We start from the raw sequence: 108,010 nt of genomic DNA, 5'->3' as shown, positions 1-108,010 counted from the left end.
CCTCCAACTGTTGAAGGGGTCGTATTATCGTAAAATGGACCTGTATTCAAGGAGTTCTCATTGGCTCCCGTAGCATCTTCTGACTCCCATCTTGGCGCAGAAGAATTGTTAGTCGAACTCCATCCTCTAGGCCATGGATTTACAGCATTACCAACGGTAAACAATTCAAAATCTTCATAGTAAGGAACTCCATATGCGGTATTGAAAGTAATTGGACCTACCCATGATGAAGAATCTGTACCTCCACAATTCGATCGAACATAAACATCGTAAGTAGTGCTCGCTGTCAAACCATTAATCGTAAATAAAGAGGTTGGTGACGTTCCCATCGTTCCTGATGATTGTGCAAAACCTAATGGACCAAACTCATACTCAACAGTTCCTGCTCCGCCAACTGCATCAATAGTTGCGGAGTTCAAAGTTGCACTTAGCACATTCACTGAGGTTGGAGCTGTTGCTGTGGTTGGTGTGGCATAAATTGTATCATTTACATTTACCGTATCTACTGCACTGTTCGGATTAGAAGTAAACACTTTTACATTGTTTACTCCCGCATTAAATACTGCTGTTCCTAGCATTATAGTTGCCTTGAAATTACCTACCCCTGTTATAGTATCCAACAATTGTGTATAATTTACAGGTGTTTGAGCCACTCCATTCACTTCCCAATTTACTGTCACAGCATTAATTTGATTTACCCCCAAATTGGCAATTGTTGCATAAACAGGTTGAGAACCAGCACAAAAAACAGAAGGAGAATCGATAGCTAAAACAGCTGCATCATTTGCACCAGTTGGTGCAGAAATAATCTCAATTTCTCTAAAGTTAGGATTTGATAACTGCCCTGTCCCTTGCATTAAAAATGATGTAATTCTAAAACGATCCGTAGATAATTTAGAAATTGGAATTTTATTAACACACTGCATAGGCAGGTTGGAGAAACTTGAATGAGTAATCCAAGAAGATCCATCAAAATACTGTATGGTTCCACCAGTTAAAAACCTAGTAGTTGCAGAACCATGATGAATAATAATAGTGTCAAAGGTTTCTACATTTGGAAAGTCGAATTGAATAAAGTCAACTCCAACAGCATTTGGGGGAGTTGTACTAATCCACATTTCTTGAGTTCCACATGTTCCATAATTTAAATCGTTTAGAGTAGAACATGCCCCTGTTCTACATCCCCCTCCACCTGCACCATCAGCTGTAACAGTGGCCTTAGGTGCTATATTAGTCTGGGCATTCCCTATAAAAGGTATCCCGAAAAATAAAGCAATGAAGGTGGACTTAATTCCTTTAAATAAGGTAGTCTTTTTCATGTTGTAATTTTAATAGTTAGTAATAATTAATTAAAAAGTGAGGGCTAAATTTAACGATTAAACTCCGAAGCGCCTAGACATTTTTAAGTAAAAACACTTATTAAATTTTATTCAATTTTTCATAAATGCCATAAACAATTACATATAAAAAACTTAAGACCTATAAATCAAGACTATTTTTTCCTACTTCTTTTTTCAAGAGAGCTTCACTAAAGACAACATTCCAATGAACACCATTAATTTTAACTTGACAAAGCCTGAAGCTTAATTAAGATTAAAATCCTTCAGAAGCGTATTTTAAATGCTGCTAACCATCTAAATCCATACTGCAGCAAGAATTTTTGAACAAGAAATCAACCTAGAGACTTAACGGAAACACGGTTGACCGCTTAATTTCATTCAATACAAACGTGCTTTTGATCTGTCCTACATTTGGTAATACAGCTAATTTACCGGAAGAAAAATGGTGATAGGCATTCAAATCCTTTACAGTGACTTTGAGTAGAAAATCATTGATTCCTCCCATCAGGTAACACTCCATTACCTCAGGAATTTGTCGAACTGCTTCACTGAATGCATTAATCTCATCGATCTTCTGGCTTTCCAAAGACACCGAACAAAACACTATCATGGATTGGCTGATAATCTTCCGATTCAATACGGCCACATATTTCTCAATAATTCCTTCCTTTTCAAATCGCTTGATTCGTTCATAGATGGGCGTTTTCGTCAAATTCAATTGAGTTGCAATTTCCTTCACATTCATTTTTGAATCCTGCTGCAACAGCTCTAATAGCTGTAAATCGATGTTGTCTAGTTTCATTTTGGGAAATTTTCCTTTTGTACTATTTCTGATTTACAAATCAACCTAAATTTTCCCTAAAAATTATAAAATTCAGGAATAATCACTAAGTTACCTCTATTCCATAAAACAAATTCCTACTAGGCGTACTTTCGCAAAAAATTAAACGAGATCCTTATGGAACATAAATTACATCCCGAAAGCTTAATGATGACCTACGGTTATCAACCTGAATTATCGGAAGGCGCAGTTAAACCACCCATCTTTCAAACCTCAACATTTGCGTTCAAAACAGCTGAGGAAGGAAAGGCATTCTTTGAATTGGCTTACGGCCTGAGAGAGAAAGATCAAGACGAACAATTGGGATTGATTTACAGCAGAATCAATAACCCTAACCTAGAAATATTAGAGAACAGATTGTCCTTATGGGACCACGCCGACGATTGCGCCATTTTCGAAAGCGGAATGTCAGCAATTAGCACTACTCTATTGGAGTTTTTGAAACCAGGAGACTTGTTGTTGTTTAGTTCGCCAACTTACGGTGGAACTGATCATTTCATCAATCATTTCTTGAAAAAGATTGGCGTTGACAGTTTGTCTTTCCGATCAGGCGCTACTAAGGACGAATTGATACAACTGATTGAAAATTCTGGAAAAGGGGACAAATTAGGATGCATTTATATAGAAACGCCATCCAACCCAACCAATCAACTGATTGACATCTCCATGTGCCGAGAATTGGCAGACCATTTTAGTACTGCCGACAAAAGAGTATGTTTGGCGGTTGACAACACCTACATGGGACCATTATGGTGCAGTCCGTTGGACCATGGTGCGGATTTAGTATTGTACTCAGCAACCAAATACATCGGTGGGCACAGTGATTTAATTGCAGGAGCAGTTTTAGGAAACACCGAAAACATGATCCGTATCAAAACGTTGCGTACGTTCTTAGGAAACATGGCAAGTCCGCACACCTGTTGGTTACTATTGAGAAGTTTAGAAACTTTAAAAGTAAGAATGGAACAACAAACTAAGAGTGCTCAAGACATCGTTGCTTACTTGGTAAAACACCCTATGGTGAGCAAAGTAATGTTTTTAGGACTATTGGAAGAAGGAACTCCTGCTCATGCCATCTATAAAAAACAATACACCGCTCCTGGTGCTATGATTTCATTTGAGATCAAGGGTGGTGAAAAAGAAGCTTTCCGCTTTTTGAATCATTTGAAACTAGTAAAACTAGCAGTGAGTTTAGGAAGTACAGAAAGCTTGGTACAGCATCCTGCTTCTATGACTCACGCAGGAATTGACCCTGAGTTGAAACAATCATTGGGAATTACTGACAGCCTAATTCGCTTATCTGTAGGAGTTGAAAACAGCGAAGATTTAATTTGGGACATCGAAAATGCTTTTAAAGCCGTTTAATCCAAATCTCCCCCAATAAAAAAAAGGTGGAACTGCTCGAATAATCGAAGCGCTTCCACCCTTTTACTTTTAAATAACTTCCAATCACAAAATAAGCAAACCCCGAATTACACAAAGGCAATACGGGGTTCACTAACAACCAAAAAAAAGAAAAACTGTGTTATCTCCAGCCGCCGCCTAATGCGTGATAGATATCTACCATTGCATTCATTTGCTGCTTTTTAGTTTCTATTAATTCAACTTTTGCTTCTAGTGCATCTCGCTGTGTCATTAGCACTTCCATATAGTCTGCTCGGGCAGAACGGAAAAGGCTAATTGAAATGTCAATGGATTCAGAAAGCGCTTGTACTTGCTTCGATTTCAAATCATAACTTTGTTCCAAATTATTCACTTTGGCGAGTTGATTTGCTACATCAATATATGCGTTTAACACCGTCTGCTCATATTCAAAGACTGCTTGAATTTGACGAGCATTGGCATTGTAATACATCGCTTTAATGGCATTTCGATTCACTAAAGGCGCCATTAAGTCACCAGCCAAATTGTACAATAACGACTGTGGTGATTGAATCAAAAACTCAGGATTAAAAGCTTGAAAACCGATTCCTGCAGAAATTCCCAATGAAGGATAAAACTGCGCTTTAGCGACTTTAATGTCAATCTTAGCGGCCATTAATTCTTGCTCTGCTTGTTTCACATCAGGTCGATTTTCTAGTAATTGTGCAGGAATTCCTGATAAAACAGCTTGTGGCAACAAATCAGAAAACCCTTTCGAATCCCGCTGAATCGGTTGACCGTAACGTCCTGTTAAGAAGTTGATTCTGTTTTCTACTTCTACTATTTCTTGTTGAAGGTCAAACTGCAAACTCTTTGTTTTATATACTTCTGCCTCAAACTTTCGAACAGCCAATTCCGTCACCATTGTCGCTTCTTTCTGTTGTCTCACTGCTCTCAATGCATTGTTTAAAATCACAATGTTGTTTTGAACGATTTCCAACTGATTGTCCAACGCCAGTAACTCATAATAAGAATTAGCCACTTCGGCAATTAAGTTCGTCATCACAAAGTTCTTCCCTTCTACCGAAGCCAAATACCTAGAAACTGCTGCTTTCTTTGCATTGCGCAACTTCTTCCATACATCAATCTCCCAAGATGCGTATGCTCCTACCATATAATCTTGCAAAGGTTCCGGAAACTCTTCTCCCGGTTGAATATCTGTCGTAGCTTCAAGTGCTCCATTACGAGTATATCTCGCCGACTTCTCCACACCTGCTCCTGCTCCAATTCCCAACGAAGGAAGGTATTCCCCTTTTCTAGCTCGGATTTCGTTTTGGCTCATTTGCATCTCCAAGAGCGAAATATTCAACTCTTGGTTATTCTTCAATGCAGAATCAATCAAGGCATTCAAGTTAAGATCAGTGAAATATTCCTTCCAAGGAACCTTTCCGCTATTCACAGTATCCTTTATTTGGACATTTTTATAATTCTCAGGAATAACAGCATGATCTGCATCCGAAACCATAGATGGAACCCGACAAGCCGCAACACCCAATGCTATGATAAGCGCTGTTACATACGTATGTATCTTTCTATATTTTAACATCTTATTCATTATTTATCGGTGTCTTTATTGTTCTTTAATTTACGCTGCATCAACTTCATCATGATTTTTAATTTCCGCAGAGTTGATTTATCCGAATCCTTGTTGGCGAATTTGCTAACCGCCTCAGATAATGGAACAGCATCTTGGTTTTTAATCAATTGACCTTTATCTGCTAATGTTCCAAAAATGAAGTACAAACCAGGAACTACTATCACTCCGAACAGGGTCCCGAATAACATCCCTCCCATGGCTGAACCACCAATGGTACGGTTTCCAATAGCTCCGGCTCCTGTTGAGATTACCAAAGGAATCATCCCAGCGATAAAAGCAAATGAAGTCATCAAAATAGGCCGGAACCGAACTTTTGCACCCTCAATGGCCGCATCGATTATGGACAATCCTTGTTGACGTTTTTGAACAGCAAACTCGACAATCAACACGGCATTCTTACCGAGCAGCCCAACCAACATAATCAGTCCAACCTGGGCATAAATGTCATTCGCTAAGCCCATAAATTGTAGCAATAAAAATGAACCGAAAATCCCAACAGGCAAAGAAAGTACCACTGCCAATGGCAATAAGAAACTCTCGTATTGAGCTGCCAATACCAAGTACACAAAAATCACAACGATGATGAAAATGTACAACGCTTCGTTTCCTCTTCTAGATTCGTCGTAAGACAAGCCTTCCCAAGCAATATCATATCCATGTGGCAATACTTCATCAGCGACTTCTCTAATGGCTTCTATGGCATCCGCAGAAGTATATCCTTCAGCTGGAAGTCCACGAATAGAGGCCGAGTTATACATGTTGTATCTCGTAATTTCATTTGGCCCTTGTGTTTTATTCAATTTCATGAATGCCGAATAAGGGACCATTTCCCCCTCATCGTTTTTCACAAACATCTTTAACACATCAGAAGGAAGTTTTCTAAACTCAGGAGCTGACTGCACATAAACTTTAAAGAATCGACCAAACTTGATGAAGCCTTGCTCGTAGGTACTACCAATCATAATGTTTAGGTTTTCCATGGCATCACCAATGGAAACCCCTTTTTGCATGGCTGCTTTGTTGTCGATTTCTAACTCATATTGAGGATAGTTGGCCGCAAAAAAGGTAAACACCCCAGTCAATTCTTTACGTTTCTCTAAAGCTTCAATAAACTCTTTATTAATCTTATCAAACTCTTGGTAGTCAGTAGAAGTCGTTTTGTCTAACATCCGCAATGAGAAACCGCCTGAAGAACCAAATCCCGGAACTGCTGGTGGCTCAAAATATTCAATTACCGCTCCTAAGTCTTTGGATTTCTCCTCCAACTCTTCCATCACTTCATGCACTGATTTATCCCGATCTCCCCAAGATTTCAAGTTAATCAAACAAGTCCCAGCGTTGGATCCTCTACCTTCTGTCATGATTTCATAACCAGCCAATGAGGAAACAGATTCTACTGCATCTACATCTTCACAAATTTTCTGTAATTCTTGAGACAACTTATTGGTGTACTCCAAGGTTGATCCCGGAGGAGTTTGAATAATCGCATAAATGGTTCCTTGATCTTCTCCAGGGATAAATCCTGATGGTAAGATTTTAGATTGTACGAAGATTCCAATTCCAAAAATGATAAGGATTCCCCAAGTGACCATTCGTCGGTTCACGATTTTGTGCAATAAACCCAAATATTTCCCAGTCAATCTTTCAAATCCTCTGTTGAACCAATCAATGAATCGATTCACAGGCGTTTTCTTTCTTGGCTTTCCATGATTGTTCTTCAAAATCATCGCACACAATACAGGAGTCAGCGTTAAAGCCACAATAGCCGACAATACGATAGAACTCGCCATGGTGATGGAAAACTGTCGGTAAAACGTGCCTACTGGACCACTCATGAATGAAATCGGTAAGAAAACAGATACCATTACCAATGTAATAGCGATAATTGCTCCACTGATTTCCTTCATTACTTTTTGTACCGCTTTGTAAGGTGACAAGTGCTCCTTTTCCATCTTCTCATGGACGGCCTCGACGACCACAATCGCATCATCGACGACAATCCCGATGGCGAGCACCAAAGCAAATAAAGTAATTAGGTTAATCGACAACCCAAACAGTTGCATCACGAAGAACGCGCCTATCAAGGAAACTGGAACCGCCAAAATCGGAATCAAGGTAGAACGAACATCTCCTAGAAAAAGGAAAACCACTAATGCCACCAAAATAAAGGCATCTCTCAATGTATGGATTACTTGCTCAGTAGAAGCTTCCAAGAATTTAGACACATCGTAACTGACTTTGTAATCCATTCCTTCGGGAAAATCTTCTTTCATTTCTTCCAGTCTGGCTTTCACCTCTTCGATTACCTCAGTTGCATTGCTACCAACTGTTTGTTTTAAAACAATAGCCGCTGAAGGATACCCATCTAAATTCGAGTAGATGTCAAAGAATTCACTTCCCAACTTCACTTCTGCAATCTCGCCCAAGCGGATACTTTCCCCTTCGGCATTTGCACGGATAATGATGTCTTCGTATTCTTCTTCCTTATTGAATCGACCCTTATAAGTCAAAACATACTCTAAAGATTGGGCAGAAATACCAGAACTTTGTCCAATTCTACCTGGACGCCCCATGATACTTTGCTCTGCCAAAGCTTCCATTACTTCCTCAGCAGAAATAGAATACGCTCGCATACGGTCTGGATTTAACCAAACCCGCATAGCATATTTTCTACTTCCCAAAATACTTGACCGCGCAATCCCATTTATACGGTTGATTTCAGGAATCATTTTTACGTCGGCATAGTTGTACAAAAATTTCTGATCTACATTCTTGTCAGTGCTGTAAAGGTTGACGTACATCAACATACTCGGCTGGATCGGTGTAATGATTACCCCTTCTCGTTGCACCAATTCTGGCAACAGCGGCATTACTTGATCCACCCTGGTCTTAACCTGTATGACGGCCTGATTGGGGTCGGTGCCGGGTTCAAAAACAATATTTAATGTCGCTTCACCTGCACTCGTGGCATCCGTAGCCATGTAACGCATTCCCTGCACTCCGTTGATGGAGTTTTCTAATGTCACCAATGTCGACTTCACCAAAACGTCAGCACTAGAACCCGGATAAGCGATAAAAATACTTACCGTAGTTGGCGCAATTTGTGGGAATTGGGAAGTTGGTAATTGATTGATTGCTAATAGACCTGTAAATACAATCACAATTGAAATCACAATTGCGAACACAGGTCGGTGTATGATATTACTAAACATAGTATAAATTTTAAGTCGGTTAGCTTACTCTGAATACAACTCTAATTGATTGATTACCTTTTTAGGTGAAACCAATTCAAAATCGATTTCCTCATTGTTTTTCACTTTACGCAAGCCTTCCAACAAAATCTTATCTCCTTCATTTAAACCTCCTGCAATCACAAACAAATGAGGCAATTCTTCGCCTATCGTAATCTCTCTAGAGCGCAACGTATTTTCATCATCTACTACGAAAACAAACTTTTTCTCCAATACTTCAAAAGTGGCTTTCTGAGGAATAATCAAAGCATCTTTCAATTGTCGAGTGACTCTGATATTACCTGTTTCTCCATGTCTTAGCAATCCATTTGGATTTGGAAAAGTGGCTCTAAAAGGAATGTTACCAGTTTCGTTGTTGAAATCCGCTTCTATAGTTTCCACCACTCCTGGATGCTGAAATAGCTTGTTGTTCGCCATTTTCAAACTCACATCCATTTTAGTGATGTCGGTAACGTGCTCCATTAAATCCAAGTACTCTGATTCCGGCACATTGAAATAAATCCACATGCTGCTGTTGTCTGAAAGATTGGTCAATACGTCTCCTTCATCTAACAAACTCCCCAATCGCACTTGAAAACGATCAATGTAGCCATCGAATGGTGCTCGAATTTCGGTAAAACCCAAGTGAACTTGAGATAACTCGAGTTCTGCTTTTGCTCTTTCGTATCTAGCTTTAGCCATTGCCAATTCATTCTTAGACACGATATTACTATCTGACAGTGACTTAGTATTTTGAAACTCTATCGCAGCCAAATCAGCCTCAGCTTTTGCTTTATGCATTTCTGCTTCATACAGTTTTGGCATGATGCGGAATAGCAATTGTCCTTTCTTCACAAAGTCACCTTCATCTACAAAAATCTTCTCTAAGAAACCTCTCTCTTGAGATCTCAATTCGATGTGATTGATGGAGTGAATTTGACAGACATACTCCTGAACGATGGAGGTGTCTTGCTTTAATGGACTGGTCACTAAAAATTTAGATTCTGCTTCTTCTTTTTCGTGATGAGATGTACAACTGATAACGAAGAGTACTGTACAAACTCCCACAAACATGAAAATTCTTTTCATTGATTGTTGATTTTTAAAATAATAAAATTGGTTGTTGTTAATCGTTTGTGAAAATGCTGAATAGCACAACACGGCTCAGAATTAAAGTTGTGTACAACTAAAAAACGAGTTGATGGGATATAGTTAGGCGCTATGAAAACACCTTAACTTCAAGAAATAATCAAATACGGAAAACCTCTAACTCAAGGTATAGAGGTGTAGGAGAAATAAAAGACGCTTGGTCTTCAAGGAATGAAATTGTTGTTTTCTCGAAATCGAAAAAAGCAACCTGTGTTGGAATAATTGAAAGATAAATAATGTACTGACACCCTTTTGCCAATTGGCTTTGCGCCTTAATCAATTTATCTTCAGGTTCTTTTTTATCAATGCCTGCAAATGGGATTTCACCTTGTTGGCCTTTTGTACTTTTATTTGAAATAGTCACAGAAGGGGCTTGCTCGGCATGAACTGCTGCCGTCATCAATTGCTCTTCCTCCTGAATCGTCGTAACGAAAGCAGGAAGCTTATGCCCCAATGCCGATTGAGCGGCCAACTGACCATACCCACTCAACAAGAGGATTAAAATTAAAGTAACATATTTGATGATACAGTTTTTCATTTGGCGCCAAATGTAGACCCCAAAATTCATGGGCGCAAGAGGTCTAGTGTTAATAAAGTGTTAACGAATGAGAAATAATGGTTAATGGTTCACTTCGACTAAAGCCTGTATTGAGCACAGTCGAAATGCTCAGTGTGACAAATTGTGAATTGCTACTAATGAAAGCTTTATGGTTTTAAGAGAGAAGCTAGAAGTTAGAGGCTAGACTGTAATTATTCTATCTACTTTTAAAAATGGTTCCGCATCAAGAATACTTCCCAATATTTGGCTTGGTCCATATCGGTGTAATGAATCTCGTAATACCGATACTGGTAACTCTGAATTTGACAAACACCAATCAAACAAATGATTACACCAATGGTTACTTTTTTCACTATGGGTGAACAACTTTCTAAAAACAAACCCAGTGGAAGAATGAAAATTGGAATGTACTCCACATAAACGCGTGAAGAAAAGCTGCCGCCGTAAAACCACATCCACCACGAAGAAAATATATACGTGATCCCAACAAAAAACATTAGCCAACTGATGGAAAAAAACGATTTAGATCGTAATAAATAAAACACAGAAAAAAGGCCCAATAGTAACATAGGCGTGTATAAAAACAATCCTTTTTTATAGCTGAATAAGATGTCGAAAAAATGCGGGTCGGAGAAATTAAACCCTTCCTCTTGGTATGAATAGACTAAAAAGCTGCCGGTGGAAATCTTGTAAATGACCAATTGAATTCCAACAATACCAACAAACAGAAGGAGACTGATTGCCCACGCTTTTACACTAGAAAATATATCCAAGAGTCCAATTTTTAGCGTTCTGACATTTCCAGCCAATGGAATTAAAAATAACCCCACCAAGCCATTAATAGGGCGACACAAAACGATCAAACCCAACAGCAGCGCCATTTTATGCACATCGGACAACTGCTGTAGTTCAAAATAGCGTTTAGAATAGTATAAAAATCCGCTGATGAAAGCGAATGAAAATACATGAGACATCCCTCCTTCCACTACCGTATAGACAAACAAATGCGTGCCGAAAGCTGTGGCGCACAACAATACTGCAATTATCGATTCTTTGACTTTATATAACCGCAGTAATCCTGCTAAAAACCATAACCCTAAAACATGATAAAACAAGGACGCAATAGGCACCGAGAGCATGTACAACTTCGAATAGCCATCTGGATCTTCACCTGAGAGAATGGTGGCTACATGCGCTACTATGAAAAAGGGAGTTTGCGCCAATGCCGCTCCAGCGTAGTATTTATTGGTAACAAATCCATTGCTGCCACTCCGGTAATCGTAAAAAATGTGTTCTTGGAAATACTTCTCCTTTTCGATGTGGTCGAAAAATCCAAAATTTAGATCATGGTAAATAAAAACTGCTGGCAAATAGGCATAATAGCCTTTGGCATCCGATTCTAAAAATCCCCTCCATTTGTCTTTTCCGAAAGATAAATTGGTGGTGACCAACAACAACACAATCGCAATGAGCGATAAAGTGATGGTTACCAAGTGTTTTTTTAAAGCAATCGACATAAATGAGTATTGAGTTGGCGGCTAGCAGTTGATGCTGCTAAAATAAGTGAATTAATTTTAAGATTTTTTAGACACTTAATCGATTGATTGACTTGCAGGAAAATTTAGATTTCAGATATCTTTACCGATTCAAACTTTCCATTAGACCAATTCACATGAAACATTCTATATTCACCCTGCTTGTTACTTTCTTCACTTCTATTGTTGCTGCCCAAAACGTTAATTACAACGAAGCTAGAAGTTGGTTTTTGTTGCTCAACAGAGCTCAACTATCAGACCATTGGAGCGTAACCAATGAGCTACACGAACGAACTTTTGAAATTTTTGCCGATCAAGGACAGTTTTTGTTTCGACCTTCGTTGGATTATCATTTCAATGCCAATTCGGAAGCTTCTGTGGGATATACCTTCATCAACATGGTACCCCGAGGAAAGGCGAAAGGTATTAATCTGAACGAACACAATGTGTGGGAGCAGTTGTTCTTCTCCTTTTCTTCAGGTAAGGTGAAATTTCAGAATCGAATCCGACAAGAGCACCGGTGGGTGGAACGGATTGTGGTACAAAACAATGAGCTTGTAAAAAGTGGAACCAACTACAGTAATCGTTTTCGATACCGAATGACGGCGAGTATTGATGTGTTTACATTCAAAAAAAGCGGACATACGGTTTTTGTAAATGCCTTTGATGAGATTTGGCTCAACCAATGTAGCAACCTAATGCCGACCAACTTTGCACGAAACTGGCTTTATGTAGGCGCAGGATACGCTTTTGATAAAGCCACTAAGATCCAATTGGGTTATATGAACCAATACGACAATTTGGGCGGCAATCTGTATTCTAGCACGCCCATTGGGCAATTGACGTTTATTAAGAATTTCGATTTTAGAAAAACGGAGTAGTTTCAATTTTCTTACTTCTACGCCTTTTTACGCAAGTGTTTAATTTTTAAGTACTCCAACGCTATTGGTTTGATTTTTTGTATTATCTTCGGGGTTGAAAAAAACTATTGCTAAATGAAAACTACCATTTATCCGTTTGTACGTGCCCACCGCCGTGATGAAAACGACAACAAACGACTAATAAACGTTTTTGTGGTTGATTTTAAAGCAATTGACATTTTTACTGAATTAAATAATTAACATTTTAAAATAGGAATATGACGCATAAAGTGCGTTATATTTACTTGTTAGGCAACATATGAAAAAAACATTCGGAATATTATTTACAATTTGCCTTTTGTTGTTTAGTTGTACTAAATCAGCAGATAATACCGAACGTAAAAGTGACCTGTCGAATTATGACTTTAATGGACAAATAAAATCTGTAAAATCTGAACTTTTCAACCTAATTATAGAGAAAGACACTTTTAAAATCGGAGAGAAAATAAATTCCCTTGCATTTGACCGAAATTCTCTGCTCGAATTTAATGAACTCGGAAATCTGACTTCAATAAAAGAGTTTCTTTACAATGGCAAAGTAATTAAAGAAGATATCTATACTTATGATAAAAATGACTTATTAATTAAAAGAAAGGAAATTGACAATTATGGTAAAGGTTCGTTTTTAGACTTCGAATTTAAATATGATTCTAAAGACAGCTTGACTAGCGTTTTAATATCTAGCGATGGATTTAAGAGAACTCTAAAAATTGAGCGAGATAGTAATAATCGACCAATAAAAAGAGAAACTATTCAAAATGACACAGTCCAATTGACTTACAGTGTTGAATATGACCAAAACGACAATTTAATTTCTGAAAGCCAATTTAGATATAAAAACATACCGGTAAAATTAATCGAAAGAAGTTTTAACAGTAAAAACTTGAAAGAAAAAGAAAAGATTATCGAATACAGAACTTGGGATACAATCAGAGTAGAAAACGAATATCTTTATAACAATAACAATCAATTAATTGTTGAAAAATTCAACGTAGAAAACGACTCAACATTTGATGAAATAAAAAACAAATATCACAAAAACGGAAAACTAAAAGAATCCATTATAGTAATGGGAGAAAATGAATTCGCCATTACTGAAAGAAATCTATACAATGAAAATGGGGATTTAACTCAAAGAACAGTAAAAACCAATGACGGAAAAACTAATGATGTTTGGAGTTATGATTTTAAATATGATTCAGAAAATAATTGGATAGAAAAAATTGAATTTAAAAACAATAAACCGTTGAGAATTGTAAAACGGACAATTGAATATTATAAATAAAATACGTTGCCTAACAATGGCTATAAGTAATTGCTTGTTCTCGCCTACTTCTGAAAATCCTCGCGGATTTTCAGTTTGGTGTGTACTTGCAAATTTAACTGCTAACCCACGCAACTACTCATAGCCGAAACCGTTATGGGCAACCCTAAAACCGACAACAGATAATGAGCATTTTTAAAAAACTATTTGGTGGTTCTGAAAAATCAAACAACAATTCTGACAACAAAAAACTCGACCTTGAAAAATTGCTATCGTCTGACGACATAAATGGTAGCATAATAGAACTTGACAATTTCATAGGTGAACTTTGCTCTTACGGAGATGAAATGGATAAGCTGACAGACGAACAGAAACTATTTTTCTACATTCAATGTTTGGAGAGAGAAATAAACAATGGTGGGTTCAACCAATATTTTTTTAACTCAAGTGGTGACTTTGCCCATAAGACAGTTAAGTCATTGCAGACAATAGGAGCAAAAAAAACTGCTGTCATCTTGCAAAAAGCAATTGACCAATTTCCGAATAGTAATGTTCCAGAAGACAGAATAGAACGACAAGAAATTTTAGAGCAAATACAAGAAACGGCAGATCTTGTTTGGGAAGAACTCGACCAAAAGTTTTTTAGTTACGAAGACGATTTGAACACGCTGAATATTGAATTTGTAAGGAAAAATAAAGACAAATTTTAACTCGATGAAAAAAAGGGCAGCCCATAACAGCACCTACCCAAAAGGCGGGGTTTCGTGTTCCAAAGACAGTTTTGTGGTTAATCAAACATTAGTTTTTCAAATCAAATTTTGTGGTAAAAGTCCCGCCCTTCGGGTAGCTGCGAAACGTTAGCTGCAAGCACAAAACTACAATATGGATTTACAAATTAGCGATAGTAATGAATCAATAGAAACTTGGTTGTTAAAAGACTTTGTAACCGATGACTTAAGAACAGACTTAAAAGACGTTGCAATTCTAATAGTACCTGTAGAAAATTTACGAGAGAATGTTCACTTAGCATTCCCAATCGGAACTGAAGGAATTTTAGGATATTTTAAAGAACAACTACAAAGCAATATCAAGATTGATATTTGTATCACTGACGAAGACTATCAAGAATATGCGTTTTACAGTAATTACAAAAGACTCGGCGATTTTGTAATTAAGAAAGTTGCAATTCCTGTATTTGTTACTGTACTTTCTTCATTTGTTATTCAAAAAATTATTGCAGAAGATAATTCTCAACCACAAATTGAAATTAAAGATGAATCAGTCAATGTAACTATTAATAATCACATTAGCACCTTGGCTGAAAAAAAGTATTTAGAGCCTACTCAAATTAAATTTTCAGTAACTGTAGTGGATTCTTCAGGAACTTCAAAAAAATTCAGTTATGAGGGTCCTGCTACAAATATTGATACTGTATTAAAGTCATTGAAGGATTATGAAAATTGAAGATGCCCAGAAACAATTAAATTTAATTCAAAATCAAACTTTTTCATTAGATGATCTTAATAATAAATTACAGAGCTTAAAATTGGATTGTGTCACAGCAGATAATCAATCTCAAGCAAAGGAAATTTGGATACTCCAAACTATTATACAAATTCATATAGAATATAGGTCTGCATTTAATCTATTAAAAAATAAAAAATATTATGATGGTTGGAGACAACTTGAACAGATAGAAATTATAACTAGTAGATTAAAGAAACACTTCCAATATGATAAAGAGCAATACTGTCTATGGCATATAGAAAAATCAGTCAAGAATTTGCAAGTAATTTTTCCTTATAAAATTTTTGCAAGTACAGAGATTCTTAAGAAAAAGAAGAAATGTAGTGTTTGTGATAAAGAAGTTTCAATCAGGAAGCCTTGCGGGCATATCACTGGAGAAATTTATGATGGAGAAATGTGCTATAGAATAGTTACAGAAGCTGAAATAATGGGGATTTCTCTTGTTGAGAATCCAGGTAATAAATATTCTGTCATGTTTCTTAAGGATGAAACAACAGATGAGGAAATTGATCAATATGATTACACTTCTGTTGACTACCTATTTGACCATTTAGAATCTCCTTATGAAGAATGGAATTTAGAGGTTCTCCAAATGAAGATTAGAAAAGAAAATTACGGAAACCTTGGAAGAAATGAGAAATGTACTTGCGGTTCCAACAAAAAATTTAAAAAATGTTGCTCTAATAGTATTGGTAAATACTATCCTCATTATAAGTTTGTTCTAAAGAATCCAAGTAAGAAAATGATTCTTGCAAATACTCTAAAAATAAAAGCCAACAGCTAACACGGTATAAAATTAATTAGGCGTCAGCAGGTTACAAAACTTTAGCTTCCTTTTGAAACTCCACAAAATCTGTTTGCAGATTTCGTAATGGCTAAAAAAATACAAAACTGCAAAGCAGTTTTTGCTAATTAGTAAATTGCAAACATTATCTTTACCTATCGCCTAACTAATCTTATACGGGCGTTAGGTTTCATGCAAAGAAACAAAGCCACCGCACATTTGGCACATTTACAAGCTCCAACACAAATGCTGACTCTTCAGCTTGTAAAAGAGCCAAATTTTTGCCGATACACTTAAAAAAGAGAGAATTATGAAATGGATTGATACTACAGATATTCGAAGTTGGGCTAATAGAAGAGATTGTCAAGAAACTCTTCCTCTTATGGTAAGAAAACTTATCAGAGCAACAGCACATTCCATTAAAAACATCAAATTCCCATCAGGTGACAATGTGTTGATTGGTGGATGGGATGGAATTCTTGAAATGGCTGAAGAAACCGAATATCTACCTCTAGGAATTTCACTATGGGAATTTGGATCAAATAGAGATATTAAAGGTAAAGCTGATAGTGATTATAAAAAGCGAACTGAAAATCCACTTGGTTACAATCCAAAAGATTCAACTTATATTTTTGTTACACCTCGTCTCTGGCAAAACGCTGAAGAATGGGCTGATGAGAAAAAAGCAGAAGGAAAATGGAAGGATGTTAAAGTACTAAATGCTGAAGTACTGGAAGAGTGGTTGGAAGTAGCTCCTACTGTTAGTGCATGGTTAGCTAAACATATTGGGAAATATCCAGATGGAGGGATTCAATCTACTGATGATTTTTGGGAAGAGTGGTCTTCGGGAATAAAATTTAATCTTAATAGTGACATCTTACTTGGAGGAAGAAGGAAAGAGCAAGAGAAAGTTTTTGAGTCAACAATTCCATCTTCTATTCTTTTAATTCAAGGATTTTCAAGAGAAGAATCTCTTGCCTTTATTATATCATGCTTTAAAAACGAAGAGAGTAAGGAAGAAGATTTTTTTTCTCGTAGTATAATTGTTGATAATGAAGAAGCTTTCCGAGAATTATCAATACAAGATACACCTCTTATTTTAATCCCAAGATTTGAAGATACAGGTATCTTTAATAGAGCTATACAAAAAGGGCATTCTATATTTATTCCTCTAGGAGCTGACTCTACTAGTAATTGGACTAATAAAATTAAACTACCACAAATAGAACGTGATTCATTTGTTGCCGCGCTTATGAAATCAGGACTGACTAAGGAATTTGCTGAAAGATATTCAAAAGAATCTGCCAGAAACATTACAATTCTAAGAAGACAATTAGAGTTTACACGAACAACGCCAGAGTGGGCTATGCCTGAAAATGTTTCTGATTTGATTCCTGCATTAATTATTGGACGGTGGGATGAAAATTTTGAAAGTGACAGAAATTTAATTTCAAACATTGCAAGAATTAGTTATGAGGAATATATTAAGAAGCTGAGTCGTTGGTTATATACTCCTGATTCTCCTATATTGAAAATAGGAAGTACGTGGCGTTTGACTTCTCCATTTGATGTATGGTCAAATGCTTCAATTCATTTAGGTAAAGCTGATTTTGAAATGCTATCTAATTCTGTATTAGAAGTATTGTCAGAAATAAATCCTGCCTTTGACTTAGAGGCAGATAAACGGTACATGGCTTCTATTTATGGTAAAACAAGAGAATATTCAGGTTGGGTAAGAGAAGGTGTTGTACAATCTTTAATTCTAACTTCAATTCTAGGAGATGATTTAAATTTCAATTTGCCAGTAAAAGCGGATGTATGGATTGATAATATTATTCGCGAATTCTTAAAAACAGATGACAAGTTGCTTTGGAAATCTTTTGAAAGTAAGCTTCCGTTAATAGCTGAAGCTTCTCCAACATCATTCCTTAGTGCTGTAGAAAACTTAATTGAAATAGAAAATTCACCTATTGTAGCTTTATTTGAAGAAGAGCCTGGATTCTTAACTTCACAGAGTTATCATACAGGTTTACTATGGGCACTAGAAGGTTTAGCTTGGTTTCCACAATATTTATCGAGAGCATCTTTGTTACTAGCTAAATTAGCTAGTATTGACCCGGGTGGTAATTTATCTAATAGACCAATAAATAGTCTGAGAGAAATTTTCAAATCTTGGCACTATCAAACATTATCTTCGTATGAAGAAAGGATGCAGGTTCTTTCGCTAATCTCTGAAAAGGAACCTAATATAGCATGGAAAATACTAATAGGCATGCTTCCTGATTCAGGTGGAGGTACCGCATTCCCAACTCATAAAACAAGGTGGCGTATGTTTAATTTAGAAACGGAAAAGCCTATAACTTATAAAGAAATCTATGATACCCATTCAACTGCGGTAGATTTGTTGTTATCTATTATTGATAAACAAGAATCTAAAATTGGAATACTTATAGAAGAATCTGTTAATCTATCTCCACATGATAGGGATAAAGTTCTGTCATATGTTGAAAGAGCTATTTCTAAGTTTAATCAGATTGAATATAATGCATGGCATTCTACTCGTGAACTACTTTATCATCATCGTTCTTATCCTGATGCACAATGGGCTTTGAATGCAGAGGAACTCGATAGATATGAAAAGATATATGAGATTTTGCTACCATCAGATGATATTATAAATGCGAAATGGTTATTTGATGACCATTGGCCTCAATTGCCAGAAGGGCACCAGCATAAAAAAGAGTCACATGATGACTATCAAAAGAAAATTGATGATAAAAGGAAAGATATATTGATCTCACTTTATGAAAAGTTTGGTTTAGAGATCATCACTAAGCTATCTGGCATTGTCAAAGAACGTTGGATTTTGGGAGACATATCTGCTTTTGTAATAATAAAAGATGAAGATGTACATGCTCTTTGTAATCAACTAAATGAAGGGCTTACAAATCAATATTTTATTCAGAGTTTCATAAATAGAAAAACTATTATCAACGGTATCGAATGGAGTTTTAAATTATATGAAGAACTGAATTCACGAGGGTTTAATAATAGTGCTTTATCTGCTTTGTTTATTCCGTTAAATCAAACCCAGCAATTATGGGACTTTGTTGAATCAACTAATGAAAATATCAGTAAAGAATATTGGAGAAATGTTCATCCTCGTTTCTATCATATCTCTATAGAGGAAAAAATTTATGGAATAGAAAAACTACTCTTAAATAAACGTTTTATTAGCTCAATCAATATTAGCTCACATTTTATTGAGGAATTACCAAGCAATTTAATTATACAGATATTAGAAAAAGCAGGAACAGAAACTTCTGAGGAACAAGCAAGATTTGATGTATACCGTGTAAACAAACTATTTGAATCTCTCGATAATAGATCTGATTTTGACATCAATTCTCTTATCAACCTTGAATGGATTTATCTTACACTATTAGCATCCTATGGTAATAAAAGAAAACCGAAAAGATTGCATGAAGAGTTAGCAAATAACCCTGCCTTTTTCATGGATATTATTAAATGGATATATAAACCTGATGATGAATCAAAAGTTCCAGAAAATCAAAATGGATTGACTGATGAACAAATTAAGAATCGTGCTAAACAGTCTTTTGATTTATTGCAATCATGGAAAAAAATACCCGGCATTGATGATTCTCATAACATTGATGAAGACTTTTTGAGAAAATGGATAGAAACAACTAGGCAGCTTGCTGTTGAATATGGTCGTTTAGATACTGTTGATAGTTATATTGGTAAAGTATTGGCACAGTACCCAGAGGATGAAAATGCAGTTTGGCCACCATCTATCATTTGTAGTATTATTGAAAATCTAAACTCAGAAAGTTTAAATAGAAATTTCTCTTCAGCAACTTTTAATAAGAGAGGCTCTTCATCTAGAGCTGCATATGCAGGTGGAGATATTGAACGCGAAAAGGCTGCTTATTTTAACAAATTAGCAGAAAAGCATCGAAACAAATATCTAGTTATTACTAGCATTTTTGAGAATCTAGAAAAAGGTTATGAATTAGATGCAAAACGAATGGACGAACAGGCAGAAAGGGATAGATTAGATTATTAACTAACCCCACACAACCACACACATTGCCAAGCCGCTCAAAGCCACCACGCCATTCAAAGCTTGTCAAAGAGTGTGTCTGAGCCAACGCAAGAACGAAAAGAAAAAATAAAAACGGGGCACAACAAAACCTATACGCAATGCCCTTCGGGACACTGCGCATAGCCAAACCGTTAACAAACAGTTGAAAACCCTTCAATGAAACAACTTCTGATTATAATATTTTCACTTTCAATTTTGTCAAGTTGCGACCAAAATAAGTCGAAAAAAACGCAATCTGAATTTAAGCCAGAAACGGAATTAAACACTGAACCGGAACCCGAACTGAAAAAATTGGACACAACCGTTGTTTATTGGCCGACCGACTTCGATACTATCAGAAAAAGTCAAGAAGTAAAAATCGGAAATAACATTCACAAACTTGAATTAAAAACATACTCGTTGAATGACAGCTCAATTGTGCGAATCAACGACTTGAACAGACCAATTATATATAAAGACATATATCACGATAATGTGACTGAAATAATATTAAAAAAAGGTAACGATGTTATTCTTAAATCCCAAGTAAAACAAGCGACTTTTAAAGATAGTCTCGACAGTGATTTTTTTAAATATTCAGTATTGAGAAGTGTGGAATATAATTCTATACGCTCAAACCGACTTTACTTTAAAGCGGACATTGAGGTGCCTAATACTGATCGGGCAATTGGAGCTGATTTTGCCATTTTTTATCAGACAAAGGAAAAAGGAAAAATTGATTATTGGAATATTAAAGACATTGGATTATAAAAAGTCGTTTGGCAACATATTGTATAGTTCATTGTGAATAAGTCAGTTTTATTAATCTCTTCCCTATTTGCAACTCCACAAAATCCGCTAGCGTATTCGTAGAAAATGAAAAAAATACAAAGCCTCAACTCCATTTTTGCTAACCAATAGCTATCGGATTAGTAAATTGAAAAAGTTATCTTTATCCACACACAAGGCAGAATACAGTTTACACAATTCCACTTATGAAGTTGATAAAACAAATTGGAAACTTTTTGAAGATCCCTTCTTTGGTTTTCTTTATTTACAGAAGTTATAAGGTTCAGAAGCAATGGATGCAGCATTCCATTTTACATGATTTAGATGATTTTGTCATTAACCACGATCACACACTTACAAAAAATGACCTTTATAAAATTCGCTTTTACTACGGGCTGGCTGTACCAGTAATCGGAGAAATTTACAAACAACTAGATGGAAAAAAATTGACTGCTAATGAACGGAAGTCGCTTACTTATTTGGGTGGAACAACTGGATTGTTTGATGATTTTTTTGATATGGAAGGAACCTCTATGTCCCACTTAAAGAAAATACTCAATAGAACAAATACTAATGATGCTAAAACTCCCACGGAAAAATTGTTCATTCAGTTCTATATGAAAGCTCTAGAACATCCCAATGCAGAGATTATAAAGAGGTATTACCTTGAAGGATTTGAGGCTCAGGTAGAGAGTATTAAGCAACAACAACCGAATTTGACCCAAGAAGAAATAACTCAAATTACTAAGCAAAAAGGAGGCATCTTTATTCTTCTATATCGCAGCGCTTTAGAAGCCAAAATTAGTGAACAAGAGAAGGAAATTATATTTGAAATAGGGTTTCTTGGTCAGCTTGAAAATGACATTTTCGATATCTATAAAGATTACAAAGCAGGAATTAGCACTTTAGCTACAACAACTAAGTCTATTAGCAATTTGCGATTGACTTATGAAACTTCATTGAATACTATTTTTGAACTCATCAATCAATCGAATTTTCCTGAAAAGAATAAAAAGAAGTTTTCAAGATTATTCTCTATCGTTGCCTCTAGAGGACTAGTTTGCCTGGATCAGCTTCAAAAATTAGAAACGAAGAATTTTGAAATTACTGACTTCACGAGAGAACAACTCATTTGCGATATGGGTACGCTAAAAAATAACCTCAAATGGCTAGTGTACTATATAAATTGGAATGTAAACGTCAAATAGTCAACTTGTAGAAATAATCATGTTTTATTTAGAATTAAACATATAGCGATCAATGCAGCCTCCTCCTCCTTTTGAAATTCAATTAAAAAACGGCCAAGTAGTGACTGTAAGAAGTGCTACACCTGATGATGCTGAACATTTATTGCTCACTATTAAGAATTATATTCCTGATAGTGAATTCATTCCCAAACTTTCGGAAGAAATCAGCATGACAACACCGCAGTGTGAAGAATGGATACAATCGTTCATCCAAAATGAAAACTCTATGCTACTAGTAGCGGAACATCAGCAAAGAATAATAGGAAATATTGACCTTACCGGTAGTCGAAGGAAGTTAATGCAACATACTGCAGTAATAGGAATGGGTATTTTGAGCGAATATAGAAATGGTGGTTTAGGCACCGCTTTAATGGATGCTATAATCAAATGGGCGAGAGCCAACCCCATATTGGAATTAATATGGTTGCAAGTTTATGCTCAAAATCATGTGGCCATTAGCTTATATCATAAAATGGGATTCGTGGACCATGGAATAATTCCTGGCTTTTTCAAACATCAAAACCAATATTACGACAACCTAACGATGTCGATGCGTGTCAAAGAATTTTAATGGGGTAAGCAGCATTTTTGTTGAGTAGAGAGTCTAAGTCTACAAAACTAAAAAATGATGAGAAATTATATACTTTTCGCCTTCTTCCTATTGACAACACTTCACTCCCATTCTCAATGGGCCATTATGAATGGATTAATGCAAGGTGGTATCTCTCGCTTTGACGACATTACCTTCGTTAACGACTCCATCGCTTATGCTGCTCAAGGAATTAGTAGCTTAACTTATCGTTCAACTGATGGTGGAAACAACTGGTCATTAAGCCACACTGGAAATCATTATAAACGATCCATCGAGTTCATAGATGAAGCTACAGGCTTTTGTGGGTCATTAGATTCAGCGTTATATATGACCACCGATTCAGGAAATTCTTGGGTGGACATTAGTACCAATATCAGTCCTCGACCTTCTGGAATCTGTGGTTTAAGCTCACCAAATGACAGCACAATTTACGGTTGTGGTATATACAGTTCTCCTGCTTTTGTTGTGAAATCTACTACCAAAGGACAAAACTGGCAATTGATTAACATGAGTGCTTATGCTAGCGCATTGGTAGACATTGTATTTCTAAGCCTAGATACAGGTTTTGCTGCGGGAATAAGCAATAATCTAAACGAAGGTGGAGTGATTCTATATACTACTGATGCTGGAGCCACTTGGCAGAAAGTATTCACCACCAATACTAGAGGTGATTATGTTTGGAAGCTTCAAATCCTTGACGCTCGGAATTATTACGGTTCTATTTCTTCTACTTCTAATGTTTCAAGCACCTACTTCTGTAAAAGCAGCGATGGCGGTCTGAATTGGACCAAAAAATTAGTGGCCAACAAATTTTTTGATATCCAAATGATCGGTTTTATTGACTCTCTACAAGGTTGGACTGGTGGAGGTCAACATATATATGAAACACTGGATGGGGGTAATACGTGGACAGACATTTCATTCAATATACCGCAGGCTTCTAACTTCAATCGTTTTTATAAGTACAATGACACGGTGGCCTTTTTCTCTGGGAATTCCATTTATAAATACACTAAAAATAGCGTCCCTACTGACCTAATAGAAGCGCATTCAGAAAGCAAGACAGAAGCTCATCTGATAAAAGTACTCCAAAACCCTGCCAATCGAATCTCATTTTCTGTGGAATTCAGTAATCATACAAGAGGATTTATTCAGTTAATAGGTATCGATGGAAAAGTAGTAGAAACAATTCGCAATGGATACTTTAACCAAGGAATTCACCATTATTCATCCAGTAAAGATTTGGGCTCACAAATTCTCTTTATTTCTATGCGAACCAATGAAGGTTATCAATCCCAAAAGGTAGTAGTGACGAATTAACCCTATTTCGCTACTTCTATGAACATTTAGAGATTTTTGTAATTTGGTGGCTTCATCATAGTCTAAATTGCCGATGTTCATTTCAATGAATGACTTGAATACCTTTTGTCCATCCAATAGAAAAGAGTGGCGAGATTGGCTTGCAGCCCATCACCTTTCCTCTTCTTCTGTGTGGCTAATTTTGTATAAAAAGAAGTCGAATATTCCTTCTATAACATGGAGCGAAGCGGTGGACGAAGCATTGTGTTTTGGATGGATAGACAGCACCAAAAGAACCATCGACGAGAACAGTTATATGCAATATTTTGGTCAACGAAAACCTAAAAGTACGTGGTCGAAGGTCAATAAAGAAAAAATAAAAAAGCTAGAAGAAAAAGGTCTCATAACGGCTGCAGGAATGGAAATTATTGAGATCGCCAAGAAAAATGGATCTTGGAACATATTAGATGAAGTAGAATCGCTTCAAATGCCTGATGATTTGCAAAAGGAGTTGGATTTATTTCCAAACGCTAATAGTAATTATTCCAATTTCAGTAAATCCACCAAAAAATCGTTACTGTATTGGATTGCTTCCGCAAAAAGGGCATCAACAAGAGAAAAGCGCATTAAAGAAGTGGCAGAATTGACGAATCAAAATTTAAAACCGAAACAGTTCAGATAAGTTGATAATTGCATGAATGTAAAAGCTCTCCAACCTAAATGAACCTTTAGTTAGAGAGCTTTAACGTCCTTTAAAAATTAATCGTATAACTAAGAACTGGCAATATGGCTAATTGAGAAATTTCTCCTATTTCATCTCTAATACTGTTATAATAATAATCGATAGCCGTTTGATTGTTAGTAATATTTTGTATATCCAACTTTATTTCATGACTCAACTTGGGTTTATTAATCCGATAACTTGCAGCTAAATTTAAATACAAGACATCATCTGCCTTTTTTGAGAATGATAGTTCTTCATACAACACCTCTTTGTCTTGTTGAATTGATTCTTCTAAATTGATAGGAGTATACCTTCTACCTCCTAAAAGGGTCACTCTTGAATTGACACTAATGGTCTTATCTGTTGATTCTTTTTGTCCAACTGTGAATTCCTTACCAAATAATATATTTCCAACATAGTTTCCATTATAGCGAGATTCCTTCCACCCTCCTGTCCTAGCCTTGTATTTAGAATCATAAATTGAAGTGGTAATTAAAAAATAATATTGTTTGGAAAAGTATCGCTCCAGCGTCAGCTCTATTCCAATATTTCTGCCCTCTCCCTCGTTAACCAATGCTTTATCTACAAAAATATCGTCTTGATTAATCAATGAATATTGACTTGCTGGTGCAACTCCAACAGGAATGTTATACAAGTGTTGGTAGTAGGCTTCGGCTTTAAAAAACAAATTAGGAGTCAATGTATTTTCATACCCTAATACATAGTGGGCGGCCTGCATCAATTCCAAATCTTTATTGGGTGTAGTATAACTTCCATCCTCTTGATAAACTATAGCGTAATGATTTGGCAACGAAGACATTTTGCTGTGTAATCCAAAACCTGCATTCAAATTTTGCGTTTCATTCAATTGATACTTCAATGCCAGTCTTGGCTCCCCAGCCACCTTTCTATTTAAACTACTTTTAGAAAAGTGCACACCACTAACAGCAGTTAATAATTCAGTAACTCTCCATTGCCAACTAATAAACCCTTGACTGAAATTTGCTGAACCATTATTTGCTTGTCCTATCCGATACTGCTCCTCAGAAACACTAAAAAATTCATTTTCAAAATCAAATTGATTAAAGGCATTCGATAATCCAACTTGGATTTTATGTTTAGCGTTAAATTTATGATGGAGTGTAGATACTGCTCGATACGTTTGATTATTCAATTCTGCATTGTAAAACTCCTTTAATGCTTCATCTCGATACGGACGTTTCTCAATTAATTCACTACTGTTATAACCAAAAGAAACAGTTGATTTTAAATACGTTTTATCTCCAAAAGGAATAAAATGTTTGATTCCACTTACACCCAACATACTTTTCTGAGCTCCATCTTCTAAAATAAGATCTTCATTGTCTTCATCTTCGGTAACAAATGAAATTTTGCTTACTCCACCTAATCCAAAGAATGTAAAATGTCCAGCCTTTTTGGTTGAGACAAAAACTTTATAACTCAAATCTTGATATTTAGGGACGCCTCCAAAATCTACCACACCAGCATCATCTAACAATGAAAGAGTTGAATATCGATAATTAAACAAATAGCTGTCTGTACCTTTCTTACCCATTGGACCTTCAGCAGTAAAATCGATACCTAAAACTCCCACTGAAAAGCTATATTCTTGCTGCTCATCATTTCCTTTCCTTAGCTTCATATCGAAAATACCTGATAGAGCATTCCCATACTCAGGAGCAAAAGCACCTGAATAAAATTCAGAATTATCCAACATTTGACTATTCAGTGCATTAATTGGCCCTCCTGTTAAGCCCTCAATGGCAAAGTGATTGGGATTTGGAATTTCAATTCCTTCTAAACGCCATTGAATAAATCGAGGATTATTTCCCCTTACAATAATATCGTTATTCCCTGAACCTTCATTACTTACTCCTGCAAATGATGAAACTAGTCGAGCTGGATCACTAATAGCACCTGCATGACGTTTCGACTCTTCAATAGACAATTGCTTTGAAGAAAGAAGTGCCATTTCATTGGACGATTCATTTCTTTTATTGGCTCTAATTTCTACTTCCTCTAATTGGGTAAAGGATTCCTTCATGTCTATAGAAAGTACTGTCTCTTTTCCTGATATTAATAAAACATTGGGAATGGTCACCAACTCATATCCTATACTGGAGATTTTCAAAGTAACCCGACCTACAGGAACATTTTCAATTTTGAAATTCCCATCTATGTCGGAAGTCACACCAATCATAGGATCAGAATTATCAATTACTACACTTGCAAATGGAATTGCACTTTTGCTATCAATGTCCACAATTCTTCCACGAAGTGTCTGAGTAGGAGTTTGGGTAAAAGCTGTATTTAACCCAATTACAGCATTGAATAGAAACAATGCGATCAGTTTCATTCTAATTTTCATAAGGTAATTTTTCGTTGTTTCCCTTATGACAACTAAGTAATTCTATACCCCTAAGAAAGTTTAAATAAATTTAGAATTTATTTCCAAAACCAAGAAAGATCTTAAAACCAACCCATGCATCTATTTGAAAACTACTATTAGTAACCGATAAAAAACGATAGGGAAGAATTGATTTTGTTCCTTCTAAAGCATTACTAGGATTGAATAATAATAAATTAAAAGTTGGCCCTGCACTCAGCTGAATTTTCCTAAAACTCTTATTTCCTATGGCAACTTGCGAACTCCACAATCCATAATGCATTGGTTGATCTCTTTTTCCTTCAAATAACCAGTGAACCATAGATTCATAATAAATAGGTCGTTGGCTTTTTAGAATACGCCTTGTCCCAAAACCCAATCCATAATTCCAAAGGATTTGATTATTAATATAACTTCCACCTGCTGAGTATATATTATACCATTGAGGAGTCCCCAGTTTGAAAACCAAATTCAGATGTGGCAATATATCTGAAGAAAGCTCTAAAGAACGAACTCCCCCCTTCCTAACAATATTAACTAAGCCAAACATGGGACCGGTTGAACTGTCTGCCACATTGACTACACCAACCTGAACACCTTTCATCACTCTGACTACATTTACTGGTGCTAATTGGAGTCCTATAAGCGTATCCGCAAGATTTATTCCTCCAGCCAATTGGATTCCATCAGATATACGTGCATGATTGTATCCTCCTGAAATTTGAACTCCATTGAAGTTACCATTGATTATGTTGACTCCTCCAGATAATTGTGTTCCTCGAAAATTTGAACCAATATAATTGACTCCTCCCGTCAATTGAACCCCATTATAATCATGTCCCACGTAATTAAATCCTCCAGCCATTTGTAGCCCTTTAAAATTAGCTCCCACCATGTTAAATCCTCCGGCCATTTGCAAATACTGCGCATCGGTTCTTACAATATTAAAACCAGCTCCCATTTCTATTTTACTTACTCCAAGACTATAACCGCCGACTAAATTCAACGAATACTGATTTTCTACCAATCCACCCAACAACTGATTGGTTCCAATACCAGGCACCAATGAAAACTGATACTTCCGAAATAACGTAGCCTTTGATTGTGTAGAACTCTCTTGAACTTTAAGAGGCACTAAAACATAAGGAACATGGGGTAATGTATATTCTTTTAGTGGCATCAGAGGTATCAATTCATTCTCCTTTAATCTACAATTTAATTGAATTAGTACCGGATCATTATTAACTGAGATTTGAACTAATGTATCCAAGCACCCTTCCTTAGTTACTGAGAAAGTTAACCTTCCTGACTCCTGCAACTTTTCATTTAGGTGAAACGTACCATCTTCCCCGGATAAAGTAGAAACCAACCCCTCTACCTCAAAGAGTAGTGCACCCGAAACAGGCTTTTCATTCTGATCTTGAATCAAACCCCTCATTTCAATCTTTTTCAATGGTGTTTTTGGCATGGACACATCTCGAAGTAGAATGCTGTGACCTAAATCTATTACCTCTATATGTGAAGGCAACAAGTCATTTAAGATCGATATAACTTCTTCCTTTTGATAACTTTCAGTAATTAAACTATCTGATTCAATTACCTTTGGATTAAACGAAATATTAAAAGCTCCTTTTTCTGCAATTAAAAAAAGAACGTCCTCTAGTCGTTGTTGCTTCAGAGTAATAGAAAGCTCTTGCTTTAACTTAGATTGCTGAGCTGACGTAGCAATACCAAACAATAATCCAACAGTTAGTAGGCAATACCGAATCATTTGCAATTGGGGGATCCTTGGATTACAAAATGGTTGGAATCTTTTGAATACTCCAATTCAAAAATTAGACACAGTTGCTTTATCACTTCTTCAGCTGACTCCGTTTTCATCCTAGAAGAATACCTGCACTTTGATAGCTTTGAAGGATATTCAATCACTACTCCAAACTGGTTTTCAAGCACTTCAAAAACCTCAGTAAGTGATCTATTCTTAAACGCTAGAATATTTTGATGCCAATAGTATTCATTAGAATTTATCTCCTGCTTTTCATCAAATTGATCCTTACTGATTGTATAGTTGATCGACTCTGTATTCGTTAATAGATGCGTCTCGTTACTTTTCAAACTTCTCACACTTACCTTTCCTGAACTCACACTTACTGTTACAGTATTTCTATCCTCATTTGATATCACGTAAAACTCAGTTCCAAGAACCTTTACTTCAATATTTGACACTTCTATTATAAATGGTTGTTTAGGATTGTGACGTACTTTAAAAAATGCCTCTCCTTGTAGTTTTACTCTTCGTTCATCTTTAACAAACACATTGGGATATGTCAACTCAGCATTATTATTTAAAGTAATGAATGTACTATCGGTTAAGGTAATTTCCTCGATACCATTTTCAGCAATATGCGTTACACTCTCTGAAGAATTCTGAAGTAAAAAGTAGGTAACTAAACCCAATGTTGCTATTGCTAAAATAACTGCCGCTTTTCTATGGAATGGGGTAAATGGAATGACTTTGTTCGCTGGTAAAGCTTGATTATCTTCTAGATTTATTTTCCTAGACACTTTATTCCATGCTTGATTCACATCAAATTCCTGTTTTCGGTAAACAGAAGAAGCCTCCCAAATTTCCGCATTGATGTCAAACATTTTCTGGTTGTTGACATCACGCTCCAGCCATTCATCTAACTCAGACTTACCTACATCAGTGATGGATCCATCAAAATACTGAGCCATTAGAATTTCTATATGTTCCGGAATATTATTCATCTTCTACTTCTTAATGACAACTTAGATAATAGATTCCCTTATTCATTTTTATCATTTATTTAAAACCTTCCAAAAACAATACTAGCAAAGAGAACAAATGCTTTAAATTTTCTCGCAAATATTTAAGCGATAAACTCATTTGTGTCTCCACTGTTTTGATGGAAATATTTAGTTTTTCTGCAATTTCTGCATACCTCAATCCATTCTCTCTGCTCAACTTAAAAATTTCTCTTCTCTTTTCAGGTAATGCTTGTATCCGCTCTTGAATTATTTCGTTCAACTCCTTTGCTTCTATATAATCAGTTTCTGTCGCCGCACTATCTGTATATAATACATGAGCTCTGTGTTTAGATTTTACCTTATCATGTTTCAACTCATTCAAACAACTATTCTTAATTGATTGAAAAAGAAACCCATCTACAGAGCTTTCAATATGGATTTCACTCCTTTTTTCCCATAGTTTGATAAAAACTGCTTGAACAATATCTTCTGATTGACTATAGTCGTTAAGATAACTGTTAGCAAAATTGCACATTGCTGAATAACGGTCACGAAACAAACTTTCAAACGCCTTCTTATCTCCTTGCTGGATTTTGCCGAATTGATTGGAGGAAGTCATGGAATATAATCAGTAGTTGGTCGATTCTTTTAGACGATTTTATCTAAGTCAAGCGGATACAAATTAAAGTAAATATTTGTAGTTCTAAAAAACTAATTCCCGATTGAACTAGATATGTTTATCTTTCAACAATTATGTTCTCAATTGGTAAATAGTTGAAAAAGCCCTATCTTAGTTCAAATTAACTCTATGAATTACCGCTTATTGACACTTTGGATTGGACTTCTGCTGTTTAGCTGTCAGTCAAAACAAAAACCTTCTAAATCTATTATCACCACTGACATTCCTCACTTTTGGGAAGCCTTTGATTCCATTCAATCAACGACTGATACCACTCTACAACATTACTATCTTGACAATCTTTATTTTAAAAGAGGTACTCCGGGACTGACTAACATTAGAGTGGCAAGAAACTATACATCAACAGATTATCTAACCGCAATCCGTAATTATCCTCAATTTTGGGAATCAATCAGGGAAAATACACTCAAGGCGTCCCATTTAGGTGCTGATTTAGAAGTAGGAATAGAAGCACTTCGGCGGATTTATCCTAAACTAAGACCTGCAAAAATATACTTTACGATTGGTGCATTAAGAACTGGAGGCACCACCATGGATAGCTTGGTTTTGATTGGAAGTGAACTAGCAATGACAGATCAAAATACAGTTTCCACCGAATTTTCGGAGGACGAGCAGCAATACAGACGAGCCTACTTTGATACTAATCCCATTAATCAATTGGTGCTTTTAAATACACATGAGTATGTGCATACACAGCAGCAACCTATGGTGCATAACCTCCTTTCTTTAGTTATTTATGAAGGAGTAGCCGAATTTGTTTCTTCGTTAGCAATGAATCGTCCTTCTGCAGCTCCTTCTATAGCTTATGGTAAAAAGTACCCCGAAAGCGTTAGGAAAAAATTTGAACAAGAAATGTTTTATGCCAATAATCGTCCTAAATGGTTGTGGAGCAATGCTGAAAATGATTTTGGATTGAGAGATATGGGTTATTACATCGGTTATCAAATGTGTGAGAACTATTACAATCAAGCGCCAAATAAACCTTTAGCAATACAAAAAATGATTGAACTCGATTTTGCAAATGAATCGGAAATAGAAGCATTTGTAACTGCCAGTCATTTTTTCTCAGCCCCATTGTCCATTTTGTATGAAAATTTTGAGAAAAGTCGTCCATTTATTATTGAAATCGAAGAATTTGAGAATAACAGTCAAACCGTGAATCCCCAAATTAAACAGATCACATTTCGCTTTTCACAACCACTAAATGGCTATAATACAGGCATAGATTTCGGTGAATTGGGCGAATCTTTCTTCCCTCCCATTAGACCGAATGAAAGAGTTTGGGGAACAGATAATAAAAGTTGGTCGATAGCGGTCGACCTAGCTCCTAACACTCGCTATCAGTTTTTGATTTCCAATAACTTCAGAACCAATTCAGGTATTCCATTAAAGCCATTATTGGTAGATTTTAAAACATCAGAAAATCCTGTAAAATGAAGTTCTAATCTTATTAAATCATTCAATTGATTTAACTTGGGTCAGTAAGAAAACCAAAAAGATCAGAATACCTTTGAATTCTTGAAATTCTCTAGAAAAGACTTTATTCGCGAATCAAGTATATTTACAAATGTATTCCACCGGTTGTGAGCGCATACAAATTACAATACTAAATATCATTAAATTGACCAAACATCGGCTAGCAATTAACTCTATGATTCGAAAAATTCTACTTTCTATAGCCTCTTTATTTTTAGCCTGGCAATCCATTAATCTAATCCGTCAAATTGAATTCTTTAGTACTGACAACTTATTCCTCACGTTTTTGTTAGCCTGGGTAATTACTCTTTTTGTAACTGGTGTATTTGCATTCCTAGTATTCGCTTACCCTATTGAAAATTCGTTATCTAATTCATATTATTCAATTAGACAACCTTTGCTATTAAAAAAATGGTGTAATTGGCTTAAAATAGACTATTTCAGACAAGCCTTATTAATGACTTTATGGAAATCAAAAAAGCAGCAAAGCAAATATTTTAATGGAAGAACTGATGGTTTGCAACAATTAAATCAGCAAACCAAGAAATCAGAATGGGGGCATCTATTTCCCTTTATCATTATATCTTTCATCATTATATACTTAATAGGTTTACAACTCTTTAGACTATCACTTTTTGTATTAATTCTGAATATAGTCGGCAACCTATATCCGATTTTATTACAACGGCATCACCGAATGAGAATTCAACAATTGGATTCAAGATATAATCAATAAGGGCCCAATACTCTAATATTGAGCCCTCACTAACACAGTCAACGGTGATTAATCGTTCAATACAATTTTCTTCACGAAGACCTTATCATTGGTCGTTAACTTGATAGATTAAAAACCACTCTCAAAAATGACCAGCCAATTGGCTCTTTAAACAACACTTACAAATAATTAAAGAAGATATTCCAACCTTTTATTCACCTTAACATCCATATATGTTGAAAAGATAAAACCCTAGTATATCGTTGTATTCTACAACTAGTCATTTCCACTTATCCTTTAAAAGTACCTTTTGAAGAATTTGCAGAATTTTCAGCATTAACTTTTCATTAAATTGCAACCACAAAAACTATCGTTTATGAAAAAAATATTTATCCCAATAGCATTAGCGACATCAATGTTATGGAGTACCGCTCAAGAAAACCTAAGCTATCAAAAGCCTGTTAAAGAGATTCTAGATTTAGTAGATGTTCCTCTAGCTCCATATGTGCTGATGCCAGATGACAAATCTAGTATGTTATTGATTTATAGAGATGTTTTTAAATCGATTGAAGAGTTATCTCAAGAAGAAATGCGATTAGGAGGACTCAGAATCGACCCCAAAACCAACATTAGCAGTAGAGCTAACTATTTTAACAATATCAAAATACAAAGTTTGACTCAAAAAAAAGCGACACCTGTACAAGTAACGGGACTGCCTGAGAACGCCAAACTAACCAACTTTACTTGGTCGCCCGATCAATCTAAGATTGCTATGACCAATACTTCTTCGAATGGTGTGTCGGTTTGGATCGTTGATTTAAAAACAGTCAAAGCTTCAAGAGTGACCACTGAAAATGTAAATGCCAATTTAGGTGACCCTATTCAATGGTACGAAGACAATCAATCCTTATTGGTAAAAATGGTTTCTTCTAAAAAGCAAGCGTTAATCAATACCAAAGAAGCAATACCAACAGGTCCTACAATCTCTGTAAACGATGGAAAAAAAGCCCAAAATCGGACCTACCAAGATTTATTGAGTAATAAAAATGATGAACACAACTTTGAGCAATTGGCACTATCCGAAGTTTATCAATATCAATTAAATGGAGAACGTAAACTAATATTAAACAGTGACCTTTATGATGACCTCAAGTTTTCTCCTGACGGAGAATATCTTTTAGTTTCAACGATTAACAAACCCTTTTCATACATCGTAACATACAGACGTTTTCCTTCCACCACTTCAGTCTATTCCAAAACTGGTCAATTTATAGAAACCATAGTTGAAAAACCTCTATTGGAGGAATTGCCGCAAGGTTTTATGGCCACTCAAGAAGGTCGAAGAGATGTGCAATGGAGAGATGATCTTCCGGCTTCCATTATTTTCGCAATGGCTTTAGATAAAGGAGACCCAGAGGTGGAAGTTGAATATAGAGATGAAGTATTTCAATTGAACGCCCCTTTCAATGGCACACCCAAGAGCCTAATAAAAACCATCAATCGTTTCTCTGGAATTCGATGGGGTAACGAGTCAATTGCTATAGCCTATGATTATTGGTGGAATACACGAAATACGAAAGTCTACTTATTTAATCCTTCTTTAATTACCCAACCAACCGTATTGTTCGACAGAAATTACCAAGACAAATACAGCGACCCAGGAAGCTTTGAAATGAAGAGAAACCAATACGGTAGTAATGTACTGGCATTGCGAGGGTCCCTTGCATACCTCAAAGGGGATGGATTTACTGAAAAAGGTCAATTCCCATTTTTAGACCAGTATGACTTAAACACTTTGAAAAGCACAAGACTTTATCAATCTAAATATACAGACAAGATTGAGGACATTCGAGGGTATGATATCGAAAAGAACGAGCTAGAAGTCAAAATCGAATCGGCGACAGAATATCCCAACTATTATTTTAGAAACTTAAAGAATAATCAACTTCGACAAGTCACTGCTTTCGAGAATCCTTTTAAAAGCATCCAAGGAGTGCACAAGGAAGTGATTAACTATAAACGCGAAGATGGATTGGAACTTTCTGGAACTTTATACTTACCTGTGGGATACGACCGAAATAAAAAGGAAAAAATGCCAATGATTATGTGGGCTTATCCAACAGAATACAAAGACAAAGCAAGCGCGGGACAAAATACTTCAAATCCCAATGAATTTACCTATCCGTATTATGGCTCACCCATATATTGGGTCAATCGGGGTTATGTTGTCCTAGACGACGCTTCTTTTCCTATCGTAGGTGAAGGTGATACAGAGCCCAATGATTCCTTTAGAAAACAGTTGGTAGATAATGCTAAAGCTGCCATTGATGCGGTGGATCAACTAGGCTATATCGACCGAAATCGGGTAGCCGTAGGTGGTCATAGTTATGGAGCCTTTATGGTAGCGAATCTATTGTCGCATTCAGATTTATTCGCTGCAGGGATTGCCAGAAGTGGCGCATACAACAGAACACTCACTCCTTTTGGATTTCAGAGTGAAGAAAGAAATTATTGGGAAGCTCCAGATGTATACAACACCATGTCTCCTTTTATGCATGCAGACAAAATGAAAACTCCCCTCCTTTTAGTTCACGGTGAGGCCGACAACAACTCCGGGACATATCCAATGCAAAGTGAGCGATATTTTAATGCTTTAAAAGGCTTAGGTGCAACTGTGCGCCTAGTAATCTTACCAAAAGAAAGTCATGGATATCGCGCTAAAGAAAGTGTCTTACACCTGCTTTGGGAACAAGATCAATGGTTAGAAACACACGTAAAAAACAAGCCAACGACTTTAAAAGAATAAAATAGTCTACTGAAGCAACTATTTTAGTTCATAATTGTCTTAAGACAGAAAACCTTTATTTAATATAATTTGCTTTTTTAATGCTTTTAACCATAAATTTCCCTGATTAAAAATTTTAACTATTATACTCAAGAATGAAAAATATTACGCTAATTGCGAGCTTATTAATGACCTCTTTATGTTCAATTGCCCAACAGACCGTTGGAATATTCCAAAATGATTCGACTTCTTTAAATGGCTACACCTTATTTGCCCCTCTATATTCTAATGAAACTTTCCTCGTTGATAATTGCGGAGAATTAGTGAATAAATGGTCTGCTAGTCCATATACACCTGGACCTGCAGTCTATTTGTTGGAAGATGGATCACTATTAAAAACAGGAAAAATTACTACCGGTTCTATTATTACTGGAGGTTCGGGTGGACAATTGGAAATATACAATTGGAATGATAGCTTAACTTGGTCGTATACATTTGATTCACCTACAGAAAGACAACACCATGATGTAACCCCATTACCCAATGGCAATATTTTAGTTTTATCATGGGATGTAAAATCCAGAAATGATGCAGTTGCGGCAGGACTAGATATTACACATTATGATGGAGAACTATGGTCAGAAAAAGTCACAGAAATTAAGCCTATAGGGTCTGACTCTATTGCTGTTATTTGGGAATGGTACCTTTGGGACCATATTGTTCAAGACATCGACAACACCAAACCCAATTTTGGTGCAATTCAGCAAAATCCTCAAAAAGTAGATTTGAATTATTTCAATAACAATGGAGTAAGCAAAGATTATTTTCACATCAATGCGTTGGATTACAATCCTGACTTAGATCAAATTATTCTTTGTGTAAGAAATTATGATGAATTCTGGATTATTGATCACAGTACCACTACTGCTCAAGCTGCTACTAGTAGCGGTGGAAAAAGTGGCAAAGGTGGAGATTTGTTATATAGATGGGGAAATCCTGAAGCTTATGGCAGAGGTGATATCAACGACAAAAAACTATTTGGCCCACACAATCCGAATTGGATAAAGAAAGGTTATAGAGATGAAGGTAAAATTATGGTCTTCAACAATGGATTCAACCGAACCAATCAAATATCAACAGTAGAAATAATAGCTCCTACACTCGATACTAGTAATAACTATAAGTTTCTACCAGATAATACCTTTGCTCCTGCTCAACCAGACTGGATATACCAAATGCCTGTTTTTGTTGATTTCGTTTCAGGCGCTTCAAGACTTTCTAATGGAAATACATTTATTACTAGTGGCCCTGATGCTCACTTTTACGAATTGGATAATCAAGATCAAGTGGTGTGGGATTTTGTCAGTCCTGCTGACAGAAATAACACTTATGTTTCTCAAGGAGATTTGCCGATTGCCAACTCTGTCTTTAAAGCCATTAGGTATGCTGAAGACTATTCTGCATTCACCAATAGAACCATTACCTCTCAAGGACCATTGGAGCTAAACCCTTCTCCAACAAATTGCGTCATTTACGGCAAAACCATAGTTGGAATCGATGAAAAATTGGAGTCTGTTTTTGAGGTTCAAGTTATTCAAAACCCAATTGCTGACCAATTAAGAATCGAAAACAAAACCAACGCAATGGTTAACATTCAAGTGATTGACTTATTAGGTAGAGAATTGGTAAATCTAGAAACAGCCGATCAACTAATTACCATTCCTGCATCAAACTGGAAACAACAGATGTATGTTGTTGTGGTTAGACAAAATAACCAAGTTCACCAACAGAAAATAATCAAGCGAAAATAGACGAACGACTGTCATTCTATAAAAAAGCCAACTCAACTTCTGAAAAGAAATGGAGTTGGCTTTTTATTTTCGATGTAATTTATACCATTTATTCCCTACTCTTCATCATCCGACTTTAGAGGTATGATGGATGTAAAAGTGGGTAATCTTGTAGAGATGGTTCCTACTCCCTTTTTATTAATTTTAAATGTAACATCCTCTGTTATAGAAAAAAGAATAACCGTAAAAAAAGGATTTTTAAGGTGATTCTGTATCACTTCCTGTGTTTCGTTAATGGACAACTCCTTTTCAATATCCGCCTTCTCTCTGGAGCGATAGCGGTATTTCAATAAGACTTTGAATTCGGTGTCAGAATAGACGGGCCGGACAAATATATTTTTCAATTCCGGCTTACCTATTGTTTTGGCCATGGTTAGCTTGGCAAAGCGTTTTTCGCTCACACTCTTCTTAACCTCTTCCCAAAATAATTCAAACTCGTTTTCGTAAGACATACTCACCATTTTTTTAATGAAGAAAAACTACAAGGATTCGAAAGTAATATTAATTCTTCAATCCTAAAATGATTCCATCCATACCATCCAATTTGTAAGCTCTACTACTCCATAGTCTAATAGGTTACCAATAGTGTAAGAGTAAATCAATTGAGACGGTTGCCGATTTAAATTTATTCGCTTACCAGCCATTAAAAATAATTAGAACTCAAAATGTATCTTTACAATTTATGCGACATTTAAACTACAACCCATGAATAAAATTTTAATCTCCGTCTTATTTCTATTCATGATTGCTTGTCAATCCAAATCAACAGAAACCTCACAAGAATCTTCAGAACCATCCGTTACCATCCAAGAAGAAACACCAAACTTTGATTGGCTAATTGGTCAATGGGAAAGAGTCAATGAAGAAAAAGGAAAAAACACTTTTGAGAACTGGGAAAAAATTAAGGAAGGGCATTACTACGGTTTTGGGTTCACGATGCGTAATGGAGATACCATTACACAAGAAAAAATGACCATCATTCAGTCAAACGAAGAATGGAAGCTAACAGTTAAAGTCCCGGAAGATACCGCAGCCGTAGACTTTGATTTGTCAAATCTCAACGACAATGAGTTCACCTTTGTAAATAAAGAAATTGATTTCCCGAATACTATCCACTACTGGAAAAATGGAGACCAAATTCAAGCAACAGTGGCCAACTCAGAGTTTCAAATCGATTTTGAGTTTAAGCGTCTAAATTGATTAATTTAGATTCTTATTTTCGACAATAATTTTAATAAAAAATATGAAAATCTTAAACATAAAGAACTGTCTTATTCTATTATTTGTCATATCAGGTATTTCATGTAAAAAGGAGGACGATAAACCAAGTAATAATATTAAGAATACCATTCAAACCAATGTTCAAAGTGGTACATGGAGAATTACTAAGTTTATCGACTCGGATTCAGATGAAACGCATGAATTCAATGGTTATCAATTTACATTCAAAAGTTCAGGAGTTCTTAACGCTAATGATGGAGTAAATAACATTGATGGCGTTTGGAACATAACTTCTAGCAATAGTGATGATGACTCTTCTAAAGATTTAGACTTCAATATATATTTTAATTCATCCAATCAATTTGAAGAAATAAATGACGATTGGGATATTATATCTAATTCTGATGTTAAAATAGAGTTAATTGATATTAGTGGTGGAAATGGAGGAACTGATTATTTGACATTTGAAAAAAATTAAAAATAAAAAACTTTGTCAGACGAACAGAAGGCCATAAAGACCATATATTTTAGCATTATTGCCAATACTGTTTTAGCTGTAACGAAAGGGTTGGCTGGTTTTTTTGGAAATTCTTATGCGCTGATAGCAGACGCGATAGAATCAACTACCGATATCTTTTCTTCAACATTGGTTTTACTAGGATTTCGATATGCAAAAAGACCAGCAGACGATAATCATCCATACGGACATGGAAAAATTGAACCTCTAATTACCTTTGCGGTAGTTGTATTTTTAGTGATTTCAGCCACCATCATAGCTGTAGAAAGTATTCATAATATCCAAACCCCTCATGAATCACCTCAATCATGGACACTCTTCGTTTTAGGTGCCATTATCATTTGGAAAGAAATATCGTATCAAATTGTAATTAAGAAAAGTAAAGATATCAATAGCAGCTCTTTAAAAGCAGACGCTTGGCATCATAGAAGCGACGCCATCACTTCTGTAATGGCATTTATAGGTATTTCTATAGCAATCTATTTAGGACCAGGTTATGAAGCGGCTGACGACTGGGCCGCTTTATTTGCCTCCACGTTTATTCTATACAATAGTTATTTGATTATCCGACCCGCCTTTGGAGAAATTATGGACGAACAATTGTACGACGACTTAATTCTTGAAATTCGTTCCAGATCTGTGGAAGTAATAGGCATTATAGACACCGAAAAGTGTTTCATCCGAAAAGCTGGTATGAAATACCATGTAGATTTACACGCCGTTGTAGATGGTAAAATTACAGTGAAGGAAGGACATCAACTCGCACACGAATTGAAAGACTACTTAAGGCTACAGATTCCTCAATTGGGGCATGTTCTAATACATATCGAACCAGATGTTTGAGAATAACTATAAAGTCAACCCTAATTCCTCTTACTATTCTCTATCTAAGGATGAATTAAAAATGAAATAATATGCGTTTAAACGTAGCGATAGGAATCAGTAACATATAGCAGAATCAACAGATAATCGTTTATCAAAAGATGAAAACCCATTGCAAAAGATCCTGACTTTAAGGACAAAAATTGTTAACTGAATGAATTGTGTAAGAATCTTTAATATTCAAAAACGATATTAACCAGATTTTTGAATAAAAAACAATAAATAGAAAGGAGAAAAAAAAGCTAGAATAAAGAATTAATCCCTATCTAGCTATTAATAGATTTAAATCAAATCTAAATTTGTATTCTCTTGACAACCTTTAGCATGTCCTGTCTTACCATCATTTGTGGTGTACAAAACTGTAAAATACTTTGTCTGACCAAAATCAGGATCTCCAAAGGTTTCGTTGTTTACAGGAATATCATCATTACCTGTATTTACTAATTCTTGACATTTAGCAGTTACATCAAATCCAGTATTTACCGATGCATATGCTGCTTTAATAATTTTAATCGCACTCATAATATTTATTTTTTTATAATTCCTACTCTATTGAAAAGGCTTTTCAGATACCACCTTTGTAATCAGAATGAAATTCGAATTAATCATTCGAATAAATGATTTTGATTACTACACAAATTTTAAACTAAATTTAGGCTACTACTAGAGTATAAATACCGGTTCTAAAAATTTAAGTATTTATACTTAACCATTTACATAATTAGATACCGTTGTTTAAAATAATGAACAATTTGAATTAAATAACTCCATTTAAGTATATAAAATACAGACACTTAATAGCGGATTTTACTATTCTAATGGATTGACAACCCTCTGTCTTTTCATCTCTAAGTCAAACCACTAGTAGCCTTCGTCCCACTCGATTTCTATTGGTTTCATTTTTAGATTATCTTCGAGATCCGAATTCTATATATGTTTACAAAAAGTAAAAACCTAATTTGCCTGCCATTGAAAATATTAACCACAATTGCATTAACATTTGCATTATTTTCGTGCAACAATTCAGATGAGCCAGCTACCGAACTGACATCTATCTCACAGAAGAAGCCAGTCCTGAAAGCCAACAGTTGTATCGTTTGATTCAAGAAAAGGACAGCTTACTGTTTCAAATTGGCTTTAATAAAATAGATACTCATCAAGTTGCTTTATTGACATCAACCGATTTTGAATTTTATCATGATGAGCACGGAATAACAGAGACTAAAAGTGCCTTCATCAAAAGCATCAGTGGAATTGGAGAATTGCCCTTTAAAACATGGCGCACTTTAGTAGAAGGAACTATGGAGGTATTTCCGTTGTATCAAGACAATAGTCAGGTATTGTACGGCGCTATACAAAATGGAATTCATGATTTCTACCAAAAAAAGGAAGGAGAAGCTGCACGGAAAACAAACACAGCAAAATTTACTCATCTGTGGGTGATTGAAAATGGCGATTGGAAACTAAAACGAGTGCTGAGCTACGATCATCAAATACCCCAAGAAAACGGTAAAAAATAGAACGATTTGTACAGTTAACTATTTAACAATGCCATCTATAACTATTATCGGCTTGTATTCTCTAAACATTAATTGAAAATAATAGGTAAACTCTATGGGTTCTCCATTTTTTAGTGCAGGCGTTTCCCATTTATTTTCATTAATAGCTACTATATAAAATCCCATATCAATTTCACTTACATAACCTTCAAGTATTACAAGATCTTTTATTTTCGCATTAACGTCAAAATCGATTCTTATTATTACACTTCCTTCAACATACTCCTCGTCTTCAGGAACCTCTAACCTATACCCCCTTACAGGTTTTGCAGCCAAAAACATGTATTTTAAAAAATCTATTTCAGAATTGAAAACCGGTAGAGTGATTTCCTCATCATCATAAATTGATTTCAAATTTTTCAATTGTTCTACAGCATATTTATCTCGTTCTGACAACTTTACTTTGTATTTTGCAGTACCAATTAAGTCATTACTACTCACCTTTCTTTCAATAAGCTCAAAGATGCTATCATTCTGAGTTTTTATCCTTTTTAATTCACCTATAATATCAACGCTTCGCCAATAGTTTAGAGAGTCATCAGATTTATAGGAATGGCTAGATATTAATTCAAGTGGTTTTAAAGAATAATGAAAAACACTGTTTAAAGGTCCTGTTTTATTTATAGTCATATATCTAGCTTTACTTTTTGTAGTAGGCTTAGAAAATTTTTTATCTCTGAAGAAAGTCGTATCCGATATTTGTCCAAATAAATTGTAACTAACGAGAATCAGAATGAAACTAATAAAAAATTTGTAGTTCATATGTTTAGGAAAAAAATTAAGGCAATAAATCTACTTTAAAAAATGTAGAACTAGTGGTCTATGGAAATAAAAAAATTCTGAAGTAATTCATTATGATTTATGAAAGCTACATTTTTTCATACGAGTAATGCACAACTTCATCCCTATCTCGTATTAACCTTCATTCCAAAGTCAATTCTACTTTAATCCGCTAATCCCCATCTACTCCAATTCTATTTTTTGATTATCTTCGAATTTGAAGAATGAATCCAATTCATTTCACATTAAATCGTAGTCAACATAATATATCACATCATCATGAAACCAATTTTTATCACTCTCACTCTACTTTTTTGCATCCATATTTCAGTTAGTGGACAGGATAGAAAAGTAATAGGAACCATCAATGATTTATCCTTAATCACTGAAAATGATAAACTCGGAATTATTGATAATCATAATGCTTATGTCGTAAAGCCTGATAATTATACCAAAATTGAATACGATAAAGAATTTGATCTGTACCGATGTTTTAAGGCTAATGGTTTTGAAATCTGTTTTGATAACGGCCAAAAAGTAGAAAGCGACTATCTATTCACCGATATTTTGGATTTTGATGGAAATGGTACTTACCGCGTGAAGGGAGAAAAAGGGTTCGGATACATTAGTGATCTGACAGTTCTAATCCCTCCTATTTATGACGATATCACCGTAGAAGCGGAGTCCTATTTTGGCTGCTGTATGAATTACATTGTTGAGAAGGATAAGAAAAAAGGATTATACATTGAGGGAAAAGCTGTTCTAGAGTGCGAATACGATGATTTTATAAAAGACAAAACTTATCCCCATTTTATTGTAGTAAAAGACAATATGAAAGGAATGGTGTATCCATTGTTGTCTGATGAAGGTAAAATTGTAGAATTCCTATCACCTACTTATAAAGCCATTGAGCTCCAAAAGATTCAAGACGATGGAAATTGTCTATACCTTGTTTCACAAGAAGATAAAGTTGGATTGTTTGCAGTAAACACTGACAGCTACTCTATCGAAGAAATAAAATCTAGTGCTTACTTTGTGTTACCACCTCAAAACAAGAAAATTCAGTGGAGTCAGATGCAATTGGTAGATGATGTTTTTTCAGTACCATTAAAAAAACAAGGACATCTAATTTTTATAGCTAATCAACCAACAACTTACTACATCTCCGAAAAAGTTATATTTAACACTGATCACTTTCCAGTAGCCATTAAGGGTGCAAAAGGGCAATTTCAGTTCATTGCAGACTTTAACAAGTTGGTGCTCAATGAGGTTCTATACGATGAAATTGTACCATTACCTGAAGATATTTATGCAATTGAAAAAGAAAATAAATGGGGAGCAATGTTTGGAAATACATTAATTATTCCTTTAAAATACAAGACTTTAGAAGAACTAAAAATCGCTTATGAAAACGGTGAGTATTGGTAGGATTTAATCAGAACAGGATAAGCAAGGATGAAACATAAAGACAACCACACAGACGTTTTGATTTTGAAAAAAGGAGAAGGGAGGGAATATCATTGTGGGACAATGAAAGCAATTTTCAAAGCAGACGAAAATGAAACCAATGAAAAATACAGCATTTCGGAATGGTGGCTAGAACCAAATTCAGAAGGACCTGGAGCTCACCAACACAAAGAAAATGATGAGGTATTTTATGTTCTTGAAGGCACAGTATCTATTTTAATTGGGGACAAATGGATAGCTGCAGATAAAGGTTCCTTTATAAGAATTCCGGCTAAAACTAGTCATGATTTTAAAAACAACACTGATCATCGAGCTGGAGTTTTAAATTTTTTCATTCCGGGAGGATTTGAGCGCAATATGCCTTCAATTGTGAAATGGTTTGAAGACCATAAATGAGAAAACCGAACACATATGTAACACCGCTCCGAAGGGTTTGCAATCCTTCTCCAATCCCCAATCACTCTTTAACTTTCTAATTTTTAAGCACTCCACCTCTATTAATTCAAACTTTTGGATTATATTAGGCTTTGAATTAAGGAATAGAATAAATTTCAAATGCCAATTGCACAAAAAATCAGCATACAACCCAGATAAACACAACCGAAGATCTATTCGGTTAAAAGGATATGATTACTCCAGTGCAGGACTATATTTTATAACGATATGCTGCCAAAATAGAATTAGCCGATTTGGCCATATTGAAAATGGCACAATGATTTTAAATGAATTTGGAAGGGTGGCCAATGACGAATGGCTGAATACTCCCTACATTAGAAAAAATATACAATTGGGCGAATTTATAATTATGCCCAACCACATGCACGGCATCATCCGAATATTGCATGCAGCCGAATTCAATTTGCCGAATAGTACGGGCGAATTGCATTCGCCCCAAAGCATAGAATTAAATCCGCCTCAAAGCATAGAATTGAATTCGCCCCAAAGCATAGAATTGCATTCGCCCAAAAGCATAGAAATGGATTCACCCCAAAGCAAAGAATTGAATCAATCAGATCATGAGGGCGTTTGCAAAACGCCCCCACAATCCCCACAGCCCCGACAAAGCCGACACACACCACAATCTCCTTCACAAACCATTGGAGCAATTATTCGGGGATACAAATCATCTGTGACCAAGCAATTGAAATCATTGGGACTCAATGATAAATTATGGCAACGAAATTATCACGAACACATTATCAGGAATGATAAAGCGCACGAAAACATTTCGAATTACATCATTAACAACCCTCAAAAATGGGATAATGACAAATTTTATAATAAATAGTGAATCCCGCTCCACCCCGAAGGGTTTACAATCCTTCTCCAATCCACAATCACTCTTTAACTTTCTAATTTTTAAGCACTCCACCTCTATTAATTCAAACTTTTAGGTTATCTAAAATGCATCATATTTCAAATTAGCAAGCTGTTAATACTTAAAGAGTTTGATGGAGAGGACATAGAAATAACATTATTTTAGAAAAGGAATAAAAAAACAATCAAATAAATGTGCTAAAAAAACTAAATCCCCCCCACTTTTCCATCCCATCCGTATAATCGACCGCTCATAAAATAGCTGCACACCGCAACCAAATCTTCCATTAACTTGGTCAGCAGTTATGATAAAGTTGCAAAACATTCACAAGTCTTACCAAATGGGTAAGAACAGTATGCACGTCCTAAAAGGGATCGACATCGAAATTCAAGAAGGTGAAATGGTTTCCATTATGGGATCGTCCGGTTCTGGGAAATCTACGTTGCTCAACATTTTGGGCATGCTCGACAATTACGACGAAGGTTCTTACACCCTAGACGGTACTTTAATCAAAGACTTAAGCGAAACCAAGGCCGCCCAATACAGAAACCGATTTTTAGGGTTTGTATTCCAGTCGTTCAACTTGATTTCATTCAAGAATGCCATGGAAAATGTGGCGCTTCCACTCTATTACAAAAAGGTGAACCGAAAAGAGCGGAATTTATTGGCGCTAGAATATTTAGACAAAGTGGGTTTAAAAGAATGGGCCGAACACCTACCCAATGAGCTCTCTGGAGGTCAAAAACAACGGGTAGCCATTGCTAGAGCGTTAATCTCCAACCCTAAAGTGTTGCTCGCCGATGAGCCTACAGGAGCCTTGGATTCTAAAACTTCCCACGAAGTGATGGATTTATTGCGCAAAATCAACTTAGAAGGAATTACAGTAATTATAGTTACTCACGAAAATGACATCGCCGACAAAACAGATCGATTGATTCGACTGAAAGACGGACGCATCATTGATTAATCCAAGCCGCTAACCACCATGTTCGACAGAGACAAATGGCAAGAAATATTTCACACCATCAGCAAAAACAAGTTGCGTACGTTTTTGACTGGCTTTAGCGTAGCGTGGGGAATTTTCATGTTGATTATTCTGTTGGGAGCCGGCACTGGTTTGTCAAACGGAGTAAAAGTAGAATTTAGAGATGCTGCCACCAATAGCATTTGGGTGTTTGGCGGTCAAACGAGTGAGCCCTATAAAGGCATGAAGCCTGGACGTTTTATTCAGTTCAACAATGCCGACTTCAACACCATCAAAACCGACATTTCAGGAGTAGAAAAAGCGAGCGGTCGTTTTTATGTTCCAGGATCCAATGTGACTTACAAAAAGGAAACAGGCGATTTCGGAATCCGTACCGTTCACCCGGATCATCAATACATTGAGAAAACGAGAACCATTGAAGGTCGATTCATCAACAACATCGATATTGAGCAAAAGCGAAAAGTGGTTTCTATAGGCACCTTGGTTCAAAAAACACTGTTTAAGGGCGAAGATCCAATGGGAAAGTATTTGGAGGTGAACGGTGTTCCTTTTAAAGTGATTGGAATCTTTGAAGACGAAGGTGGAGAGAACGAACAAGAGATTTTGTACTTGCCCATTTCTACCGCCCAAATGGTGTTCAATGGCAGCGACCGGGTGCATCAAATGATGTTTACAGTAGGTGATGCAGGAATTGAGGAAAGCAAACTGATCGAAACAGAAGTGCGGCAAAAAATGGCAGAAGCACATATTTTCAATCCAGAGGATGAGCGGGCCATACGTTTTTGGAATAACGTAGAGGAATTTCTGAAATTCAACAACCTGTTTGACAACATTGCCCTCTTCATTTGGGTGATTGGCATCATGACCATTATCGCCGGAATTGTAGGAATCAGCAACATTATGATGATTGTGGTGAAGGAACGCACCAAAGAAATAGGTATACGTAAAGCTTTAGGTGCAACCCCCTACTCCATTATTAGTCTGATTATTATGGAATCTGTATTAATTACTTCAGTGGCTGGTTATATCGGTTTAGTGTTGGGCGTTGGACTTATTGAATTGGTCGATAGTTTTATTCCACCAGACACCCAGTTTTTCAATAATCCAGAGGTTAATTTTCAAGTGGCTTTAACGGCTACCCTAGTTCTTGTTGTAGCTGGCACTTTAGCAGGATTAGTTCCTGCAACTCGAGCTGCGGCAATTAAACCCATTGTAGCACTTAGAGACGAATAGATATGTTTGACAGCGATAAATGGCAAGAAATATACAGTTCTCTTCGGAAGAACACTTTGCGTACCATCATGACGGCTTTTGGGGTATCGTGGGGTATTTTTATGCTGGTGGTAATGTTGGGTGCAGGAAAAGGATTGGAAAATGGGATTATTAGTGGTTTCGGTGGCACGGTTACCAATAGTGTTTTCATTTGGACACAAAGCACCTCTGTTCCCTATGCTGGTCTTCCAAAGGGCCGTAGATTCAATATGAATAATGAAGACATGGAAGCCATACAACACGGGGTTAGTGAAATAGAATATTTAGCACCCCGAAATCAATTGAGAGGCTACAATGGAGGCAATAATGTGAGTTTTAAAACCAAGTCGGGCAACTTTAGTGTGATGGGTGATTATCCTGAGATTCAATTCATCTCTCCGATGGAAATTTTAGAAGGTCGATTCATCAACCAATTGGACATCGAAGAAAAGCGCAAAGTAGTGGTTATTGGTACCAATGTTAAAGAAGTTTTGTTTGGCGATAAAAGCCCAATCAATGAAAATGTAAAAATCAACGGAGTGTACTTTAAAGTCGTTGGAGTTTGGAAAACCAAGAAGTCAGGAAATCAGGCAGAGAAAGACACGAAGACCTTGTTTGTTCCATTTTCAACCTTTCAAAAAGCGTTTAATTATGGCAACATTGTGGGTTGGATGGCTGTAACCGCTCAGCCCAATTCATCAGGTGAAGCCGTGGAAAAGAAAATCGTCGATATTCTTAAAAAGCGACACAAAGTAGCCCCACAAGACGAAAGAGCATTTGGATCATTCAACGCTGAGAAAGAGTTCAAGCAAATGAGCGGATTGTTTGGAGCGATTTCTACTTTGATTTGGGTGGTAGGCATTGGTACTTTGATGGCTGGTGTGATTGGAGTCACCAACATTATGCTCATCGTAATTAAAGAGCGAACCAAAGAAATCGGGATTCGTCGAGCCATTGGCGCCACTCCTGCTTCTATCATCTCTCAAATTATGATGGAATCCATCGTTTTAACGGGATTGGCGGGCTATTTTGGACTCGTAGGTGGTATTGGTGTAATTGAATTGATTGCAGCCAATCTTGGCCCTGCCGACGGCGACAGCATGTTTACGAATCCAGAAATAGATTTACAAGTGGCATTAACCGCTTTGGTGATCTTGATTATTTCCGGCGCTTTGGCAGGATTGATACCTGCTCGCAAAGCAGTAAAAATAAAACCCATAGAAGCACTTAGAACAGAATAATAAAAGCAAACAAGAAAGTAAACCATTGATTATGAAAAAGTTTTTTAAAATATTTCTCGGAATTCTATTACTAGCGATTTTCGTGTGGACGATTTATTTCTTGTATTCCAAATCAGAGGAAGTACCTACCGTTTATCAAACGACAGGTACCTTAACCACGGACATCATCAAAAAGACGGTGGCTACAGGTTCTATTGTTCCTCGTAAAGAGATTGAAATCAAACCACAAGTATCTGGTATCATTGACGAAATCTATGTAGAGGCGGGACAAATGATTCAGAAAGGGGACAAAATCGCTTTGGTGAAAATTATTCCCAATATGGTGAGTCTAAACAATGCTGAAAATCGACTGCGTCAAGCAAAAATCAATATGGACAATGCCAAATTAGACTTGGAAAGAAACAAGGAGTTAAAAGATAAAGCTGTAATCGCTGCCGCTGAATTTCAGCCCTTTGAATTGGCCTACAAGTCAGCTAGTGAAGAGCTAAAGGCTGCACAAGACAATTTAGAGTTGATTCAAAAAGGAGAAACTTCCAATAACAAAAGTACCACCAACCGATTGATTCGGTCTACTATTTCGGGAATGGTGCTTGATGTACCGATTAAAGAAGGAAACTCTGTGATTGAAGCCAATACCATGAACGACGGTACTACTGTGGCTTCTGTAGCCGATATGAGCGACTTGATTTTTGAAGGAAAGGTAGATGAGTCGGAAGTAGGAAAAATTAAAGAAGGCATGGACTTGATTCTTAGAATCGGAGCTATTGAAAACGAAACATTTGGAGCAGTTTTGGAATATATTTCTCCAAAAGGAATTGAGGAAGATGGCGCCATTCAATTTGAAATTAAGGCCGCGGTGAAATTAAAAGAAAACCAATTCATTAGAGCAGGATACAGCGCCAATGCTGATATTGTGTTGGATAGAAGAGACAGTGTGTTGGCTTTGCCTGAGTCGCTACTACAATTTGATGGTGACTCAGCTTTCGTAGAAGTGATGATTGGGGAACAGCAATTTGAAAAAAGATATGTGAAAACAGGTCTTTCTGATGGAATCAACATCGAATTGAAAGAAGGAATCAACAAAGACGATCAATTCAAATTGTGGAATTTGTCTCCTAAAATGAATTAGTAAAAAAAACCGCCGTAGGGACGTTGCATGCAAGTCCCTACGGCGGTTAAAAAAATAACATTAATACACGATCAAACGCCCTTCGGTCATTTCTTCCATGGCATATTTAATACCTTCCCTTCCTAATCCTGAATCTTTTACACCACCATACGGCATGTGATCGATTCTAAAACCAGGAATATTATTCATAATCACTCCTCCTACTTCCAATTCTTCGGTGGCATATTTGAAGTTTTTCAACGAATTGGTAAAAACTCCCACTTGCAAACCATATTTAGAGTCATTTGTCATTTTAATGGCTTCTTCAAAGCTATTTGCTTTCTCCAATACCGCTACAGGTCCAAATACTTCCTCTGCAGCCACTTTCATACTCGAATTGCTATTGGTGATCAGTGTTGGTTCGTAAAGGTTGTGCTGTTCGCTTAAAACGGCTCCGCCCAATATCACTTGTGCTCCCTTTTGTTTGGCTTCTTGTACCCAATCATTGATTCTGTTCAAATGTCCTTTATCAATCACAGGCCCCACCAACACCTCATTGTCCTGCGCATCTCCCACTTTCAATTTCTGAATAGAAGCAATAAAAGCTGATTGAAAACGATCAAACACTTTAGCGTGTACAAAAATTCGCTGCGTAGAAATACAGATCTGTCCCGCATATAAGTAAGCTCCTTTGGCTACTAAGTCAGTAATCGACTCCACATTAACGTCTTCATCTACAATTACAGAAGCATTTCCTCCCAACTCAAGGGTTACTTTTTTCTTGCCACAAATGCTTTTCAAATACCAGCCTACTTTATCACTTCCAGTGAAAGAGAGTTTTGCAACACGCTCATCCTTCACCAATTTCTCGGCTACCGGAATATCGCACACCAACACATTGATGGCTCCTGCTGGATAACCTACTTCTTCCATCAATGCCGCAAAAGCCAAACACGACATGGGCGCCTGAGGAGCAGGTTTGATGATCGTAGTACAGCCAGTTGCCAATGCCGGAGCCACTTTATGCATTACTAGATTTAAGGGGAAGTTAAAAGGTGTAATACAAGCAATTACGCCAATCGGAAAACGTTTTGTAAATGCCGTTTTCCCTTCTCCTGCGCCCCAGTCCATTGGCACTACTTCTCCACCAAAACGAGTGGCTTCTTCCACTGCTAATCTCAAAGTCGTTAAACTTCGATCTACTTCATTAGTGGCGTACGAGCGAGGTTTCCCTCCTTCATTGATGATGATATTGATGAATTCGTCTTTTCGTTCTTTTAGCTTGTCGTAAAGCTTCTGCATCATTTCTGCACGCTTGCCGGCCGACCATTTTTTAGTGATTTCAAAAGCTTCATTGGCTGCAACGATTGCTGCTTCCATCTGTTCTTCTGAGGCTTGTGGAATTTTACCAATTTCGGTACCTTGATATTTATCTAAAATAACTTGGAATTCTCCTGTTCCTTTTGGCTCCCACTTCCCTGCGATGTAGTTATTCGACTGATAGTTTTTCATAAGGGGAATAAGTTCAATTTTTAGTTTCTTGAAATAAGTCTACTTTTGCGGCATTTAAAGGGAAATTTATGAGTTTTGAAAAAGAATTGCAAGCGAGAAGTGAATCAAAATGTGAATTATGTGGAGCTACTGAAAACTTAGGTATCTATTTGGTTCCTCCGACTCCTAGTGAAACAGTTGATGGTGCTGTATTTGCATGCGAGACTTGTAGAACTCAATTGGAAAACTCGGAAGCCATTGATCCCAATCATTGGAGATGCTTAAATGATAGTATGTGGAATCCAAATCCACCTGTTCAAGTTGTAGCTTGGAGAATGTTACACAAATTAAAGTCTGAAGGATGGCCAGTAGATTTAATCGATATGATGTACATGGAAGAAGAAACTTTAGAATGGGCTAAAGCTAGTAACGACCATTTAGCAGAAGAAGATCGTATCATTCACAAAGACAGCAATGGAGCTATACTAACAGCTGGTGATTCTGTGGTTTTAATCAAAGACTTGAACGTAAAAGGCGCCAACTTTACGGCTAAACGTGGTACGGCGGTTCGAGGAATTTCTCTAGTTCACGACAATGCTGCGCAAATAGAAGGAAAAGTCAACGGGCAGCAAATTGTAATTTTAACGGAATTCGTAAAAAAGACTTAATATATAGCTATTTACGCAAAAAACAAACGTATAAATTCTTGTAAACTGAATTCTTTTTTCCATTTTTTCAATAGAGTATTTAAGGTCAGATGAATACTTTTTCACAGATTTGATTACTTTTAGTGCATTCTGAAACCCCATATGTCTGAAAGTCATCCTATACAAATACGTCCACGCTTTAAAGTCAGAACCTCTAAAAGTCAAGCTGAAATTGAAGCAATGATTAATGGTTTTTTAAAAACTGAAGGCTGTATTTGCAAAGGTAAAATCAATCATGGTTTTGGGACGATTACCATTCCAAAAGTAGAACAACATTATTGGTCTCCACAATTGGTTATCTCTATTGAAGAAACTCCCGAAGGAACAGAAATGAGAGGATTGTATGGGCCCAAGCCTTCCATCTGGACGATGTTTGTTTTCTTTTATGCTACTATTGGGTTTTCCATTATCATTATTGCTATTATTGGACTGACAAACCTCTCATTGGAGAAATCTGCACACATTTTATGGCTCACTCCTGTCTTAATCCTTGTGTTTTTATCACTTTACCTCACTTCACACTATGGTCAGAAAAAAGGCCACGACCAATTAGTAATTTTACATCATTTCATAGAAAAAAGTACAGGCTTTACCATCGAAGACCATATTTAAACATGCCATCTGATTTGTCTACCAACAATACCCAAATAGATTCTCTGCAACTTCTCTTTAGAGGACCTAATTTCAAAGCTAAACTCATTGAGTCCGCCAATAAGGACATTAAAGAGTTTAATCGATTACTTGAATTATGTTTAGGTGAAGGCCATCAGGTGGCTTGGAGAGCAACATGGGTGTTAAGAGGATGCTTAAAAAAAAATGATGACCGACTAAGGCCGCATTTATTGCGAATAATAAAATCAATTGAAGGCAAGGAAGATGGACATCAACGAGAGTTGCTAAAAATATTTGAAGTATTTGATTTAGAGGAAGAGTTCGAAGGTTACCTATTTGATACCTGTGCCAATATTTGGGAAAACATAGAAAAGATTCCTTCAACTCGAATCACCGCCATAAAACTAATGATGAAAGTGGCAAAAAAGTATCCGGAGTTACAAAATGACATTCAATTATTTACTACAGAAGAATATCTAGAATCATTGAGCCCAGGAATCAAGCGATCTTTACTGAAATCAATCCACTAAATCAGCAATCATTACTAAACCGTGGATGTCTAATAGCTTAATACGTTTACCTTCCAAACTGATTAATTTGTTCTTTTTAAAATCTGCTAATAAGCGAATAACTGCTTCCGTGGCTGTTCCCACCATGTTGGCAATTTCTTCTCTAGAAAGCTGAACATCAATACAGTCGTCTTTATCCAAACCAAAAGTTTCTTTTAACCACAATAACATTTCAGCTAATCGTTGTTTAGTGGTTTTTTGAGCCATATTGGTAATCAATTTCGATGCATTGTCCCAGTTTTTGGCTGTTAATTCCAACATCTTCAAACTAAATTCAGGCTCTTGTTTGATTAACTCAAAAAAATGAGCCGCGGGCACAAAACACACAACACTATCTTCTAAAGCAATGGCAGAAGCTCCTAATGCTCGTTTACTCAACATGGAATTATACCCCATAACATCTCCTGCGGTAGCAAAACGTACAATCTGCTCCTTTCCGCTTTGTCCCAAACGACTTAGCTTCACCTTTCCTTTATTCACACAAAAAAGTCCTTTAGAATAGCTGCCTTCTTTGAATATAATCTCCCCTTTGGAATAGAAATCGCAACCCTTTTCCTCGTTGAGTTGAACGAGTTGGTCACTGTTAAGACTACAAAAAACAGATTTTTGTCTCGCGCCACATTTTTGGCAACTTGGAATCTCTAGTTTTTCTTTCATAACAGTCGTAATTGATACCTGACAAATATCATACTTTTGAGTTGAATTTAAAAGGAATTTTGGTCCTATAAAAATGTTTAGAGTCAATATAAATAGACATGACAACTTGTTACCACTGTGGAGATCCTTGTAAAGAGGAAGTAATAAAATTTGAAGATAAATCGTTCTGTTGTCAAGGTTGTCAGACTGTTTATGAAATTTTAAATCAAAATGATTTATGCGACTATTACAAACTGGAGCAAATGCCAGGCATTTCGCCTAAAGTCCAGAAACAAGACAAGTTTGCCTACCTCGAAAACGAAGACATAAAAGAGCAGTTATTAGACTACAAGGACGATTCCATCAGTAGAACGCATTTATATTTACCACAGATACATTGCAGTTCTTGTTTATGGCTGTTGGAAAATCTATATCGTTTGCAGCCTGCTATACAACAAAGTAGAGTTAACTTTCTCAAAAAGGAAGTTACAGTGACCTTCTCTAATACTGAATTTTCACTCCGACAATTAGTAGAATTATTGGCCAATATCGGATATGAACCAGAGATTAACTTGGACCGTATTGATCAACCGAAAAAGAAAGCCATCAGTCGGAAATTAATGTATCAAGTTGGTTTGGCAGGGTTTGCTTTTGGAAACATCATGCTATTAAGTTTGCCGGAATACTTTGGATTAGACCTTGAAAGCTATGAAGAGTTTGCTGTTTGGTTTGGCTATTTAAATCTACTTATCGCCACTCCAGTAGCTTTTTATAGTGGATGGGATTATTTCAAATCTGCATGGATCAGTTTAAGAAGTAAGCGGCTAAACATTGATGTTCCTATTGCATTAGGCGTTTTGGTGCTTTATATAAGAAGTCTTTATGAAGTCGTTTCTCAAACAGGAGCGGGCTATTTCGATTCTTTATGTGGTTTATTGTTCTTTTTATTGTTGGGACGTATTTTTCAAGAAAAAACCTATCACCGATTATCTTTCGAAAGAGATTATAAAGCCTACTTTCCCATATCAGTTGTTAGAATCAAAAACAACGAAGAGAAAACCATTCCAGTCAATGAAATTCAAAAAGGAGACCGGATTTTAATTCACAATGGAGAATTGATTCCCGTTGACGGAATATTAATTCGAGGTGACGCTCAAATTGATAATAGTTTTGCTACTGGTGAGTCCAAACCCATCAGTAAAGAATCTGGTGACCGTATTTATGCCGGAGGTCGTCAACAAGGAGAAGCAATAGAAATAGAAGCACTTCGACCTTTATCTCAAAGTAAGTTGACAAGCTTATGGAACGACCAGGTAGAAACCATAAAAACCCACAATCATTTCTCAGAAATTACCGATAAAATAAGTGAATGGTTTACTCCAATTATCCTAATTATTGCCATCATTTCTGGTGTATTGCAATGGGCTAATGGACTGCATGCCGTTGTTCAAGTGGTTTCTGCGGTATTAATAGTTGCTTGTCCTTGTGCTTTAGCGTTAGCCGCACCCTTTACTTTTGGACACACTACCAGGTGGTTGGGTCGTCAAAATTGTTACTTAAGAGAATCTGCTGTAGTAGAAGATATGGCCAATCTAAATCATATTGTTTTTGATAAAACAGGCACACTAACATATAGCAATAACCAATCGGTAAATTACAATGGCACCCCACTAACCGCTGCCCAACAAAGCGATATTCACACCATATTAAGGCAATCGAACCATCCACTTAGTCGACTGATATTTAACTCCATTCAACAAGAAACTTGGTCTACTATAAGCGAATTTGAAGAAATTCCTGCAAAAGGATTAACTGCAAAAGTGGGAGAATTGCGTTATAAAATCGGTGCACCCAAATGGGTTGGGATGAACATAAAAAACACTAACGATTCAGTTGTTGCAATTTCCATCAATGATGAACCCATTGGGTATTATACCATATTCAACGAATATCGAACTGGATTAGATCAGCTTCTCAATAAATTAAGTACAAACTATGGTTTATCATTAATTTCTGGTGATAATGATGGGCAAAAGGATCGGTTGATTTCTATGTTTCCAAAAGGAAGTGAATTAATTTTTAATCAAAGTCCTAAAGAAAAGATGGATTATATCGAGCAGTTGCAAAATCAGAACTTAAAAGTAATGATGGTAGGAGATGGACTCAATGATGCTGGTGCGTTAAAGAAGAGCAACGTAGGAGTGGCTTTAGCAGAAGATGTCAATGCCTTCTCCCCTGCTTGTGATCTTATTTTATCTGCGGAAGCTTTCAATCAATTGGATCAAATTTTAACTTTTGCAAAAAGCGCAAAGAAAATTGTTATCATCAGTTTTATCATATCCTTTCTGTACAATATTGTTGGACTCAGCTTTGCCGTTCAAGGATTGCTCTCACCTGTTACAGCCGCTATTCTAATGCCCATTAGCTCTATTTCTGTTGTTGGATTTTCAACCATCGCAGTATGGATAGCGAGCAAGAAGGTGAAATAATGTAAATGCCCTATAGATTACTCCTAAAATTTCAAACTTCTCAATATTCAATTAAATCTTCAAACTCGTCGAACTTTAAGTACACCGATTCTGTAGAATTTTTCAATTCTGAAATATCGTAATAAAGAAGATCGTGACACAATGCCTTACAGCCTTTGTTATAATTGATGAAAAGGAACTTGATTTCATAATATTGCAGCCCTTGGTTGTCTTGAAGTAGGATTCCATTAGAAACCAATTGTTTGTTGTTATCACCACATCCGCAGGCATAGTTTATTTTAAAAATTATACAATCTTTTTCAATGGTAATAATGTCATTGATATCAGTAACTAAATCTCTCCGGACACTTTGCACATAATTTCCACTTGATTTACCAAAATTGTAGGGATCAGACTTCAGTTGAAATAAACTATCGTTTACTACTAGAGGTTCGCAAACTGAATTCGTTTGTGAAAAAGAATTAAATGTAAAAAAAGCAATTAGTATGATTAGTAAAAATTTAAGCATCAGTTTTAGGTGTGAGTTATTAATATTTATAAGTAAACGTTTTACATCATCTTTTAATTATATGAGTTGAACCTTATGAATATCTGCAAGAACTTCATTTTCAGTCATGACTTAATTGTTTTTTTTCTAAGGTACTAATATATAGATTACTATCGCGTCTTTGAAGCCATTCTTTCCAAGCTAACATCCTTTTTTTTCACCGCAAAGGCAAAGAGTATATGAATCTTATGATGAGTTTAATGGTTGATCATTCAATAAACCACTTTCTCAAATGATTTTCTACAATTACCTTTAATCTGCTATGCCCCTTTTTGTTCTCTTTGCCGCACTGGTAAAATTGAAAAGATATACAATCAAACACCTCTTGGAAAGTTCACATGATTTAGAATAGTTCAAAAAATCAATCAAACCTGACAGTTATCATTTTATCTCTTTTTATGCGGTTTTAATTTTATGCCACAATTTTAAAACAACAAACTATGATACCATCTATCAAAACTGTCGAACAATTACTCAAAAACATCAACTTAGGCCCGGGATATGGAGGTTATATGGAAATTCTAAAAGCGCTAGATATTCCTTTATCCGAATGGAGTCCATTTGAAAAATGGTCGACAAGTCATTACACTCGTAATTGCATCAGTTCTTGCGAGGAATATGAATTATTACTGATGTGCTGGCAACCAAATCAACACTCTCCTATTCATAGTTACAGTTTTCAGGAAGGTTGGATTCAAGTCTTAGAAGGTGAATTAACGATTGATACTTACTCGGTCGATCGAGATGCCAAAACAGCTCATAAGCAAAACTCCATTACCATTAAGAAAGGTGAATTTTACTATTTAAATGACGATATGGGCTTTCACCTCGTGCGTAATTCGTCTTCAGAACAAACAAAGAGTTTACACTTGCACGTGGATCGCATTACGCAATGGGAAATTTTTGATCCTGAATTGAAAAAGTTTGAAATTACTCACCCAATTTATTCAAGTATTTCAGAAGATTGTGATTTGTAATTGTATTTTTATATAAAACTGATAATTATCATTTTTTAACGATTCTTCAATTACCAACTTTGGAATAAATTAAAAATTATGAATGTTTTAATCATTCTAATTATCGTCAGCTTAACGGTCGCCATAGGATTTTTGGTGGCATTTGTTTGGTCAGTAAAAGCTGGTCAGTATGATGATGACTATACTCCATCCGTTAGAATGTTATTCGACGACAAACCAAAAGAAACCAATTCAGTTAATCAAAAACAACCAGATAAATTAAATCAATAATGAACACAACCATGCAAAAAGAACAATTCAGCTACGACAACAACATTGTCCGGCTCTTTGGAAACGCCACCATTTTTTGGGGCGTTATTGGAATGTTAGTGGGTCTGTTAGCCGCTACACAACTTATTTTTCCTGCCGCCAATTTAGGCATCGAATTCACTTCCTTTGGTAGAATAAGACCATTGCACACCAATGCAGTGATTTTTGCCTTTGTAGGAAACGGAATATTTGCAGGAGTTTATTATTCGCTACAGCGATTATTAAAAACCCGCATGTACAGCGACTTACTAAGTAAGATTAACTTTTGGGGTTGGCAATTAATAATCGTAGCTGCAGCAATTACGTTGCCTCTAGGGTTCACAACTTCCAAAGAGTACGCTGAGTTAGAATGGCCAATTGATATAGCGATTACCTTAATATGGGTAGTTTTTGGATGGAATCTATTTGCTACAATACTAAAAAGAAGAGAGCGTCATTTATATGTAGCTATTTGGTTTTACATTGCCACCTTTGTTACAGTAGCAGTTCTTCATATTGTCAATTCTTTTGAGATTCCAGTAACTTTTATGAAGAGTTATTCTTGGTATGCTGGAGTTCAAGATGCGCTAGTGCAATGGTGGTATGGACACAATGCGGTTGCATTTTTCTTAACCACTCCATATTTGGGATTGATGTACTACTTTGTTCCTAAAGCAGCTAATCGTCCTGTATTCTCCTATAGGCTGTCTATCATCCACTTTTGGGCTTTGATTTTCTTATACATTTGGGCTGGACCGCACCACTTACTTTACACTGCTTTACCAGATTGGGCACAATCTTTAGGAGTTGTGTTTTCTGTAATGCTTATTGCTCCATCTTGGGGTGGTATGATTAACGGTTTATTGACCTTAAGAGGTGCTTGGGATAAAGTAAGAGACAGTGTGGTATTGAAATTTATGGTGGTGGCTATTACTGCATATGGTATGTCCACTTTTGAGGGTCCAATGTTGTCGTTGAAAAACGTTAACGCGATTGCCCACTTTACCGATTGGATTGTAGCACACGTTCACGTAGGAGCATTAGGATGGAATGGTTTCTTAACCTTCGGTATGTTGTATTACCTATGGCCAATACTATTCAAAACCAAATTGTATTCACAAAAATTAGCCAACTTCCACTTTTGGATTGGAACTTTAGGAATCTTGTTTTACGCTATTCCGTTGTACTGGGCAGGATTTGCACAAAGCCAAATGTGGAATGACTTTACAGCTGATGGATTCTTAAAATACCCTAACTTCCTAGAAACAGTAACTAATATTTTACCAATGTACGCTTACCGAGCAATTGGAGGACTATTATACTACATCGGGGTATTGACCATGGTTTACAACTTGATTAAAACCGCAAAATCTGGTTCTTTTGAGAAAAATGAGGCGGCAGAAGCTGCACCAATGGCAGAACTGTCTAAAAATCATAAAGACGAACACTGGCATAGATTATTTGAGCGTAAGCCAACCTTAATGCTAATAGGCTCTTTGATTGTCATTTTGATTGGTGGAATTATTGAAATGGTACCGACGTTCTTAGTTAAATCCAACATTCCAACAATAGAGGCTGTAAAACCATACACCCCACTAGAGTTGCATGGTAGAGACATTTATATCCAAGAAGGATGTGTTGGCTGTCATACTCAAATGATTCGCCCATTTAGATCTGAAACAGAGCGATATGGGGAATATTCAAAAGCTGGAGAGTTTGTTTATGACCACCCATTCTTGTGGGGATCTAAGCGTACAGGACCCGATTTAGCTAGAGAAGGAAGCAGCAAATTACGCAAACCTAACTCTTGGCATTTCAAGCATATGTATGACCCTCGTAGTGTATCTGATGGTTCTATCATGCCAGCTTATCCATGGTTGTTAGACAAAAGTTATGACACCACCGTTACAGCTGCTAAAATTAGAGCAATGATTACGTTGGGAGTTCCTTATGAGGAAGATTACCCAGAACGTGCGAATGCCGATGTTGTTAAACAAGCTAATGAAATCGTTGAAGAAATGCGTGATTTACTCGAAGAAGATGGTTTTGAAGTAAGTCCAGATAGAGAGATTGTGGCATTAATTGCATACCTACAAAGATTAGGTAGAGACATCGAAACTAAAGAAACTGAACAATAAAAAAATAAGATCATGTTAAAATTTATCAAACATAATATGGATACAATAGCAGGGATAGACATCTTCCCTGTTATTTCCTTCATCATTTTCTTTCTCTTTTTTATTGCGCTATTCTTTTGGGTAGGTCGAATGAAAAAATCTGAAGTGAATATGCTTTCTGCATTACCATTTGAGAATGAAGAAAACGAAACAACCAATAATCTAACCACAGAATCTAAAAATCCATGAAAAAGCAAACTATAAAAACCATACTAACGGTTATGGCAATAGGTTTAGCCCCAGTAAGCGTTTTCGCAGCAGAAAATGCGGCGGCTGCCAATGCAGGAATTTCTGATGCATTTCTGCTCTCTTTATTGTTGGGCGTAATTTTATTATTACTTCTCATCATTCATGCTATTGGTCAGAGTATCTCCAGTATCGGTAAAATTGAAACACCAGAATCTAAATCCTCAAAAGCAGAACAAACTATAAAAGCCATAGCAGTGTTGGTACTTGCCGGCGGCGGTCTTAGTGCATATGCCCAAAATGAAACGACTACTTCTGTTCCATTTGTAATGAGTGATGTCTTATTTTGGTCATTAATCACAACAATTGCTTTCTTAGCATTAATCATTGCTATTCTATTTCGATCATTAAAAACAATGATCCGCTACAAACGAGGTGATGATTTTACGGCAGATGAAATGAATACTGTATTTGATACTATTGGAAGTAAATTGGTAGATAGAGTTCCTGTAGAAGAAGAAGCTACAGTAATGTTGGATCACGATTATGATGGTATTAAAGAATTAGACAACAATCTACCACCATGGTGGAAGTACATGTTCTACGGAACTATCATTTTTGCATTTGTTTATTTAATTCGATTTCATATTACAGGTAGCGGAGAATTACAATTACAAGAATATGAATCAGAAATGTTAGCCGCTACAGAGGCTAAAGCTGAAGCATTGGAAAGTGGTGGTGAGCAATTGACAGAAGACAATGTTACCTTGCTAGTTGATTTAGATGCAATTACTACAGGTGCAAACATCTATAAAGGAAACTGTGCAACGTGTCACGGGGCTTTAGCGGAGGGACTTGTAGGTCCAAACCTAACCGATGAATACTGGATACATGGTGGAGGCATTAGCAATATCTTTAAATCTATTAAATACGGTATTCCTGCAAAGGGGATGATTGCTTGGCAAAGTCAGTTTAGTCCTGTTCAAATGCAACAAATTGCAAGTTACATTATAAGTATTCAAGGCTCTAATCCTCCGAACGCGAAAGATCCACAAGGAGAGATTTGGGTGGATGAAAAAGTAGAAGAAACACCGTCTGATACAACTAATACTGAAGAAACAGTAGAAGAAAACGAGGTTGCAGCGGTTGCGGAATAATTGTGAATCTAGAAACAAAAAGTAACAATGAAAAGAGAGAAAGAAGAATACATGGATCAATCCTTCCGAGATTCAATCGGTACAATCGATGAATCCGGAAGTAGAAAATGGATTAGTCCGAAAAAACCTTCTGGCAAATATTACAACGCTCGCACATGGGTGAGCGTTGTATTATTGCTCTTTTTATTCTCAGGCCCCTTTATCCGTATAGGCGGCCACCCTTTATTGTTAATCAATATATTGGAGCGAAAATTTGTTCTACTAGGTCAAGTTTTTTGGCCACAAGACTTTTACATCTTCGTCTTGATTATGTTAAGCTTTGTGCTCTTTGTGGTGTTGTTTACTGTTGTCTTTGGCCGAATATTTTGTGGATGGGTTTGCCCTCAAACCATTTTCATGGAAATGGTATTTCGTAAAATCGAATACTGGATTGATGGAGACTTTAAGCAACAAAAGCGCCTTAGGGATAGCGAGTGGAACAGTGAAAAAATTAAGAAAAGAATATTAAAACACGGAATATTCTTCTTGATTTCCTTCATTATATCCAATACCTTTTTAATGTACATTATTGGGTCTGACGAATGGCTCAATGTAGTGACCGACTCCCCCATGAATCATATAGGAGGTTTAATTTCTATACTGATTTTCACAGGAGTGTTTTATTTTGTTTTCAGTTGGTTTAGAGAACAAGTGTGTATTGTAGCTTGTCCTTACGGAAGATTGCAAGGTGTAATGCTCGACCGAAACTCAATAGTAGTAGCCTATGATTATGTTCGGGGGGAAATTAGAGGGAAGTTCAAAAAAAATGAGGATAGATCTGAAACCAATAAAGGAGACTGTATAGATTGCAACCAATGTGTGAATGTGTGTCCGACTGGAATAGACATTAGAAATGGTACGCAGTTAGAGTGTGTCAATTGTACTGCTTGTATTGATGCTTGCGACCACATGATGGAAAGTGTAGGCCTACCAAAAGGGTTAATTAGATATGATTCTGAAGAAGGAATTGTAAATAAAGAAAAGAAAATATGGTCTACACGGACGGTTGCATACACAGTTGTATTAACGGTTATTTTAACAATTGTAGGGTTTCTTTTACTCAGCCGTTCTGAAGTAGATGCCACAGTATTAAAAGCTACTGGGCAGCAATACCAAAAACGTCCTGAAAACAAAATCAGCAATCTGTATAATTATAAGATAATTAATAAAACCTACGATTCAATTCCTGCTATCATCCGATTAAAAGGAATGAATGGTGAAATTGAAATTATTGGTCAAGAGAGCTTAATCATACCCTCAGAGTCAATGACCGAAGGTAGTTTCTTCTTAATTCTCGATATGGATCAGTTGAGTGAAAGAAAGACAGATATTGAATTTGAAATTATAAACCAAGAAGGGGAAGTATTAGATGACATGAGCACCTCATTCTTAGCTCCAGTAAAACGAAAGAAAAAATGAAAATTAGTTGGGGAACAAAAATAGCCGTATTCTATAGCAGCTTTGTAGTTTTTATTATAGGAATGGTAATCATGGCATTCAATCAAAATTTTGATTTGGTAACGGAAGATTACTATGCCCAAGAAATAAAGTATCAGCAAAAAATAGATGATACGGAGCGAACAATGAATTTAGATGCTGATTTGAAAATAGATATTTCTGACCATCAACTTAACATTGTTTTACCAAACAGCGCAGAATCGATTACTTCAGGCACTATTAATTGTTTTCGTCCATCTGATGAAACAAAAGATTTTAATGTAAAAATAGAAGCACGATCGAATACGGAAAGTATTCCGCTTAATCAATTTATTAAAGGTAAATACCTATTGAAGATAGACTGGATTGCGGGAGGCAAAAGCTATTACGAGGAAAGAACTATAATTATCCCATAATCGAATGGAATATTGGACGGCATTTTTAATTGGACTTTTAGGCAGCTTGCATTGTGTAGGCATGTGTGGCCCTATTGCTTTTGCTCTTCCAATGAAACGAGATAAATTATCAACTGTTGTTACTGGAAGTATACTTTACAATTCAGGGAGATTGTTTACCTATTTTATCATAGGCTGCATATTCGGACTAATGGGAAAAGGATTTGCGTTGGCTGGATTTCAACAAAAGCTATCTATTATCGTAGGTGTGGCAATGATTTTGAGTATCTTAATTCCGTCCATTTACACCAATAAAATGCACTCCTTCCCCACTTTCAATTTATGGTTGGGAAAGGTAAAAGCTAGCCTTGGTAAAAGATTAGGAAGAACATCCAATATTAATTTATGGACTATTGGAATTTTGAATGGACTTCTTCCCTGTGGGCTAGTATATATGGGTGTCGCGGGTTCTCTAGCAATGGCCACCCCTTTTGATGGTGGCTTGTTCATGATGGCTTTTGGCGCAGGCACTTTACCTTTAATGCTAAGTGTTTCCATTTTAGGGAATCGGCTGCAATTTTCTTTCAGAAGCAAAGTAAAAAAAGTCATTCCAGTTTTCGTCGTAGCAATAGGAATTCTATTTATAATAAGAGGTTTAAATCTAGACATCCCTTATTTAAGCCCCAAAATTGATACAGAGACACCCCTAATCGAGTGTCATTAAAAGATATAATTATGTATTGGAAGTCGCAAACAAAAGAAACCATATTAAAAATGGTAGAGGCTGCATTGGCAGCCAATGGGAACTACGCTACAAACCCTATTCTTGGTATTCCAGGAACCTATTTAGATGAAGATGAATTTTATAGAGATGCTCCATTTTTAGAAAAAGCGCCTTTCTTAAAAACTTTAATAGCCAATCCCAATCATATTGGATGCCATACGATGGGCAATAAAGGCTTAGATATTTTTAAAGGAACTCAAAACATAGAACGTGAACTTATTGAACTATGTGCTGAAGAAATATTTCAAGGTGCTAAAGGACAACAAGACGGCTATGTAGCAACAGGAGGAACAGAGGCTAATCTAGAAGCCATGTGGATTTATAGAAATTACTTCAGGAAGGAATATGGCGCAAATACCAATCAAATTGGAGTAATTTACTCTTCAGATACGCACTACTCCATCGCAAAAGGATGCGATTTATTGCAGGTACAATCAATCTTGATTCCTGTGGATTCCGAAACTCGACAAATTATTCCTGAAAAACTGGAAGAGCAAGTTGAGGCAGCCAGAAAAAAAGGAGTTAAATATTTTATTGTGGTGCTTAATGTCTCTACTACCCTATTTGGTTCGGTTGATGATATTGACCCTGTAGTTGACTTTTTAGATGAGAATAATTTAGTCTTTAAACTACATTTAGATGCAGCATTTGGTGGCTTTATCTATCCATTTACCAATTCTAATAGTAAACATAATTTTGCAAATCCAAGAGTTAGTTCCATTTCAATAGATGGACACAAAATGTTGCAAACCCCTTACGGTACAGGTATATTTTTAATTCGAAAGGGATTCATGCAATATGTTGCTACAGATGAGGCTCAATATGTACCAGGACTAGATTTTACAATTTGCGGAAGCAGAAGTGGTGCTAATGCCATTGTAATATGGATGCTATTAATGAATTATGGCTCCGAAGGATGGAAAGCAAAGATGAACGAGCTTATGGAACGTACCAATTATCTATGCGACCGCCTAGATAGTATGGGTATTCACTATTATAGAAATCCATATCTTAACATTGTAACCATAAAGGCTGGGGAAATTTCCGCTAAAGTAGCGATGAAATATGAGTTAGTTGCAGACACGTATGAAGCAAGACCATCATGGTGGAAAATAGTTGTTATGTCACACGTTAAGTATGAGTTTCTAAACCAGTTCTTGGATGAAATTGAAGCTCAATTAGTCCAATAAACTAAGTTTTTGTGCAGTTTCTTTTCAATTGTAATTTAATTTTTCAATTATTGCAGTTGCAAAAACATCTGCATGAAACACTTGAATATTGATTTAATAAACATTCTTTTAATAGCGTTATCGCTAACGATAGCGCTAATTTTCCCTTTTGAATTGTTTTTATACTCCTATGCCATATTAGGCCCTTTGCATTACATTACAGAACTAAATTGGCTTAAGGGAAAGAATTACTTCGTCAATATTAGAAAGAGTTGGATGATTCCATTTTTAATGGCAGCCATTGCGGTTTCTATATATCCTGTCGTATTACACCTATGGCCCAATCCTTCTACTTCGTTAAAATTCTACTTGAATCAATTGGCAGATGGAAGTAATTTTTTAATGATTGCAGTATTCTTTTTTTCAATCGCATTGGTTTCTCTCAAAAACCAAAAGCAACTCCTTGCCTTTGGCGCCAGCTTGGCCATTGCCATTTTGATCTATTTTATCCTTCCTACATCATTTATTTATTTAGCAGTTTTTTTACCCACTCTGCTTCATGTGTATGTATTTACTGCCTTATTTATTTTGTATGGCGCACGAAAATCTAATTCTCTCCTAGGACTCATCACTTTTTTCATTATGATTATTGTCCCTTTTATAATCTATCTATTACCAGATAAACTTTTTATAAATGCCCCAAGTGAGACAACTCTTTCAACTTACTTGAACAGCAATATGATGACAGTTAATGCATTTTTAGCTCAACTTATTAATGGTTTGGAAAGTGGAGATTTTTACGCTACTTCTATTTCAGGATTAAAAATTCAAACCTTTATTGGCTTTGCTTATACCTATCATTATTTAAATTGGTTTTCAAAAACTTCAATTATCGGCTGGTATAAAGAACTCTCTCCTAAAAAAATAATGGCAATAGGGCTTTTTTGGTTCGCCGCTATTGCCATCTATTTCTATGATTTTCAAACAGGTTTTATTGTCTTATTCCTGCTTAGTTTTATTCACGTAGTGTTAGAATTTCCATTGAATGCTGTAACCATTAAAGCACTATTAACATTCAAAAAATAAATTTCTATTTATACTCTATCACCACTCTTCTGTTCTTTGCTCTACCTTCCTTAGTATCATTACTTTCAATAGGCATACCTTCGCCTTTAGATACAATTTCAATTCTTGAATCATCTATACCTTTAGCAACGATATATCGTTTAACAGAGTTGGCTCGTTGCTCTCCTACTCTCATGTTTACCTCCTCAGTTCCTACATCATCTGTATGTCCGATGGCGCTGATTACCTGATCTTCGTCGTTGTTTAATTTCTCAACAATTTCCATTAATTTCTTACGATCATCAACTGTTAAGAAAATATCATTAAATCCAAAGAAAATTGTAGTCGCCTCTTCACCTTGACTGATAGGCTTTTCAATAATCTCTTTCTTAGCATCCCCTTTCTTTTCTACTGGTTCCTTAACAGTTACCGCTACAGCAGGACTACTTTTTGAGTTATACTCTGCTAATTTAATTGGGTCAAATACAAAGGTGTTGTTTTTTCCTTTTTCAGCACTAAGCACTTCTTTTTCATTGGGATCTAATAATGCTATTTCAGATAGTTGATAATCTTCTTCAGAAACATTTATCGGCTTAAAGTAATAGTTATTATCGCCCGACATTCTTTTGTAAGTAAACTGTCCTAAATCATCAGTAATCAAGGTATCTAATGGGTAATCATTTTCATCAAATACAACTAGTTGTGTTCCTGAAGTCGGGATTTTTTTAAATTTATAAATCCCATAAACATTGTCGGCATAAATGATATCCTTCATGCTTTCAGAGTAGCTTCCATCCTCAATCATTACAAATCGACCATTTATTTCTCCGGCATCATCTACATAATATATTTTAGCATCTGGATACTTGGTGTAATCATCTTCTGTAAGCTTCAAAATATATGCTTCATCTCCATCTAGTTTAAGATAGGTAAACAAACCGTATTTATCAGTAATAGCTTCGTCAATTAAATTACCATCTTTATCATAAATGTTAATTTTTATTCCATCTACTGGCAAGCCATCGTATAAAAACTTTCCTTTCACTAATAGGTCTTGCTTATCTCCAACGAATTTAACTCCTTTGTTGATTTTAGAATAGTAAATATCACTGTAATCTTGTCCTCTATTACTCGTGAAGTATACTTCCATATTATTCCCCATAACAAAATACGCATCAAAATCAGGAGAATTTATCGGTGCTCCTAAATTTAACGGTTTGGTCCAATTTTGCCAAGTTGAATCTAAACGGTATGTGACAAAAATATCAGACTCTCCTAACCCATCATGGCCATTACTGGAAAAGTATAAGGTTTTCCTATCGTCAGCTAAGAATGGTGTTACCTCATAATCAGGAGTATTAATAGTGCTTCCAAGGTTAATTATTTTTGACCAGTTTCCATTAGCATCTTTCAAACTAACGTATAAATCTTCAAAAGCGTTAGTATCTGCAGGAGCCATACTAATCATTAAAATATCTTCGGTCTTATTCATGTAGAAAGAGTAATAACCATCATCTAATCTCAAGCCAGGTACTTCCAGTGCTTCTAGCTCTTTCCACTTTCCATCTTCACCTTTTTCTGTGTAAGTGATTTCTTGATCTATTTTTCTACGATTAGTTACTGTTTTAAAAACGTATACTTTATCAGCATTTGCTGAAGCTCCAATCACCGCATTGGAAATGTTTTTATCTGCTTCCTGCAGAAAATTAATAGGAGTTCCCCAATTGCCGTTTGCATCCCGATCGGAATACCATATGTCCTGACCATCACTTTTAGGCTCCATATCTTCCAAATAAGTTCTCAGGAAAAACAATCTATTTCCATTTAAAGTAGGTAAAGGCATGCTTTCTTCTGCGTAACTATTTAGTTCAGTTACCTTAGTTGGTTCTCCGAAATTCGGAAGCAAAAACTGAGAATACGAACTTAAAGTACTAAATATCAATAATAATGTAGAAATAATCTGTACTAATTTTCTCATAATAGGATGTTTTAGAATTAACTGCAAGATAGAAATTTAACCGCTTCAAATCCAGAAAAAATCAAAGAAATCACTCCTTTTATTAACGATACTATGTGTATTAAACTTAACTTAACATGGAGGTGACAATAAGCCATTTTATCAAATATCAAACATATATTTGCATCTCTTGTTATTTTATTTGATGTTATACTATTCAACACATTTACACGCCACAAGTAATCAATGGGTCACCTTTGTGCATGGGGCTGGCGGTAGTAGTTCAATTTGGTACAAGCAAGTGCGAGACTTTCAAAAGCACTTCAATGTATTGTTAGTTGATTTAAGAGGGCACGGAAAGTCAAAAAAGCCTTTTTACGAGAAGTTAAAACAGTATAGTTTCGATGTGATCGGAGATGAGGTTATTGATGTGTTGGATCATTTAAAAATTAAATCAACTCACTTTGTTGGCATTTCTTTAGGAACCATTATTATTAGAGAACTAACTGAACGCTATCCACAAAGAACCAACAGTTTGATAATGGGAGGTGCTGTTATGAAACTTAATTTAAGAGGACAGGTATTGATGCGTACTGGCGCTCTATTAAAATCAGTAATACCTTACTTATTATTGTATCGCTTTTTTGCATTTATCATTATGCCCAAAAAGAAGCACCAAGAGTCACGCAACTTATTTATCAATGAAGCTAAAAAGTTGTATCAGAAAGAATTTAAGCGTTGGTTTACTTTAATCTCTGAAGTCAATCCACTATTAACCTTTTTTCGAATTAATGACAGTAAAGTACCTACCTTATATATTATGGGTTCTGAGGATCATATGTTTCTGCCCTCTATCACCAAATTAGTAGGAGATCATCCCTCAGCTCGTTTACACGTCATCAAAGACTGTGGACATGTCGTTAATGTAGAACAACCGCATATTTTTAATGCTACAGCGATTGATTTCCTAAAAAGTATCTCTCCAAAGCAGTAATATTATAGATTTCATTATTACTGAATATCGCATCTCATATCTTTTTCGATTTTAGAAATTAAATGCTCTAAATAGAGGCAAAATAAATCCTCACTAAATATTTTTTGTTGAATTCAATGCGTAAAAATTGAATTTACTTCAAAATCAACAAAAAGAATAATTCACTGAAAAACAAACACAAAAACGTTTTTAAACGACAACAAACGAATAATAAACGACTAATAAACGTTTAAAAACGACTTCACATTTACATCCTTCTAACCTTTGCCTCGAAATAATTCACAAATCACAAAAACAAATTATTATGAGTTCATTAAGAAACAACGTACAGTTAATTGGAAATTTAGGCGCAAAACCAGAAGTTAAACATTTAGAAGGTGGAAAGGTCGTAGCGAACATGTCAATCGCAACAACAGAGTCTTATAAAAACGCCAAGGGAGAAAAAGTGCAAGACACGACTTGGCACCAATTGGTGATGTGGGGAAAAACTGCCGAAATAGCGGAAAAATATTTAGACAAAGGTAGCGAGGTAGCAATTAGTGGAAAATTAACCAACCGCTCTTATGAAGATAAAGAAGGCGTTAAACGTTACATTACAGAAGTTTTAGTTAGCGAAATAGTGATGTTTGGAAGCAAATCCTAGAACATCCATTTATTCTTTACATTAAATTTAAAAAAGCGCACTTTCTAGCAAAGGCGCTTTTTTACTTTTTATAAACTTCATTATCCACATATTATAATTTTAATATTAGATTTACTTAACTAAACATATACATATGAATAGAATAGTGATTGTAGGTAATGGATTTGACGTTGCATGTGGATTAAATACGTTATATAAAGACTTTTTATTCTTCTATCTAAAAGGTGCATTAATTGATGCTAACATAAATGAATCCTATAAGTATTCTGATAAACTTATCTCATTGAAAATATTAAATCTATCATTTGAAGGACACGAAAGATTAATTGATAGGTTAACATCTTTTGATGATATCATCAATTCAGATGAAGTTTATATTATTCTAGATGGAAACTCTTCACCAAACGCTAATCACAGATTTTCAATAAATATTAAATCTAACCTTTTAAGGGGGGCATTTAGAAGTAATAATTGGGCTGATTTAGAAAGCTCATATTTTAGAGAATTAACAAGAGTTTATCACAATAGTGGAAATATTTTCGAGGAAAACTATATTATTAAAATAACAGAATCTCTTTACAATTTAAATGAAGAATTTTTAGAGCTTCGAAAAAAGTTAATCGAATATATCGTTATTGAAAATAATAGAATTGACATTTCAAAAAACACAAATTCATACATTAAAAACATTATTGAAGAAATTAAAAAAAATCAATCGAAAGAGTTTTATAATAAATACTACTCAAAAAGGAATGAAAATACTGAGATTAAAGAATTCGATTTAAATCTGAATGAAATTATCTTTCTCAATTTCAATTACACTGATATGTTAGAATTACAATTAAAACACACTCTAAATTTAACTCACAAATACTTGGTGTATAATATACATGGTAATATAAATCAAACTGAGAGTATTGTTTTTGGTTATGGTGATGATTCTCATGTTGAATACAATAATATTGAACAATGTGGTATAGATGATTTTCTAATTAACATAAAAGCATTTCATTATCAATCAAATGATATTTACTCTGAAGTAATTGATATTATAGATGAAGATGTATTCGATGTATTTATACTTGGGCATTCATTAGGACTATCCGATAGAGTATTATTAAAAACAATCTTCGAACATGAAAACTGTGCTAAGATCAGACTATTTCATCGCGGATCTAATGATAATCACTTTAAGAAAAGACTTGCTTTATCAAGACATTTTGATGACAAACTAAAAATGAGAAGTAAAATTCAATCCTATTATGAATCAGATATTCTTGATAGTGATGTTTAAGACTTACCGCGTTACACTTACTTTCTAGCAAAGGCGCTTTTTTACTTTTTCACTAGTTGGTTGTTTAAAAGTATCTCACTTTTTAAAATATGCCCAATTATGAATACTGAACTTTGAGGTAGAACACAAAACACAATTTCATGAAAAGTATTTTTATAGGTCTGTTTCTTTATTGCACCAGCTCCATTTTTGCACAGCATACTTTAGTATTAAAAAGTGGTGAAAAAGTCAGTGGTGTTGTCATTGAATTAAAAGATGACGTTCTGAGCATGGTTGTTAATCGCAAAATGGTCACCTACCCTATGCTAGATGTTAGCACTATATTCTTTAATGAGTATGTCCCATATGATGGCGCATTGTTGGACGATACCAAAGAAGTGGTATTTAAGGTAGATCAATTTACTGTGAAGTATGCGATTAAGGATAGAAAAATGATTCGCGAACCAAAAGTTTCGATAGGAACACAGGATAAAGGCACAGTAGTAGTTGACATTGTAGTGGATAGATATGGAAATATCAGAAGTGTATTGGCAGGTGCAAACGGCACAACTACTAGTAGCGAATACCTATATGTAAAAGCTGAAACGGCTGCTCGCTCTGCAAAGTTTGATGAAAATTTAACTGGACCATTGGAAACTAAGGGCACAATTACCATCGTATATCCTTAATTTTCCAAGATGAAAAATACACCATCTGTATCTGAACTACTAGGAGTCAAATATCCTTTGATCGTAGCTCCCATGTTTTTAATTTCCAATACCAAAATGGTCATTGAAGCGCTTAATTTTGGTGTAAGTGCTGCATTTCCTGCGCTTAACTATAGAACAGATGAAGAGCTAATTGATGCAATTAGAACCATTAAAAAAGCAAGTAGTCAATCATTTGGTGTAAACTTAATAGTCAACAAATCAAATCCTAAATACAAAAAACAACTTGATATATTAGTTGAAGAAGGAGTACCCTACATCATAACTTCCTTAGGTAGTCCTGCTGAAGTTATCGAAAAGGCGCACCAAAAAGGAATCAAAGTCTTTTGTGATGTTACCAATTTAGAATATGCATTAAAAGTTGAAAAATTAGGTGCAGACGCAGTAATCGCAGTCAACTCCAAAGCAGGTGGACATTGCGGCAACATTTCACCAAAGCAGCTAATCGAAGAGTTAACAGCGAACTGTTCTATCCCGGTGATAACTGCAGGAGGAGTTGCCACGGGTTCTCAACTTGAAGAAGCCATGAGTTGGGGTGCTGCAGGAGCTAGTGTTGGAACCATATTCATCGCCTGTGATGAAGCCGATATTTCTCAAGAATACAAACAAGCGATGGTTGACTATGGCGCAAAGGACATTATTTTAACCGATAGAATTTCAGGGTCGCACCTCACTATCATCAATACTCCTTATGTACAAAAAATTGGAGCGAAAGCTAGTTGGTGGGAACGAACTTTGTTAAAAAATAAGTGGTTAAAAAAATATGTAAAAATGTTCATCTATGTGAGAGGAATGAACCAGGTAAAAAAAGCTGCTGAAGGTGCCACCTACAAAACCTTTTGGTGTGCAGGCCCTTCCATCGAGTATGTGCATAAAATTCAACCAATAAAAAATATTCTAGAAGATTTTTTCAAGAAATAATTTTGAATAGATTTTCAGTTTATATTTGGATTTAATTTAAACTTAAAATCATGAAAAAGAAAATCACTGCCACACTTCTTGCAACTTTATCGATTTTTATAATTGGTTTATCTTCATGTAAAAAAGATGAAGATTCAGCAAAAGACAAATTTCAAAATAAGGATTACTACCTCACAAATAGCATTGAGATGGAAAACAATGTAGTAGTAGCTACTTATGCAGATTTAGACCAATGTGAAAAAGATGATTTTATAAGATTAAATTCCAATAATACCGGGTATTATAGTGAAGGATTAACCAAATGTGACCCTTCAGATGAACAAATTACCAATTTCACTTGGTCATTATCAAACGACGATAAACAACTTAATGTTGTTATTTTCTTTTTTAACGTTAGTTTTAATATTCTTCAAAATGACGGGACTACATTAAGACTTTCAACAACTTCCATTGAAGATGGAATAGTATATACTACTGAGCTGACTTACGTTAAAAGATAAGATTGAAAAAATATTACTTAAGGGCCATCAATTGATGGCCTTTTTTAGTTAATACATTTCATGTTTAGTCCTTCCTTTTTCCATTGGTTTTATAGAACTTTGCAAAAAATTAACACACATGAAAATTTTCAAGAGCTTCACATTTGATTCTGCACATTTTTTACCCAATGTACCAGAAGGGCATAAATGTAAAAACATGCATGGTCACACCTATTTATTGAAGGTGATTGTGGAGGGAGACTTGAAAGAACACCTAAACTGGGTGATGGATTTTACTGATTTAAAAAAAGCAGTTGATCCTGTCGTTAAAGCACTTGACCACAAAGTTCTCAACGAAATAAATGGCCTAGAAAACCCAACTTGCGAAGGACTTGCTGTTTGGATTTGGAACAAAATAAAACCTAATCTTCCAGAGTTAGCCACTATAGAATTAAACGAAACTCCAACTTCAGGAGTGATATACTCTGGATATTAATCTTCAATATCCTTCTTGAAATCATTTTGACTAACCTTCTTTGCTCTTTCATCCACTCGTTGAAAAGTAGTTGAAGTCACTTCTGCTATAAAAGATTTTAAGTGTTCTATGTTTTTGCCTTTTGTCATTATTCCAATGAGAAATGGTTTCTTTTGATGATAAACAATGCCAAAGTGGTGCAACTGAATATAATTGTCTTTACTTGGTTTTACACCGTATTTATGAGCTACAGGAATCTCTTGGGGGATCGATTGACGAATTCCAAAACCATATCCTGTTTTAGATAAAGTTTCTAGCGCCAATTCTGAGTACTTTTTTTCTAAATATGAAGAATTATACAAAACCCTGAAAAAGGAGGCATACGTCCGTATTGTTATAAAATTCTCATTAAAATCAATGCCATCTGGTATGATCATTCCGAGTTCTGATTCTACTGAACGTAAAAATTGAGGACTTTCTTCTTCTATATAATCAATCAGCATAATGGTCGCTTCATTATCAGACTCAATAATCATAATATCAATTAATTGAGATACAGTATACTCCGAGCCATGGATTAGCTTACTATTTGATTTCGGACTCTTTTTATCCATCTCTAGATATTCAGCTTCCTTTGAATCAGTGTACAACAACTTCTGCTCTAAAATATGTGGTTTTGCTTCTGCATATTTATAGATTGCTATCATGATAGGAACCTTCATTAAACTACCAGGAGAAAAGACTTCACTTTCATTAACTCCAACTTTTTGATTGGTAGTCAAGTCTCTATAATAGATAGCGGCTGAACTTACTTTACCACTTTTTTGAGCAGTTTCAGTTTGATGCAATAATAAACTATCCATCCCTTCAATGGAAGATAAGTCAATTGAACTATAGTCTAAATAAGCTATACTAGGATTCAGGAATCTGAACTGATTCATTGTTATTGGGTCCTCATTATACTTATTCGCTGAAATGCTATCAATTGGAGGATTAATTTCTGCCGCAAAAACGAAATACCCTACCCCGACTCCAATAGCTATTCCCATTGCCAATCCTGATAAAACAAGTTTTAGGTTTAACTTGCTTATATTTAAATCAGTTCCCATAGATTCAATACTAAATAGTAAAATTTTAGAAGGCAGACCAAATTAGATAAAAGAATTGATTTGTTGATTCATTAAAAATTCATTTTTTATGCTATATGAATTGACTTACATTTGCCAAAAAAAATCATCATCATGAAGAATTTTATCATCACAAGCCTTCTACTCCTGTTGACTTCTACCTTATCAGCTCAATTAAAAAATCCTCACTTTGTGGGCTTAAATGCTGGAATAAGTATGCCAGTTGGTGAATATAAAAATTTTGACACTGCTCGTGCTTCTGCGGTAAATGCAGGTAAATACGCATCATTAGAAGCAGGCATATACATCTCTAGATTTGTTGGTATAGGTTTTAATCTAGGTTTGTATACTAATTCAATCAATGAATCAGAAATTAAATCTGAATTTGAGAAGCAATTGATTACCAATAATGCCATCGAAGTTAAAGCTGATGACTGGTTAAATGCTTATGCTTTAACAGGTTTATATCTAACTATTCCGATTAAAAAAGTTAGATTGGATTTTAAATTTTTGGGTGGTGCTGTCAATTCTTCTCAACCATTAGTAACTGTTACTACCAATGAAAGCGGTTCTGTGGTTGTTCGTGAAAGCAAAGTTGAAGATGCTATTGCTTTTGGAATCAATTATGGTGCGCACCTAAGAATTCCTATTATCTCTAAGTTATCGTTAAGATTAAACGCTGAAACATTCACGTCGTTGCCCGAATTTAAAAAGGAAACTACTACTTATATAAACGGTAATAAATCAATTACTAAAGAAAATTTCGAGCAAACTATTTCGGTTTTAAACGTAGGTGTAGGATTGTGCTTTAGTCTATAAGTAGTTGAAAGCATAAATTAGCAAAACTCCAAACCCCAAAAGTAGGGTCAATAAAGCCAACAAATAGCTCACCCAATGACTTTTGGGAGATCTTGGATTTTTACCAAATAGACGTTTTGTCAATTGAAATAATTGATATCTATAGTCGGCAACTTTTTGATACCCCCAATCAGAAAGTTGCATAAACCAACCTCCTTTACTATACCATTTTGTCAAAAATGGATATTTTCCGGCTAATTCAAATGCTTTGTATGCCGCATCCGGACCAGAATAAACACTACCATCAGGCAATACTAGTCGAACGGCTTCTCTATACTGAGTAATTGAAATGTCAGGTACTTTTTTATGAGCCAATTGGTATTTTTGATACTCAATTGCATCACCTGACATGATCCACCAACGGATGATCCAATAATGACAAAAACCACAGTCCCCATCCCAAATCATCAAAGGTTTTGATGACGGAGGATACGAAGTGTGGCTGATTTTACTAAACATAACTCAAAGTTACGCTAGTGAACTCTATTTTGGTGGGAATATTTTTATTTTCCTCTTGCTCCCATTACAAAAATAATCGTTAAACCAACAATTAAATGCATCGGGATGGTTAACAAGAATAAACCTTCTGCACTATTTACCGATTCTGTGGTACTGACTGTATATGGAGCAACTAAACTCAGTAAGGTGGTTAGAATTACCACAACAGAAAAACCCTTCATCGTATCCTTTTGGATGTAACGATCCATTATAAAATAAAGGATTCCTGAAAATATACCAGGTATCAATGAAGCGAGCATCACCATGTAGATGTTGATTAGTGGTTCATGAAACCCACTAAATTGGTTGTATGCAAAGAAATAAAGAACATTTACTAATGCTGCTACAATACCTGCTATTAAACCAGTTGTTATATTATCGCTTAATGTATTCTTTAAAAATTTTGCTTCAGTTTTCATATGTCGTATAGTTTTGTATTTTAGTATTTCCTTGCACAAACATCTCCAAACATCATACAGTATGAAAAAATTAATATTAACAATCTGTTTTTCAGTTGCATATTTAATTTCCATGGCACAATCATCTAATACAATACGCTATGTGGCTCTTGGAGATTCTTACACAATCTGTGAAGGTGTTAACACAAGTGAATGTTGGCCGAATGTGTTAACCAAACACCTTAATAAGAAAGATGTGGACATTACTTTGGTGGCTAACCCGTCTAAAACTGGCTATACTTCTCAGCAATTAATCGATAATGAAATGGCAGTTTTTACCAATGCAGAGGCCAACTTTGCAACAGTTTTGATTGGAGTTAATGACTGGGTGCAAGGTGTTCAAATTGGTATTTTTGAAAGTAATTTAAATTACATTGTAGAAACCCTTTTGGAAACGCTTTCTTCCGATCGATTATTTTTAATCACAATCCCGGATTTTTCAGCTACACCCAAAGGGCCTGAATATAGCAAAGGAAGAGACATTACCGCAGGAATATCGGAGTTTAATGAAATCATTAAAAAAGCAGGTGAAATGTATGGAGTAACTGTTATTGATATATTTCCGACCACTCAAGCAATGAAAGACAATCCTGAATTAGTCAGTGCAGATGGATTACATCCATCTGCTAAAGAGTATTTATTGTGGGAAGGAATTATTTATCCACATGTATATGAAGCTTTAAAACCTAGATAAGTTTTTTTTCAATGTAATCGCTATTTAATAAACTTAAGGCTCCCATATATTTCAAATCAAAGGAAACTAAGTCTCCCACTTTATATGCACCTTCATCCGCTCCCAGATCTATAACCAACATATCTGAACTTGCCCCAACAATTTTAATGTCATCATGATTTGAAATTAAAAAATCCGGATGAATGTCCAACAATCCCACATCCAGTATCGCACGATAAGAAGTTTTTCCGTAATCCTCAGGGTTTATTTCCACCATTTCACCACTTGGGTTCTCAGCTAAAGTTCCAGTTGGTACTTTGGGCTTTTCTGTCAATTCAATAATCTCTGTGTATAATTTTAAAACATCGGTTTTCATTCCTACAACAGGAGCCTCGGTAAATAAATTATTACCAAAGTAAAGCATTTCACCTATTCGAAAATGATTGATTCCTGAAGGAAGCATTCGTTGCAACAACAACGGAACTACAACTGATGTTCCACCTGTTACGAAAGGAATTTTTTTGTTGAATTTAGCTTCAATCAATTGTTCATACAAACTCAATTGTATCAATTTATCAGGAGAGGGCATTACTCCATGTAAACAATTTAAATTGGTTCCAATTCCAGAAACTTCGATATGGGGTAATTGAAAAATTTCACCATAAAAATCAATCAACTCCTCTCCCATTACCCCTTCTCTCAAATCTCCCATTTCAATCATGATGATGACCTTATGGATTTTATTTTGAGCAACAGCTTCCTTTGAAAGCATCCTAATAGTTTCTATTTCAGTATTAAAACTAACATCTGCATATTGTACAATTCGTTTAATGCTTCTCTTTGCAGGGGGCTTTATGTAAACTGTTTGGATTTTGGGATTGATTGATTTAATAGTTTTCAAATTAGAAATTCTAGAATCATGTGCTTCATCTACCCCCAACTGTATTAATTCTTTTAAAAAGAGTTCGTTCCCACAGAGCAATTTGGTAACTACCCCCCATTCGATTCCATTAGATTTGAATAAATCATCTAAGAATTGATAATTGTGCTTTAACTTTTCTTTGTCGAATGTAATAAATGCCATAATTGCTTTATTTAATAACTTTTCTAGGAATATTATGGGGTAAGCGTGTTAGTAGTTCGTAATTCAGTTGATCACTCAATTCACTAAATGAAGAAACCGAAATTGAATAATCACCTTGGTTTCCAATCAAAACTACTTCGTCGCCTTTTTTGGTGTCTGGAATATCTGTGATATCAAGTACCATCATATTCATATTAACAATTCCGACCACACTAACGCGCTCACCATTGACTAAAACACGCCCCTGATTACTTAATGATCTACTATAACCGTGACTATACCCAACTGGTACAGTAGCTATTTTCATATTTTCTCTCGCCATGTATGTCGTTCCATATCCAATAAACTCACCAGTTTCGACTGTTTTAGTACTCATAACTTTACTTTTCCAACTTAAAATCCTTCTTAGTGGATCTGTCCGATCTGACTTATCTTTCACATAATGAATAAATGTTTCAGTACTAGGCCAAAATCCATAATTAAGAATTCCAATTCGTACCATATCCATTTGAGTTTTTGGATAAGATAAAGTAGCAGCAGAAGAAGCAGTATGATAGCACTCTGCTATTAAGCCCTCTTTAGCTAGTTGTTTGCGTTGCTTTTTAAAGCTTTTTATCTGCTCTTGAATTCGAACGTAATTTCCAATACTCTCTGCACCAGCAAAGTGTGTACAAATTCCTTTTAAGATATAATTTTCATTCTGGTTGAGTAATTCGATTACTTTGAGCACTTCCTTCTTTCTCAAACCAGTTCTATTCATCCCTGTTTCTAACTCTAAATGAATTTGAGCGAGTTGGTTCAATTTTTTCGCAATTTTCAAAGCTTCCTCCAGACGATTAACCTCAAAAATGTAAAACTGTATGTTGTTTGTGATCGCCCATTCCAATTCTTCATTATCGAGCATTCCCATGATCATAATTTCTGCATTTGGAGCTACTTCACGACATAGTCTGGCTTCATCAGCACTGAATACCGAAAAGTGAGTTTGCCCAGCTTTTATTGCCATAGGAACCAAATCAACTATTCCATGACCATAAGCATTCCCTTTTATCACTGTGCTAATTAGGGTCTGTTCCCCTACTACGCTTTTTAGGAATTTATAATTTTCTTCTAAAGCTGACTGGCTGAGTTCAATGTATGAAGTTTGAAACACTATCGATTGGTTAATTGAATAATTGTTGAATAAATGCGGTTTCCTATGGGAATCAATTCATCAGGAAAATCAAAATTGGAGTGATGTAATGCAGGTTGATTCTTACCTGAGCCTAAGCCAAACATAGCTCCTTTAGTATCGTTAAGAAAATGTCCAAAGTCTTCTGACCATCTGAATGGTTCAACTAATTCTTCTGTAGAAATTTGATGCTTTTCTGCTGCAGATCGAATTAATCGAGAATGAATTTCATGGTTTATGGTAGCTGGAAATACTTCAGTTTCTTCAATAATAAATTCCAATTGTTCTGATTGTGCTAGCTGGGTTACTTTAGTCTGAATATTAGCTGTTAGAGCATCCATATCCTCATTTAAAAAACTTCTCAATGTTAACATAAGCACTCCATCAGCGGGACTAATTCCAAAAGTCACTTTTCCCACCTTTAAATGAACTATGGTAGTAATGGCAAAATCTTTGGACTCAAAATTTTCATTCAATCGATGAATATACCCCACAAGTTCTGCAATCGCAAAAGCAGGATTAACACCATTTTCTGGTTCAGCAGCGTGTGCAGTTTTCCCTTTAAAATGAATAACTAATCCTTTGGAAGCCGCAGCAAAATGCTCATTCCGTATCAAGACCTTCCCTAGTTCTATACCTGGTATATTGTGAAGACCATAAATGGCATCTATTGATAAACCTTTAAACCTAAGATCTTCTATCATTCGTGCTGCTCCTTCCCCAGTTTCTTCAGCAGGTTGAAATAATAAAACTACTTTCCCCTTTTGAATCGGATGAGTCGACAACTCTTCCAATAAGGAAAGAACCATTGTCATATGCCCATCATGCCCGCATAGATGTGCAACTCCTTTCTTTTTTGATGTATACTCCACATTTGAATGCTGCTCTTCATGAATCGGTAGGGCATCTAGTTCAGCTCTAAAAGCGATGGTTTTTCCATTATCTTTTCCTTTAAAAATGACCAATACTCCATATCCTCCAACATTCTCTATTATTTCATCAGGATGAAAAGATTTTGCCAATTCCACAACCCGGTTAGCAGTCCTTTCCTCTTGATTAGAAACTTCAGGAAATCGGTGTAACTCTTGTCGAAATAAAGTCAGTTTGTTTAAAAATGAATCTGTTAACATATTAGTCTTTAACTAAACGCATTTCTAAATACTTATTGGTAAAACCCAATCTTTCATACAATTTTTTAGCAGGATTATCAGGCTCTACATGCAAAGCAACATCTCCCTTTGTTAGTTTTAGCGCTTGTTCCATCAATTGTTTACCCAGTCCTTTTCCTCTGTAATCTTGATGTACGGCGATATATACAAGAATGTTCTCTGGAATGTATTTCGACATTCCAGTTTCATTGATAACAACTGCTCCTATGATCTCCTCCTCGATCAGTCCTAAAAGTACAAATCCCCCTTTCCCTAGGTTCTTTTCAAATACATAGTCCAAACATTTTAGGATATCATCTACACTATCACCAAATTCATCTAAATGAGTATTTAAAAATTGAGCAATCTTCTGATTGCTATAAAATAAGTCTTGACCAGAGAATGAATTTAATACTTTTGGAGTTAGTTTAATTTTTTCCATTTGTTTGTTTTATTTCAATTGAATTATTATCCGTTAACGTAATTATAATAAATACCACTAAAGCAGCTAAGATGCCAAATAGATTCGCATTGATGTTGAATGGCAAAGCCACCTTAAATAACTCTAGAGATACTGTGGTACCGCCACCAAGAATCATAGCTGCTATTGCAGCTTTAGAACTCACTCGTTTCCAAAACAGAAGACCCAATATAGGCACCAGTAGTCCAGAAACCATAAAAGAATAGGACAGCAACATCAATTCCAACACATTTTCCATGCTCATTGCTAATACTATTGCAAACGCACCAATTAAAAGTGTAAATAGTTGTGAATATTTCAACACACTTTGATGACTTTTTTGCTTCAATAATTTGCCAAAAACATCAGTAGTTAAATTTCCTGAAGCCGCCATCAAGCAACTATCTGCAGTAGAAAGAATAGCAGAAAAGTAAGCTGACATCATTACTCCCATCAATCCAACGGGTAAAATATGACTCAATAGTAATGGTAAACCCATTTCAGGGTCCAATCCTTTTGAGGTAACAAAACCTAAATCAGTGAACATTCCTTGATCTGCTGCTACTTTAGCAAACAAACCTAACAGAACACCCATAAACGCCATTATTGGCCATTCAAACAAACCTGCGATAAACCAGGCCTTTTGGGCATCTTTCTTTGATTTACATGAAAATATTCGCTGATACAAGGTCATCCCAACAAACCAAATTGGGATTATAGTAATGGCCCAATTAAAGAGCTGTGACCACTCAAAATTAGTTAATGACAGCAGCTCCGGTTTTACAGAATAAATAATTGTTTCGTATCCTCCTATTGCGAAATAAGCCATTGGAATGGCAATAAAAATCAACCCAGACATTAATAAAATCCACTGAATAGTATCGGTATAAATCACAGCCTTCATCCCTCCCATTACTGTATAAACCACAGCTATAACCCCCATAATAATTAGAGCTGTAGTTAGATCTAAGGCTGGAAAGGAAGCTGATGCCAATTTTGCACCTGCCAAAATCTGTGAACTTGAAAAACCAGTATACCCAATTAAAGAAATCAATCCTGCTAAAAGTGCTACTTTGGGACCATAATGTTTGCCAAATACTTGTGGAAAAGTCAATAACTGAAAGCGGTCGTTCATTTCGGCTATCTTCGGAATCAGCAAGACTGCACTGAGCCAAGCTCCAATTAATCCGGTAAAAAGCATCCACGAACCGCTAATGCCCATCACAAAGCCAAGACCTCCCAACCCTATAGAGAAACCTCCACCAACATCCGTTGCAACTACAGAGAGTCCAACGTGCCAGCTGCTCATGTTTCTGCCACCTACAAAATAATCATCAGAGTTTTGATTTTTCTTGAGGAAGAAAAATCCGACGCCCAACATAATGAGCATGTAAAGAATAAAAATACAGCCATCTATCCAGTGCAAATCGTCTACTTTTTGGTAGATTCACAAAGGTATTTATAATAAACTAAAGTATAAAGTAAACTACACAGCAGTTTAAAATTCAATTATTTGAATTTTTCAACAATCGTTGCATCTTGCTTTAAGTCATGATAGTGCATAGTTAAGCCTCTGCTGTTTTTTTCTATTGAAGAAATTGAAACTGTGTGTACAAAATTTGATGCATCTAAGCGGATATTTGGTAGGTTTTGGTCACCTCCAAATCGATGAAATTTAACCATCTCTTCTCTATTCCGCGTTGACGATTCTTGCATAAATTTTGAGAACATACTTTCACGCTGTAATCGAACGGCTTTAGGATATAAAGGTGCCGAAGAATATATATGAGGAAGATCAGGTTTTAAGTGCTTAAAATGAGTCAATACACCATCCCAACGAAATTCAATCATTTCTATCTCGTCTTGAATCTGATCCAAACAAATGATTGTAAAAGGCTCAATCCCACTAAAATCATAATCAAAAGTAAACTGTTCAAAACTCGTATACTCAAAACAATCTAACAGAACGATGCCTCTGCTTTTCCGATAAGGTGGTTCATGTTTATGTTTTTTAAATGCACCATTTAACAAACTTACCACTCTATGCTCACTGAGGGCCAACCAGGTTCCTTTAGCATTACCATCTTGTGGAAATAAGACTGATTTGCCTATAATTGTTTGATAAACTGGAAAAGTTGCTGGCAAACGCTCTTGAGACTCATCACGATTAGAAGTCAACAAGAAATCTCCTTCCGGTTTAGGAATATAGGTTAAAGTACACATGTGTCTAAATTACATAAATCAACTAGGATTTTAAATTGGAAGATCAAACAAAAGCATACACCAATCAATTATTTGTGATGCCTAAAATAAATGAAGTAAAATTATCCTTAGTAATCAAAAAACACTTAAATTTTCATAGGTTTTAAGGTCAACTACAAGTCTTATTTGACAATTTGAAAATAAGTACGTTGACAAAAAAACAAATCAAACTATTAAAGATTAAAATCATGGCAAAAGGACAAGATGCGAAAAAAGCGGTAAAAAAGGAACCCACTAAAACGCTAAAAGAGAAAAGAGAAGAAAAACGCTTGAAGAAAGCAGGTAAGTAAGTAACCAACTCAATGCAATGGCGCTCCGAATGGAGCGCCATTTTTGTTTACTCAGAAAAATGTACATACTTTTTTCAAATCAATTGGAATTACCTATATGAATTAAAGCAAAATTTAATTCTACAGTAATCCATGTTTCAAACACAAAATACCATTAGGAATAAACTTACAAATTCCAACATCTAGCAATACGTAGGCAACAACACTTAATTTAAGTTTTTGATAATCAATATTATAAATATTACTCAATTGATTAATAGTAGGTTGCAAATTTTTTCATTTCTCCGGGCAACATTTTCTTTAGTTTTCGCTTCTATTGAGTATGAAAACGAAAAACTACGTACTAATTGCACTACTTCTGTTGCTAATTTTTAATGCCTGTAAGAAAGAGCCCGATATTGTATTAGAAGAATTACCATCATCTACTAATGATGAGTTTGTGGAAGACACTTTAATCCTGAACCCATTTGGCACCAACCCGCTAGCTGCACTAAATTATTACACTACTGATGAAAAAACACGAGTAGAAATAATTATCCGTTCTAGAACAGATGGACAAGATGAGTTTTCAAAGGTGTTTTCAACTTACGAGCAACAACATAAGATTCCAATTCTAGGATTGTATCCAGATTTTTTAAATACCATTTATATTAATTATTACAGTACTAGCGGAGAACTGGTCGAACAACAAATACACCTTGTAAAGACTGAAGCTTTACCACCCGGAATGCCTGAAATCAAAATAAATAAAGTTAACACTTCAGCTATGGAACCTGGTTTGACATTGGTGAGCTATTGGGGAAATAGAACTCCACATAAACCATTTATTATGGATCATTTAGGTAATATTCGTTGGCTACTAGATTTTTCCAACCATCCTACTTTAAGTTCTTTAAATTATGATAACGGAATAGAAAGACTTAAAAACGGAAATTATTATTTTGGTGACATTAATTCCAATTCCATTTACGAAGTATCTCCTCTTGGCGAAGTCATACAATCTTGGGGGTTATCTGACCATAAATTCCACCACAATGTTCAAGAGAAGTCAAATGGAAATTTCTTGGTAACAACCTCTAAAACTAACAGTAAACATGCAAACGGTAAAAATTGCATTGAAGATTTTGTTATAGAAATTAATAGGAATAACGGTAGTATTAGTGCTGAGTGGGACTTAAAAGAATCCTTAGATGAGAATAGATCCGCGTTAACCGCTATCGACAATTCAAATGCAGAGGTAGATTGGTTTCATGGAAATGCGGTGATTGAAGATTTAACCGATCAAACCATCATTGTTTCGGGGAGAACCCAAGGAGTTGTAAAGCTGGACGATCAAAACAATCTCAAATGGATACTTTCGACGCATAAAGGCTGGGGAATAAGTCGAACTGAAAACAACCTCTCAAAATACCTACTTACACCATTGGATAACAATGGCATAAAAATTATAGACACCAATGTATTGAATGGCAATCAGAATCATCCTTACTTTGAGTGGCCTTGGTATCAACATGCTCCAAAAATAATGCCCAACGGAAACCTTTTGCTGTTTGATAATGGTGACAATAGAAACTATGAAAGCACTACTACTTATAGTCGTGTAGTTGAATATAAAATCGATGAAACCCACAAAACCATTCAACAAATATGGAGCTATGGTAAACAAAGAAGTGATCAAACTTTCGCACGTTATGTTTCTGATGTGGATTATTTACCAATTATGAATAATGTACTTTTTTCACCAGGTTTCAGTACTAATAATGGCAGTTCATTTGGTGGAAAAGTGGTTGAAATCGATTATGCCACTAAAATTGTTGTTTTTGAAGCAGCGATTAATCCACCCGGAGGTTTTGTTACGCTGCATCGAGCGGAACGGTTGTCGTTATACCCCTAAACAGATCATCTATTCTTGTTTAGGTTTATAATGATAAACCACTTCTCTTTCTTTTTGGATTTCCGTGTTAATTGGAGAGTTATATCTATTAGTTGGAGGAGAATTCAGTGGCTTATTCCAGTAGGCATCAGGGTCATCTTCGTGACGTTCATCTTCATTGGTCCAAACGTATTCTACTTTTTTCAATCCAACCTCTCTATAAATATAAGCTAGAACTACTCCCGCAAACATCCCCCAAAAATGCCCTTCATAGGATACCTTATAGTCTATCGGAAAAATCCCCCAAATCATACTTCCATATAAAAAGGCAACAAGAAACGAAATCGCTACTAACCGATAGTGCTTTCTGATAAATCCACTCACAAACAAAAATCCAAATAAGCTGTATACCAAACCACTTGCTCCAATGTGGTAGCTATCTCTGGCAGAAATCCATGTCCATAAACCACTCATAATTATCGACCAGAAAAGAACTTTAAAAGCTACAGGACGATAAAAATAAAACAAACTACTTCCCAAAATAAGTAGTGGAATAGAATTATTGAATAAATGATTGAAGTCACCATGAATAAAAGGCATAAGCAATATCCCAATAAGACCACTCCATTCTCGAGGTCTAATACCATATTCTGCAAAAGATAAGTTTAGGTTTAATTCAATTACTTTAATAAACCAAACGACTACTACAAAAATAGTTGGAAACAATATTGCATAAAAAAACTTTCTTTTGTCAGATTTATTCATTGAGATATAAAGTTACCATTTGTGCACAGATACCACCATCCATATAATTACAATATTAGAATTGAATAAAAAATAGTAATATTATGCCTTAAAAAATCAGTGCAACGATGAAAAAGCATTTACTCATTCCTGCCACCTCTATTTTACTTTTTTTTAGTGCACCTGCTTTTGCAAGTGCCAATACAAAACCGTTAGATGGACCTAAAAAATCAAGCCAAAAACAAACTACAGTAAAATATGAGTTTTCTTTATTTCAGATAGCCTATAGCCTTGTAAAAGAAAAACAAGATACAACCTCCAAACCTATAATAAAAGAAAGAAAAGAAGACGAATAACTATTTTATTCCTCTCATTTTCTTGATGTTTTCATAAGCTTCTTGCACTTTTAAGAATTTTTGCTCCGCTTCTCTTTTGATATCTTCTCCTAGATGTGCCACTTTGTCAGGATGAAACTTAGCTGCCATTTTTCGATATGCTTTTTTAATTTCATCATCCGTAGCGTTTTTTTCAATTTCTAGAATTTTATAATCCCCTGCAGTTTCTTTGATAAACATCGCCTTAATTGACTGGAAATCGTATGAGTTGATGCCTAAAGCAGATGATATTTGATTTAAAACATTTACTTCTGAGTCACTAAAGTTTCCATCAGCACCTGCCACACCAAAGAGAAAATGAAGCAATTGCAACCTATCGGCCTGCCTCATATTCATTCGAATCTGTTGCCCCACCTGATATACGTTAATGTTTTGATCGAGTACTTTTTTCAACAAAACCAATAACTCTTTGGTTTTTGCCTCCCCAAAATGACGCACAAAGAATGCTTTCACATAATTCAATTCACTCTTTAACACCTTTTCGTCAGCTTTCATAACAGCTGCAGCTAGGACAATCAAACTTGCGCTAAAGTCTCCTGTTTGTGTTTGCCGTGGCCTTCTAGGCTCCCTATCAGCATAAAATTCAGTATCTACTTCAGTAGAAGCCTTATCTATCATACTTCCTACCGCAAAACCTAGTATTGCACCTAATGGTCCACCAAATGCCCATCCTAATCCTCCTGCTATCCATTTACTATATCCTGCCATTTTATTGTTTTATGGTTGGTGACAAAAATAACCAAAGCGAAAAGAGAACTCATAATAATTGTTGTACAATTTTTAAAAAAGGAGATTTGTTTTATCTTTGCAGTCAAATTGATTAATAAATATTGCTAACTCCCTATAAAATAGTGGCTCCACAGATTGACAGTGGATCTACATTCTACTTTACCACCGACTCAGGATTAAAGTATGAAGTGAAGTTTGGTAGAAAATCGACGAACATTTTTAATGTTTCTATCGTATTCGGAGTATTGAATGATGAATTTGATGGAGAAGAGTATGCATTAACCAATCGAGGAGAAGTTTATAAAGTAATGGCAACTTTAGTGGAAGTTGTACGTTATTATAAGAGTAGACATCCAAAAATATCAGAATTTGAATTTTCAGGGGAGCCCACCAATGAGAATGATGACAAAGAAGGTGCAAAAAGATTGAGATTATACAGTCGTTATTTGACCTATATTTTTGATTCAAAGAAATGGAAAAGAGACGACTCTGAAGGAAAAATTAGAATGATTCGAATTTAAACATTAAAAAAACTTAAAAAATTATAATCTAGTACAATTATTGCTGGAGATAATACGTCATATTAAAGTAAACATTTTTAGAAGGTATAACACATGAGACAACTAAAGATTAGTCAACAGATCACCAAAAGAGAGAGTAAATCGCTCGAGAAGTATCTGCAAGACGTTTCTAAAGAAGAAATGATCAATGCAGAAGAAGAAGTAGAACTAGCGATTAAAATTCAGTCTGGTGATGAGAGAGCACTAAACAGACTGGTAAGAGCCAATCTACGTTTCGTGATTTCTGTGGCTAAACAATACCAGAATACTGGACTTACCCTTGAAGACTTAATCAACGAAGGAAACCTAGGTTTGATTGAAGCCGCAAAACGATACGATCATACAAAAGGGTTTAAATTCATTTCATATGCAGTATGGTGGATTAGGCAAAGTATCTTGAAAGCTGCTGCTGATAATTCAAGAACTATTCGTTTACCTCACAACAGATTGGGTGAAATCCAAAAAATTAGCAAAGCGTCAAATGAATTTGAACAGAAAAATGAACGTACTCCAACGGCTGATGAATTAAGTGATTTAACTGAAATGGACGTTGCAAAAGTTGAAATGTCATTGAAAATGTCGAAAAAACAAGTTTCTATTGACGCTCCTATGAGCAACGATGACGATAACAATAGTTTGGTTAGTGTATTAGAAAATAGCGATACCCCTGACCCTACAGATTCTTTAATGCAAGAATCTTTGTCAAAAGACCTTGAGCGTACCCTTTCATACCTTAAGGGAATGGAAGCCGAAGTTATTCGTTTATTTTATGGACTAGGTGGTTCTAGCGAAATGACTCTGGAAGAGATTGGAAACACTTTTGGATTAACAAGAGAACGTATTCGTCAAATAAAGGAAAGAGGTTTGAGACGTTTAAGAAGAGTATCTTCTCAAACAAACCTTCAAACTTATTTATAGTGAATAGGATTTTTATTCTTTAATCGCTTCAGTATCCCTGAAGCGATTTTTTTTTGTCAGTTTAATAAACAGCTAATAGATAAGTAACCCTGCTCTTCTTCATGTATTTTTTTGATTACTTTCGTAACTGAAATAACCAGCTCAACACCATTAATCTATTACTAATTTTCAATCATAGCTTCCTTTATACGTATACGCCTTTAAATAATACAGTTGTTTGACATAACTAATTAAAGGAATGACTTTTTACAAAGAACTTATTGAGCAAGCACTAAACCTAATGTATGACAAAAAAATACATCATTTGTTTTATTTACATACTATTCTACACTTATACTTCCAATGCTCAAACTCTTGAATTATGGGGATTAACGGAAATGGGAGGAACTCACAATGGTGGAACAATTTTTAGTTTAAATACTAATCAATCAAAACACACAAAGGAATATGAGTTTTATCGAACAGAGGCTAAGGATGTTGGAAAATCATTAGTTAGAGCTTCTAATGGTCTAGTTTATGGAATTTCAACTTTTGGAATGGGTACAATCTTTCAATACAATCCATCAACAAATGAATACCTAAGTCTTTATGGCTTTGATTATGAAGTTGCTTATGCACCAAATTATGGTTTAATTGAAGGGTCGAATGGAAAATTATACGGAACAACTAAAAATAATGGAAGATACGGTAACGGAGTAATATTTGAATTTGATATTAGCACAAATCAACTAACAGTTCTATATGAATTTCTTCTCAACTCCTATCATTCAAACGATGGGAAATTACTTGAGGCGTCTAACGGTAAATTATATGGTCTAAGTTCCCGGGGTAGCGGTAATGGCTTTATTTATGAATTCAATCTAAATACTAATACCTATAATGAACTACATCATTTTAATATAACGAATGGATTTAATCCAAATGGAAATTTGATTGAAGGAAAATCTGGGCTTTTATATGGTGTTACTAAAGGTGGCGGGAAAGATAACAAAGGAATACTATTTGAGTATAACTATCTGACCAATTCTTTTCAAGTACTTAATGACTTTTCAAATAGCCCTGAATCCATCTCAATACCTACTACAAGTCCCATGTTTGCTTCTGACGGCAATATATATGGCGTCACAGGAAGGTTATTATACAGATACAATCCTACTCAAAAAAAAATCGATTATTTTCCTTCCAATTTAAATACTTATAATGGGGTTGGAATTCCTGCTGAAGGAGAAAATAAGACACTTTATTTTCCAGTAAATAGCTATAATGGAGGAGCTATTGTTAGTTTTAACATGATAAATGAAACCTATAAGATTGAGAAAAACTTTCAAAATAACTCAGGAGACCGAGAGCCAAAATTCGATTTCCTGTTTATAAATAGTAACTACTTTCTGGGTATTAGTCGTTCAGGATGGTGCTACAGTGACGTTTTATTTGGCTATGATTTGACCAATCATTCCTATCGGAATTTAGTTGAGTTAAATTGTGGATATGAGGGAGCAATTCCTATTGGCAAATTAGTGCAAGCTGCCAATAAAAAACTATATGGGTATACAGAATACGGAGGAATAAATTTGAGAGGATCTGTATTTGAATTTGATCCAGCAACCAAAACAAGAAAGACGATTCTCCATTTAGCGGATTCGAATAAAACTTCGGTAATTGGGAATTTATATCAATACACTGACAACAAAATAATACTGATAACTAAAAGTCTAGGCGCAAACAATAATGGAAAAATGTACCTATTAGATGTTAGTAATAAACAACTTCAACTATTATTTGATTATAACAAAAGTACCAATCACTTTTCACAAGTATATGCTCCTGATGGAAGCCTGACTTCTGCTTCAAATGGCAAAATCTATGGGTTTTCAGGTAACGATAAACTCACTGTAACAGAGATTGACCCTTTCACCTCTAAAGTAGTCGTTAAAGAGAGTAACACCTGGGGTAATTATTACTTTAATGGAGGATTTATAGAAGCTGATAATGGAAAGTTTTATGGGTCTACTTGGGCGAAAGGAAGAAGCTTTTACAATTCTTCTTTCGGTGCGGGGACAATAATAGAGTATGATTTAAAGCAAGATAAATTTACGGTTAAAGCAGAAATGTTTTATTCAGGAATTGCTCATCCAAAGAGTAATCTCATCAAATCTATTGTGAATAACCACATTTATGGAACATTTTCATCTAAAGGAGACAATAATACAGGTGGAGTATTTAGATATGACTATTTGACAAATTCAATAATAAAAATAGTTGAATTCGATAGTACTTTATATGGCGAACATCCTGAAGGAGACATTATACAATCACCCGATGGGATGATATTTGGGTACTGTTCAAAAGGTGGGAAATATGGAGACGGAACTATATTTAAATTCAATCCAATTAATTCAACAATTACAAAGCTTTTCGATTTCAACAAAGCAGATGGTAACAACCCTTCCTCAGGAGGTTTAACTCTTGCAGAAATTTGCAGACCAGCTTCTAAACCAACCTTAAACTCCTCAGAAATAAAGTATTGTACTGGAGATACTATTGTGATAGGCATTTCAAAATTAGACACGCTAAACAATGCAAAAAAGTGGAGTATATACAATAATGAGGGCCATTTTATTCAAAGCAACTCAACCGGAGTTTTTAAACTTCAAGCAAAACAGTCAGACAACTACCATGTTAGAGGTGAAGGAGGATGCCCTATTGTTTCACCTCATAGTACGGTCTCAGTTAATGTCTACCCTGACTTAAGAATTGATAACTGTGATCCTGAACTGAGAAGTAAAGCTGATAACGCTAGTTATTCATGGATTGACTATAGAGACTCTTCTGAGGTTGGGATTCATAACCAATTTTTTTCACCCTCAAAAAACGGAATTTACGGAGTTATTTTAGAGCAATTGGGCTGTAAAGATACTTCGGAAATGGCAGTGGTAATCAATGCTGAAATTTTAGAAAATAGCTTCCAAGAGGCTTTAATATTTGGACCAAACCCTACTAGTCAATTCCTTACGGTAAATCTACGTAAATGTTATGAAGAAACTACTGTCGAAATCAGAAGTCTAAATAGTACTTATATTAAAGAGGAAAGCTTCTTTAAAAAGACTAAGATTCAACTTTTAAATGATTTACCTACCAACTTTTACATTGTTACAATAAAAACAGAAACTGGAGAAAAGGCTATTCTAAAAATTTTAAAAATGTAATTATTCCTATTTTAATCTTATTTAGACACCTTTTTGAAGGCTATCTAACATTTTGTAATTTTATACCATGTTTATTCTAGACCCCAAAGGCGAAGTTCCACACATTTTTCATTCCGATTTAACAGGAGCGGCCATCCAAGCATGCGCTCTATGTAATACAGACTTATCTGATGATATAGACTACATTATTGAAAAAGCATTCAAGAAAGCCGGAACTGGAATGGTTCATACAATCTTTGAATATGCACTTTGTTTTGAGTGCATCCCTATCATGCAAGCAAGGATGAGTGAGGAGTCTAAGAAAAATATTACTGAGTTTTTTGAATCAAAGGTTAATCTTGAGAAACGATTTCAAGAAATGATCGAAGAAAATCAACTAGAAGCAGAAAAATGGTTGAATCATTGTGTGGTGACCAACAAATCTATTGATGACCTTGACGAATACCAAATCTATGGTCAGTTTAAAGGCAACCGACTCGTGTTTGGATTATTCCCGTATACGATTTCTGGTGAAGTACTGGATCAAATTATTCACTTAATTTCTGCTAAATCTTTGGATGAAATGAATGGATTTAAAGATCAAATCATTACTCCTGACCCCACTTTAAAAGAATTATTTCCAACCAATAGACCACCCATATTAATATAATTTAGATGGCTAAGAATAAAAAAAAGAATGTGGTGTATAGCACCAACCCTGATTTCAATTATGATTATGAAGAAAATGAAGAACAAGAAACTTTACCTCCTCAACAGCAAGACTTAAAAGTAACTTTAGATAAAAAACAGCGTGCGGGTAAAGCGGTAACCTTGGTATACAATTTTATTGGAACTTCAGAAGACTTGAGTGCTTTAGGCAAAATGCTCAAATCTAAATGCGGTGTGGGCGGCTCAGTTAAAAATGGAGAAATATTAATTCAAGGTGACCATCGTGAGAAAATATTAGGAATATTGCATGAAGCTAAGTATAAGGCTAAACGTGTAGGAGGCTAAAAATTATCCAAATACGAATCTAAAGTTCGGTCATTCTTAACGACCTCAATCCATTGTACTTGATTCATCCCTATCACTTTATACATTTCTACATAGAACCCATCAATTGCAAAAAGATGGCATAAATGGCCTCCAAGCTGACGCGATGCAATAAAATTTCCCCTTTCTTGCAGTAACTTATACCTTTGTACAAGTGATAATTTTTTAAACTCTTCAGGTTTTATTTTGTTCATCAAATAACTTTACGGACATTCAAAATTAACTATTGTTTCATGACTCTATCTATTTCTGATGTAAAAGCGCTCATGGAGCAAAAAGTAGATGAATTTAATCGTCCTGACTTTATTCATGATGATCCCATTCTTATTCCTCATGAATTCTCTAAAAAAGAAGACATTGAAATAGCAGGTTTCTTAGCTGCCACAATAGCTTGGGGGCAACGAAAAAGCATCATCAAGAATGCCAAACACATTATTCAACTAATGGATGGTGCACCATTCGATTTCATAATCAATCACAAGAAGTCAGATTTAAAACGTACGAAAGGATTTGTTCATAGAACATTCAATGCTCAAGATTTAAATCAGTTTTTTAGTTCTCTCCAAAATATCTACTTGAAGCATGGTGGACTTGAAAGTGCACTCTCCCAAACTAAGAATGTAGCAGAAAATATTTCTCAATTTAAAGAGCTTTTCTTCCTAAAAGCAGAAAGTTTAAGAACACTTAAGCATGTTTCTGATCCTTTAAAGGGGTCATCTGCAAAACGTATTAACATGTATCTTAGATGGATGGTTCGAAGCGATAATCGAGGAGTTGATTTTGGTATTTGGAATCGACTCTCCCCTGCAGACTTAAAACTACCTTTAGATGTTCATACAGGAAATGTGAGTCGTAAATTAGAACTACTTCAAAGAAAACAAAACGATTGGAAGTCGGTAGAAGAAATTTCTAATCGATTATCCGAATTTGACGCTATCGATCCTATAAAATATGATTTCGCACTTTTTGGCTTAGGTGCAATTGAAGGATTCTGAACACTTACATTTAATTCTTCGAGAACTTCTGAATCACTGTTTTTTCATCTGTCGACACTTTCACTACATATAATCCTGTTTCATAATTTGAGAGGTCTAACCACTTTACAGCGTTTGTCGTTTCATAATCACCTATGATTTTTCCAGCTATATTATAAATGATGATTCGTGACAATTCTAATGGAACTAATCCTTTTATTATAATATGACTTTGAGCAGGATTAGGATAAATTACAACATTCGATAATTCCTCAATGGGAAACTCTGCTCCTAACGAATCGGTTACATCTGGCAAATATTTATTATGATAACTTTCACAATCATAACAGTTTACTTGTTCATAGAAAAAGTTTCTCATTTCTACTAAATACTGAATTCCAACTGGTCTCGAAAGAACATCATGCGTTGTATCCTCCACTTCATTCAATTGAAAGCAATTTGAACCTTTGTCACGTATTTTTATATCTAGCATACATTTTGGACCACACAATGGTTGAATTAGAGCACCTTCAAAAAGGTCAGAAGTCGTTGAATCAAATGGAACAATTTTATCTCCATTTGAATGAATAAAAAGTAAAGGGATATTAACATTCCTAGCACGTAATTGAAAAAAGGCTGCAGTTGGAGCGGAGGTACTTATTCCAGCAAAACCCTTAATAAAAACCTTTCTATTTGGAAATAAACTCTCATGATTCAATGAAATATCCTCAGGAGAAACATAAGATGGTATTTCTTCCGCAATAAACTCTCCGTTTACATCTGATAGGATTGCACCTAAACCTGCAATTCCTCCAGCACTTTCTCCAATTATAAAGATATTACTGGTATCAACTCTAAATGTTTTATGATATCCTATTAGATATTGTATTGCCGCATGAACATCTTTCATAGCTTCATGCATAACCCCATTAAACTTGGATCCTGAGGTGTATGGATCAGCGACTCTGTAATAATCAACAACAGCAACTGCGTAACCTTTTTGTGCAAAATATAGTGCTTTAGCATTCGCTACATCACTATTCTTTGGATTAGCTCCTCGATCTATAAATCCACTCCCCGGTAAATAAACAATTAAAGGACGGGATACACAAGAATCCTTAACACTATAAAAATTTAATGCTCTCGGATTTTTAGACAAAGAATCAGCATAAAATATATCTGAGGTTCTAATTACCTCTTCTACCGAAAAAACATCTACTAAATATCTTCCGGATGGAGTATTGCATGGTTTACAAGTTGATTGAGCGTTTACAGTATTGTGGAAAAAATTTACACAATTGAGTAAAACCATAAGTGATAATAAGTATTTCATTGCTTGCTAATTATTTAACCTATTCTAAAACAACATACTTAAATCTAAAATTTAATCAATACATTATTTTAATGTTAATGAATGAGCAATTGAAGTGCCATATAAATACTCCAATAATTAATTAGAACAATTTATCGAGTGACTTTCTAGAAAGTAAAAAACTAATCAAGACTAGAATAGCTCCCAAAACAAAAGGAGCTCCAGGAAATTGAATGGGTGTATTCTCTTGGGTAAATACGTAGAACAAATTGGTCATAATTAAAGGGCCAATAATTGCTGATAAACTCATCGTTGCTGTTAATGCTCCTTGTAGCTCACCTTGTTCGTTATCTGCAACTTGGTTTGAAACCACTCCTTGAAGAGTTGGAGAAGCAATACCGCCCAAACAATAAGGCAATAAAAAAGCAAACAACATCCAACCTTGGGATGCAGCAGCAAATAATACTAAACCTACAATCCATAAAAAATAACCTCTATAAATGGTCTTCTTTTCTCCCCACCATTTTACGGCATACTTTACTAATCCTCCTTGAACAACAGCCACAATTATTCCTACGACTCCTAAAGAATAGCCAACCATCGCTTCATCCCATGCAAACTTATACATGCTGTAGTATGTCCAAGTAGTTTGAACTGCTTGACTTGCAAGATATAGTAGAAAAAAAGAAGCTATTAAACCGAGTACTATAGGATATTTACGAATCAATTTTAAAGAACCTATTGGATTTGCCCTTTTCAAATCAATGTTCCTTCGCTTTTCAGGTGCTAATGACTCTGGTAAAACAACAAATCCATAAATGAAGTTTAAAAAAGTCAACCCAGCAGAAATAAAGAAGGGATACTGCACATTAATTTCACCTGCTATACCTCCAATCACCGGTCCAATAATAAACCCCAATCCAAACGCAGCTCCGACCATTCCAAAATTCTGCGCTTTGTTTTCTGGCGTACTGATATCTGCAATATATGCGTTAGCAACAGTTAAACTAGCACCTGTAATACCCGCCAACACCCTTCCTACTAATAACCATCCAATAGTTGGTGCGTATGCATGAAAGAGATAATCAATCCCCAATCCTAAAAGGGATAATAACAACACTGGCCTTCTACCAAATTTATCACTTAAGATTCCCATTAAGGGAGCAAACAAAAATTGCATAATAGCAAATGCAAAGATTAACCACCCTCCTATTCTTGAGGCTTCACTTAATCCGTCTCCACTGAGTTTTTCTATTAACGAAGGAATAACAGGAATGATTATTCCAATTCCAATGACATCCACCAAAATGGTTATAAAGATGAACGTTAGGGAGGCTTTTCTATTTTTCAAATGTGTATTATTAAATGGTAAGCTTTAATCCGTCATATGCGAGTTCAATACCATCTGGTAGTTTCGGCATTTCATCGGCATACTTTCCAAACAAATGACTAATGTGTATCAAGTATGCTTGCTCTACTTCCATTTCCTTAATCAATGCAATAGCTTCTTCTAAATTAAAGTGCGAAATGTGTTTTTCTTTTCTGAGTGCATCAATCACTAAAACCTTTGTCCCTCTTATTTTATCCTTTTCTTTAGGGGGAATATAATTACAATCAGTTATGTAAGAAAAATCTTTAATTCTAAATCCATAAACAGGCATCTTATAATGCATCACATCTATAGGAGTAAACTCAATCCCATTAATATCAAAAGGTTGATTGGATATGGTATTTAATCTCACCAATGGGACTCCAGGATATTTATTCTCTGAAAAAATATAAGGAAACTCACGCTTAATCGCTTCCTGCACTCGATCAGTAGCAAATACATTCATGTCCTCCTTTTGCTTAAAATTAAAAGCTCGAATATCATCCATACCTGCCACATGATCCTTATGTTCATGTGTAAACACTACAGCATCTAATCGTTGAACATTTTCTCTTAACATTTGCTGTCTGAAATCCGGACCAGTATCAATTACTATGTTTTGTTCGTTCGTAGAAATTAAAATTGAAGTTCTCAATCTCTGATCTTTAGGATCTTGTGAATGGCAAACGGCACAGTCGCACGCAATAACAGGAACACCTTGCGATGTTCCTGTCCCTAAAAAAGTTATAGTAATTTTCTCTGATTTCATTATGCCGGCACTGCGTACAATTCTTTTAAAACAGTAATAACGTGATCAATTTCCTCTTTGGTGCTAAATCTAGAAAACGAAAATCGGATGGAAGGTCGCTCCATAACAGCACCAATAGCTCTTAGAACGTGTGAACCTACATTGCTTCCTGATGAGCATGCACTACCTCCACTGGCGCAAATTCCTTCAATATCTAAATTATACAAGAACATTTCTCCCATATCATTTGGTGGGAAGCAAACACTTAACACTGTATACAATGAATCTTTTGTAGCAGATTTTCCATTAAAAGATATACCAGGAATAGTAGCTTTTAAACGATCTACCATATACAGCTTTAAGTCCGTTACGTACTCTTGGTGATGTTCCATATCTGCATGAGCAATTTCTATTGCCTTAGCCAGACCAACTATACCATGAATGTTTTCAGTTCCTGCTCTAACATTTCGCTCTTGCGCACCACCCGTTATCATGGGATTAAACTTAAAGTTGGAATCGACATACATAAATCCAACTCCCTTTGGTCCGTGAAACTTATGAGCTGCACAAGTTGCAAAGTGTACATTTAATTTCTTGAAATCTAAACGGTAATGACACATGGTTTGCACAGTATCACTGTGAAAAAGTGCATTGTGCTCTTTGCACATTTCACCAACCATCTCCAAAGGTAACAAATTGGCAATCTCATTATTACCATGCATTAATGAAACCAAAGTTTTATGGGTTTCATCTTCTAATAATGCCTTCAAGTGATTTAAATCTACAGCACCATCTTCATCTAAATTCACCAACACAAACTCAACACCATTTGTTTTTGCCAATTCTTCAGCAGTATGCAAAACCGCATGATGCTCTATTGCTGATGTAATAATTCTGGTAACTCCCAAATCATGCACTGCACAGCGCAGAATCATGTTATCTGCTTCTGTTCCGCCCGAAGTGAAGAAAAACTCAGCTGGGGAAGCATTAAAATATTTTGCAATTGCCTTTCTAGATGTTTCTATCAAGGCTTTCGCTTCTCTTCCTTTTGAATGAATTGAAGATGGATTTCCATAAGTATTGGCCAACACTGGGACCATTGCTTCTACTACTTTGGGATCCACAGGAGTGGTAGCAGCGTTGTCAAGATAAACTCTCATTTTAGTTTTCTTTTAATATTTCTTTAATATCTGATATAATTTTTCCTGCAAGATGGTCGGCGGTAGAGGCCGTCTCACTTTCAGAGTAAATTCGAATAATTGGTTCTGTATTGGATTTTCGCAAATGTACCCACTCTTTATCAAATTCGATTTTCACTCCATCAATAGTTGAAATCGGTTGTTTTTGATACTTCTCATGAATGCGTTGCAAAATTACATCGACATCAATATCAGGTGTCAATTCAATTTTATTTTTAGAAATGTAATAATTCGTGTATGTTGATCTTAAGGTAGAACAACATTTAGTACAATTTTTATCCTTAAAGTTTGCCAAATGAGATAAAAACAATGCAATACCTACCAAAGCATCTCTTCCATAATGCAGTTCAGGATAAATTACTCCTCCGTTACCTTCACCACCAATTACAGCATTGGTCTCTTTCATTTTTTCTACTACATTCACCTCTCCTACTGCTGACGCATTGTATTCGCAGCCATATTTTAAGGTAACGTCTTTTAAAGCCCTTGTACTTGATAAATTTGAAACTGTATTCCCTTTGGTTTTACTTAAAACATAATCTGCCACAGCAACTAATGTATATTCTTCGCCAAACATTTCACCATCCTCGCAAACAATTGCTAAACGATCTACATCGGGATCCACGACTAAACCTAAATCCGCATTGTGTTTTTCTACTGCCTTAGAAATTTCAACTAAGTTCTCTGGAAGTGGCTCAGGATTGTGCGGAAAATGGCCATTCGGCTCGCAATATAATTCTACGATGTCCTCCACCCCTAGCGCTCTCAGTAACGCTGGAACAAAAATTCCACCTGTACTATTCACACAATCAATTACAATTTTAAAATTCTTTTTCGTTATCGCTTCTTTATCTACCAAAGGTAAATTTAGAATCATATCGATATGCTTTTGTAAATAAGTATCATCATGAGACAATTGTCCTAAATGAGAAACAGAAGCATATTGCATATGACCAGCTTCGGCAATCGCTAAAATATCAGCCCCATCTTGTGCACTTACAAACTCTCCTTTCTCATTCAGCAATTTTAATGCATTCCATTCCTTAGGGTTATGACTTGCAGTGATAATAATCCCTCCATTCGCATTTTCTTCTGTAACTGCTACTTCTACTGTTGGAGTGGTAGAAAGTCCTAGATCCACTACATCGATACCTAGACCTACGAGAGTTCCAGCTACAATATTTGTTACCATTTCACCCGAAATTCTTGCATCTCGTCCTATGACAACTTTAGCTTTTAGTTTAGCATCTGTTCGTCTAGAAAGCAGCCAGGTACCATAGGCCGAAGCAAACTTTACAATATCTAATGGACTTAAACCATCACCTGATTTTCCACCAATCGTTCCTCTAATTCCTGAAATTGATTTAATTAATGTCATTCTTCTAAAAAAGTTTTGTGCCACAAAAGTAGCAATTTTATGAAGTACAATCTTGTTTAAATCTTTGTGCAAAACAATACGGGATTCCCCCTATTCTTTGCGGTTTATTGATAACTTTGCATTAACTTAAAGCAGAAATATCTGTTTTATTTTTTTACCGCCTATGGAAGAGAGCAATAGTCGATTTAACGAAGAAGATTCACAGTATTATTCCGTTAAACGATTCGAAGAAATGGTTTCCAATGAAGAGTCGCTGTATTTTGACGTAGACGAATTCGAGGAGATGGTAGAGTATTATTTAGATCATAATAATCCAAAACAGGCTTTAAAAGTCATTGATTTTGGTTTAATGCAACACCCTAAATCCAGTACTTTACTGGTTAATAAAGCTCAAGTTTTTGTTTCAATGCATAAACCCAATCAAGCTTTGAAATATTTAGCACAAGCAGAAGCACTTGAGCCATACAACATTGACTTATTTCAGTTAAAAGGAAGCACATACAGTCAATTAAGGCAAGCTGAAAAGGCCATCGACAATTATAAAAAAGCATTGGAATACGCTGATGAACATGAGCGCGAAGAAATGTTGATGAGTATTGCTTTTGAATATGAAAACTTGAATAAATACGATTTAGCAATTGAATATTTAAGTTTGATTTTGAATGAATTTCCTGAAAATGAAATTGCACTTTATGAGTTGTACTTTTGTTTTGAAATCAGCAATCAAGTAGAAAAAGCTATTCAGTTTTTTTCAGAATATATCGATAAAGACCCATACTCCCACTTAGGGTGGTACAATTTGGGAGCTGCATATATGAAACAAGAATTGTTTGAAAAGGCCATTGATGCATTTGACTTTTCAATTGCGATTCGAGAAGACTTTGCTTCGGCTTACTACAGTAAAGCCATTTGTTTAGAAAATATGGAGATGTATGCTGAGGCTATTGCATGCTTCAAAGAAACCTTTGATCATGAATCTCCGGAATCATTGACTTATTACTACATTGGTGAATGCTATGAAAAATTAGAGGATAATCAGCAAGCACTGCATTATTATAAAAAGGCAACTCAGTTAGATCCATTTTGTGCGGAAGCATGGGTAGGAATGGGCGCTATATATAATGAAATGGGACATTTGCATGAAGCCATCCATTACATCAAAAAAGGAATAGATTTAGACGAATACAATCCTGAATTTCATTATGTATTTGGTGATGTACAAGCTAAATTGGGATTTCTAGAAGAAGCGCTTTTAGCTTATGAAAAAGTAAAAGAATTGGATCCTGACAATCAAGATATTTGGTCTGACCTTGCCTGGATGTTTGATCAATTAGGTAATGTGACTTCTGCTATGATTACTTTTCAAGAAGGCATTGAAATACAAGAAAAAAATGACAAATTGCTCTATAGCTATGGAGCATTCTTAATTAAATATGGTAGAAAAGAAGAAGCTCTTTTCAACCTAGATAAAGCGCTTGCATTAAATTTTGACGGACATGATATCTTATTTGAAATTTATCCTGAAATCAAAGAAAACTCAAGTGTATTAGAACTAATCGATTATTATAAATCATAGATGAAAAATTTTGAATTACCGTTTATTCCAGAAAGAACGGCAAAACCGAGAGAGAATGGTGTAACCATGATGATGGACAAAGGATTAAGCCTTAGACAGGCAGAAGACTTTATTGAAACTTCTGGTGATTTAACCGATGTAATTAAATTAGGGTTTGGAACTTCATATGTATCAAACAATCTTGAACAGAAAATAAAATTGTATCATGACGCTGGTCTAAAGGTATATTTAGGAGGAACACTCTTCGAATCTTTTATTATCAGAGGGATGTTTGATGAATATAGAAAGTTAATGGACAAGCTAAAACTTCAAGTCTGCGAAGTTTCTGACGGTTCAATTGTTATGAATCACGATGTAAAATGCAAATATATCAGCACCTTAGCTAAAGATTTTACTGTATTATCCGAAGTAGGATCTAAAGAAGAAGGCATTCTAATTAGTCCAGGAAAATGGATCAGTATGATGACTAAAGAACTAGAAGCAGGCTCGTGGAAAGTTATTGCAGAAGCTAGAGAAAGTGGAACTGTAGGAATCTACCGACCAAATGGAACTGCACACAGCGCATTGGTGAACAAAATTTTGAAAAAAGTACCAATGGACAAAATTCTTTGGGAAGCACCAATAAAAGCACAACAAGTGTGGTTTATCAAATTATTAGGTCCTAACGTGAACTTAGGAAACATCGGCTACGAAGAAGTTATTCCTTTGGAAACGTTGAGAATTGGCCTAAGAGGTGACACCTTTTTCCAATATCTATCTGATGAAATGATTTCTGAATATAAATAATAAGCATGCAAACGATTAGCCCAACCGAACTAAAAGCTGTGATCAATAACAGCGATATCCAAATCATTGATGTAAGAGAACCTTATGAGTTTGAAGACAATAATATAGGTGGTATCAATATTCCTTTGGACGAAGTATTAAACTCTGTTGACAAGATAGATACCAACAAAAAGGTTATTTTTTGCTGTCAAAGTGGAAAACGCTCTTCGGCAATTATTATGACACTAGAAAGAAAGTTTAAATTAGAAAATCTACATTCTCTTCAAGGAGGTGTAACAGCATTTATAGAGTCATAATTGGACTTCACAGATACAATAGATTGATATGAAAAGAAGTTGGAAAGACTACGCCATCATTTCTTTAAAGGGAATGGGAATGGGTGCTGCAGACATTGTGCCTGGTGTCTCAGGCGGAACTATCGCACTGATAGCTGGAATTTATGAAGAGTTTGTAAATACATTAAAATCTTTCAATTTAGGAGCAATAAAAGCGCTTAAAGAAGATGGACTCAAAGGATTTTGGGCACACATCAACGGAAGCTTTTTGGTAGCATTGGTGCTGGGAATCGGCATTAGTTTAGTAAGTATGGTTAAACTAATCAAATACTTATTAGAAGTTCATCCAGTTTTGATTTGGTCATTTTTCTTTGGATTAATTGTCGCTTCTGCGATTTTTGTAGCTAAAACCATCACCAAATGGAATATCACCAACATCATTGGATTAATTGGCGGAACCGTTTTAATTTATTGGATTACCTCTATAGTACCTGCAGCTACTCCTAATACTTGGTGGGCAGTTCTAATTAGCGGAGCCATAGCAATATGCGCAATGATATTACCTGGAATATCGGGGTCATTTATTTTAGTTTTATTGGGAAAATACGCTTACATCATCGATTCTTTAAGTCAATTTAAATTGGATGTTATTGCTTTGTTCGGTGTAGGATGTGTGACAGGTTTATTGAGTTTTTCGCATTTACTATCTTGGTTGTTAAAACACTACCACAACTTAACAATGGCAATTTTGACAGGGTTCATGATTGGATCATTGAATAAAATTTGGCCTTGGAAAGAAACATTGAGTTACATGACCGACCGTCATGGAGAGCAAAAACCCCTTGAGCAAATTAATTTATTGCCACAAAATTTTGAAGGTGACAATCAATTGGCTTTTGCTGTAGTACTGGCGATTGTTGGCTTTGCATTGATTTTTGTGTTAGAAGGATTGGGCAAGCGATTTAAAAAAGCCTAATCTAATGAGACAATTTGGTTTAATCGGGAAAAACCTCTCCCACTCTTTCTCTAAACAGTATTTCGAACAAAAGTTTGGGAAAGAAGGAATCACAGATGCTTCCTACTCTTTGTTTGAGTTGGTTGAGATTGGAGAATTTACAGCTTTAGTACAAGAGCACCAACTATCCGGATTAAACGTTACCATCCCTTATAAAGAGGCTATTCTCCCCTATTTGGACGAAATAGATGAAGAAGCAAAAGCCATTGGAGCAGTTAATACCATTCAGTTTACAGAAAGTGGTTTAAAAGGCTTCAATACAGATGTAATTGGTTTCAGAAACAGCATCAAGCCTTTCTTAGAAAACATACACACCAGAGCATTAATTTTGGGTACTGGAGGCGCAGCAAAAGCGGTAGCTTATGTATTGGAGAATTTAGGAATCAAGATCACCTACGTTAGCCGAAATCCTAAAGCTGAAAACGAGTTAAGCTACACGGACATCAATAGCTTTGTGATGAAGCACCATTTATTGATTGTAAATACTACGCCGATAGGCACTTTCCCGAACATTACGGAGGCTCCAGAACTTCCTTATGAATACCTGACCGAACAACATTTCTTATACGATTTGGTCTACAACCCTTCTGAAACACAATTTCTACAACACGCCAAAGCAGCAGGCGCTATTGCCATTAATGGGGAGCAAATGCTGAAAATTCAAGCAGAAGAAGCTTGGAAGGTTTGGGAGAAGGGATAGAAACACACCTACATTATTTTTTGTAAATTTGGTGTAAATCATTTCAAGTCATGGATATTCAAACAACAAAATTAGAATTACTTAGAACCATTTTGGAGAATGAGAATGCCGAATTTATCCAACGAGTAGCTGACTTTGTCAAAAAAGAAAAATCAGATTTTTGGGATGAATTGTCACCCAGTGAGCAAGAAGACATTAAAAAAGGAATTGAGGATTTAGACAATGGCAAAAGAATCTCTTATGATTCATTTTTAAAGAAAATCTCATAATGAAGGTGTTCTTATCTGAACATGCTGAATTAAAACTACTTCAATTAAACAGCTACTTATTAGAAAATTGGAATCAGAAAACTCGTGATAGGTTTATCTCGAAACTGACTGAAAAGTTTAATCAAATATCCTATTTACCATACAGCTGCCCCAAATCAAGCAAATTTCAAGGTTTGTATAAATGCGTGGTTACAAAACAAACTACTTTCTATTATCGTGTTTTGACTAGCTCAAATGAAATCGAAGTAATCACCATTTTTGATATAAGACAAAATCCCGAAAAATTAAAAGACAGTCTTAAGTAATTTTCAATATTATCGCCTCCATAAAAGTATTATAGTTTATAAAATAATCCTTAGATAAAATAAATATAATGACAAAAAGATACTTTCATATTCAAAAGAGAAGGGTAGAAAATCAATGGGAGGTTGGTTCAGAATATACTATTGGAAGTAAATTAAACACTTTTTATTCTGAAATTGTTAGCTCTTGCTCACTAAAAAAAGAACTAATAGAAACTTCCAAATCAAAAGTTGAAAATCGAATCCATTGTGACCTAATGAGAGCCAGTCAATATGAAATTATAGCAAATGACATCGCCTCTGAATTATTACAATACATTAAATGGATTCGGGAAGAAATATTTGAAAATATTAGAAAATCACGTTTCCCTGAACTTCCATCTCGACAGCAATGCATTTGGTTATGCACTGAAGAGCATTTAAATTATTGGTTAACCCAAATTCATAATGAAAAAAGAATTTTTGAAGTAAAGTTAATTCAACCTAATACAATACATAAGGCTTCTGCAAGCTATATAAAATGCGATACTTACCCAATCAGTGAGTTTGAAGACTTTGCTGAAAAATATTGGTCGGGAGAAAATTGTGATGTCGAATCTGAAATTCTATTCTCAGGGCGAATTAAACTTCTTTCTGAAGTAACAAATTAATATTAGCACTACTGAATAAGTACTGTATTTCTCATTCATTACAACTATACTGCAGCTGTAAAAAAATGGATCAATCTGGACATTAAAATATTATACGTACACTTTTCTTTCTTGTATTCTGTTCTATTACTTCAATATCTTCTCAATCTATTTATACAGATAAAGTAATTTCTTAAGGTTCTATTGCAGGGTTTTATAAATTGTAAGAATACGAAACCTAGCTGCACGAGTTACAAAATTATATTTCCACATTAATTCTCCCACAAAAAATAATTCCTAAAAACACCCCAAACTGTGATATTTTGGCAACTCATGCGAATAATGGAGTAAATAGACGATTTAACTCTTAAAATATTTATTCATGAGGAACATAAAAAAATGCATCTTTGGGTTGGTTGTAATACTCACACTTTTCTTAGTTATGGGTTGTAGTATTTCCTTAACTCGAAATTATTATTCAAGTCCAAAACAAAAGATCGAATCAAAAAGTCTTGAGTCATCCTTTAAAATGGATCAACTGAATACAGTTAGCAATGGAAAAAAATAATCTTTCTGATTCTTTCATTTCTGTTATTCAAACGAATAAGGGCATCCTTTATAAGGTAGCGAACTCCTATTGCCAAAATAGTGAAGACCGAAAAGACCTTGTTCAAGAAATTATTATTCAACTCTGGAAGTCGTTTGATAAATATGACTCCAATTTCAAGTATTCTACTTGGATGTATCGGATTGCACTAAATGTGGCTATTTCGTTTTATCGCAAGGAAAATAGTCGAAAAACGATTTCCAATCCTTTAACAGATAGCATCATTGATTTTACACACAATGAAATGCAAGATGATAAAGAATCGGATTTAGGACTGCTGCAACAAGTTATTTTGGAATTGAAGCAATTGGACAAAGCGGTCATCTTACTTTATTTGGAAGAGAAAAGCCATAAAGAAATTTCGGCTATTATGGGAATCACTGAAACAAACGTCGCGACTAAGATTGGTCGAATCAAACTCATTATCAAACAAAAAATCACGCAACTCAAAACTCAATAAAATGGAAAATATAGAATTGATCAATATCTGGAAAGAACAAAACAGCAAGATTGAGAAAACACTCCGAATCAATCAAATTCTTTTAAAAGAAACTATAAATACTAAGGCTCAAAATTCCTTAAAGTCGTTGATTCGATTAAAAACGTCAGGAATTATCGCTTTTGTTTTTTACTTATTTTTATTGGGGTACGCTTTAACTTATTCAATAACTAACTACAGTGCTTCGTTGAATTATTTCATTGGCTCTGTTTCTATCATTGCTTTGATTAATGTAAAAGGGTTTGCAGATTACATCAAACACCTCACTTGGACGAATACCATTAATTACGACGGAAGTGTTCTAGAAATTCAGCAGCAGTTATCCAAATTGCAATTGTCGATTATCAATCACTCCAAAATAATGTGTTTACAGTTTCCATTTTTTACCACCTTCTATTTATCCGACAACTGGTTTCCGAATGAAGTTGGTACAGGTTATCTCATTTTTCAGTCTATTTTGACACTATCATTCCTCTATTTAAGCTATTGGCTGTATAAGCAGCACACCATTGAAAACTTAAATAAAGCATGGTTCAGAAACATGTTAGCCGGATCAGGTGGAAAATCTGTTATGAAAGCGATTCAATTCTATAACGAAATGGAAGAATTTAAAAAAGAATAGAATTTTGAATACAAGTCATTTATAAGGGTTAAAAACATTCAATTTATATCCCTATTTTTATAAGAAAGAAATCTTTTCTTTCTCATGAAAATCTGTCTTGCCCAACTAAAA

The 108,010-nt window shown here is 35.4% G+C and carries 104 protein-coding genes and 1 pseudogene (1 of these 105 only partly in view); 70 read left to right on the top strand and 35 right to left on the bottom strand.

Features of this window, described 5'->3' with window-relative positions:
* Together GQN54_RS13635 and GQN54_RS13630 are read right to left on the bottom strand one after the other, a co-directional pair.
* Positions 1 to 1,319: pseudogene (locus GQN54_RS13635) on the bottom strand (hypothetical protein); the annotation flags it as partial.
* Between the two features lie 358 nt (positions 1,320 to 1,677).
* Complete coding sequence (locus GQN54_RS13630) at positions 1,678 to 2,142, bottom strand: Lrp/AsnC family transcriptional regulator (protein ID WP_160634108.1); 465 nt, start codon at positions 2,140 to 2,142, stop codon at positions 1,678 to 1,680.
* Positions 2,143 to 2,298: 156 nt separating this feature from the next.
* Here GQN54_RS13630 and GQN54_RS13625 point away from each other — a divergent pair, with 156 nt between their 5' ends.
* A complete protein-coding gene (locus GQN54_RS13625) occupies positions 2,299 to 3,546 on the top strand; it encodes a cystathionine gamma-synthase family protein (RefSeq protein WP_160634107.1) in 1,248 nt (415 codons plus the stop codon).
* Between the two features lie 160 nt (positions 3,547 to 3,706).
* On the opposite strand, the gene GQN54_RS13620 is transcribed toward GQN54_RS13625, so the two are convergent.
* The 5 genes from GQN54_RS13620 to GQN54_RS13600 all read right to left on the bottom strand — a co-directional run bounded on the left by GQN54_RS13620 (position 3,707) and on the right by GQN54_RS13600 (position 11,655).
* Complete coding sequence (locus GQN54_RS13620) at positions 3,707 to 5,149, bottom strand: TolC family protein (protein ID WP_160634135.1); 1,443 nt, start codon at positions 5,147 to 5,149, stop codon at positions 3,707 to 3,709.
* 8 nt (positions 5,150 to 5,157) lie between these two features.
* Entirely contained in the window at positions 5,158 to 8,412 is a 3,255-nt protein-coding gene (locus GQN54_RS13615; RefSeq protein WP_160634106.1) for an efflux RND transporter permease subunit, read from the bottom strand.
* A 24-nt stretch (positions 8,413 to 8,436) separates the two neighbouring features.
* Positions 8,437 to 9,519, bottom strand: a complete 1,083-nt coding sequence (locus GQN54_RS13610) for an efflux RND transporter periplasmic adaptor subunit (RefSeq protein ID WP_160634105.1) — start codon at positions 9,517 to 9,519, stop codon at positions 8,437 to 8,439.
* A 160-nt stretch (positions 9,520 to 9,679) separates the two neighbouring features.
* Positions 9,680 to 10,117, bottom strand: coding sequence for a hypothetical protein (locus tag GQN54_RS13605; protein ID WP_160634104.1), 438 nt, complete (start codon positions 10,115 to 10,117; stop codon positions 9,680 to 9,682).
* A gap of 227 nt (positions 10,118 to 10,344) precedes the next feature.
* Positions 10,345 to 11,655 carry a hypothetical protein gene (locus tag GQN54_RS13600; RefSeq protein WP_160634103.1) on the bottom strand — a complete coding sequence of 437 codons (1,311 nt, stop codon included), beginning with the start codon at positions 11,653 to 11,655 and terminating at the stop codon, positions 10,345 to 10,347.
* A gap of 155 nt (positions 11,656 to 11,810) precedes the next feature.
* Between GQN54_RS13600 and GQN54_RS13595 the strand changes: the two genes are divergently transcribed.
* The 12 genes from GQN54_RS13595 (at position 11,811) to GQN54_RS13545 (ending at position 24,885) form a co-directional block, all read left to right on the top strand.
* Positions 11,811 to 12,554, top strand: coding sequence for a DUF2490 domain-containing protein (locus GQN54_RS13595; protein ID WP_160634102.1), 744 nt, complete (start codon positions 11,811 to 11,813; stop codon positions 12,552 to 12,554).
* Between the two features lie 114 nt (positions 12,555 to 12,668).
* Positions 12,669 to 12,794, top strand: a complete 126-nt coding sequence (locus GQN54_RS15540) for a hypothetical protein (protein WP_262885890.1) — start codon at positions 12,669 to 12,671, stop codon at positions 12,792 to 12,794.
* 58 nt (positions 12,795 to 12,852) lie between these two features.
* On the top strand, positions 12,853 to 13,878 hold the full coding sequence (locus GQN54_RS13590) for a hypothetical protein (protein ID WP_160634101.1): 1,026 nt from the start codon (positions 12,853 to 12,855) through the stop codon (positions 13,876 to 13,878).
* A 164-nt stretch (positions 13,879 to 14,042) separates the two neighbouring features.
* Entirely contained in the window at positions 14,043 to 14,567 is a 525-nt protein-coding gene (locus GQN54_RS13585) for a DMP19 family protein (RefSeq protein WP_160634100.1), read from the top strand.
* A 172-nt stretch (positions 14,568 to 14,739) separates the two neighbouring features.
* Positions 14,740 to 15,321, top strand: coding sequence for a hypothetical protein (locus tag GQN54_RS13580; RefSeq protein WP_160634099.1), 582 nt, complete (start codon positions 14,740 to 14,742; stop codon positions 15,319 to 15,321).
* Complete coding sequence (locus GQN54_RS13575; RefSeq protein ID WP_160634098.1) at positions 15,311 to 16,168, top strand: YecA family protein; 858 nt, start codon at positions 15,311 to 15,313, stop codon at positions 16,166 to 16,168. Before GQN54_RS13580 ends, GQN54_RS13575 begins: the two co-directional genes overlap by 11 nt.
* A gap of 310 nt (positions 16,169 to 16,478) precedes the next feature.
* The gene (locus GQN54_RS13570) at positions 16,479 to 20,258 is read left to right on the top strand and encodes a hypothetical protein (RefSeq protein ID WP_160634097.1); all 3,780 of its coding nucleotides are present in this window, start codon (positions 16,479 to 16,481) and stop codon (positions 20,256 to 20,258) included.
* A gap of 195 nt (positions 20,259 to 20,453) precedes the next feature.
* Positions 20,454 to 21,047: a DUF4738 domain-containing protein gene (locus tag GQN54_RS13565; RefSeq protein ID WP_160634096.1), complete on the top strand. Its 594-nt coding sequence runs from the start codon at positions 20,454 to 20,456 to the stop codon at positions 21,045 to 21,047.
* A 224-nt stretch (positions 21,048 to 21,271) separates the two neighbouring features.
* Positions 21,272 to 22,273, top strand: a complete 1,002-nt coding sequence (locus tag GQN54_RS13560) for a class 1 isoprenoid biosynthesis enzyme (protein WP_160634095.1) — start codon at positions 21,272 to 21,274, stop codon at positions 22,271 to 22,273.
* Between the two features lie 52 nt (positions 22,274 to 22,325).
* Positions 22,326 to 22,883, top strand: coding sequence for a GNAT family N-acetyltransferase (locus GQN54_RS13555; RefSeq protein WP_160634094.1), 558 nt, complete (start codon positions 22,326 to 22,328; stop codon positions 22,881 to 22,883).
* Between the two features lie 57 nt (positions 22,884 to 22,940).
* A complete protein-coding gene (locus GQN54_RS13550) occupies positions 22,941 to 24,224 on the top strand; it encodes a WD40/YVTN/BNR-like repeat-containing protein (protein WP_160634093.1) in 1,284 nt (427 codons plus the stop codon).
* A gap of 85 nt (positions 24,225 to 24,309) precedes the next feature.
* Complete coding sequence (locus GQN54_RS13545) at positions 24,310 to 24,885, top strand: YdeI/OmpD-associated family protein (RefSeq protein ID WP_160634134.1); 576 nt, start codon at positions 24,310 to 24,312, stop codon at positions 24,883 to 24,885.
* 70 nt (positions 24,886 to 24,955) lie between these two features.
* Here the strand turns inward: GQN54_RS13545 and GQN54_RS13540 are convergent, their stop codons facing one another.
* The 4 genes from GQN54_RS13540 to GQN54_RS13525 form a co-directional block, all read right to left on the bottom strand.
* Positions 24,956 to 27,316 (bottom strand): TonB-dependent receptor, encoded by a 2,361-nt coding sequence (locus GQN54_RS13540; protein WP_207554905.1) that lies wholly within the window; start codon positions 27,314 to 27,316, stop codon positions 24,956 to 24,958.
* 70 nt (positions 27,317 to 27,386) lie between these two features.
* On the bottom strand, positions 27,387 to 29,105 hold the full coding sequence (locus GQN54_RS13535) for an LA_2272 family surface repeat-containing protein (protein ID WP_160634092.1): 1,719 nt from the start codon (positions 29,103 to 29,105) through the stop codon (positions 27,387 to 27,389).
* Entirely contained in the window at positions 29,102 to 30,103 is a 1,002-nt protein-coding gene (locus GQN54_RS13530) for a FecR family protein (RefSeq protein ID WP_160634091.1), read from the bottom strand. Before GQN54_RS13530 ends, GQN54_RS13535 begins: the two co-directional genes overlap by 4 nt.
* Positions 30,104 to 30,158: 55 nt before the next feature.
* A complete protein-coding gene (locus GQN54_RS13525) occupies positions 30,159 to 30,722 on the bottom strand; it encodes an RNA polymerase sigma-70 factor (RefSeq protein WP_160634090.1) in 564 nt (187 codons plus the stop codon).
* 189 nt (positions 30,723 to 30,911) lie between these two features.
* Here GQN54_RS13525 and GQN54_RS13520 point away from each other — a divergent pair, with 189 nt between their 5' ends.
* The 4 genes from GQN54_RS13520 (at position 30,912) to GQN54_RS13505 (ending at position 37,590) form a co-directional block, all read left to right on the top strand.
* Positions 30,912 to 32,240 carry a gliding motility protein GldB-related protein gene (locus tag GQN54_RS13520; protein ID WP_160634089.1) on the top strand — a complete coding sequence of 443 codons (1,329 nt, stop codon included), beginning with the start codon at positions 30,912 to 30,914 and terminating at the stop codon, positions 32,238 to 32,240.
* A 214-nt stretch (positions 32,241 to 32,454) separates the two neighbouring features.
* A complete protein-coding gene (locus GQN54_RS13515; protein ID WP_160634088.1) occupies positions 32,455 to 33,015 on the top strand; it encodes a glycosyl-4,4'-diaponeurosporenoate acyltransferase CrtO family protein in 561 nt (186 codons plus the stop codon).
* Between the two features lie 355 nt (positions 33,016 to 33,370).
* A complete protein-coding gene (locus GQN54_RS13510) occupies positions 33,371 to 35,800 on the top strand; it encodes a S9 family peptidase (protein ID WP_160634087.1) in 2,430 nt (809 codons plus the stop codon).
* Between the two features lie 134 nt (positions 35,801 to 35,934).
* The gene (locus GQN54_RS13505) at positions 35,935 to 37,590 is read left to right on the top strand and encodes an aryl-sulfate sulfotransferase (protein WP_160634086.1); all 1,656 of its coding nucleotides are present in this window, start codon (positions 35,935 to 35,937) and stop codon (positions 37,588 to 37,590) included.
* A 95-nt stretch (positions 37,591 to 37,685) separates the two neighbouring features.
* On the opposite strand, the gene GQN54_RS13500 is transcribed toward GQN54_RS13505, so the two are convergent.
* Positions 37,686 to 38,081, bottom strand: coding sequence for a hypothetical protein (locus GQN54_RS13500; protein ID WP_160634085.1), 396 nt, complete (start codon positions 38,079 to 38,081; stop codon positions 37,686 to 37,688).
* Positions 38,082 to 38,334: 253 nt separating this feature from the next.
* Between GQN54_RS13500 and GQN54_RS13495 the strand changes: the two genes are divergently transcribed.
* The 3 genes from GQN54_RS13495 to GQN54_RS13485 are packed head-to-tail and all read left to right on the top strand — an operon-like array spanning position 38,335 to position 40,210.
* Complete coding sequence (locus tag GQN54_RS13495; RefSeq protein WP_207554904.1) at positions 38,335 to 38,829, top strand: DUF6265 family protein; 495 nt, start codon at positions 38,335 to 38,337, stop codon at positions 38,827 to 38,829.
* Positions 38,830 to 38,872: 43 nt separating this feature from the next.
* A complete protein-coding gene (locus GQN54_RS13490) occupies positions 38,873 to 39,328 on the top strand; it encodes a hypothetical protein (protein ID WP_207554903.1) in 456 nt (151 codons plus the stop codon).
* A gap of 12 nt (positions 39,329 to 39,340) precedes the next feature.
* On the top strand, positions 39,341 to 40,210 hold the full coding sequence (locus GQN54_RS13485) for a cation diffusion facilitator family transporter (RefSeq protein ID WP_160634084.1): 870 nt from the start codon (positions 39,341 to 39,343) through the stop codon (positions 40,208 to 40,210).
* 321 nt (positions 40,211 to 40,531) lie between these two features.
* On the opposite strand, the gene GQN54_RS13480 is transcribed toward GQN54_RS13485, so the two are convergent.
* Positions 40,532 to 40,771 carry a hypothetical protein gene (locus GQN54_RS13480; RefSeq protein WP_160634083.1) on the bottom strand — a complete coding sequence of 80 codons (240 nt, stop codon included), beginning with the start codon at positions 40,769 to 40,771 and terminating at the stop codon, positions 40,532 to 40,534.
* Between the two features lie 575 nt (positions 40,772 to 41,346).
* On the opposite strand from GQN54_RS13480, the gene GQN54_RS13475 reads away from it, so the two are divergent.
* On the top strand, positions 41,347 to 41,769 hold the full coding sequence (locus GQN54_RS13475) for a DUF4440 domain-containing protein (protein ID WP_160634082.1): 423 nt from the start codon (positions 41,347 to 41,349) through the stop codon (positions 41,767 to 41,769).
* An 18-nt stretch (positions 41,770 to 41,787) separates the two neighbouring features.
* On the opposite strand, the gene GQN54_RS13470 is transcribed toward GQN54_RS13475, so the two are convergent.
* A complete protein-coding gene (locus GQN54_RS13470) occupies positions 41,788 to 42,438 on the bottom strand; it encodes a hypothetical protein (protein WP_160634081.1) in 651 nt (216 codons plus the stop codon).
* A 429-nt stretch (positions 42,439 to 42,867) separates the two neighbouring features.
* On the opposite strand from GQN54_RS13470, the gene GQN54_RS13465 reads away from it, so the two are divergent.
* The 7 genes from GQN54_RS13465 (at position 42,868) to GQN54_RS13435 (ending at position 49,979) form a co-directional block, all read left to right on the top strand.
* Positions 42,868 to 44,016, top strand: coding sequence for a WG repeat-containing protein (locus GQN54_RS13465; protein WP_160634080.1), 1,149 nt, complete (start codon positions 42,868 to 42,870; stop codon positions 44,014 to 44,016).
* Between the two features lie 27 nt (positions 44,017 to 44,043).
* Positions 44,044 to 44,451, top strand: a complete 408-nt coding sequence (locus GQN54_RS13460; protein WP_160634079.1) for a cupin domain-containing protein — start codon at positions 44,044 to 44,046, stop codon at positions 44,449 to 44,451.
* Between the two features lie 166 nt (positions 44,452 to 44,617).
* On the top strand, positions 44,618 to 45,343 hold the full coding sequence (locus GQN54_RS13455; RefSeq protein ID WP_160634078.1) for a transposase: 726 nt from the start codon (positions 44,618 to 44,620) through the stop codon (positions 45,341 to 45,343).
* 334 nt (positions 45,344 to 45,677) lie between these two features.
* Complete coding sequence (locus GQN54_RS13450; protein ID WP_160634077.1) at positions 45,678 to 46,340, top strand: ABC transporter ATP-binding protein; 663 nt, start codon at positions 45,678 to 45,680, stop codon at positions 46,338 to 46,340.
* Positions 46,341 to 46,358: 18 nt separating this feature from the next.
* Positions 46,359 to 47,591, top strand: a complete 1,233-nt coding sequence (locus tag GQN54_RS13445; RefSeq protein ID WP_160634076.1) for an ABC transporter permease — start codon at positions 46,359 to 46,361, stop codon at positions 47,589 to 47,591.
* 2 nt (positions 47,592 to 47,593) lie between these two features.
* Positions 47,594 to 48,850 carry an ABC transporter permease gene (locus GQN54_RS13440; protein ID WP_160634075.1) on the top strand — a complete coding sequence of 419 codons (1,257 nt, stop codon included), beginning with the start codon at positions 47,594 to 47,596 and terminating at the stop codon, positions 48,848 to 48,850.
* Between the two features lie 31 nt (positions 48,851 to 48,881).
* Positions 48,882 to 49,979 (top strand): efflux RND transporter periplasmic adaptor subunit, encoded by a 1,098-nt coding sequence (locus GQN54_RS13435; protein ID WP_160634074.1) that lies wholly within the window; start codon positions 48,882 to 48,884, stop codon positions 49,977 to 49,979.
* A 60-nt stretch (positions 49,980 to 50,039) separates the two neighbouring features.
* Here GQN54_RS13435 and GQN54_RS13430 read toward each other — a convergent pair whose 3' ends face one another.
* Positions 50,040 to 51,470 (bottom strand): aldehyde dehydrogenase family protein, encoded by a 1,431-nt coding sequence (locus GQN54_RS13430; RefSeq protein ID WP_160634073.1) that lies wholly within the window; start codon positions 51,468 to 51,470, stop codon positions 50,040 to 50,042.
* A gap of 68 nt (positions 51,471 to 51,538) precedes the next feature.
* On the opposite strand from GQN54_RS13430, the gene GQN54_RS13425 reads away from it, so the two are divergent.
* The 3 genes from GQN54_RS13425 to GQN54_RS13415 all read left to right on the top strand — a co-directional run bounded on the left by GQN54_RS13425 (position 51,539) and on the right by GQN54_RS13415 (position 53,298).
* On the top strand, positions 51,539 to 52,117 hold the full coding sequence (locus GQN54_RS13425) for a PhnA domain-containing protein (protein ID WP_160634072.1): 579 nt from the start codon (positions 51,539 to 51,541) through the stop codon (positions 52,115 to 52,117).
* Between the two features lie 141 nt (positions 52,118 to 52,258).
* Positions 52,259 to 52,768, top strand: coding sequence for a hypothetical protein (locus GQN54_RS13420; protein ID WP_160634071.1), 510 nt, complete (start codon positions 52,259 to 52,261; stop codon positions 52,766 to 52,768).
* A gap of 2 nt (positions 52,769 to 52,770) precedes the next feature.
* Complete coding sequence (locus GQN54_RS13415; protein WP_160634070.1) at positions 52,771 to 53,298, top strand: hypothetical protein; 528 nt, start codon at positions 52,771 to 52,773, stop codon at positions 53,296 to 53,298.
* Here the strand turns inward: GQN54_RS13415 and GQN54_RS13410 are convergent.
* The gene (locus GQN54_RS13410; protein WP_160634069.1) at positions 53,287 to 53,994 is read right to left on the bottom strand and encodes a Crp/Fnr family transcriptional regulator; all 708 of its coding nucleotides are present in this window, start codon (positions 53,992 to 53,994) and stop codon (positions 53,287 to 53,289) included. The genes GQN54_RS13415 and GQN54_RS13410 overlap by 12 nt on opposite strands.
* 98 nt (positions 53,995 to 54,092) lie before the next feature.
* Here GQN54_RS13410 and GQN54_RS13405 point away from each other — a divergent pair, with 98 nt between their 5' ends.
* Positions 54,093 to 56,462: a heavy metal translocating P-type ATPase gene (locus GQN54_RS13405; RefSeq protein WP_160634068.1), complete on the top strand. Its 2,370-nt coding sequence runs from the start codon at positions 54,093 to 54,095 to the stop codon at positions 56,460 to 56,462.
* 40 nt (positions 56,463 to 56,502) lie between these two features.
* Here GQN54_RS13405 and GQN54_RS13400 read toward each other — a convergent pair whose 3' ends face one another.
* On the bottom strand, positions 56,503 to 56,970 hold the full coding sequence (locus GQN54_RS13400) for a hypothetical protein (protein ID WP_160634067.1): 468 nt from the start codon (positions 56,968 to 56,970) through the stop codon (positions 56,503 to 56,505).
* Between the two features lie 461 nt (positions 56,971 to 57,431).
* Between GQN54_RS13400 and GQN54_RS13395 the strand changes: the two genes are divergently transcribed.
* The 10 genes from GQN54_RS13395 (at position 57,432) to GQN54_RS13350 (ending at position 66,704) form a co-directional block, all read left to right on the top strand.
* Positions 57,432 to 57,986 carry a cysteine dioxygenase gene (locus tag GQN54_RS13395; protein ID WP_317163989.1) on the top strand — a complete coding sequence of 185 codons (555 nt, stop codon included), beginning with the start codon at positions 57,432 to 57,434 and terminating at the stop codon, positions 57,984 to 57,986.
* Between the two features lie 78 nt (positions 57,987 to 58,064).
* Positions 58,065 to 58,256: a cbb3-type cytochrome oxidase assembly protein CcoS gene (ccoS, locus tag GQN54_RS13390; protein WP_160634065.1), complete on the top strand. Its 192-nt coding sequence runs from the start codon at positions 58,065 to 58,067 to the stop codon at positions 58,254 to 58,256.
* An 11-nt stretch (positions 58,257 to 58,267) separates the two neighbouring features.
* On the top strand, positions 58,268 to 60,412 hold the full coding sequence (ccoN, locus tag GQN54_RS13385) for a cytochrome-c oxidase, cbb3-type subunit I (protein ID WP_160634130.1): 2,145 nt from the start codon (positions 58,268 to 58,270) through the stop codon (positions 60,410 to 60,412).
* Positions 60,413 to 60,424: 12 nt separating this feature from the next.
* Positions 60,425 to 60,640 carry a CcoQ/FixQ family Cbb3-type cytochrome c oxidase assembly chaperone gene (locus GQN54_RS13380; protein WP_160634064.1) on the top strand — a complete coding sequence of 72 codons (216 nt, stop codon included), beginning with the start codon at positions 60,425 to 60,427 and terminating at the stop codon, positions 60,638 to 60,640.
* Positions 60,637 to 61,794 (top strand): cbb3-type cytochrome c oxidase N-terminal domain-containing protein, encoded by a 1,158-nt coding sequence (locus tag GQN54_RS13375; RefSeq protein WP_160634063.1) that lies wholly within the window; start codon positions 60,637 to 60,639, stop codon positions 61,792 to 61,794. The genes GQN54_RS13380 and GQN54_RS13375 overlap by 4 nt, the downstream gene beginning before the upstream one ends.
* 27 nt (positions 61,795 to 61,821) lie before the next feature.
* Positions 61,822 to 63,252 (top strand): cytochrome c oxidase accessory protein CcoG, encoded by a 1,431-nt coding sequence (gene ccoG / locus GQN54_RS13370; protein WP_160634062.1) that lies wholly within the window; start codon positions 61,822 to 61,824, stop codon positions 63,250 to 63,252.
* Entirely contained in the window at positions 63,249 to 63,686 is a 438-nt protein-coding gene (locus tag GQN54_RS13365; RefSeq protein WP_160634061.1) for a FixH family protein, read from the top strand. The genes ccoG and GQN54_RS13365 overlap by 4 nt, the downstream gene beginning before the upstream one ends.
* 4 nt (positions 63,687 to 63,690) lie before the next feature.
* On the top strand, positions 63,691 to 64,389 hold the full coding sequence (locus tag GQN54_RS13360) for a sulfite exporter TauE/SafE family protein (protein ID WP_160634060.1): 699 nt from the start codon (positions 63,691 to 63,693) through the stop codon (positions 64,387 to 64,389).
* Between the two features lie 11 nt (positions 64,390 to 64,400).
* The gene (locus GQN54_RS13355; RefSeq protein ID WP_160634059.1) at positions 64,401 to 65,639 is read left to right on the top strand and encodes a pyridoxal phosphate-dependent decarboxylase family protein; all 1,239 of its coding nucleotides are present in this window, start codon (positions 64,401 to 64,403) and stop codon (positions 65,637 to 65,639) included.
* Positions 65,640 to 65,711: 72 nt separating this feature from the next.
* On the top strand, positions 65,712 to 66,704 hold the full coding sequence (locus tag GQN54_RS13350) for a hypothetical protein (RefSeq protein ID WP_160634058.1): 993 nt from the start codon (positions 65,712 to 65,714) through the stop codon (positions 66,702 to 66,704).
* A gap of 4 nt (positions 66,705 to 66,708) precedes the next feature.
* Here the strand turns inward: GQN54_RS13350 and GQN54_RS13345 are convergent, their stop codons facing one another.
* Positions 66,709 to 68,661, bottom strand: coding sequence for an OmpA family protein (locus tag GQN54_RS13345; protein WP_160634057.1), 1,953 nt, complete (start codon positions 68,659 to 68,661; stop codon positions 66,709 to 66,711).
* A gap of 184 nt (positions 68,662 to 68,845) precedes the next feature.
* Here GQN54_RS13345 and GQN54_RS13340 point away from each other — a divergent pair, with 184 nt between their 5' ends.
* From GQN54_RS13340 to queD, 7 genes are all read left to right on the top strand, one after another.
* Positions 68,846 to 69,634 (top strand): alpha/beta fold hydrolase, encoded by a 789-nt coding sequence (locus tag GQN54_RS13340; RefSeq protein WP_160634056.1) that lies wholly within the window; start codon positions 68,846 to 68,848, stop codon positions 69,632 to 69,634.
* 304 nt (positions 69,635 to 69,938) lie between these two features.
* A complete protein-coding gene (locus GQN54_RS13335; protein WP_160634055.1) occupies positions 69,939 to 70,277 on the top strand; it encodes a single-stranded DNA-binding protein in 339 nt (112 codons plus the stop codon).
* 133 nt (positions 70,278 to 70,410) lie between these two features.
* Complete coding sequence (locus GQN54_RS13330) at positions 70,411 to 71,571, top strand: AbiH family protein (RefSeq protein ID WP_160634054.1); 1,161 nt, start codon at positions 70,411 to 70,413, stop codon at positions 71,569 to 71,571.
* Between the two features lie 140 nt (positions 71,572 to 71,711).
* Entirely contained in the window at positions 71,712 to 72,239 is a 528-nt protein-coding gene (locus GQN54_RS13325; protein ID WP_160634053.1) for a hypothetical protein, read from the top strand.
* A gap of 9 nt (positions 72,240 to 72,248) precedes the next feature.
* On the top strand, positions 72,249 to 73,199 hold the full coding sequence (locus GQN54_RS13320) for an NAD(P)H-dependent flavin oxidoreductase (protein WP_160634052.1): 951 nt from the start codon (positions 72,249 to 72,251) through the stop codon (positions 73,197 to 73,199).
* Between the two features lie 50 nt (positions 73,200 to 73,249).
* Entirely contained in the window at positions 73,250 to 73,699 is a 450-nt protein-coding gene (locus tag GQN54_RS13315; RefSeq protein ID WP_160634051.1) for a lipocalin family protein, read from the top strand.
* 118 nt (positions 73,700 to 73,817) lie between these two features.
* The gene (queD, locus tag GQN54_RS13310) at positions 73,818 to 74,174 is read left to right on the top strand and encodes a 6-carboxytetrahydropterin synthase QueD (protein ID WP_160634050.1); all 357 of its coding nucleotides are present in this window, start codon (positions 73,818 to 73,820) and stop codon (positions 74,172 to 74,174) included.
* Here the strand turns inward: queD and GQN54_RS13305 are convergent.
* The gene (locus GQN54_RS13305; RefSeq protein WP_160634049.1) at positions 74,171 to 75,262 is read right to left on the bottom strand and encodes a serine hydrolase; all 1,092 of its coding nucleotides are present in this window, start codon (positions 75,260 to 75,262) and stop codon (positions 74,171 to 74,173) included. The two genes, queD and GQN54_RS13305, sit on opposite strands and share 4 nt — an antisense overlap.
* Positions 75,263 to 75,394: 132 nt before the next feature.
* On the opposite strand from GQN54_RS13305, the gene GQN54_RS13300 reads away from it, so the two are divergent.
* Positions 75,395 to 76,099 carry a hypothetical protein gene (locus tag GQN54_RS13300; RefSeq protein WP_160634048.1) on the top strand — a complete coding sequence of 235 codons (705 nt, stop codon included), beginning with the start codon at positions 75,395 to 75,397 and terminating at the stop codon, positions 76,097 to 76,099.
* On the opposite strand, the gene GQN54_RS13295 is transcribed toward GQN54_RS13300, so the two are convergent.
* Complete coding sequence (locus GQN54_RS13295; RefSeq protein ID WP_160634047.1) at positions 76,094 to 76,597, bottom strand: thiol-disulfide oxidoreductase DCC family protein; 504 nt, start codon at positions 76,595 to 76,597, stop codon at positions 76,094 to 76,096. The two genes, GQN54_RS13300 and GQN54_RS13295, sit on opposite strands and share 6 nt — an antisense overlap.
* Positions 76,598 to 76,641: 44 nt before the next feature.
* On the bottom strand, positions 76,642 to 77,055 hold the full coding sequence (locus GQN54_RS13290; protein ID WP_160634046.1) for a DUF6069 family protein: 414 nt from the start codon (positions 77,053 to 77,055) through the stop codon (positions 76,642 to 76,644).
* Between the two features lie 61 nt (positions 77,056 to 77,116).
* On the opposite strand from GQN54_RS13290, the gene GQN54_RS13285 reads away from it, so the two are divergent.
* A complete protein-coding gene (locus GQN54_RS13285) occupies positions 77,117 to 77,788 on the top strand; it encodes an SGNH/GDSL hydrolase family protein (RefSeq protein ID WP_160634045.1) in 672 nt (223 codons plus the stop codon).
* Here the strand turns inward: GQN54_RS13285 and GQN54_RS13280 are convergent.
* The 6 genes from GQN54_RS13280 to GQN54_RS13255 all read right to left on the bottom strand — a co-directional run bounded on the left by GQN54_RS13280 (position 77,781) and on the right by GQN54_RS13255 (position 83,853).
* Complete coding sequence (locus GQN54_RS13280; RefSeq protein WP_160634044.1) at positions 77,781 to 78,851, bottom strand: alanine racemase; 1,071 nt, start codon at positions 78,849 to 78,851, stop codon at positions 77,781 to 77,783. The genes GQN54_RS13285 and GQN54_RS13280 overlap by 8 nt on opposite strands.
* Positions 78,852 to 78,858: 7 nt before the next feature.
* Positions 78,859 to 80,004: an alanine racemase gene (gene alr / locus GQN54_RS13275; RefSeq protein ID WP_160634043.1), complete on the bottom strand. Its 1,146-nt coding sequence runs from the start codon at positions 80,002 to 80,004 to the stop codon at positions 78,859 to 78,861.
* Positions 80,004 to 81,152, bottom strand: coding sequence for an amidohydrolase (locus tag GQN54_RS13270; RefSeq protein WP_160634042.1), 1,149 nt, complete (start codon positions 81,150 to 81,152; stop codon positions 80,004 to 80,006). The genes alr and GQN54_RS13270 overlap by 1 nt, the downstream gene beginning before the upstream one ends.
* Position 81,153: 1 nt before the next feature.
* Positions 81,154 to 81,612, bottom strand: a complete 459-nt coding sequence (locus GQN54_RS13265; protein WP_160634041.1) for a GNAT family N-acetyltransferase — start codon at positions 81,610 to 81,612, stop codon at positions 81,154 to 81,156.
* A complete protein-coding gene (locus GQN54_RS13260; protein WP_160634040.1) occupies positions 81,599 to 83,056 on the bottom strand; it encodes a sodium:solute symporter family protein in 1,458 nt (485 codons plus the stop codon). The genes GQN54_RS13265 and GQN54_RS13260 overlap by 14 nt, the downstream gene beginning before the upstream one ends.
* Before the next feature lie 83 nt (positions 83,057 to 83,139).
* On the bottom strand, positions 83,140 to 83,853 hold the full coding sequence (locus GQN54_RS13255) for an NRDE family protein (RefSeq protein WP_160634039.1): 714 nt from the start codon (positions 83,851 to 83,853) through the stop codon (positions 83,140 to 83,142).
* 651 nt (positions 83,854 to 84,504) lie between these two features.
* Between GQN54_RS13255 and GQN54_RS13245 the strand changes: the two genes are divergently transcribed.
* Complete coding sequence (locus tag GQN54_RS13245) at positions 84,505 to 86,076, top strand: aryl-sulfate sulfotransferase (protein ID WP_160634037.1); 1,572 nt, start codon at positions 84,505 to 84,507, stop codon at positions 86,074 to 86,076.
* A 9-nt stretch (positions 86,077 to 86,085) separates the two neighbouring features.
* On the opposite strand, the gene GQN54_RS13240 is transcribed toward GQN54_RS13245, so the two are convergent.
* Complete coding sequence (locus tag GQN54_RS13240) at positions 86,086 to 86,820, bottom strand: rhomboid family intramembrane serine protease (RefSeq protein WP_160634036.1); 735 nt, start codon at positions 86,818 to 86,820, stop codon at positions 86,086 to 86,088.
* Between the two features lie 107 nt (positions 86,821 to 86,927).
* On the opposite strand from GQN54_RS13240, the gene GQN54_RS13235 reads away from it, so the two are divergent.
* Complete coding sequence (locus GQN54_RS13235; RefSeq protein WP_160634035.1) at positions 86,928 to 87,155, top strand: hypothetical protein; 228 nt, start codon at positions 86,928 to 86,930, stop codon at positions 87,153 to 87,155.
* On the opposite strand, the gene GQN54_RS13230 is transcribed toward GQN54_RS13235, so the two are convergent.
* Complete coding sequence (locus tag GQN54_RS13230; RefSeq protein WP_160634034.1) at positions 87,156 to 87,902, bottom strand: TerB family tellurite resistance protein; 747 nt, start codon at positions 87,900 to 87,902, stop codon at positions 87,156 to 87,158. It lies immediately after the preceding gene.
* Positions 87,903 to 88,045: 143 nt separating this feature from the next.
* Here GQN54_RS13230 and GQN54_RS13225 point away from each other — a divergent pair, with 143 nt between their 5' ends.
* The 5 genes from GQN54_RS13225 to GQN54_RS13205 all read left to right on the top strand — a co-directional run bounded on the left by GQN54_RS13225 (position 88,046) and on the right by GQN54_RS13205 (position 93,600).
* Positions 88,046 to 88,444, top strand: coding sequence for a hypothetical protein (locus GQN54_RS13225; protein WP_160634033.1), 399 nt, complete (start codon positions 88,046 to 88,048; stop codon positions 88,442 to 88,444).
* A gap of 93 nt (positions 88,445 to 88,537) precedes the next feature.
* Positions 88,538 to 89,401 (top strand): sigma-70 family RNA polymerase sigma factor, encoded by an 864-nt coding sequence (locus GQN54_RS13220; protein ID WP_160634032.1) that lies wholly within the window; start codon positions 88,538 to 88,540, stop codon positions 89,399 to 89,401.
* Positions 89,402 to 89,685: 284 nt separating this feature from the next.
* Positions 89,686 to 92,607, top strand: a complete 2,922-nt coding sequence (locus GQN54_RS13215) for a choice-of-anchor tandem repeat GloVer-containing protein (protein WP_160634031.1) — start codon at positions 89,686 to 89,688, stop codon at positions 92,605 to 92,607.
* A gap of 67 nt (positions 92,608 to 92,674) precedes the next feature.
* Positions 92,675 to 93,256, top strand: coding sequence for a hypothetical protein (locus GQN54_RS13210; RefSeq protein WP_160634030.1), 582 nt, complete (start codon positions 92,675 to 92,677; stop codon positions 93,254 to 93,256).
* A 5-nt stretch (positions 93,257 to 93,261) separates the two neighbouring features.
* Positions 93,262 to 93,600, top strand: a complete 339-nt coding sequence (locus tag GQN54_RS13205) for a translation initiation factor (RefSeq protein ID WP_160634029.1) — start codon at positions 93,262 to 93,264, stop codon at positions 93,598 to 93,600.
* Here the strand turns inward: GQN54_RS13205 and GQN54_RS13200 are convergent.
* Positions 93,597 to 93,833 (bottom strand): hypothetical protein, encoded by a 237-nt coding sequence (locus GQN54_RS13200; RefSeq protein WP_160634028.1) that lies wholly within the window; start codon positions 93,831 to 93,833, stop codon positions 93,597 to 93,599. The genes GQN54_RS13205 and GQN54_RS13200 overlap by 4 nt on opposite strands.
* 39 nt (positions 93,834 to 93,872) lie before the next feature.
* Between GQN54_RS13200 and GQN54_RS13195 the strand changes: the two genes are divergently transcribed.
* A complete protein-coding gene (locus tag GQN54_RS13195) occupies positions 93,873 to 94,634 on the top strand; it encodes a TIGR02757 family protein (protein ID WP_160634027.1) in 762 nt (253 codons plus the stop codon).
* Positions 94,635 to 94,644: 10 nt separating this feature from the next.
* On the opposite strand, the gene GQN54_RS13190 is transcribed toward GQN54_RS13195, so the two are convergent.
* The 5 genes from GQN54_RS13190 to glmM all read right to left on the bottom strand — a co-directional run bounded on the left by GQN54_RS13190 (position 94,645) and on the right by glmM (position 100,619).
* The gene (locus tag GQN54_RS13190) at positions 94,645 to 95,946 is read right to left on the bottom strand and encodes a T9SS type A sorting domain-containing protein (RefSeq protein ID WP_160634026.1); all 1,302 of its coding nucleotides are present in this window, start codon (positions 95,944 to 95,946) and stop codon (positions 94,645 to 94,647) included.
* A 121-nt stretch (positions 95,947 to 96,067) separates the two neighbouring features.
* Positions 96,068 to 97,276 carry a TCR/Tet family MFS transporter gene (locus tag GQN54_RS13185; protein ID WP_160634025.1) on the bottom strand — a complete coding sequence of 403 codons (1,209 nt, stop codon included), beginning with the start codon at positions 97,274 to 97,276 and terminating at the stop codon, positions 96,068 to 96,070.
* Between the two features lie 10 nt (positions 97,277 to 97,286).
* Positions 97,287 to 98,063, bottom strand: coding sequence for an MBL fold metallo-hydrolase (locus tag GQN54_RS13180; protein WP_207554902.1), 777 nt, complete (start codon positions 98,061 to 98,063; stop codon positions 97,287 to 97,289).
* Positions 98,063 to 99,202 (bottom strand): cysteine desulfurase family protein, encoded by a 1,140-nt coding sequence (locus GQN54_RS13175; protein ID WP_160634024.1) that lies wholly within the window; start codon positions 99,200 to 99,202, stop codon positions 98,063 to 98,065. The genes GQN54_RS13180 and GQN54_RS13175 overlap by 1 nt, the downstream gene beginning before the upstream one ends.
* A 1-nt stretch (position 99,203) precedes the next feature.
* A complete protein-coding gene (gene glmM / locus GQN54_RS13170) occupies positions 99,204 to 100,619 on the bottom strand; it encodes a phosphoglucosamine mutase (RefSeq protein ID WP_160634023.1) in 1,416 nt (471 codons plus the stop codon).
* Positions 100,620 to 100,782: 163 nt separating this feature from the next.
* Here glmM and GQN54_RS13165 point away from each other — a divergent pair, with 163 nt between their 5' ends.
* The 11 genes from GQN54_RS13165 to GQN54_RS13115 all read left to right on the top strand — a co-directional run.
* Entirely contained in the window at positions 100,783 to 102,195 is a 1,413-nt protein-coding gene (locus GQN54_RS13165) for a tetratricopeptide repeat protein (protein ID WP_160634022.1), read from the top strand.
* Positions 102,196 to 102,981, top strand: coding sequence for a phosphosulfolactate synthase (locus GQN54_RS13160; RefSeq protein WP_160634021.1), 786 nt, complete (start codon positions 102,196 to 102,198; stop codon positions 102,979 to 102,981).
* Between the two features lie 5 nt (positions 102,982 to 102,986).
* Complete coding sequence (locus tag GQN54_RS13155; protein ID WP_160634020.1) at positions 102,987 to 103,277, top strand: rhodanese-like domain-containing protein; 291 nt, start codon at positions 102,987 to 102,989, stop codon at positions 103,275 to 103,277.
* Between the two features lie 28 nt (positions 103,278 to 103,305).
* Positions 103,306 to 104,232, top strand: coding sequence for a DUF368 domain-containing protein (locus tag GQN54_RS13150; RefSeq protein WP_160634019.1), 927 nt, complete (start codon positions 103,306 to 103,308; stop codon positions 104,230 to 104,232).
* A 4-nt stretch (positions 104,233 to 104,236) separates the two neighbouring features.
* Complete coding sequence (locus GQN54_RS13145; protein ID WP_160634018.1) at positions 104,237 to 104,971, top strand: shikimate dehydrogenase family protein; 735 nt, start codon at positions 104,237 to 104,239, stop codon at positions 104,969 to 104,971.
* Between the two features lie 50 nt (positions 104,972 to 105,021).
* Positions 105,022 to 105,240: a hypothetical protein gene (locus GQN54_RS13140; RefSeq protein WP_160634017.1), complete on the top strand. Its 219-nt coding sequence runs from the start codon at positions 105,022 to 105,024 to the stop codon at positions 105,238 to 105,240.
* Positions 105,240 to 105,545, top strand: a complete 306-nt coding sequence (locus GQN54_RS13135; protein ID WP_160634016.1) for a type II toxin-antitoxin system RelE/ParE family toxin — start codon at positions 105,240 to 105,242, stop codon at positions 105,543 to 105,545. Before GQN54_RS13140 ends, GQN54_RS13135 begins: the two co-directional genes overlap by 1 nt.
* Positions 105,546 to 105,613: 68 nt before the next feature.
* A complete protein-coding gene (locus tag GQN54_RS13130; RefSeq protein WP_160634015.1) occupies positions 105,614 to 106,192 on the top strand; it encodes a DUF2441 domain-containing protein in 579 nt (192 codons plus the stop codon).
* A 533-nt stretch (positions 106,193 to 106,725) separates the two neighbouring features.
* The gene (locus tag GQN54_RS13125) at positions 106,726 to 107,238 is read left to right on the top strand and encodes an RNA polymerase sigma factor (RefSeq protein ID WP_160634014.1); all 513 of its coding nucleotides are present in this window, start codon (positions 106,726 to 106,728) and stop codon (positions 107,236 to 107,238) included.
* A 1-nt stretch (position 107,239) separates the two neighbouring features.
* Positions 107,240 to 107,899: a hypothetical protein gene (locus tag GQN54_RS13120; RefSeq protein ID WP_160634013.1), complete on the top strand. Its 660-nt coding sequence runs from the start codon at positions 107,240 to 107,242 to the stop codon at positions 107,897 to 107,899.
* 84 nt (positions 107,900 to 107,983) lie between these two features.
* Positions 107,984 to 108,010, top strand: the start of a protein-coding gene (locus tag GQN54_RS13115; protein WP_160634012.1) for a GNAT family N-acetyltransferase. The gene runs 1,215 nt beyond the window's last position; 27 of the gene's 1,242 nt are visible here — the first part of the coding sequence; its start codon is at positions 107,984 to 107,986; the stop codon falls past the right edge of the window.

The organism is Acidiluteibacter ferrifornacis (genome assembly GCF_009909615.1).
In the GTDB taxonomy this organism is placed as follows: domain Bacteria; phylum Bacteroidota; class Bacteroidia; order Flavobacteriales_E; family Vicingaceae; genus Acidiluteibacter; species Acidiluteibacter ferrifornacis.
The sequence above is the reverse complement of the archived record's forward strand: the minus strand, read 5'-3'. Positions and strand labels throughout refer to the sequence as shown.

Bases quoted from the DNA above. Each gene is read 5' to 3' on its own strand.
- GQN54_RS13190 (WP_160634026.1), bottom strand. From the start codon at position 95,946: ATGAAATACTTATTATCACTTATGGTTTTACTCAATTGTGTAAATTTT.
- GQN54_RS13520 (WP_160634089.1), top strand. From the start codon at position 30,912: ATGAATTACCGCTTATTGACACTTTGGATTGGACTTCTGCTGTTTAGC.
- GQN54_RS13495 (WP_207554904.1), top strand. From the start codon at position 38,335: ATGAATAAAATTTTAATCTCCGTCTTATTTCTATTCATGATTGCTTGT.
- GQN54_RS13605 (WP_160634104.1), bottom strand. From the start codon at position 10,117: ATGAAAAACTGTATCATCAAATATGTTACTTTAATTTTAATCCTCTTG.
- GQN54_RS13610 (WP_160634105.1), bottom strand. From the start codon at position 9,519: ATGAAAAGAATTTTCATGTTTGTGGGAGTTTGTACAGTACTCTTCGTT.
- GQN54_RS13410 (WP_160634069.1), bottom strand. From the start codon at position 53,994: ATGAAAGAAAAACTAGAGATTCCAAGTTGCCAAAAATGTGGCGCGAGA.
- GQN54_RS13330 (WP_160634054.1), top strand. From the start codon at position 70,411: ATGAATAGAATAGTGATTGTAGGTAATGGATTTGACGTTGCATGTGGA.
- GQN54_RS13340 (WP_160634056.1), top strand. From the start codon at position 68,846: ATGTTATACTATTCAACACATTTACACGCCACAAGTAATCAATGGGTC.
- GQN54_RS13150 (WP_160634019.1), top strand. From the start codon at position 103,306: ATGAAAAGAAGTTGGAAAGACTACGCCATCATTTCTTTAAAGGGAATG.
- GQN54_RS13130 (WP_160634015.1), top strand. From the start codon at position 105,614: ATGACAAAAAGATACTTTCATATTCAAAAGAGAAGGGTAGAAAATCAA.
- GQN54_RS13400 (WP_160634067.1), bottom strand. From the start codon at position 56,970: ATGCTTAAATTTTTACTAATCATACTAATTGCTTTTTTTACATTTAAT.
- GQN54_RS13620 (WP_160634135.1), bottom strand. From the start codon at position 5,149: ATGTTAAAATATAGAAAGATACATACGTATGTAACAGCGCTTATCATA.
- GQN54_RS13195 (WP_160634027.1), top strand. From the start codon at position 93,873: ATGACTCTATCTATTTCTGATGTAAAAGCGCTCATGGAGCAAAAAGTA.
- GQN54_RS13325 (WP_160634053.1), top strand. From the start codon at position 71,712: ATGAAAAGTATTTTTATAGGTCTGTTTCTTTATTGCACCAGCTCCATT.
- GQN54_RS13590 (WP_160634101.1), top strand. From the start codon at position 12,853: ATGAAAAAAACATTCGGAATATTATTTACAATTTGCCTTTTGTTGTTT.
- GQN54_RS13450 (WP_160634077.1), top strand. From the start codon at position 45,678: ATGATAAAGTTGCAAAACATTCACAAGTCTTACCAAATGGGTAAGAAC.
- GQN54_RS13345 (WP_160634057.1), bottom strand. From the start codon at position 68,661: ATGAGAAAATTAGTACAGATTATTTCTACATTATTATTGATATTTAGT.
- GQN54_RS13420 (WP_160634071.1), top strand. From the start codon at position 52,259: ATGTCTGAAAGTCATCCTATACAAATACGTCCACGCTTTAAAGTCAGA.
- GQN54_RS13440 (WP_160634075.1), top strand. From the start codon at position 47,594: ATGTTTGACAGCGATAAATGGCAAGAAATATACAGTTCTCTTCGGAAG.
- GQN54_RS13530 (WP_160634091.1), bottom strand. From the start codon at position 30,103: ATGAATAATATTCCGGAACATATAGAAATTCTAATGGCTCAGTATTTT.
- GQN54_RS13290 (WP_160634046.1), bottom strand. From the start codon at position 77,055: ATGAAAACTGAAGCAAAATTTTTAAAGAATACATTAAGCGATAATATA.
- GQN54_RS13265 (WP_160634041.1), bottom strand. From the start codon at position 81,612: ATGGAAAAAATTAAACTAACTCCAAAAGTATTAAATTCATTCTCTGGT.
- GQN54_RS13305 (WP_160634049.1), bottom strand. From the start codon at position 75,262: ATGGGAACTGATTTAAATATAAGCAAGTTAAACCTAAAACTTGTTTTA.
- GQN54_RS13280 (WP_160634044.1), bottom strand. From the start codon at position 78,851: ATGGCATTTATTACATTCGACAAAGAAAAGTTAAAGCACAATTATCAA.
- GQN54_RS13320 (WP_160634052.1), top strand. From the start codon at position 72,249: ATGAAAAATACACCATCTGTATCTGAACTACTAGGAGTCAAATATCCT.
- GQN54_RS13480 (WP_160634083.1), bottom strand. From the start codon at position 40,771: ATGAGTGCGATTAAAATTATTAAAGCAGCATATGCATCGGTAAATACT.
- GQN54_RS13625 (WP_160634107.1), top strand. From the start codon at position 2,299: ATGGAACATAAATTACATCCCGAAAGCTTAATGATGACCTACGGTTAT.
- GQN54_RS13295 (WP_160634047.1), bottom strand. From the start codon at position 76,597: ATGTTTAGTAAAATCAGCCACACTTCGTATCCTCCGTCATCAAAACCT.
- ccoG (WP_160634062.1), top strand. From the start codon at position 61,822: ATGAAAAGAGAGAAAGAAGAATACATGGATCAATCCTTCCGAGATTCA.
- GQN54_RS13525 (WP_160634090.1), bottom strand. From the start codon at position 30,722: ATGACTTCCTCCAATCAATTCGGCAAAATCCAGCAAGGAGATAAGAAG.
- GQN54_RS13470 (WP_160634081.1), bottom strand. From the start codon at position 42,438: ATGACTATAAATAAAACAGGACCTTTAAACAGTGTTTTTCATTATTCT.
- queD (WP_160634050.1), top strand. From the start codon at position 73,818: ATGAAAATTTTCAAGAGCTTCACATTTGATTCTGCACATTTTTTACCC.
- GQN54_RS13135 (WP_160634016.1), top strand. From the start codon at position 105,240: ATGAAGGTGTTCTTATCTGAACATGCTGAATTAAAACTACTTCAATTA.
- GQN54_RS13285 (WP_160634045.1), top strand. From the start codon at position 77,117: ATGAAAAAATTAATATTAACAATCTGTTTTTCAGTTGCATATTTAATT.
- GQN54_RS13355 (WP_160634059.1), top strand. From the start codon at position 64,401: ATGTATTGGAAGTCGCAAACAAAAGAAACCATATTAAAAATGGTAGAG.
- GQN54_RS13490 (WP_207554903.1), top strand. From the start codon at position 38,873: ATGAAAATCTTAAACATAAAGAACTGTCTTATTCTATTATTTGTCATA.
- GQN54_RS13575 (WP_160634098.1), top strand. From the start codon at position 15,311: ATGAAAATTGAAGATGCCCAGAAACAATTAAATTTAATTCAAAATCAA.
- GQN54_RS13255 (WP_160634039.1), bottom strand. From the start codon at position 83,853: ATGTGTACTTTAACCTATATTCCTAAACCGGAAGGAGATTTCTTGTTG.
- GQN54_RS13500 (WP_160634085.1), bottom strand. From the start codon at position 38,081: ATGTCTTACGAAAACGAGTTTGAATTATTTTGGGAAGAGGTTAAGAAG.
- GQN54_RS13415 (WP_160634070.1), top strand. From the start codon at position 52,771: ATGCCATCTGATTTGTCTACCAACAATACCCAAATAGATTCTCTGCAA.
- GQN54_RS13270 (WP_160634042.1), bottom strand. From the start codon at position 81,152: ATGTTAACAGATTCATTTTTAAACAAACTGACTTTATTTCGACAAGAG.
- GQN54_RS13165 (WP_160634022.1), top strand. From the start codon at position 100,783: ATGGAAGAGAGCAATAGTCGATTTAACGAAGAAGATTCACAGTATTAT.
- GQN54_RS13120 (WP_160634013.1), top strand. From the start codon at position 107,240: ATGGAAAATATAGAATTGATCAATATCTGGAAAGAACAAAACAGCAAG.
- GQN54_RS13175 (WP_160634024.1), bottom strand. From the start codon at position 99,202: ATGAGAGTTTATCTTGACAACGCTGCTACCACTCCTGTGGATCCCAAA.
- GQN54_RS13560 (WP_160634095.1), top strand. From the start codon at position 21,272: ATGAAGTTGATAAAACAAATTGGAAACTTTTTGAAGATCCCTTCTTTG.
- GQN54_RS13375 (WP_160634063.1), top strand. From the start codon at position 60,637: ATGAAAAAGCAAACTATAAAAACCATACTAACGGTTATGGCAATAGGT.
- GQN54_RS13505 (WP_160634086.1), top strand. From the start codon at position 35,935: ATGAAAAATATTACGCTAATTGCGAGCTTATTAATGACCTCTTTATGT.
- ccoS (WP_160634065.1), top strand. From the start codon at position 58,065: ATGAATGTTTTAATCATTCTAATTATCGTCAGCTTAACGGTCGCCATA.
- GQN54_RS15540 (WP_262885890.1), top strand. From the start codon at position 12,669: ATGAAAACTACCATTTATCCGTTTGTACGTGCCCACCGCCGTGATGAA.
- GQN54_RS13595 (WP_160634102.1), top strand. From the start codon at position 11,811: ATGAAACATTCTATATTCACCCTGCTTGTTACTTTCTTCACTTCTATT.
- glmM (WP_160634023.1), bottom strand. From the start codon at position 100,619: ATGACATTAATTAAATCAATTTCAGGAATTAGAGGAACGATTGGTGGA.
- GQN54_RS13125 (WP_160634014.1), top strand. From the start codon at position 106,726: ATGGAAAAAAATAATCTTTCTGATTCTTTCATTTCTGTTATTCAAACG.
- GQN54_RS13600 (WP_160634103.1), bottom strand. From the start codon at position 11,655: ATGTCGATTGCTTTAAAAAAACACTTGGTAACCATCACTTTATCGCTC.
- GQN54_RS13245 (WP_160634037.1), top strand. From the start codon at position 84,505: ATGAAAACGAAAAACTACGTACTAATTGCACTACTTCTGTTGCTAATT.
- GQN54_RS13540 (WP_207554905.1), bottom strand. From the start codon at position 27,316: ATGAAAATTAGAATGAAACTGATCGCATTGTTTCTATTCAATGCTGTA.
- GQN54_RS13555 (WP_160634094.1), top strand. From the start codon at position 22,326: ATGCAGCCTCCTCCTCCTTTTGAAATTCAATTAAAAAACGGCCAAGTA.
- GQN54_RS13335 (WP_160634055.1), top strand. From the start codon at position 69,939: ATGAGTTCATTAAGAAACAACGTACAGTTAATTGGAAATTTAGGCGCA.
- GQN54_RS13405 (WP_160634068.1), top strand. From the start codon at position 54,093: ATGACAACTTGTTACCACTGTGGAGATCCTTGTAAAGAGGAAGTAATA.
- GQN54_RS13380 (WP_160634064.1), top strand. From the start codon at position 60,425: ATGTTAAAATTTATCAAACATAATATGGATACAATAGCAGGGATAGAC.
- GQN54_RS13350 (WP_160634058.1), top strand. From the start codon at position 65,712: ATGAAACACTTGAATATTGATTTAATAAACATTCTTTTAATAGCGTTA.
- GQN54_RS13155 (WP_160634020.1), top strand. From the start codon at position 102,987: ATGCAAACGATTAGCCCAACCGAACTAAAAGCTGTGATCAATAACAGC.
- GQN54_RS13300 (WP_160634048.1), top strand. From the start codon at position 75,395: ATGAAGAATTTTATCATCACAAGCCTTCTACTCCTGTTGACTTCTACC.
- GQN54_RS13445 (WP_160634076.1), top strand. From the start codon at position 46,359: ATGTTCGACAGAGACAAATGGCAAGAAATATTTCACACCATCAGCAAA.
- GQN54_RS13315 (WP_160634051.1), top strand. From the start codon at position 73,250: ATGAAAAAGAAAATCACTGCCACACTTCTTGCAACTTTATCGATTTTT.
- GQN54_RS13515 (WP_160634088.1), top strand. From the start codon at position 32,455: ATGATTCGAAAAATTCTACTTTCTATAGCCTCTTTATTTTTAGCCTGG.
- GQN54_RS13510 (WP_160634087.1), top strand. From the start codon at position 33,371: ATGAAAAAAATATTTATCCCAATAGCATTAGCGACATCAATGTTATGG.
- GQN54_RS13360 (WP_160634060.1), top strand. From the start codon at position 63,691: ATGGAATATTGGACGGCATTTTTAATTGGACTTTTAGGCAGCTTGCAT.
- ccoN (WP_160634130.1), top strand. From the start codon at position 58,268: ATGCAAAAAGAACAATTCAGCTACGACAACAACATTGTCCGGCTCTTT.
- GQN54_RS13465 (WP_160634080.1), top strand. From the start codon at position 42,868: ATGAAACCAATTTTTATCACTCTCACTCTACTTTTTTGCATCCATATT.
- GQN54_RS13140 (WP_160634017.1), top strand. From the start codon at position 105,022: ATGGATATTCAAACAACAAAATTAGAATTACTTAGAACCATTTTGGAG.
- GQN54_RS13550 (WP_160634093.1), top strand. From the start codon at position 22,941: ATGAGAAATTATATACTTTTCGCCTTCTTCCTATTGACAACACTTCAC.
- GQN54_RS13630 (WP_160634108.1), bottom strand. From the start codon at position 2,142: ATGAAACTAGACAACATCGATTTACAGCTATTAGAGCTGTTGCAGCAG.
- GQN54_RS13205 (WP_160634029.1), top strand. From the start codon at position 93,262: ATGGCTAAGAATAAAAAAAAGAATGTGGTGTATAGCACCAACCCTGAT.
- GQN54_RS13235 (WP_160634035.1), top strand. From the start codon at position 86,928: ATGAAAAAGCATTTACTCATTCCTGCCACCTCTATTTTACTTTTTTTT.
- GQN54_RS13180 (WP_207554902.1), bottom strand. From the start codon at position 98,063: ATGAAATCAGAGAAAATTACTATAACTTTTTTAGGGACAGGAACATCG.
- GQN54_RS13565 (WP_160634096.1), top strand. From the start codon at position 20,454: ATGAAACAACTTCTGATTATAATATTTTCACTTTCAATTTTGTCAAGT.
- GQN54_RS13210 (WP_160634030.1), top strand. From the start codon at position 92,675: ATGTTTATTCTAGACCCCAAAGGCGAAGTTCCACACATTTTTCATTCC.
- GQN54_RS13200 (WP_160634028.1), bottom strand. From the start codon at position 93,833: ATGAACAAAATAAAACCTGAAGAGTTTAAAAAATTATCACTTGTACAA.
- GQN54_RS13545 (WP_160634134.1), top strand. From the start codon at position 24,310: ATGAATGACTTGAATACCTTTTGTCCATCCAATAGAAAAGAGTGGCGA.
- GQN54_RS13160 (WP_160634021.1), top strand. From the start codon at position 102,196: ATGAAAAATTTTGAATTACCGTTTATTCCAGAAAGAACGGCAAAACCG.
- GQN54_RS13145 (WP_160634018.1), top strand. From the start codon at position 104,237: ATGAGACAATTTGGTTTAATCGGGAAAAACCTCTCCCACTCTTTCTCT.
- GQN54_RS13570 (WP_160634097.1), top strand. From the start codon at position 16,479: ATGAAATGGATTGATACTACAGATATTCGAAGTTGGGCTAATAGAAGA.
- GQN54_RS13535 (WP_160634092.1), bottom strand. From the start codon at position 29,105: ATGATTCGGTATTGCCTACTAACTGTTGGATTATTGTTTGGTATTGCT.
- GQN54_RS13425 (WP_160634072.1), top strand. From the start codon at position 51,539: ATGAGTTTTGAAAAAGAATTGCAAGCGAGAAGTGAATCAAAATGTGAA.
- GQN54_RS13365 (WP_160634061.1), top strand. From the start codon at position 63,249: ATGAAAATTAGTTGGGGAACAAAAATAGCCGTATTCTATAGCAGCTTT.
- GQN54_RS13580 (WP_160634099.1), top strand. From the start codon at position 14,740: ATGGATTTACAAATTAGCGATAGTAATGAATCAATAGAAACTTGGTTG.
- GQN54_RS13585 (WP_160634100.1), top strand. From the start codon at position 14,043: ATGAGCATTTTTAAAAAACTATTTGGTGGTTCTGAAAAATCAAACAAC.
- GQN54_RS13615 (WP_160634106.1), bottom strand. From the start codon at position 8,412: ATGTTTAGTAATATCATACACCGACCTGTGTTCGCAATTGTGATTTCA.
- GQN54_RS13430 (WP_160634073.1), bottom strand. From the start codon at position 51,470: ATGAAAAACTATCAGTCGAATAACTACATCGCAGGGAAGTGGGAGCCA.
- GQN54_RS13240 (WP_160634036.1), bottom strand. From the start codon at position 86,820: ATGAATAAATCTGACAAAAGAAAGTTTTTTTATGCAATATTGTTTCCA.
- GQN54_RS13435 (WP_160634074.1), top strand. From the start codon at position 48,882: ATGAAAAAGTTTTTTAAAATATTTCTCGGAATTCTATTACTAGCGATT.
- GQN54_RS13230 (WP_160634034.1), bottom strand. From the start codon at position 87,902: ATGGCAGGATATAGTAAATGGATAGCAGGAGGATTAGGATGGGCATTT.
- GQN54_RS13215 (WP_160634031.1), top strand. From the start codon at position 89,686: ATGACAAAAAAATACATCATTTGTTTTATTTACATACTATTCTACACT.
- GQN54_RS13460 (WP_160634079.1), top strand. From the start codon at position 44,044: ATGAAACATAAAGACAACCACACAGACGTTTTGATTTTGAAAAAAGGA.
- GQN54_RS13220 (WP_160634032.1), top strand. From the start codon at position 88,538: ATGAGACAACTAAAGATTAGTCAACAGATCACCAAAAGAGAGAGTAAA.